The 113,720-nt window shown below is 43.9% G+C and carries 118 protein-coding genes, 6 tRNA genes and 1 pseudogene (2 of these 125 cut by a window edge); 37 read left to right on the plus strand and 88 right to left on the minus strand.

Going from position 1 to position 113,720, the window contains the following annotated elements:
* Positions 1–674, plus strand: the 3' portion of a protein-coding gene (locus ACLI1A_RS09915; RefSeq protein ID WP_411408497.1) for an LLM class flavin-dependent oxidoreductase. The gene continues 337 nt to the left of window position 1, outside the view; the window shows 674 of its 1,011 coding nt (coding positions 338–1,011); its start codon lies off the left edge, out of view; the stop codon is at positions 672–674.
* Between the two features lie 65 nt (positions 675–739).
* Here the strand turns inward: ACLI1A_RS09915 and ACLI1A_RS09920 are convergent, their stop codons facing one another.
* Together ACLI1A_RS09920 and ACLI1A_RS09925 are read right to left on the minus strand one after the other, a co-directional pair.
* Positions 740–2,020 (minus strand): glycosyltransferase family 4 protein, encoded by a 1,281-nt coding sequence (locus tag ACLI1A_RS09920; protein ID WP_411408498.1) that lies wholly within the window; start codon positions 2,018–2,020, stop codon positions 740–742.
* A 14-nt stretch (positions 2,021–2,034) separates the two neighbouring features.
* Positions 2,035–4,557, minus strand: coding sequence for a YfhO family protein (locus tag ACLI1A_RS09925; RefSeq protein WP_411408499.1), 2,523 nt, complete (start codon positions 4,555–4,557; stop codon positions 2,035–2,037).
* A 278-nt stretch (positions 4,558–4,835) separates the two neighbouring features.
* Here ACLI1A_RS09925 and ACLI1A_RS09930 point away from each other — a divergent pair, with 278 nt between their 5' ends.
* The 3 genes from ACLI1A_RS09930 to ACLI1A_RS09940 are packed head-to-tail and all read left to right on the plus strand — an operon-like array spanning position 4,836 to position 8,155.
* Positions 4,836–5,270 (plus strand): response regulator, encoded by a 435-nt coding sequence (locus ACLI1A_RS09930; protein ID WP_411408500.1) that lies wholly within the window; start codon positions 4,836–4,838, stop codon positions 5,268–5,270.
* Positions 5,271–5,278: 8 nt separating this feature from the next.
* Positions 5,279–5,881, plus strand: coding sequence for a biliverdin-producing heme oxygenase (locus ACLI1A_RS09935; protein ID WP_411408501.1), 603 nt, complete (start codon positions 5,279–5,281; stop codon positions 5,879–5,881).
* A 6-nt stretch (positions 5,882–5,887) separates the two neighbouring features.
* Entirely contained in the window at positions 5,888–8,155 is a 2,268-nt protein-coding gene (locus tag ACLI1A_RS09940; protein ID WP_411408502.1) for an ATP-binding protein, read from the plus strand.
* A 56-nt stretch (positions 8,156–8,211) separates the two neighbouring features.
* On the opposite strand, the gene ACLI1A_RS09945 is transcribed toward ACLI1A_RS09940, so the two are convergent.
* The 3 genes from ACLI1A_RS09945 to ACLI1A_RS09955 form a co-directional block, all read right to left on the minus strand.
* A complete protein-coding gene (locus tag ACLI1A_RS09945; RefSeq protein ID WP_411408503.1) occupies positions 8,212–8,424 on the minus strand; it encodes a heavy-metal-associated domain-containing protein in 213 nt (70 codons plus the stop codon).
* Positions 8,425–8,426: 2 nt separating this feature from the next.
* Positions 8,427–10,853: a heavy metal translocating P-type ATPase gene (locus ACLI1A_RS09950; RefSeq protein ID WP_411408504.1), complete on the minus strand. Its 2,427-nt coding sequence runs from the start codon at positions 10,851–10,853 to the stop codon at positions 8,427–8,429.
* Positions 10,854–10,922: 69 nt separating this feature from the next.
* Entirely contained in the window at positions 10,923–11,492 is a 570-nt protein-coding gene (locus tag ACLI1A_RS09955) for a helix-turn-helix domain-containing protein (RefSeq protein WP_411408505.1), read from the minus strand.
* Positions 11,493–11,772: 280 nt separating this feature from the next.
* Here ACLI1A_RS09955 and ACLI1A_RS09960 point away from each other — a divergent pair, with 280 nt between their 5' ends.
* The 6 genes from ACLI1A_RS09960 to ACLI1A_RS09985 all read left to right on the plus strand — a co-directional run bounded on the left by ACLI1A_RS09960 (position 11,773) and on the right by ACLI1A_RS09985 (position 19,511).
* The gene (locus ACLI1A_RS09960) at positions 11,773–12,783 is read left to right on the plus strand and encodes a carbohydrate binding domain-containing protein (protein WP_411408506.1); all 1,011 of its coding nucleotides are present in this window, start codon (positions 11,773–11,775) and stop codon (positions 12,781–12,783) included.
* A gap of 13 nt (positions 12,784–12,796) precedes the next feature.
* Positions 12,797–14,179, plus strand: coding sequence for a sialate O-acetylesterase (locus ACLI1A_RS09965; RefSeq protein ID WP_411408507.1), 1,383 nt, complete (start codon positions 12,797–12,799; stop codon positions 14,177–14,179).
* A 33-nt stretch (positions 14,180–14,212) separates the two neighbouring features.
* On the plus strand, positions 14,213–16,501 hold the full coding sequence (gene bglX, locus ACLI1A_RS09970) for a beta-glucosidase BglX (RefSeq protein ID WP_411408508.1): 2,289 nt from the start codon (positions 14,213–14,215) through the stop codon (positions 16,499–16,501).
* Positions 16,502–16,660: 159 nt separating this feature from the next.
* Entirely contained in the window at positions 16,661–17,854 is a 1,194-nt protein-coding gene (locus ACLI1A_RS09975; protein WP_411408509.1) for a pyridoxal phosphate-dependent aminotransferase, read from the plus strand.
* A gap of 124 nt (positions 17,855–17,978) precedes the next feature.
* Positions 17,979–18,263: a DUF3817 domain-containing protein gene (locus tag ACLI1A_RS09980; RefSeq protein WP_411408510.1), complete on the plus strand. Its 285-nt coding sequence runs from the start codon at positions 17,979–17,981 to the stop codon at positions 18,261–18,263.
* A complete protein-coding gene (locus ACLI1A_RS09985; protein ID WP_411408511.1) occupies positions 18,264–19,511 on the plus strand; it encodes a mechanosensitive ion channel family protein in 1,248 nt (415 codons plus the stop codon).
* 322 nt (positions 19,512–19,833) lie between these two features.
* Here ACLI1A_RS09985 and ACLI1A_RS09990 read toward each other — a convergent pair whose 3' ends face one another.
* From ACLI1A_RS09990 to holA, 4 genes are all read right to left on the minus strand, one after another.
* On the minus strand, positions 19,834–20,295 hold the full coding sequence (locus ACLI1A_RS09990; protein ID WP_411408512.1) for a hypothetical protein: 462 nt from the start codon (positions 20,293–20,295) through the stop codon (positions 19,834–19,836).
* A gap of 224 nt (positions 20,296–20,519) precedes the next feature.
* Positions 20,520–20,942, minus strand: a complete 423-nt coding sequence (locus ACLI1A_RS09995; protein WP_411408513.1) for an acyl-CoA thioesterase — start codon at positions 20,940–20,942, stop codon at positions 20,520–20,522.
* Positions 20,939–21,358, minus strand: a complete 420-nt coding sequence (locus ACLI1A_RS10000) for an NUDIX domain-containing protein (RefSeq protein ID WP_411408514.1) — start codon at positions 21,356–21,358, stop codon at positions 20,939–20,941. Before ACLI1A_RS10000 ends, ACLI1A_RS09995 begins: the two co-directional genes overlap by 4 nt.
* A gap of 16 nt (positions 21,359–21,374) precedes the next feature.
* Positions 21,375–22,373 carry a DNA polymerase III subunit delta gene (holA, locus tag ACLI1A_RS10005; RefSeq protein ID WP_411408515.1) on the minus strand — a complete coding sequence of 333 codons (999 nt, stop codon included), beginning with the start codon at positions 22,371–22,373 and terminating at the stop codon, positions 21,375–21,377.
* A gap of 47 nt (positions 22,374–22,420) precedes the next feature.
* Here holA and ACLI1A_RS10010 point away from each other — a divergent pair, with 47 nt between their 5' ends.
* From ACLI1A_RS10010 to ACLI1A_RS10020, 3 genes are all read left to right on the plus strand, one after another.
* The gene (locus ACLI1A_RS10010; RefSeq protein ID WP_411408516.1) at positions 22,421–22,873 is read left to right on the plus strand and encodes a type I restriction enzyme HsdR N-terminal domain-containing protein; all 453 of its coding nucleotides are present in this window, start codon (positions 22,421–22,423) and stop codon (positions 22,871–22,873) included.
* On the plus strand, positions 22,870–23,859 hold the full coding sequence (locus tag ACLI1A_RS10015) for a glycosyltransferase family 2 protein (protein ID WP_411408517.1): 990 nt from the start codon (positions 22,870–22,872) through the stop codon (positions 23,857–23,859). The genes ACLI1A_RS10010 and ACLI1A_RS10015 overlap by 4 nt, the downstream gene beginning before the upstream one ends.
* An 80-nt stretch (positions 23,860–23,939) precedes the next feature.
* On the plus strand, positions 23,940–24,791 hold the full coding sequence (locus ACLI1A_RS10020; protein ID WP_411408518.1) for a flagellar motor protein MotB: 852 nt from the start codon (positions 23,940–23,942) through the stop codon (positions 24,789–24,791).
* Positions 24,792–25,314: 523 nt separating this feature from the next.
* On the opposite strand, the gene ACLI1A_RS10025 is transcribed toward ACLI1A_RS10020, so the two are convergent.
* A complete protein-coding gene (locus tag ACLI1A_RS10025; protein WP_411408519.1) occupies positions 25,315–26,889 on the minus strand; it encodes a hypothetical protein in 1,575 nt (524 codons plus the stop codon).
* Between the two features lie 141 nt (positions 26,890–27,030).
* Between ACLI1A_RS10025 and ACLI1A_RS10030 the strand changes: the two genes are divergently transcribed.
* The 5 genes from ACLI1A_RS10030 to ACLI1A_RS10050 all read left to right on the plus strand — a co-directional run bounded on the left by ACLI1A_RS10030 (position 27,031) and on the right by ACLI1A_RS10050 (position 30,902).
* A complete protein-coding gene (locus ACLI1A_RS10030; RefSeq protein WP_411408520.1) occupies positions 27,031–27,462 on the plus strand; it encodes a hotdog fold thioesterase in 432 nt (143 codons plus the stop codon).
* 3 nt (positions 27,463–27,465) lie between these two features.
* A complete protein-coding gene (locus ACLI1A_RS10035; RefSeq protein WP_411408521.1) occupies positions 27,466–28,506 on the plus strand; it encodes an isochorismate synthase in 1,041 nt (346 codons plus the stop codon).
* A gap of 158 nt (positions 28,507–28,664) precedes the next feature.
* The gene (bshB1, locus tag ACLI1A_RS10040) at positions 28,665–29,381 is read left to right on the plus strand and encodes a bacillithiol biosynthesis deacetylase BshB1 (protein WP_411408522.1); all 717 of its coding nucleotides are present in this window, start codon (positions 28,665–28,667) and stop codon (positions 29,379–29,381) included.
* A gap of 85 nt (positions 29,382–29,466) precedes the next feature.
* A tRNA-His gene (locus tag ACLI1A_RS10045) sits at positions 29,467–29,542 on the plus strand.
* A 106-nt stretch (positions 29,543–29,648) separates the two neighbouring features.
* Entirely contained in the window at positions 29,649–30,902 is a 1,254-nt protein-coding gene (locus tag ACLI1A_RS10050; RefSeq protein ID WP_411408523.1) for a tyrosine-type recombinase/integrase, read from the plus strand.
* Here ACLI1A_RS10050 and ACLI1A_RS10055 read toward each other — a convergent pair.
* The 5 genes from ACLI1A_RS10055 to ACLI1A_RS10075 all read right to left on the minus strand — a co-directional run bounded on the left by ACLI1A_RS10055 (position 30,883) and on the right by ACLI1A_RS10075 (position 40,143).
* On the minus strand, positions 30,883–32,706 hold the full coding sequence (locus ACLI1A_RS10055; protein ID WP_411408524.1) for a hypothetical protein: 1,824 nt from the start codon (positions 32,704–32,706) through the stop codon (positions 30,883–30,885). The two genes, ACLI1A_RS10050 and ACLI1A_RS10055, sit on opposite strands and share 20 nt — an antisense overlap.
* Positions 32,684–34,783, minus strand: coding sequence for a hypothetical protein (locus ACLI1A_RS10060; RefSeq protein ID WP_411408525.1), 2,100 nt, complete (start codon positions 34,781–34,783; stop codon positions 32,684–32,686). Before ACLI1A_RS10060 ends, ACLI1A_RS10055 begins: the two co-directional genes overlap by 23 nt.
* Before the next feature lies 1 nt (position 34,784).
* On the minus strand, positions 34,785–35,180 hold the full coding sequence (locus ACLI1A_RS10065; RefSeq protein ID WP_411408526.1) for a hypothetical protein: 396 nt from the start codon (positions 35,178–35,180) through the stop codon (positions 34,785–34,787).
* A 3-nt stretch (positions 35,181–35,183) separates the two neighbouring features.
* The gene (locus ACLI1A_RS10070; protein WP_411408527.1) at positions 35,184–39,896 is read right to left on the minus strand and encodes a phage tail tape measure protein; all 4,713 of its coding nucleotides are present in this window, start codon (positions 39,894–39,896) and stop codon (positions 35,184–35,186) included.
* Positions 39,897–39,966: 70 nt separating this feature from the next.
* On the minus strand, positions 39,967–40,143 hold the full coding sequence (locus ACLI1A_RS10075) for a hypothetical protein (protein WP_411408528.1): 177 nt from the start codon (positions 40,141–40,143) through the stop codon (positions 39,967–39,969).
* A 270-nt stretch (positions 40,144–40,413) separates the two neighbouring features.
* Here ACLI1A_RS10075 and ACLI1A_RS10080 point away from each other — a divergent pair, with 270 nt between their 5' ends.
* Both ACLI1A_RS10080 and ACLI1A_RS10085 read left to right on the plus strand, forming a co-directional pair.
* On the plus strand, positions 40,414–40,959 hold the full coding sequence (locus tag ACLI1A_RS10080; protein WP_411408529.1) for a hypothetical protein: 546 nt from the start codon (positions 40,414–40,416) through the stop codon (positions 40,957–40,959).
* Entirely contained in the window at positions 40,956–41,195 is a 240-nt protein-coding gene (locus ACLI1A_RS10085; protein ID WP_411408530.1) for a hypothetical protein, read from the plus strand. Before ACLI1A_RS10080 ends, ACLI1A_RS10085 begins: the two co-directional genes overlap by 4 nt.
* 88 nt (positions 41,196–41,283) lie before the next feature.
* Here the strand turns inward: ACLI1A_RS10085 and ACLI1A_RS10090 are convergent, their stop codons facing one another.
* The 10 genes from ACLI1A_RS10090 to ACLI1A_RS10135 all read right to left on the minus strand — a co-directional run bounded on the left by ACLI1A_RS10090 (position 41,284) and on the right by ACLI1A_RS10135 (position 46,862).
* Entirely contained in the window at positions 41,284–41,664 is a 381-nt protein-coding gene (locus tag ACLI1A_RS10090) for a hypothetical protein (RefSeq protein ID WP_411408531.1), read from the minus strand.
* A 2-nt stretch (positions 41,665–41,666) separates the two neighbouring features.
* Complete coding sequence (locus ACLI1A_RS10095; RefSeq protein ID WP_411408532.1) at positions 41,667–42,113, minus strand: hypothetical protein; 447 nt, start codon at positions 42,111–42,113, stop codon at positions 41,667–41,669.
* Positions 42,070–42,231, minus strand: a complete 162-nt coding sequence (locus ACLI1A_RS10100; RefSeq protein WP_411408533.1) for a hypothetical protein — start codon at positions 42,229–42,231, stop codon at positions 42,070–42,072. Before ACLI1A_RS10100 ends, ACLI1A_RS10095 begins: the two co-directional genes overlap by 44 nt.
* A gap of 16 nt (positions 42,232–42,247) precedes the next feature.
* Complete coding sequence (locus tag ACLI1A_RS10105; RefSeq protein ID WP_411408534.1) at positions 42,248–42,526, minus strand: hypothetical protein; 279 nt, start codon at positions 42,524–42,526, stop codon at positions 42,248–42,250.
* Between the two features lie 134 nt (positions 42,527–42,660).
* Positions 42,661–43,008 (minus strand): hypothetical protein, encoded by a 348-nt coding sequence (locus ACLI1A_RS10110; RefSeq protein WP_411408535.1) that lies wholly within the window; start codon positions 43,006–43,008, stop codon positions 42,661–42,663.
* On the minus strand, positions 42,998–43,897 hold the full coding sequence (locus ACLI1A_RS10115) for a hypothetical protein (protein ID WP_411408536.1): 900 nt from the start codon (positions 43,895–43,897) through the stop codon (positions 42,998–43,000). Before ACLI1A_RS10115 ends, ACLI1A_RS10110 begins: the two co-directional genes overlap by 11 nt.
* The gene (locus ACLI1A_RS10120) at positions 43,885–44,259 is read right to left on the minus strand and encodes a hypothetical protein (protein ID WP_411408537.1); all 375 of its coding nucleotides are present in this window, start codon (positions 44,257–44,259) and stop codon (positions 43,885–43,887) included. Before ACLI1A_RS10120 ends, ACLI1A_RS10115 begins: the two co-directional genes overlap by 13 nt.
* A gap of 1 nt (position 44,260) precedes the next feature.
* Positions 44,261–45,220 (minus strand): DUF6712 family protein, encoded by a 960-nt coding sequence (locus tag ACLI1A_RS10125; protein ID WP_411408538.1) that lies wholly within the window; start codon positions 45,218–45,220, stop codon positions 44,261–44,263.
* Complete coding sequence (locus tag ACLI1A_RS10130; protein ID WP_411408539.1) at positions 45,217–46,578, minus strand: hypothetical protein; 1,362 nt, start codon at positions 46,576–46,578, stop codon at positions 45,217–45,219. Before ACLI1A_RS10130 ends, ACLI1A_RS10125 begins: the two co-directional genes overlap by 4 nt.
* Positions 46,575–46,862: a hypothetical protein gene (locus ACLI1A_RS10135; protein WP_411408540.1), complete on the minus strand. Its 288-nt coding sequence runs from the start codon at positions 46,860–46,862 to the stop codon at positions 46,575–46,577. The genes ACLI1A_RS10130 and ACLI1A_RS10135 overlap by 4 nt, the downstream gene beginning before the upstream one ends.
* Before the next feature lie 452 nt (positions 46,863–47,314).
* On the opposite strand from ACLI1A_RS10135, the gene ACLI1A_RS10140 reads away from it, so the two are divergent.
* The 5 genes from ACLI1A_RS10140 (at position 47,315) to ACLI1A_RS10160 (ending at position 49,229) form a co-directional block, all read left to right on the plus strand.
* The gene (locus ACLI1A_RS10140; RefSeq protein ID WP_411408541.1) at positions 47,315–47,737 is read left to right on the plus strand and encodes a hypothetical protein; all 423 of its coding nucleotides are present in this window, start codon (positions 47,315–47,317) and stop codon (positions 47,735–47,737) included.
* A gap of 82 nt (positions 47,738–47,819) precedes the next feature.
* Complete coding sequence (locus ACLI1A_RS10145) at positions 47,820–48,041, plus strand: hypothetical protein (protein WP_411408542.1); 222 nt, start codon at positions 47,820–47,822, stop codon at positions 48,039–48,041.
* Positions 48,042–48,072: 31 nt separating this feature from the next.
* Positions 48,073–48,213 carry a SymE family type I addiction module toxin gene (locus ACLI1A_RS10150; RefSeq protein WP_411408543.1) on the plus strand — a complete coding sequence of 47 codons (141 nt, stop codon included), beginning with the start codon at positions 48,073–48,075 and terminating at the stop codon, positions 48,211–48,213.
* Positions 48,203–48,592, plus strand: coding sequence for an ArdC-like ssDNA-binding domain-containing protein (locus tag ACLI1A_RS10155; RefSeq protein ID WP_411408544.1), 390 nt, complete (start codon positions 48,203–48,205; stop codon positions 48,590–48,592). Before ACLI1A_RS10150 ends, ACLI1A_RS10155 begins: the two co-directional genes overlap by 11 nt.
* Positions 48,579–49,229, plus strand: coding sequence for an N-6 DNA methylase (locus ACLI1A_RS10160; protein ID WP_411408545.1), 651 nt, complete (start codon positions 48,579–48,581; stop codon positions 49,227–49,229). The genes ACLI1A_RS10155 and ACLI1A_RS10160 overlap by 14 nt, the downstream gene beginning before the upstream one ends.
* A gap of 66 nt (positions 49,230–49,295) precedes the next feature.
* Here the strand turns inward: ACLI1A_RS10160 and ACLI1A_RS10165 are convergent, their stop codons facing one another.
* The 44 genes and pseudogenes from ACLI1A_RS10165 to ACLI1A_RS10380 form a co-directional block, all read right to left on the minus strand.
* Positions 49,296–51,011 (minus strand): hypothetical protein, encoded by a 1,716-nt coding sequence (locus ACLI1A_RS10165; protein ID WP_411408546.1) that lies wholly within the window; start codon positions 51,009–51,011, stop codon positions 49,296–49,298.
* Positions 50,977–51,633: a hypothetical protein gene (locus ACLI1A_RS10170; RefSeq protein WP_411408547.1), complete on the minus strand. Its 657-nt coding sequence runs from the start codon at positions 51,631–51,633 to the stop codon at positions 50,977–50,979. Before ACLI1A_RS10170 ends, ACLI1A_RS10165 begins: the two co-directional genes overlap by 35 nt.
* Positions 51,617–51,970, minus strand: coding sequence for a hypothetical protein (locus tag ACLI1A_RS10175; RefSeq protein WP_411408548.1), 354 nt, complete (start codon positions 51,968–51,970; stop codon positions 51,617–51,619). The genes ACLI1A_RS10170 and ACLI1A_RS10175 overlap by 17 nt, the downstream gene beginning before the upstream one ends.
* A gap of 135 nt (positions 51,971–52,105) precedes the next feature.
* The gene (locus ACLI1A_RS10180) at positions 52,106–52,705 is read right to left on the minus strand and encodes a hypothetical protein (RefSeq protein WP_411408549.1); all 600 of its coding nucleotides are present in this window, start codon (positions 52,703–52,705) and stop codon (positions 52,106–52,108) included.
* On the minus strand, positions 52,695–53,909 hold the full coding sequence (locus ACLI1A_RS10185) for a hypothetical protein (protein ID WP_411408550.1): 1,215 nt from the start codon (positions 53,907–53,909) through the stop codon (positions 52,695–52,697). The genes ACLI1A_RS10180 and ACLI1A_RS10185 overlap by 11 nt, the downstream gene beginning before the upstream one ends.
* Positions 53,910–54,020: 111 nt before the next feature.
* Positions 54,021–54,872: a hypothetical protein gene (locus tag ACLI1A_RS10190; protein WP_411408551.1), complete on the minus strand. Its 852-nt coding sequence runs from the start codon at positions 54,870–54,872 to the stop codon at positions 54,021–54,023.
* A gap of 6 nt (positions 54,873–54,878) precedes the next feature.
* Positions 54,879–55,169, minus strand: a pseudogene (locus tag ACLI1A_RS10195) (putative Ig domain-containing protein); the annotation flags it as partial.
* A gap of 72 nt (positions 55,170–55,241) precedes the next feature.
* Entirely contained in the window at positions 55,242–56,066 is an 825-nt protein-coding gene (locus tag ACLI1A_RS10200) for a hypothetical protein (protein WP_411408552.1), read from the minus strand.
* A 13-nt stretch (positions 56,067–56,079) separates the two neighbouring features.
* The gene (locus ACLI1A_RS10205) at positions 56,080–58,260 is read right to left on the minus strand and encodes a hypothetical protein (RefSeq protein WP_411408553.1); all 2,181 of its coding nucleotides are present in this window, start codon (positions 58,258–58,260) and stop codon (positions 56,080–56,082) included.
* A 52-nt stretch (positions 58,261–58,312) separates the two neighbouring features.
* Positions 58,313–59,194 (minus strand): S49 family peptidase, encoded by an 882-nt coding sequence (locus ACLI1A_RS10210; RefSeq protein ID WP_411408554.1) that lies wholly within the window; start codon positions 59,192–59,194, stop codon positions 58,313–58,315.
* Between the two features lie 18 nt (positions 59,195–59,212).
* Complete coding sequence (locus ACLI1A_RS10215; RefSeq protein WP_411408555.1) at positions 59,213–59,809, minus strand: hypothetical protein; 597 nt, start codon at positions 59,807–59,809, stop codon at positions 59,213–59,215.
* On the minus strand, positions 59,766–60,158 hold the full coding sequence (locus tag ACLI1A_RS10220) for a YcbK family protein (protein WP_411408556.1): 393 nt from the start codon (positions 60,156–60,158) through the stop codon (positions 59,766–59,768). The genes ACLI1A_RS10215 and ACLI1A_RS10220 overlap by 44 nt, the downstream gene beginning before the upstream one ends.
* A gap of 3 nt (positions 60,159–60,161) precedes the next feature.
* Positions 60,162–60,596 (minus strand): phage holin family protein, encoded by a 435-nt coding sequence (locus ACLI1A_RS10225; protein WP_411408557.1) that lies wholly within the window; start codon positions 60,594–60,596, stop codon positions 60,162–60,164.
* Positions 60,597–60,717: 121 nt separating this feature from the next.
* A complete protein-coding gene (locus ACLI1A_RS10230; RefSeq protein ID WP_411408558.1) occupies positions 60,718–61,239 on the minus strand; it encodes a hypothetical protein in 522 nt (173 codons plus the stop codon).
* Positions 61,240–61,245: 6 nt separating this feature from the next.
* Positions 61,246–61,437, minus strand: a complete 192-nt coding sequence (locus ACLI1A_RS10235; protein ID WP_411408559.1) for a hypothetical protein — start codon at positions 61,435–61,437, stop codon at positions 61,246–61,248.
* A gap of 3 nt (positions 61,438–61,440) precedes the next feature.
* Positions 61,441–62,751 carry a hypothetical protein gene (locus ACLI1A_RS10240; RefSeq protein WP_411408560.1) on the minus strand — a complete coding sequence of 437 codons (1,311 nt, stop codon included), beginning with the start codon at positions 62,749–62,751 and terminating at the stop codon, positions 61,441–61,443.
* Positions 62,751–64,886: a hypothetical protein gene (locus tag ACLI1A_RS10245; RefSeq protein WP_411408561.1), complete on the minus strand. Its 2,136-nt coding sequence runs from the start codon at positions 64,884–64,886 to the stop codon at positions 62,751–62,753. The genes ACLI1A_RS10240 and ACLI1A_RS10245 overlap by 1 nt, the downstream gene beginning before the upstream one ends.
* A gap of 6 nt (positions 64,887–64,892) precedes the next feature.
* Positions 64,893–65,396: a hypothetical protein gene (locus tag ACLI1A_RS10250; RefSeq protein WP_411408562.1), complete on the minus strand. Its 504-nt coding sequence runs from the start codon at positions 65,394–65,396 to the stop codon at positions 64,893–64,895.
* Between the two features lie 139 nt (positions 65,397–65,535).
* Positions 65,536–65,820 (minus strand): hypothetical protein, encoded by a 285-nt coding sequence (locus ACLI1A_RS10255; protein WP_411408563.1) that lies wholly within the window; start codon positions 65,818–65,820, stop codon positions 65,536–65,538.
* A gap of 106 nt (positions 65,821–65,926) precedes the next feature.
* The gene (locus ACLI1A_RS10260) at positions 65,927–66,136 is read right to left on the minus strand and encodes a hypothetical protein (protein WP_411408564.1); all 210 of its coding nucleotides are present in this window, start codon (positions 66,134–66,136) and stop codon (positions 65,927–65,929) included.
* Positions 66,126–66,293 carry a hypothetical protein gene (locus tag ACLI1A_RS10265; protein ID WP_411408565.1) on the minus strand — a complete coding sequence of 56 codons (168 nt, stop codon included), beginning with the start codon at positions 66,291–66,293 and terminating at the stop codon, positions 66,126–66,128. The genes ACLI1A_RS10260 and ACLI1A_RS10265 overlap by 11 nt, the downstream gene beginning before the upstream one ends.
* Before the next feature lie 4 nt (positions 66,294–66,297).
* The gene (locus ACLI1A_RS10270) at positions 66,298–66,624 is read right to left on the minus strand and encodes a hypothetical protein (protein ID WP_411408566.1); all 327 of its coding nucleotides are present in this window, start codon (positions 66,622–66,624) and stop codon (positions 66,298–66,300) included.
* A complete protein-coding gene (locus tag ACLI1A_RS10275; protein ID WP_411408567.1) occupies positions 66,621–67,076 on the minus strand; it encodes a hypothetical protein in 456 nt (151 codons plus the stop codon). Before ACLI1A_RS10275 ends, ACLI1A_RS10270 begins: the two co-directional genes overlap by 4 nt.
* A gap of 1 nt (position 67,077) precedes the next feature.
* Positions 67,078–67,332, minus strand: a complete 255-nt coding sequence (locus tag ACLI1A_RS10280) for a hypothetical protein (protein ID WP_411408568.1) — start codon at positions 67,330–67,332, stop codon at positions 67,078–67,080.
* An 18-nt stretch (positions 67,333–67,350) separates the two neighbouring features.
* Complete coding sequence (locus ACLI1A_RS10285; RefSeq protein WP_411408569.1) at positions 67,351–67,761, minus strand: hypothetical protein; 411 nt, start codon at positions 67,759–67,761, stop codon at positions 67,351–67,353.
* Between the two features lie 2 nt (positions 67,762–67,763).
* On the minus strand, positions 67,764–68,270 hold the full coding sequence (locus tag ACLI1A_RS10290) for a hypothetical protein (RefSeq protein ID WP_411408570.1): 507 nt from the start codon (positions 68,268–68,270) through the stop codon (positions 67,764–67,766).
* Between the two features lie 56 nt (positions 68,271–68,326).
* On the minus strand, positions 68,327–68,509 hold the full coding sequence (locus tag ACLI1A_RS10295) for a hypothetical protein (protein WP_411408571.1): 183 nt from the start codon (positions 68,507–68,509) through the stop codon (positions 68,327–68,329).
* The gene (locus ACLI1A_RS10300; protein WP_411408572.1) at positions 68,509–70,089 is read right to left on the minus strand and encodes a ParB/RepB/Spo0J family partition protein; all 1,581 of its coding nucleotides are present in this window, start codon (positions 70,087–70,089) and stop codon (positions 68,509–68,511) included. The genes ACLI1A_RS10295 and ACLI1A_RS10300 overlap by 1 nt, the downstream gene beginning before the upstream one ends.
* A 24-nt stretch (positions 70,090–70,113) precedes the next feature.
* Positions 70,114–70,479 (minus strand): hypothetical protein, encoded by a 366-nt coding sequence (locus ACLI1A_RS10305; RefSeq protein ID WP_411408573.1) that lies wholly within the window; start codon positions 70,477–70,479, stop codon positions 70,114–70,116.
* A gap of 2 nt (positions 70,480–70,481) precedes the next feature.
* Positions 70,482–70,709, minus strand: a complete 228-nt coding sequence (locus ACLI1A_RS10310; RefSeq protein WP_411408574.1) for a hypothetical protein — start codon at positions 70,707–70,709, stop codon at positions 70,482–70,484.
* Positions 70,710–70,735: 26 nt separating this feature from the next.
* A complete protein-coding gene (locus tag ACLI1A_RS10315; RefSeq protein ID WP_411408575.1) occupies positions 70,736–70,987 on the minus strand; it encodes a hypothetical protein in 252 nt (83 codons plus the stop codon).
* Positions 70,988–71,004: 17 nt separating this feature from the next.
* Positions 71,005–72,735 carry a hypothetical protein gene (locus ACLI1A_RS10320; protein ID WP_411408576.1) on the minus strand — a complete coding sequence of 577 codons (1,731 nt, stop codon included), beginning with the start codon at positions 72,733–72,735 and terminating at the stop codon, positions 71,005–71,007.
* A complete protein-coding gene (locus ACLI1A_RS10325; RefSeq protein ID WP_411408577.1) occupies positions 72,732–72,977 on the minus strand; it encodes a hypothetical protein in 246 nt (81 codons plus the stop codon). Before ACLI1A_RS10325 ends, ACLI1A_RS10320 begins: the two co-directional genes overlap by 4 nt.
* Positions 72,978–73,144: 167 nt before the next feature.
* Positions 73,145–73,435: a hypothetical protein gene (locus tag ACLI1A_RS10330; protein ID WP_411408578.1), complete on the minus strand. Its 291-nt coding sequence runs from the start codon at positions 73,433–73,435 to the stop codon at positions 73,145–73,147.
* Positions 73,422–73,694, minus strand: coding sequence for a hypothetical protein (locus ACLI1A_RS10335; RefSeq protein WP_411408579.1), 273 nt, complete (start codon positions 73,692–73,694; stop codon positions 73,422–73,424). Before ACLI1A_RS10335 ends, ACLI1A_RS10330 begins: the two co-directional genes overlap by 14 nt.
* A 75-nt stretch (positions 73,695–73,769) precedes the next feature.
* Positions 73,770–73,840: transfer RNA gene (locus ACLI1A_RS10340), tRNA-Trp, on the minus strand.
* 299 nt (positions 73,841–74,139) lie between these two features.
* A tRNA-Phe gene (locus ACLI1A_RS10345) sits at positions 74,140–74,212 on the minus strand.
* A gap of 74 nt (positions 74,213–74,286) precedes the next feature.
* Positions 74,287–74,517, minus strand: coding sequence for a hypothetical protein (locus ACLI1A_RS10350; protein ID WP_411408580.1), 231 nt, complete (start codon positions 74,515–74,517; stop codon positions 74,287–74,289).
* Positions 74,518–74,777: 260 nt separating this feature from the next.
* Complete coding sequence (locus ACLI1A_RS10355; RefSeq protein ID WP_411408581.1) at positions 74,778–75,032, minus strand: hypothetical protein; 255 nt, start codon at positions 75,030–75,032, stop codon at positions 74,778–74,780.
* A gap of 18 nt (positions 75,033–75,050) precedes the next feature.
* Positions 75,051–75,121: transfer RNA gene (locus ACLI1A_RS10360), tRNA-OTHER, on the minus strand.
* A 75-nt stretch (positions 75,122–75,196) separates the two neighbouring features.
* Positions 75,197–75,322, minus strand: coding sequence for a hypothetical protein (locus ACLI1A_RS10365; protein WP_411408582.1), 126 nt, complete (start codon positions 75,320–75,322; stop codon positions 75,197–75,199).
* A complete protein-coding gene (locus ACLI1A_RS10370; protein ID WP_411408583.1) occupies positions 75,322–75,480 on the minus strand; it encodes a hypothetical protein in 159 nt (52 codons plus the stop codon). The genes ACLI1A_RS10365 and ACLI1A_RS10370 overlap by 1 nt, the downstream gene beginning before the upstream one ends.
* A 119-nt stretch (positions 75,481–75,599) precedes the next feature.
* Entirely contained in the window at positions 75,600–76,154 is a 555-nt protein-coding gene (locus ACLI1A_RS10375) for a helix-turn-helix transcriptional regulator (protein ID WP_411408584.1), read from the minus strand.
* A gap of 59 nt (positions 76,155–76,213) precedes the next feature.
* Positions 76,214–76,429 (minus strand): hypothetical protein, encoded by a 216-nt coding sequence (locus ACLI1A_RS10380; RefSeq protein WP_411408585.1) that lies wholly within the window; start codon positions 76,427–76,429, stop codon positions 76,214–76,216.
* A gap of 215 nt (positions 76,430–76,644) precedes the next feature.
* Between ACLI1A_RS10380 and ACLI1A_RS10385 the strand changes: the two genes are divergently transcribed.
* Genes ACLI1A_RS10385 through ACLI1A_RS10395 form a run of 3 tightly spaced genes read left to right on the plus strand, consistent with a single transcriptional unit; the run spans position 76,645 to position 78,302 of the window.
* Positions 76,645–77,031, plus strand: a complete 387-nt coding sequence (locus ACLI1A_RS10385) for a hypothetical protein (RefSeq protein ID WP_411408586.1) — start codon at positions 76,645–76,647, stop codon at positions 77,029–77,031.
* Between the two features lie 29 nt (positions 77,032–77,060).
* The gene (locus ACLI1A_RS10390) at positions 77,061–77,948 is read left to right on the plus strand and encodes a hypothetical protein (RefSeq protein WP_411408587.1); all 888 of its coding nucleotides are present in this window, start codon (positions 77,061–77,063) and stop codon (positions 77,946–77,948) included.
* A gap of 3 nt (positions 77,949–77,951) precedes the next feature.
* Positions 77,952–78,302, plus strand: a complete 351-nt coding sequence (locus ACLI1A_RS10395; protein WP_411408588.1) for a helix-turn-helix domain-containing protein — start codon at positions 77,952–77,954, stop codon at positions 78,300–78,302.
* A gap of 448 nt (positions 78,303–78,750) precedes the next feature.
* Here ACLI1A_RS10395 and ACLI1A_RS10400 read toward each other — a convergent pair whose 3' ends face one another.
* The 3 genes from ACLI1A_RS10400 to ACLI1A_RS10410 are packed head-to-tail and all read right to left on the minus strand — an operon-like array spanning position 78,751 to position 81,223.
* The gene (locus ACLI1A_RS10400) at positions 78,751–79,686 is read right to left on the minus strand and encodes a sporulation-delaying protein SdpB family protein (protein WP_411408589.1); all 936 of its coding nucleotides are present in this window, start codon (positions 79,684–79,686) and stop codon (positions 78,751–78,753) included.
* Positions 79,683–80,219, minus strand: a complete 537-nt coding sequence (locus ACLI1A_RS10405) for an SdpA family antimicrobial peptide system protein (protein ID WP_411408590.1) — start codon at positions 80,217–80,219, stop codon at positions 79,683–79,685. The genes ACLI1A_RS10400 and ACLI1A_RS10405 overlap by 4 nt, the downstream gene beginning before the upstream one ends.
* On the minus strand, positions 80,216–81,223 hold the full coding sequence (locus ACLI1A_RS10410; protein WP_411408591.1) for a hypothetical protein: 1,008 nt from the start codon (positions 81,221–81,223) through the stop codon (positions 80,216–80,218). Before ACLI1A_RS10410 ends, ACLI1A_RS10405 begins: the two co-directional genes overlap by 4 nt.
* Positions 81,224–81,740: 517 nt before the next feature.
* Between ACLI1A_RS10410 and prpB the strand changes: the two genes are divergently transcribed.
* The 3 genes from prpB to ACLI1A_RS10425 are packed head-to-tail and all read left to right on the plus strand — an operon-like array spanning position 81,741 to position 85,266.
* Positions 81,741–82,646 (plus strand): methylisocitrate lyase, encoded by a 906-nt coding sequence (prpB, locus tag ACLI1A_RS10415; RefSeq protein WP_411408592.1) that lies wholly within the window; start codon positions 81,741–81,743, stop codon positions 82,644–82,646.
* Complete coding sequence (prpC, locus tag ACLI1A_RS10420; RefSeq protein ID WP_411408593.1) at positions 82,636–83,790, plus strand: 2-methylcitrate synthase; 1,155 nt, start codon at positions 82,636–82,638, stop codon at positions 83,788–83,790. Before prpB ends, prpC begins: the two co-directional genes overlap by 11 nt.
* A gap of 24 nt (positions 83,791–83,814) precedes the next feature.
* A complete protein-coding gene (locus ACLI1A_RS10425) occupies positions 83,815–85,266 on the plus strand; it encodes a bifunctional 2-methylcitrate dehydratase/aconitate hydratase (RefSeq protein ID WP_411408594.1) in 1,452 nt (483 codons plus the stop codon).
* 96 nt (positions 85,267–85,362) lie between these two features.
* Here the strand turns inward: ACLI1A_RS10425 and ACLI1A_RS10430 are convergent, their stop codons facing one another.
* The 3 genes from ACLI1A_RS10430 to ACLI1A_RS10440 form a co-directional block, all read right to left on the minus strand.
* Entirely contained in the window at positions 85,363–86,865 is a 1,503-nt protein-coding gene (locus ACLI1A_RS10430; RefSeq protein WP_411408595.1) for a family 43 glycosylhydrolase, read from the minus strand.
* A 98-nt stretch (positions 86,866–86,963) separates the two neighbouring features.
* Entirely contained in the window at positions 86,964–90,938 is a 3,975-nt protein-coding gene (locus tag ACLI1A_RS10435; RefSeq protein WP_411408596.1) for a two-component regulator propeller domain-containing protein, read from the minus strand.
* Positions 90,939–91,107: 169 nt separating this feature from the next.
* Entirely contained in the window at positions 91,108–93,972 is a 2,865-nt protein-coding gene (locus tag ACLI1A_RS10440) for a TIM-barrel domain-containing protein (RefSeq protein WP_411408597.1), read from the minus strand.
* A 308-nt stretch (positions 93,973–94,280) separates the two neighbouring features.
* Between ACLI1A_RS10440 and ACLI1A_RS10445 the strand changes: the two genes are divergently transcribed.
* From ACLI1A_RS10445 to ACLI1A_RS10455, 3 genes are all read left to right on the plus strand, one after another.
* Entirely contained in the window at positions 94,281–94,640 is a 360-nt protein-coding gene (locus tag ACLI1A_RS10445) for a BlaI/MecI/CopY family transcriptional regulator (RefSeq protein ID WP_411408721.1), read from the plus strand.
* Between the two features lies 1 nt (position 94,641).
* A complete protein-coding gene (locus ACLI1A_RS10450) occupies positions 94,642–96,663 on the plus strand; it encodes a M56 family metallopeptidase (RefSeq protein ID WP_411408598.1) in 2,022 nt (673 codons plus the stop codon).
* A gap of 182 nt (positions 96,664–96,845) precedes the next feature.
* Complete coding sequence (locus tag ACLI1A_RS10455; RefSeq protein ID WP_411408599.1) at positions 96,846–96,992, plus strand: SsrA-binding protein; 147 nt, start codon at positions 96,846–96,848, stop codon at positions 96,990–96,992.
* Between the two features lie 788 nt (positions 96,993–97,780).
* Here the strand turns inward: ACLI1A_RS10455 and ACLI1A_RS10460 are convergent.
* From ACLI1A_RS10460 to ACLI1A_RS10495, 8 genes are all read right to left on the minus strand, one after another.
* A complete protein-coding gene (locus tag ACLI1A_RS10460; RefSeq protein ID WP_411408600.1) occupies positions 97,781–98,416 on the minus strand; it encodes a hypothetical protein in 636 nt (211 codons plus the stop codon).
* Positions 98,417–98,725: 309 nt separating this feature from the next.
* On the minus strand, positions 98,726–99,379 hold the full coding sequence (locus ACLI1A_RS10465; protein ID WP_411408601.1) for a hypothetical protein: 654 nt from the start codon (positions 99,377–99,379) through the stop codon (positions 98,726–98,728).
* 452 nt (positions 99,380–99,831) lie between these two features.
* Positions 99,832–99,905, minus strand: a tRNA-Arg gene (locus ACLI1A_RS10470).
* A 219-nt stretch (positions 99,906–100,124) separates the two neighbouring features.
* Complete coding sequence (locus tag ACLI1A_RS10475; RefSeq protein ID WP_411408602.1) at positions 100,125–101,279, minus strand: acyltransferase family protein; 1,155 nt, start codon at positions 101,277–101,279, stop codon at positions 100,125–100,127.
* A gap of 25 nt (positions 101,280–101,304) precedes the next feature.
* Entirely contained in the window at positions 101,305–103,512 is a 2,208-nt protein-coding gene (locus ACLI1A_RS10480; protein ID WP_411408603.1) for a glycoside hydrolase family 3 C-terminal domain-containing protein, read from the minus strand.
* A 31-nt stretch (positions 103,513–103,543) separates the two neighbouring features.
* Positions 103,544–105,823 (minus strand): beta-glucosidase BglX, encoded by a 2,280-nt coding sequence (bglX, locus tag ACLI1A_RS10485; protein WP_411408604.1) that lies wholly within the window; start codon positions 105,821–105,823, stop codon positions 103,544–103,546.
* 253 nt (positions 105,824–106,076) lie between these two features.
* Positions 106,077–107,702 carry a DUF6377 domain-containing protein gene (locus tag ACLI1A_RS10490; protein ID WP_411408605.1) on the minus strand — a complete coding sequence of 542 codons (1,626 nt, stop codon included), beginning with the start codon at positions 107,700–107,702 and terminating at the stop codon, positions 106,077–106,079.
* A 155-nt stretch (positions 107,703–107,857) separates the two neighbouring features.
* A tRNA-Arg gene (locus ACLI1A_RS10495) sits at positions 107,858–107,931 on the minus strand.
* Positions 107,932–108,032: 101 nt separating this feature from the next.
* Between ACLI1A_RS10495 and ACLI1A_RS10500 the strand changes: the two genes are divergently transcribed.
* Positions 108,033–108,545 carry an adenine phosphoribosyltransferase gene (locus tag ACLI1A_RS10500; RefSeq protein WP_411408606.1) on the plus strand — a complete coding sequence of 171 codons (513 nt, stop codon included), beginning with the start codon at positions 108,033–108,035 and terminating at the stop codon, positions 108,543–108,545.
* A 103-nt stretch (positions 108,546–108,648) separates the two neighbouring features.
* Here ACLI1A_RS10500 and ACLI1A_RS10505 read toward each other — a convergent pair whose 3' ends face one another.
* Positions 108,649–109,707, minus strand: a complete 1,059-nt coding sequence (locus ACLI1A_RS10505; RefSeq protein WP_411408607.1) for a YCF48-related protein — start codon at positions 109,705–109,707, stop codon at positions 108,649–108,651.
* Between the two features lie 84 nt (positions 109,708–109,791).
* Here ACLI1A_RS10505 and ACLI1A_RS10510 point away from each other — a divergent pair, with 84 nt between their 5' ends.
* Positions 109,792–110,181 (plus strand): hypothetical protein, encoded by a 390-nt coding sequence (locus ACLI1A_RS10510; protein ID WP_411408608.1) that lies wholly within the window; start codon positions 109,792–109,794, stop codon positions 110,179–110,181.
* The gene (locus ACLI1A_RS10515) at positions 110,160–110,801 is read left to right on the plus strand and encodes an NUDIX hydrolase (protein WP_411408609.1); all 642 of its coding nucleotides are present in this window, start codon (positions 110,160–110,162) and stop codon (positions 110,799–110,801) included. Before ACLI1A_RS10510 ends, ACLI1A_RS10515 begins: the two co-directional genes overlap by 22 nt.
* A 7-nt stretch (positions 110,802–110,808) precedes the next feature.
* Here ACLI1A_RS10515 and ACLI1A_RS10520 read toward each other — a convergent pair whose 3' ends face one another.
* The 4 genes in view from ACLI1A_RS10520 to ACLI1A_RS10535 are tightly spaced (at most 9 nt apart) and all read right to left on the minus strand, a layout consistent with a single transcriptional unit that may run on beyond the window.
* Positions 110,809–111,693, minus strand: a complete 885-nt coding sequence (locus ACLI1A_RS10520) for a DUF4835 family protein (RefSeq protein WP_411408610.1) — start codon at positions 111,691–111,693, stop codon at positions 110,809–110,811.
* Entirely contained in the window at positions 111,686–112,897 is a 1,212-nt protein-coding gene (coaBC, locus tag ACLI1A_RS10525) for a bifunctional phosphopantothenoylcysteine decarboxylase/phosphopantothenate--cysteine ligase CoaBC (RefSeq protein WP_411408611.1), read from the minus strand. Before coaBC ends, ACLI1A_RS10520 begins: the two co-directional genes overlap by 8 nt.
* A 9-nt stretch (positions 112,898–112,906) precedes the next feature.
* Positions 112,907–113,224 carry a DNA-directed RNA polymerase subunit omega gene (locus tag ACLI1A_RS10530; protein WP_322623834.1) on the minus strand — a complete coding sequence of 106 codons (318 nt, stop codon included), beginning with the start codon at positions 113,222–113,224 and terminating at the stop codon, positions 112,907–112,909.
* A 9-nt stretch (positions 113,225–113,233) separates the two neighbouring features.
* A protein-coding gene (locus ACLI1A_RS10535) for an outer membrane protein assembly factor BamD (protein ID WP_411408612.1) crosses the window boundary here: on the minus strand, positions 113,234–113,720 show its 3' portion. The gene runs 320 nt beyond the window's last position; the window shows 487 of its 807 coding nt (coding positions 321–807); its start codon lies off the right edge, out of view; it ends in the stop codon at positions 113,234–113,236.

Raw genomic sequence — 113,720 nt, forward strand, 5'->3', positions numbered from 1 at the left:
GTGGCGACAGGCTTTCGGCTCAGTTGCTTAACCCGGCGAATAATTTTAGTGAAAAAGAATTGTACGAACAACTCATAGACGTGCGTGCGTGGCTGCGCAACGAGGAACTCCCCGATACCGTACACGAAAAGGTAAAAGCCTACCCCATCCCTGAAATAATGCCCGAATTGTGGATGCTTACCAGCAGCGGTGGCAGCGCACAGTTTGCAGCGCATTTTGGTATGGCATTGTCCTTTGCACATTTTATAAACCCGGTGGGCGGCGCTGAGGTGGTTGCGGTATACCGCGACAGCTTTAAACCCAGCAAGGAATGGCCGGAGCCAAAAGTAAACGTAGGCATTTTTGTATTTTGCAGTGAAGACGAACAGAAAGTAAAGGACTGGGTTACGGAGTTTGACTACCGTATGCTGCACATAGAAATGGGTGCTACAGGTGATTTGCCTTCGTTTGAGGAAATAAAGGCAATGGACTACAGCATGCACCAACGCTCACGCATTGCATGGAACCGTAACCGTTTTATAGCCGGTACACCCGATGTGGTGAAAGATAAAATTACCGCCTTATCCGAAGAGTATAACGTAGACGAAATAATGATAGCCACCTGGGCAGAAAACTTTGAAGACCGCAAGCATTCGTATGAGTTGATTGCGGAGATGTTTGGTACTAAGGGGTAAGTTATTTGTGTTGTCAAAATCAGTCCTGCAAGCTCTTTAAGATATTGCAGGACTGATTTAATTCTTTATACTTTCCTCAACAAATCAGCAAGTTGCCCGGTAAGGTTTTTCCTTGAGTAATATTGCAGGCCTATGGCATTAGCCTTAAGGCTGTTGTTTTGATATTCGGTAAAGTATTTTAGCAGGGTATCTTTTATCTTTTGCTTTTCATTGTACAGGGCAAATACACCGGTATTTGTGGTACGCATTATTTCAGCAAAATCAGCTCCGTCAGGACCTATTGCCAGTATAGGTCGGTCTGAAACCATGTATTCAAACAGCTTACCCGGAATAATACACTTGGTTTCCTCACGGTCTATTTCCACCAACAAAAGTACCTGGCTCCTGCGCTGGTGCGCCACAGCTTCAGCATGCGGCACGTAGCCCAGATTGTTTACGTAATTATTCAACCCGTTTTGAGCAATGCTGTCCAGTACCTCGCGGCTTACTGCACCTATAAGCTTCAGTTCAAAACGTTGGGCAAAAGCCTCATTTTCTGTAACCAATTCGCTAATTGCCTGCCATAGCGCCTGAGGGTTACGCTCACTAAGGAACGAACCGATGTGCGCCAGCGTAAACTTATCGTCAAGTGGCTGTTTAGCTATGTTTTCCACATCATAACCGTTGGTTATAACGGCAATGGGCTTGGTGGTAAGCGCTTCAAATTCCTTTTTAGTGGTAGGGCTTGTAACCAGTACGGTATCGGCAGTGTTCAGCACCTGCTTTTCTAAATCCTTATGCTTTTTTTCTGCGGAAGCACTTAGCTTTAATTCCTTATGGTAGCCAATGGTTGTCCACGGATCACGGAAATCGGCAATCCACCGTACATCAAGTTTCTCTTTCATTCCAAGACCAATAAGGTGCAGGCTGTGCGGCGGCCCCGTAGTAATAACTGTGTCTATGTTATTCTCCTGAATGTATTTTGTAAGGAATTTTACCGACGGTTTTACCCAAAGCACACGCGCATCGGGTATAAACAGGTTACCCCGTACCCACAGCATTATACGCTGCAAGGCAGACTGTTTCTTCTTATCGGGGATAATACCGCTGCTTATCTTTTTGGTATTTCCTTTACTGAACATGGAAGCCCATGCATAGGGTTCGGTTATGCGCTGTTTTACTATGGTAATATCCGGGCTTACTTCTGCCAGCAAGCCTTCATCTACCAAAGGATATGTAGGGTTTTCAGGTATATACACTACCGGCTGCACCCCAAATGAGGGCAGGTATTTAACAAACTTCAGCCAGCGCTGCACACCAGGGCCACCTGCAGGCGGCCAGTAATATGAAACTATGAGTACTTTCAATGCTAAAGAATCACTTAGGCCTGAGCCGGTTGTTTACTCTTTTTATTTTCAAACCAAATACCGCCACCAAGCAAGCCCAGGAACAGTACAAAACTAATCAGGGTAATGGTACTGCCGGTTTTTACTACCTGTGGTTCAAATTTAAACTCTACACTGTGCTTACCCGCAGGTATCGGCATGGCGCGCAGGGTATAATCGGCCTGGTAGTGTGTGGCAGGCTTACCGTCTATGGTAGCGTTCCAGCCTTTAGGGTAATACATTTCGCTGAATACTGCAAAGCCATCGTGGCTGTTGTTAGTAGTATAGCGCAGGTGGTTCGGTTCGTATGATTCCAGCTTAATGGTTGCTGTACTGTCTTTTACAAAAGTAGTTTTGGCAGCCGCCTCAGGGAATTTCTCCTTATTAACAACGGCTACGTTCTTAACATCCAGTTTTTCTACCGACTTAAACTCATCATCTGCCGTAGTAACCGGTTTTACAGTACTAACAAACCACGCCGGACCTGCGGCAAACGGGTTGGTTAACGGAATGTAATCTCCCTGTTGCCCCTGCAAAATAAGGTACTTAACATTCAGCAGATCCAGCACCGGAACAGCACTTTTCAGGGTTAATGTTTGCTCATCGATATTATTATAAATAGGTGCAGCTGCATCTTTTTTACCGCTTTCTAAGGTAAAGGTAAACAGCTCGTCCATCCTGCGCGGGCGAACGGCACTGTACCCTCCTACCGACTGGTGGAAATATGAAGTACGTCCCTGCATCCTGGCTCCCGGTTCGTATACACGGAAATGCCCGTCGTCTTTCAGGATAAATTCATCAGCACCATTTGGCTCAAACGGCACGGTCATTTTACTTTCCGATACAAAATCATCGGCGTTTACATATTTGTGGTCTACCGTAAACAGGTCGCCTACAGCAAGTACACCTACGATAATTACGGCAACCGTTTCGCTAAGCTTTTGTTTGTAAGCAAAGAATAACGCAGCGGCAGCAGCCAACACAAAGAACAACGCACGGGTAATATCTGCTGTAAACATATCCATACGGGCTTCTTTAAGCGCCTGTATGTAACCGGCTCCGTATTTTTGGAAAGCTTCCGGCCCCAAAATATAGTTTATTGCAAAGCCTTCATCATCAGCTTTTTCAAATGCAAATGAACCTTTAAGTATAAACAGCACAACCAGTAATCCTCCCACTACAGCAGTAGATTTCCACAGGTTTTTAAACTGTTCTTCTTTTGTTAATTTAAAGAAGGTTTGCAGCCCCATGAAGGCCAGCACCGGTATACACAGTTCCAGTATTACCTGTATAGATGACACCGCACGGAACTTATCATACATGGGTACATTTTCTATGAAGAAATTGGTAAGCCCCGAAAGGTTTTTACCCCAAGATAGTAACAGCGTTAGTATAGCCCCCGCAAGGAAAGCGTATTTAATTTTACGGTTATCGGCAAAAAGTGCAAATACCGCCAGGAAAAACACAACTATACCTATGTAAGCAGGTGCTTCTACAATTGGCTGGTCGCCCCAGTAGTACGGTACATTTTCAGAGATTTGTTTTGCCTGATCTACAGGCAGCCCAAGGTTAATAAAGTATTCGTATACTTTATTTTCGCCTTTTACTGTTTCGTGCGAGCCGCCACCATAAAGCCTCGGCACCAAAAGGTTAAGGCTTTCACCTATACCGTAGCTGTATTCGGTAATATAATTGTAATCCATAGCCGCACCCGATGTTACCGGGGTACCATCGGCTTTAAAAGTAAGCTCACTTTTGCCACGGATACTATAATTTGTAAACTCAGATGTAGCCATAAGGCTGGTAGCATTTAAGCCTAAAGCCACAATTCCTGCCACTACAAATACACCTATTGATGTACCAAGGTGCTTATAATCTTTAGTTTTAGCAACATCTACAATGTAGTAGATACCTATACACAGCAGTAAAAACAGCAGATAATAGGTCATCTGGAAGTGGTTAGCGTTTATCTCCAGCGCAGTAGCAAGCAGTGTAACCAGCCCACCCACTATATAGCGCTTTCGGAATACCAAGATAATACCGGCAATTACCACAGGCATATAGGCTATGGTATGGGCTTTGGCATTATGCCCCGCTCCAAGGATAATAACCATATAGGTACTGAAACCAAATGCCAGTGCCCCGAAGAAAGCCTTTAGCGGATCTATTTTAAGTACGCGAAGCAATATAAAAAAGCCTAAAAAGTATAGGAACAGGTAGTCTGCCGGGCGCGGAAGGAACCTAATGGCAGCATCTATTTTTTTTATGTAATTGTGCGGGTAGTTTGCCCCCATCTGGTACGTAGGCATACCGCCAAAAGCGTTGTTTGTCCAGTAAGGCTCTTCATCATGGGCTTTACGGAAATCATTTTGCTCTTTGGCCATACCGGTATATTGTGCAATATCCGATTGGAAGAAAGCTTTATTTCCCTTTAAAACCGGGTAAAAATAAAACAGTGAAACCAATACAAAGCCCAATACGGCAAGCAATTCAGGGTAAAACCTTTTTATATTTTTCATGTGCAAATGTTTGCTAAGTTGCTAAAGATAAAAAACGGCGTGAAGATACTTATTTTCCCTAAAACGGCAGAAACCGCTATAGTATTTTAAGTAAAATTACAAAATACACATTCGGCTCCACTGAACTGAAGCGGATTATATTTTGTTTTTCACTAATGGAAAAAGATATTACATGCTTGTAAAAAGGTTAAACATTCTTAATTGCAGTATTAGTGACGTATTAATAATTATATTTGTTACTTCACCTTGCTGTTTATAATTAAAAACAACACCCCACAATGGAACGATTAACCATTTTTTATACAGACGATGACCTGGAAGATTTAGATTTCTTCAGGGAAATTGTAGACAGCCTTGGAGAACAATATGAGGTAGTTACCCAAAACAGCGGTATGGACTTACTCCATGCGCTGCATAATCCTCCGCCACACCCCTACCTTATTTTCCTGGATATAAACATGCCGGGCATGAATGGGCTGGAAACGCTAAAAAGAGTACGGGAAAACGACACCCACAGGCTAATGCCCATAATTATGATTTCTACATCTAACGATATAAGCATCATAGAAAAGGCAAGGCTCTTTGGCGCTACATATTATCTGCCAAAATCGGGCGATTTTGACAAGCTGAAAAATTCTATAGAATATGTACTGTCAGTAAACTGGGGTAGTTTTATAACTACCGATAAAAATTTTGTATACCACAACTATTAAAAGCCTTCATGGAGAATACCACAACTGAAATAAACTTTTTACAAAACCTGCGTCAATCTACAGCTAAAGCCCACACAGCTCTTGAGGCGCTTCCGGTATCGGAATCTATACTTAAAGACGACGTAACAAATGCTGAGTATGCCCACTACCTTACGCTAATGCATGATGTGGTGAACGATGCCGAAGAGAATATTTTTCCGGCACTGGAACGCTATGTAAATGACATAAACGAACGAAACAAGGCACATCTTATTGAAGCCGACCTGCAAAAGCTGGGAGCGTTAAAAACAGGAATGCAAAAACCGGTTTCTGCCGGATTACAAAATCCTACAGCAGCCTTTGCTATGGGAATATTGTACGTTATAGAAGGCTCTTCATTAGGTGGCAGGATAATCCTGAAAAATATAGCTAAAAATTTAGATCATACAGAAACCAGCGGAGCAGCCTACTTTAGCGGATACGGTACTGAAACCGGCAGCCGGTGGAAAGCTTTTTTGTCTGACCTGTCTGATTTTGAAAACCAACATAGTGCCGTAAACGAAATTATAGCCGGAGCTAATTATGCTTTTGAAGCAATTCACAAGCATTTTAGCGACAATAGTAACTTGTAAGAATTTATGAAAATAAGGGATATTGTAAACCGCGATATTGTAAACTTAACAAACTGCGAGCAGGAACCCATACACATACCGGGCAGCATACAGCCTCACGGATTTTTGCTTGGCCTGAAAAAAAAATCGCTAATTATCGATTTTTGCAGTGCTAACACAGCCGAGTATCTTAGCCTGTTTCACACACAGCTGCTGGGGAAATCTTTTGGCGAAATTTTTGGTGATGATAACGAGAAAAAGTTAACGGAGTATGCCGCCAAAGGGCTTATGCTGAGCAGCTCCCTGCTAAAACTACAACTTTGCGGGGTCGACTTTTTATGCACCCTGCATCTTAACAACAACGATATTTACGTACTGGAAGGAGAGCCACAGGGTTTTAGTCAACAGGAAGCCAGCGATGTGTACGACCAGACTTCGCAGTTTCTGGGCTATATGCACGAAACGCACACCCTTAAACAACTGTGCCAGCTTGTAGCTGAGGGTACAAAAAAAATTACCGGTTACGACCGCGTAATGATTTACCGCTTTGATAAAGACTATAACGGCGAAGTATTTGCCGAAAGTTGCCGCGAAGACCTGGAACCTTTCCTGGGGTTACATTACCCACATACCGATATACCGCCACAAGCGCGTGAATTGTACAAACGCAACCTGCTGCGCCTGATTACCGATATTAATTACACCCCCGTAGCTATTTATACCCAGGATGATGCAGAAAACAAGAACCTGGACCTAAGCCTGTCTATACTGCGCAGTACATCGCCCATACATGTACAATACTTACAAAACATGGGGGTAGGCGCCACGCTTACCATATCATTAATGTATAAAAAACAGTTGTGGGGGCTTATAGCCTGCCACCACTACTCCCCTAAAAACCTTAGCCCCGAAATAAGGCTTGCAGCGCAATTGCAAGGACACTTTATAACCTCACAAATTGATGTAAGACAGTCTTCTGAGGAATATGAGCATGCCCGAAAAACAACCCTTGCGCTTGAACGGCTAAATACCATAGCGCTACACAAGGAAAGCGACCTGCATAAAATTACCGAAAACATCGACATGCTTACCCTAACAAACGCCGGCGGTACCGCCATAGTGTTAAACGGTATGGTGTACAAAAACGGGCTTACAGCATCTGACGAAAAAATAAAGCAATTATCCATCTGGCTGGCTACGTATACCAATAACGGCAGCTTCAGCACAGAAAACATTACATCCTATCTCCCTGAGTTTAAAAGCGAGTGCGAAACCACTTCGGGGGTTATATATCATTCGCTGGATATAGATAGTAATAACTGTATCTTATGGTTTAGGCCCGAGAGCAAAACAGAGGTGCACTGGGCGGGCGACCCGCAAAAGTCAATCATAAAAGATGAAAAAGGGCTTTCGCCAAGGCGTTCATTTGCGCTATGGAAAGAAATCGTAGACTGTATCAGTAAACCATGGCTGCGCCCCGAACTGGATGCCGCTGCCTCTTATGCTTACAGCCTGCAGCGACAAATAAACCTGCTTATCATTACTCAGGAAGAAGAAAAGTACCGCAAACTGAGCGAACTGCTGGAAGAAACCAACAACGAGCTGGAAAACATAAACTGGATAAGCACGCACGACCTACAGGAACCCTTGCGTAAAATACAGCTTATGGCTTCCAGGATACTAAGCCGTGAGCAGACATTGCCGGAAAATGTGGAAGATTCTATAAAACGCATCAATGCATCGGCTAACCGTATGCAAAACCTGCTTATAGACATACTAAAATACACCCGCCTGCGCCACACCCACGACAGTTTTGAAACAGTTGATTTAATGGCTCTTATAGACGAGGTTAAACAAGATATAACTGAAACTTTAAACGAAAAAAGCGCCTATGTGGTTACCGAAGGGTTACCCCACATACAGGGCATTCCCTTTTTGCTGAAGCAACTGTTCTTCAACTTAATATCAAACTCTGTAAAATACTCGGATGCCAACCGAAAACCCGAAATAAAGATTACCCATAAAGGGTTGAAGTATCTTGACGGTTCACACGAACTTTTCCATGTTATTACTCTGTCAGATAACGGCATAGGGTTTGAACAAAAATACGCCGAACAGATATTCAATATTTTTACCCGCCTGCATGACATTCCTGACCAAAAAGGTTCAGGGGTGGGATTAGCGCTTTGTAAAAAAATAATGCAAAACCACAAAGGGCAAATTGCCGCCAGCTCCATACCGGGAGAGGGTACTACAATATGGCTATACTTCCCTGCCGAGCCACAACAAGGATAATTTTCCATATAACAAACAATCCCCATAAGTGTTTATTACCTAAGGGGATTGTTTTATTATTGCAGCGGCTCTATTTTAAAACCTGCTTTTTTTACTGTTTCCATTACAGCATCTTCAGGCAGGCTTGTGGTTACCGTTAGTACCTTATCGGGATTGTCGGTATCTACTTTCCAATTTTCAATACCCTCGGCGGCATTTAGTAACGGCGTTACCTTTGCCACACAACCACCACAGTTAATGCTGGTTTTAAATTTCATTTGCTTTTCCATAGTTATATCTTTTTAATTTTTAATAATAAACTGTTGCTTACCACACTTACACTGCTCAATGCCATAGCCGCACCTGCAATCATCGGGTTTAGCAGAAAACCGTTTACCGGGTACAATAACCCTGCAGCTACAGGTATACCAATAACATTATAAATAAACGCCCAAAATAGGTTTTGCCTTACCGTAGCCATGGTTTTCCGTGATAGATGGATGGCTATGGGCAACTTAAGCAAATCTCCCGAAATAATGGTCATTTTTGCCACATCCATAGCTACATCGCTGCCCCTGCCCATAGCAATACTTACATCGGCCTGAGCCAGTGCAGCACTGTCGTTAATACCATCGCCTGCCATAGCCACTACATTACCTTTTTGCTGTAGTTCTTTTACAAAATCAAGCTTGTCCTGCGGCAACACATTAGCCTTATACTGCTGTATACCCACCGTTTCGGCAATGGTTTTGGCAGTGGCTTCATTATCTCCGGTAAGCATATATACCGCTATACCTTCGGCCTGTAATTGTTTCACCGCTGCTACCGATGTAGGCTTCAGCGCATCGGCTATTGCTACCGCCGCCAGTAGTTGGCTTTCATCAGCAAAGAACACCAGCGTTTGGGCTTTTTCAAGTTGGGCTGTTACCCAACTTTCAGCCTCACTGCCAATTGTTATGTTATTTTCGGTAAGCAAAGTCCTGTTTCCTACCCAATACGTTTTACCGTTAAACTCCGCCCGAACTCCCTTGCCTGCATTATTTTCAATGGTGATTCCCTCAATAAAATGTGCACTTCCAAAATAGGCTGTTATGGCTTCTGCTAACGGGTGCGACGATGATTTTTCTATACTGAAAAACAAACTCTTACATTCATCATTCTCAACAAACCATTTAACATCGGTTACCTGGGGTTTACCCTGTGTAAGCGTACCTGTTTTATCTAATACCACAGCCGTAACCTTGGCTGCATGCTCCAGGCTGTCGGCATCCTTAATCAGTATACCTAAAGATGCTCCCCTTCCTACACCTACCATAATGGCAGTGGGCGTAGCAAGCCCCAGCGCACACGGACAGGCAATAACCAGCACCGTAACCATAGCCATAAGCCCCTGTGTAAATCCGTTTTGGCCTCCCAGCACAATCCAGGCAACAAACGTTAGTACCGCAACAGCAATAACCACCGGAACAAAAATACCCGCTATCTTATCTACCAGGTTTTGTACCGGGGCACGGCTGCCCTGTGCATCCTGAACCATTTTAATAATCTGCGCCAAAAGCGTATCGCTGCCTACCTTATCTGCCCTAAACTGAAAGCTGCCTTTTTGGTTTAGTGTACCGGCAAATACCTTGCTCCCCTCCTGCTTTATAACAGCCACAGGTTCACCGCTTATCATACTCTCATCTACATAGCTGCTACCGGTGGTAACCGTACCGTCTACCGCTATTTTTTCGCCGGGTTTTACCAATAGCATGGTACCCTGCTGCACACTGCTTACCGGCATTTCCATTTGATGTCCGCCGTGGTGTACTACGGTAACGGTTTTGGGCTGTAGTCCCATAAGGCCTTTTATAGCCGATGAGGTTTTGGCTTTAGCCCGGTCTTCCAGCAATTTGCCTAAAAGGATGAAGGCTATGACCACCGCCGAAGCTTCAAAATACACATCGGCATGACGGCCTTGTTTGTGCCAAAATTCAGGAAACAACGTATTAAACACACTAAACAGGTACGCCACACCGGTACTCAGCGCCACCAGCGTATCCATATTAGCCGAACGGTGTTTTGCCTGTTTATACGCTCCTATAAAAAACTGCCTGCCAAAATACAGCACCACAGGAGTAGCCAATACCCACATAAGGTAAGGCACCCAGGGCTGTTTCATAAACACAGGAACCATGCCCAGCACCACTAAAGGAACAGATAAAGCAACTGACCAAAGCGTTCTTTTTTTCAGGGAATTATAATGTTCTCGCTGTAAATCGGTAAGGCTGTCGGTAGCCTCATCGCTTTCGTCAATCATCAGGTCGTAACCTACAGATTGTAACGCCGATTTAAGCACCTGCGGATTAGTTATCGTAGGAATAAATTCTATAGTACCATTTCCGTTTGCGTAGTTTACAGTAGCGCTTACCACCCCCGGCTGCATAGTCAGTACATCCTGGCTGCTTGCCGCACACGAAGCGCAACTCATATTAAGCACCGGGTATGTTTTTTTAACGGTAGGTACATCGTAGCCCAGGCTGCGCACCTGTTTTACAGCGACAGGCAGTACAGCCGCAGCATCATTGGTTTCTATTACAGCCCGGTTATTATTCAGCTCTACTTTGTGCGAGGAAATACCCTTGACTTCTTTCAGCCCTTTATCTATAATCATGGCGCAGTGTTCACTGTCCATACCCTGTAAAGGCAGGTAAAGGGTGTTTTTATCTTTTGTAGCCATAATACTTAGTTTATGGTACAAAGTTACGCCTGTGCAATAATAAAAGGGTTACAGGATTACGGAAAAGATTTACAGATTTCGGGAAAGCGCATCGAGCGGCTGGCGCAATGCCGTGCTGTTTTTACGGAAATTTGTAGGCGTTACGCCCGTAGTTTTACGGAACTGTGCCGAAAGGTGCGCCACGCTGCTATACCCCAGCCTGTGGGCAATTTCACTCAGGGTAAGTTCATTGTATTGTAGCAGCTCTTTTACTTTTTCAGTCTTTTGCAGAATAACGTATTGCTCTATGGTAATGCCTTCGGTAGCTGAAAATAATTTACTCAGGCCGGAATAGTCCCGGTGCAGTTCGGTGGCCAGCAGTTCAGAGAACACCACATTGCTTTCTTCAGTATGGTGAATATGGTTTATTACAACGGATTTAATTCGGTCTATCAATTGCAGTTTGTTATCTTCCAGCAATTCAAAACCCTGTTCCTGCAATTTTAGTTTAAGCGCTACTAATTGCGCATCATCCGGATCTACAGCCGTAACAGCTTCCCCAAGCTGCACACTTTCGGGCTGCAAATCCATCGCCGTAAGCACACCTTCTACAGCAGCAATGCAGCGCGGGCAAACCATATTTTTTATAGAGAGTTTCATTTTTTATGAATGCGGGATAACTACACAAAGGTACGACTATTTTATCAAAGGGATAATTACCGCGCTATTACCGCGAAGAGTACAGCACGTTATTTCACACATTCTCAGTATAGCATCATAAAAATATCATTACTGCAAAAACACCCGCGTTTTTGCACATCCCGTATAAGCAAAAGATAAAATAATACATTTCGAAAACGCTGATTTTGGGTATTTTGGCTTACGCTAATTACAACGATTGAAACACAAAAAATTAGCCTTTAACCAAACACGTAACAACATGAAAAATACATTACTAACCCTTTCACTTCTGGCAGTTACCTGTGGCTGGAGCCAAAAGAACCTGGTGCGCAACGGCGGTTTTGAAAGCAATACCGACAGTTGGCGAGGCGATGCTGCCATACTGAACAATTATGATAAACAGGCCGGTAAAAGCAGTGGCATGATTAACCAGTTTACAGGGCAGCAATGGAAAGGTATCGACCAGATTGTAGCTATCCCGAAAGAAACTTATGCGTTGGAATTTTCCGTGTGGATTAAAGCAGATAACATAGAAGGCGGCAAAGATGCCTGGAATGCAGGTGTGATGACTGTAGAATTACTTTCGGGTGGTGAGGCTAATATCAGTTATGAAAACGTAGCCCAGGTTACGGGCTCTACCGGGTGGACACAGTACAAGAAAACCGTAGTGGTGCCAAACGGTGCCAAAAAGTTTAGGATTATGCTGGCTTTGGCACAAACAAACGGCTCTGTTTTATTTGATGAAGTGTCGGCAGTGCCTTATAAAACAGCTGAATTTGAAAAAATGAAAGACGATGAGCGCAAGGCCGCCCAGGCAGCTGCAACACAATTTAAAAACGGTAACTTTGAAAACGGCATGGAGGGATGGCGCGGAACTGCCAAAACCGTAAGCCCGGCAAAGGAAGGGACAACCGCAATAGCCCTGTCGTCAGACCAGCCGGTGTGGACGGGTATAGACCAGATAGCCGCTATTCCGGAAGGAAGCAAAAATATCGTTATTTCGGGCTGGCTAAAGCCCGATAACATAGTACGCGGCAAGGACAGCTGGAACAACGGTGTTTTTATACTGGAACTGACCAAAGACGGCCAAACAAAAGCCACAGAAGACCAGCTCATAGGCAGCGTTACGGGCTCAGGCGAATGGATGCATTTTGAGAAAACCTTTGCCCTGCCACAGGATGCCGCTAAATTCAGGCTTATGCTTGCCCTGAGCAACTGTACCGGCACCCTATTGGCCGACGACATTAAAGTAAATTTTACCAAAGAATAAGTATTTAGAATACATGAAACAACTTTTATTAAAACTGATTGCCCTTTTTGCTCCCGTATGTATGAGTGCCAACGTAATACTCCCTTCTGTTTTTTCAGACAATATGGTACTGCAACGCAACGCCGAAGTGAAGCTATGGGGCTGGGCAAGTGTAAACGAAGAAATAACCATAACTACCGGCTGGGACAATAAAGAATACAAAGTAAAAGGCAGTAACCAGGCCACTTGGAGCCTTATCCTGCAAACACCCGGAGCAGGCGGGCCGTATACCCTGAAATTTAAGGGATATAATGAGGTAAGCCTGAACAATGTAATGCTGGGCGAAGTGTGGATATGCAGTGGGCAAAGCAATATGGAATGGACACCAAGCGCAGGAATTGTGGGCGCTGAGGCTGAAATTGCAAAAGCAAATTACCCAAACATCCGCTTTTTTACGGTGCCTAAACTTACCGCCGACTGCCCGCAGATAAACCTCCCGGCAAGCTGGCAGGCCTGTACCCCCGAAACCATGAAGTACTTTAGTGCAGTAGGTTATTTCTTTGGGCAAAAATTACATGAGGATTTAAAAGGTGTACCTGTAGGCATTATCAATTCCAGCTGGGGTGGTACCCCGGCAGAGATATGGTTCCCTGCCGATTATATAACCAGCGACAGAGTAATTTCCGAAGCGGCTGCTAACATAAAACCAAACGAATGGGGACCTACGCAGCCCGGCCGTACCTGGAACGCCATGATAAATCCGCTTGTGGGTTTTCGCATTGCCGGGGCATTGTGGTACCAGGGCGAAAGCAATGTGGGCAGCAGCGTATACAACAAAACCCTGGGCGGACTTATTACTTCGTGGAGGCAGGCATGGGGCTATGATTTCCCGTTTTACTTTGTGCAGATTGCCCCGTATAACTACGATGGAAACCCTGATGCCGACTGGGGTGTAAAGGTTCGCGATGCCCAACGCAGAGTGTTAAACGAAGTACCCAACACCGGGATGGCAGTAATTACCGATGTGGGCAATCTGGAAGACATTCACCCAAGAGATAAAAAGCCGGTAGGTATCCGCCTGGCAAACCTTGCGCTAAGCAAAACATACGGCACAAACAAAGCCGTTGCCGAAAGTCCGTTATACAAGGATTTTACGGTAAAGGGCAGCAAGCTTACGGTACATTTCAGTAATGCAGAGGGACTGCATTTTGCGGGAAAAACCTCTACCCTTTTTGAAGTGGCAGGCGCCGATGGTAAGTTTTATCCGGCACAGGCACGCGTACAAAAAGATGGCGTGGTTGTAGCTGCCAAAGAAGTAAAAACTCCCGTAAAAGTGCGCTATGCCTGGAAAAATGCCGTTAAAGCCGACCTGCTGAACGGTGCCAATCTTCCGGCATCATCATTTACAAGCGAATAATTTCCATAAACAGCTATATCTAAAAACCTTACCATGAAAAAAACACAAACCCTTATAGTACTCGCACTGCTGGCTGCCGGTACGGCACAGGCGCAAAAAAAGAAGAAAATGGAACAAACACAGGACATTGAACAACGCGTAGAACAGCTTTTGGCCAAGATGACCTTAGAGGAAAAGGTAGGCCAGATGAACCAATACAACGGCTTTTGGGAAGTAACAGGCCCCGCCCCTAAGGAAGGCAACGCCGCCATAAAATACGAACACCTGCGCAAGGGCTGGGTAGGCTCTATGCTTACCGTACGTGGTGTAGACCAGGTACGTGCCGTGCAAAAAATAGCCGTAGAAGAAACCCGCCTGGGCATACCACTTATCATAGGTTTTGATGTAATTCACGGGTACAAAACCCTCTCTCCTATTCCGCTTGCTGAGGCTGCCAGCTGGGATATGCAGGCCATACGCAAATCAGCGGAAACAGCAGCATCTGAGGCTTCTGCATCGGGTATCAACTGGACGTTTGGCCCTATGGTAGACATCAGCCGCGACGCCCGCTGGGGTCGTGTGATGGAAGGTGCCGGCGAAGACCCGTTCCTGGGTTCAAAAGTAGCCGAAGCACGCGTTAAAGGCTTTCAGGGTGATACCCGTGCCGACCTTGCCAAACCTACAACCATTGCTGCCTGTGCCAAGCACTTTGCCGCCTACGGCTTTGCCGAAGCAGGTCGTGATTACAACACCGTAGACATTAGTAATTCAACCTTATACAATGCCGTACTCCCTCCGTTTGAAGCGGCTAAAAATGCCGGGGTACGTACGTTTATGAACTCGTTTAACGTGCTGAACGGCGTGCCTGCCACGGGCAGCAGCTTCCTGCAAAGGGATATACTGAAGGGCAAATGGGGCTTTGACGGTTTTGTAATAACCGACTGGGCATCCATACGCGAAATGATTAAATGGGGCCATGCCAAAGACGGTGCCGATGCCAGCCAAAAGGCGGTAACCGCTGGTGCCGATATGGATATGGAGAGCCACCTGTATGTATATGAGCTGGTTAAACTGGTTCAGGAAGGTAAAGTAGACGTTAAGCTGATTGACGATGCTGTACGCCGTATTTTACGAGTGAAATTTGAGCTTGGCCTGTTTGACGATCCATATCGTTACTGCAACGAAAAGATTGAAAAAGAAGTCATTGGCAGCAAAGCAAATCATGAGGCCGTGCTGGATATGGCTAAGAAATCCATAGTGCTGTTAAAGAACGAAAACAACCTGCTTCCGCTTAAAAAAACAGGACAAAAAATAGCGGTAATCGGTTCGCTTGCTGCCGATAAAAACAGCCCGCTGGGCAGCTGGCGCATTGCTTCAGACGACAATACAGCTGTGTCTGTTTTAGAAGGTTTACAGCAGTACAAAGGCAATACCCTTACCTATGAAAAAGGTGCGGAACTCACTGAAAACAAAGCTACTTTTCTGAATGAAGTGGTATACAATACTACCGACCGCAGTGGTTTTGAAGCGGCTAAAAACGCTGCCAAAAACGCCGATGTAGTGGTTATGGTGCTGGGCGAACACGGCTTTAGCAGTGGCGAAGGCCGCAGCCGTACCAACCTGGATTTACCTGGTTTACAGCAGGAATTGCTTGAGGAAATTTATAAGGTAAATAAGAACATAGTGCTGGTACTGAACAACGGCAGGCCGCTATCAATCACCTGGGCAGATGGGCACATACCGGCGATTGTAGAGGCGTGGCACCTGGGTACCGAAACCGGAAACGCTGTGGCCCAGGTACTGTATGGCGATTACAACCCAAGTGGAAAACTACCTATGACCTTCCCGAGGAATGTGGGCCAGGTGCCGATTTACTATGCGCTGCTAAACACCGGAAGGCCTACAAACGCTGATAACAACGTATTCTGGTCGCATTACAGCGATGTGGAGAAAACACCGTTGTATCCGTTTGGGCACGGGCTTAGCTATACCACTTTTGAATACGGTAATGTAACTCTTGATAAAACTTCTTACGCTAAGGGCGAACCTGTAAAAGTGAGCGTAACCGTTAAAAACACCGGTAATTACCATGGTAAAGAAGTAGTACAGCTGTACATTAGGGATGAAGTAGGCAGCCTTGCCCGCCCCGTAAAAGAGCTGAAAGGCTTTGAGCTTGTGGCACTTAAAAAAGGTGAAAGCAAAACCGTAACCTTTACCCTAACCGATAAAGAACTTGGCTTTTACAACAACGAAGGGCAATACCTGGTAGAGCCGGGAACCTTTAAAGTGTTCGTGGGTTCGTCATCGGAAAAAGTACAGGAAGCAGGATTTGAACTGAAATAGACCATATCTAAACCCAATAGCAGGAGCCACTTGATTAATTTAAGTGGCTTTTGTGTTTTATAACATATAATGTTTCAATATTTAAAATTTTAAATGTGCTGTTGCTGTGCAATCTGCAAAAAAATTGCAACTTTGCACTCAAAATTAATAAAAGTAAAAATGCCGCAAGTATCGCAGAAAGGCATGCAAATGCCTGAATCACCTATAAGGAAGCTTGTTCCGTACGCGGAAACAGCCAAAAAGAAAGGCCACAAAGTTTATCACCTTAACATAGGCCAGCCGGATATAAAAACCCCGGAAGTAGCGCTTGAAGCTATTAAAAACAACGACATAAAAATCCTGGAATACAGCCACTCGGCAGGTTTTGAAAGTTACCGCAATAAACTGTCGGCATCGTACAAAACACACGGCGTGGATGTAAATCCTGAAAACATCATTATAACTACAGGTGGTAGCGAAGCACTGCTTTTTGCACTGGGCAGCACCCTTGACGCCGGTGATGAAATCATCATCCCTGAGCCGTTTTATGCTAATTACAATGGCTTCTCGGTAGCATCGGGTGTAAAAGTGGTTCCGGTTATTTCTACGATAGACGAAGGTTTTGCCCTTCCTCCTATCGCTGACTTTGAAAAACTGATTACAAGCAAAACCAAAGCTATCCTTATCTGTAACCCGGGCAACCCTACAGGTTACCTGTATACAGAAGCCGAAATAAACCAGCTTGCCGAACTGGTTAAAAAACACGACCTATTCCTTATTGCCGATGAGGTATACCGCGAGTTTACGTACGATGGCGATAAGCACTATTCGGTAATGAACGTGCCGGGCCTTGAAGAGTACGCCATAATGATTGACTCGGTATCTAAGCGTTACAGTATGTGCGGTGCACGCATTGGCTGTATCGTATCTAAAAACAAAGCGGTTATGTCCACTGCAATGAAGTTTGCACAGGCTCGCCTTAGTCCGCCTACTTTTGAGCAGATAGCCAGCGAGGCAGCCCTTGATACTCCTCAGAGTTATTTTGACGAGGTGATTACCGAATACAAAGAGCGTCGTAACACCCTTGTAAAAGAACTTGACAAAATAGAAGGCGTTAAGGTAGCTGTACCAAAAGGCGCTTTTTACTGCATAGCCCGCCTGCCGGTAGCTAACGCTGACGATTTTGCACAATGGTTACTGGAAAGCTACGACAACAATGGCGAAACCGTAATGGTAGCTCCTGCCGCAGGCTTCTACTCTACACCGGGTGTGGGACTTAACGAAATACGTATTGCTTACGTACTGAAGAAAGAAGACCTTATCCGCTCAGTAGCCATACTGAAAGACGCACTTGAAAAATACAACAACAGGTAATACCTGCTGTTACGATACTAAGAGCCGCCCGAAATTTACTTTGGGCGGCTCTTTTATTTTAAGAAAATTTGCTTCAGCCGAAAGCCTCTCTTGATTACCTTTGCAAAAACACCCTTTTATAACCATGACTAAATTCTTTAAAATAGTAGCCACTCTTGAAGGCCTTTCACTATTGTTCCTGTTTTGTGTGGCAATGCCCATGAAATACATCTATCATGATTTAACTTTATTGAAACCTGCCGGTTTAACGCACGGTATACTTTTCATTGGCTACATTATCCTTGCGTATATGCTTAAGGAAGAGCAAAACTGGAGTTTTAAAAAATTCTTTATCGTGGCTATCGCCTCGGTTATTCCTTTCGGTACTTTTTACATAGAGTGGAAATACCTGAAAGCACCACAAAGCTAAATGGACCTGTACAACTGGGCATACAAGCTGTTTCGGGAACTGCACATGGAGCATACTGCGGCGCTGTATGCTAATCTGGGCGTAAACCTGCTGTGTATAGGTATTACATCTTTATTGCTGTACTACATAGCCCGCAGGGCGCTAAAAACCGTAGCAATAGTAATTGCAAGGCGCAGCAAAAGCACCTTCGACGATTTCCTGGTGCTAAACGGCGTACCAAAACATATAGCCTGGTTAGTGCCCCTACTGCTGGTATACAACACCGTGCCCATTGCCCTGGAAAAATTCCTGAACTGGGAATACATTTTCAGCAAGGGGTTTACCATAGTAGCCTTACTGCTTACACTGCGCATTATAGGTAGCATCATGCGGTCTATACGCGATTACCTGAAACAACAGCCCGGCTTTAACGACAAGCCCATAGACAGCTACATACAGGTAGTAATGATACTGCTGTGGCTCTTTGCAGCCATAGCCATGGTACTTATCTTATTCAATGTAAAACTGCTGGGGCTGCTGGGAGCCTTTGGTACCGTATCGGCGGTTATTATCCTTATTTTTAAAGACACCCTGCTGGGTTTTGTGGCCAGTATACAAATTTCGGTAAACGACATAGTGCGCATAGGCGACTGGATTACCTTTGAGAAATTTGGCGCCGACGGCTACGTAACCGAAATCAACCTGGCTACGGTGCGCGTACAAAACTTTGACAATACCTTTACCACGGTGCCTACCTACAGCCTGATTTCCGATTCGTTTAAGAACTGGCGCGGCATGCTGAATTCGGGGGGAAGGCGCATAAAACGCCATATACTGATTAAGGCCAACAGCGTGAAGTTTATAGGCGACAGCGAAATTGAAAACCTGAAGAAAATACAGCTTGTTACCGACTACCTGACCCAGCGTAAAGCCGATATAGACAAGTACAACGCCGAGCATAACATAGATAAATCACTGGCTATAAACGGACGCAACCTAACCAACCTGGGCGTGTTTCGTAAATACATAAACCGCTACATAGAAACCCATCCGGGCGTAAACAGCGACCTTACCATAATGTGCCGCCACCTGCAGCCTACCGATAAAGGTACACCACTGGAAATATACATGTTTACCAAAGACAAACGCTGGATAAACCACGAATACATTATGGCTGATATTTTTGACCATATCATCGCTTCTGTGGAGTATTTCGGGCTGGAAATCTTTGAACTGCCGTCGCAGGGACAGGATGTTTTTGAAGGGTAGGTTTAATGATGGTTGGTGGTTTTGTGGTTGTTGGTTGTTGGGAACTTCACTCGGATTTTACTGAACGAATGCCTTCAGTACTTTGTGAGGTAAAGGGTGGTAAGTTTTCGGGGGGGGGTCTGGTTCGGTTGATAGTAATTGGGTATTTTAGTACACACTAAATTCCGTTATCCCGTAGAGACAGATTGCATCTGTCTCCCGTTACAATCAGTTCGCCACTATGCTGCAAGACAGATGCAATCTGTCTCTACAAGAACGCCTGAAAATCCGTAAAACCTGCGATTGAACAACATAAACATCATTCGTTTTCCGAAATTCCACATCAATTACAGTCCATTTCTAACTCTTTTAATCTTTGAAATTCATTAAAGGTAATCATTCTCTTAACTCTTTTAAAGAAAGACTTTTTATAACTCAATTCAATTCCCTTTTTTAACAGCCTGAATGTAATATACTTTTTGGGGTAGGTATTTTTATTTATAGTTAAAGAGTTTGTTAGCAAAAACTTCTCATTAGAAATAGTATATTCCTTAATTAAAGAATAAGCACCTTCAAAATTATCAACTCCAGGAATAACAACTCTAAAAACGTAAACTTTGTTATTTAATACTTTTATAAATTGTCTCTTTTTTTGATACCAACGAATATCAATTGTATCCAGTGTAGTATTGCCCTTAATTAAATATGCTGAAGTTTTTGATTGGATTTTTATTTTATAATCCTGAGAATAAGAATTATTTAAATAAAAAAAACATACTATTAAAAGCAGGAATATTTTTTTCATAATTATTTGTAGGTTGTTTGGCTTTGATACTGCTTCAATGTCAAGTTTAGTTGTCGGTTGATGTTAAGCTTCAATGCGTGCCAAATTCGTCATGTTCGTAGAGACAGATTGCATCTGTCTCCCGTAACAATCAATAACCAGTTTGCCACTCAGCAGTGAGACAGATGCAATCTGTCTCTACAAAACGTGAATATAAACTGTTGAAATCCGCGTTCCATAAAAACTTACCCCTGCTCCTGCTGTTCCTGTTGCCTCCTACGTTGCTCTATACGGTCGTCTACAAATTCTATCTGGGTTTTACCGTGCGCCGAGGGACGGCCGGAACCATCGAGGTTTACCATGGTAATGTTGTCTACGGTAATAATTTTTTCCTGGGTCATTTTATTACGTACCTCGCAACGCAGTATCAGCGAAGTACGGCCAAATTTCACTACGTCTATACCTATCTCCACAATATCGCCCTGCTTGGCAGAGGCCATAAAGTTGATTTCGCTCATGTGCTTTGTTACCACGCGCTGGTTTTCCAGCTGAATAATAGAGTACAATGCTGCCTCTTCATCTATCCATTCCAGCAGCCTGCCGCCAAAAAGCGTACCGTTAGGGTTCAGGTCTTCGGGCTTAACCCATTTACGCGTATGAAATCTCATAATCTGTATTTTTGTAGTGCTAAATTTATAATATCTGCGTGGTCAAATGCCAATGACGGCAGGGCTTTAACAGAAAACCATTGCGCTTCTTCAGCGTCGTCTGCACCTACTGCCTCCACACCATCCGGTGCAAAGCCTGTATACGCTACAGAAACCGTGTGATGCCTGGGATCGCGACCCGGTTTACCAAAGGCGCCAAGCTGTTCCATATCATTTATTACAAGGCCGGTTTCCTCTTGTAACTCACGCTTAGCCGCATCGGGCAGGTCTTCGTTTTCATCTACAAACCCACCGGGTAACGCCCATTTGCCCTTGTCCGGGTCTTTAAGGCGTTTTATAAGCAGGAGTTCATTTCCGGTATCAGACTTCCTGAAAACCACAGCGTCTACTGTAACAAATATTTTTGATGTCCACATATACTTTTCTTAGCCACTAATTAAAAATCTTTACCAGCATTTCCTTTAGCAGGTCATCTGCCGAGAGTGAGTTGGCCCCCACCCCTTTGCTCTTAACATCCACATCGCGCAGGGCAGCCACTATGGCACTCACCTTTCGCATGGGGTAATTACGCGCGGCTATTTCGTAGTCCTTAATAAAGTACGGGTTTACCTTAAGCATCTTGGCAGCCTGGCTTTTATCCTTAAGCCCGTGGTATTGCAACAACTGGGTGAAAAACCCAAACACCAGCCCCACCGTCATTACCAGCGGGTTATCCTTAGGATTTTGGGCAAAGTACGCTGCTATTTTATACGCTTTCAGCTGGTCGCGGTCGCCTATGGCCTTGCGCAACTCAAATACGTTATAGTCCTTACTTATACCTATGTTTTCCTCTATATGGCTTGGCGTTATGGTAGTACCTTTCGGTAGTATAATAGCCAGCTTTTCCAGCTCGTTGTTTATCTTGCCCAGGTCATTACCCAAAAATTCTACCAGCATGGCAGCAGCCTTAGGGTCTATGGTATATTCACGTCCGGCAAGCACACGCTTTATCCAGTCGGCCACCTGGTTTTCGTACAGCTTTTTACTTTCAAAAAGCAGCCCGTTCTTATCGGCGTTCTTGGTTACCTTTTTGCGTTTGTCCAGCGTTTTGTATTTATACGCCACCACCAGCACCGTTGTGGGCTGTGGGTTGTCAAAATAGCTTTCAAATTTGTCTATGGTACGGGTAAGCTCCTGCGCCTCCTTAAGTATTACCACCTGGCGGTCGGCCATCATGGGGTAGCGCTTGGCATTGGCTATAACATCTTCTACGGTTACATCCTTGCCGTACAGCACCATCTGGTTAAAGCCTTTTTCGTCTTCGGTAAGCACGTTATCCTCAATAAACTCGGTAAGCTTATCAATGTAATACGGCTCCTCGCCCATCAAAAAATAAATTGGCTTAATGTTGCCCTGCTTAATGTCGTTTACGATCCTTGTAACTTCGTCCACCCTGTGTGCGTATTGATATAATGGTTGAAAATACTACCTTTGCCGTTATGCAAAAGCTGAACTTTCCGGAATATAGTTTCCGTTTCAAAAATAGTGAAAATAAAGTCGCCATTTTTGATGACATCCGTAAAAAGTTTATCCTGCTTACGCCCGAAGAATGGGTGCGGCAGCATGTGGTGCATTTTTTGCTGACGGCCAAAAATTTCCCCAAATCACACATTAATGTGGAAAAAGTGGTGAAAATTAACGGCATGAACAAACGTTACGACATTGTGGTGTACCGCCCTGACGGCAGTATTTTCCTTATTGTGGAATGCAAAGCACCTTATGTACCTATAACCCAAACCACATTTGACCAGATAGCCCGCTATAATATGGTGCTAAATGCCGGCTACCTTATGGTAACTAACGGACTGAACCACTACTTTTGCCAAATGGACAACGAAGCCGAACGATATATTTTCCTGAAAGACATACCCCACTATACGCCCATACTATGAAAAAAATAGCCGTAGTAATACTCAACTGGAATGGCAAAGCACTGCTGGAACAGTTCCTGCCGTCTGTAACGCAATCTTCTCACCTGGCTACCGTATACGTGGCAGACAATGCAAGTACCGATGATTCGGTTGCATTTGTAAAAGCACATTATCCTGATGTAAAGCTGATAAACAATGTCGGGAATTATGGTTTTGCAAAAGGCTATAACGAAGCCCTGAAACAGGTAGAGGAAGAAATCTACGTACTGCTAAACAGTGATGTAGAAGTTACCGAAGGCTGGCTGCAACCTGTGCTTAATCTTTTTGAATCAGACAGCAGCATAGCTATTGTGCAGCCTAAGCTACTGGACTATAAAGACAAAAAAATGTTTGAATACGCCGGTGCTGCCGGTGGATTTATAGATAAATACGGTTTTCCGTATTGCCGCGGCAGGGTGTTTGAAACCATAGAGGAAGACAAAGGCCAGTACGATAACAATATGGAAATCTTCTGGGCATCGGGTGCCTGCTTTTTCATCAGGAAAAACGTGTACCGCGAGTTGGGTGGCCTCGATGAGGATTTCTTTGCCCACCAGGAAGAAATAGACCTTTGCTGGCGTGCCAATAACCAAAACCATAAAGTGTATTACTGTTATCAGTCGGTAGTGTACCACGTAGGCGGAGCCACGCTAACCAGTAACAACCCGCACAAAACATTCCTTAATTTCCGTAACTCGTTGTGGATGATGCTAAAGAATGTACCCAAAGGACAGCTGTTCCCGGCACTGTTTATAAGGCTGTCTTTAGACGGTATGGCGGGTGTGCGTTTTTTACTACAGGGACAACCCGCACATTTATGGGCGGTGCTAAAATCTCATTTTTATTTTTATTTAAAAATGTTCCGCTTTTTAAACAAAAGAAAATCAAAACAGTACAAAAAATATTACAAGGTTCAAAGCATTGTCTATCAGTATTTTCTTAAAAGCGGCAAGGTGTTTGAGAATTGATTTAACAATAGTTTATGCACTATTGCGTTCTCAATTTAGATATTAATAGTAAATTTGTTAAAAAATTTAAACAAGCAATTATGAGAAAAGCCTTCCTAGTACTTTCATTAGCAGCGCTTACGCTAACATCATGCGGCACAAAAAAGAAGATTGCCGCACTTGAGGCTAAGAATAAAGAGATTCAGGATTTGCTAAATTCAGCAACCCTGAAACTTAATACCTGTCTTGCAGAAAAAGACCAGTTAAACAGCCAGGTGGACTACCTTAAAAAGAACAACTCTGACCTGATTAACACCACTGCAAATATGACTACCCTTACTTCAAAGGGAGCCGAAAACCTTGAAAAATCACTTGAAAGCCTTAGGGAAAAAGACCTTAAGATAAACAGGCTTCAGGATGCCCTTACCCGTAAGGACAGCGTTACCCTTGCACTGGTTACCAGCATTAAGCGTGCCGTAGGTGTAAACGACCCGGATATCGACGTAAGCGTAGAAAAAGGTGTGGTTTACATTTCACTTGCCGATAAACTACTGTTTAAGAGCGGTAGCTACCAGGTAACTGACAAGGCTAAAGCAATACTTGGTAAAGTAGCCAAAATTGTTCAGGATAAGCCTGATTTTGAATGTATGGTAGAAGGCCACACTGATAATGTGCCTATTAAAAACCCTGTACTTCAAGACAACTGGGATCTGTCTGTAAAACGTGCTACTTCAATTGTACGTATACTACAAAACGATTTCGGTATCGATCCTAAGCGACTTGTAGCTTCAGGCCGTGGTGAGTATGTGCCTCTTGTAGGTAACGACACTCCTGAAAACCGCGCTACTAACCGCAGGACCCGTATACTGGTACTACCTAAAATTGACCAGTTCTACGACATGATAGAAAAAGAAATGAAAAACCAGCAAGCCGGCACTTCAGGCAACAAATAATAAGCTGTAGTTTTTTAATATACAGAAGCCGTCCAATAAGGACGGCTTTATTGTTTTATATAGCCCTTTCAAATTCTTTAGTACACGAATGACTTTGTGTGCTTTTTAGCTTTGCTATGGAAAGCATATGAGCTTGTATTAAGTATAGTGTTTAGACATGTGGCTTAGCGACTTTGCAAGAAATTTTCTACCACAAGGTGCACAATGTTTTTCACAAAGGGCACAAAAGGCCTAAATTATGCTTAATACGAACACCAAGGCTTTCCTTTGGAAAGCAAAAAAGTCCACAAAGCGATTTCTGTCCACACGATAGTCTCAAGAGGAGAACTGACACTCTTGCCTTTTAAGCTTCACTCAAAACTAATAAGATAAAAAGTTTGCTTCAACATCAGAGTGAAGCTGATCCCCTCTTGAGAGGGGTTAGGGATGTGTCATATCTAATGTAAAAAAAACTACTTATTCCCAATAAAAAAAGCTGCACCCGAAATAGGATACAGCTTGCATATTTTTAAATCAAAAGTAATTATTCCTCAGGCTTACTTTCGTAAGCGCCCATATCGGGTAATGTTCCCCTTGCGGTGCCGGTAATATCGGTATTAGGGCTGGTAACTACAGCTGGGTCTGCAGTACCTTCCGGGCCTTCGCCGTCAGTGCCGGTTATCAGCTGCAGTTTGTTGTTAGGCCCATCAACAAAATCAGGTTTGTTCTGAGAACTTGTACGGGCTATTTTAGTACTTAAATATTCTACCAGTGTTGCGTCATTATCACCAAAAGGATACAGGCTATCATGCTCCAGCTGGTTGTAGTCTATAACTTTTATAAGCGAATGGTTAAACTTAATATGGAAGTTAGTACCTGTTTCAGCTTGTTTTTCTAACGACATTGCTATATTTCCAGAACCGTATACAATACAGTTGTCAAAGTTAGCCGTAAGATCTGTAACCTCAATAGTCGTTTCATCCGGTTGCCTGTAATCGTTAAGCAGTAGCGGTACCTGGTTATAACTGTTAAAATAATTAGCAAACGTACAGTACTTAAAGTTATACGTACCACCGAAGGCAAAGGCTGCAGCAGCAACCCCGGCATTATTTACCACAACATTTTCTCCGGTAATATTTGCCCTTATTCCGTACATGGCAAAGTTTGTACAGTTATAAAGTTGCGAGTTCTTTATAGTTACCTTAGGCATCGGGCTGTCGTCATTCACCATGGCGTAGATGCCTATATTAGCATTCTTTAAGGTAAGGTGGTTTATGGTATTATCTTGATCAGACATAATAAGTACCGTACCCCACTGCCCTGCCACATCGGCAAAATCAGGCTCCAGGCGGTCGCCTTCAAAGATTACCTCATTCTCCATTTCCTCTGTCGTAGATTGGGCACCGTTTACTACCAGCCTGCCGCCGGGGCGTACCATAAGCCCGGAATCAGCATGGAAATGCACCCGTGCACCGGGGTCTACCGTAAGCGTTTTGCCGGTAGGCACTGTGGCATAGCCGTATATTACATAAGGTTTGGTATTGTTCCAGTGGTATTCGTTACCGTTATTAGGGTCGGCTTCATCAAGGTAAAAGCCGTAAATATTCGTTTCGCTGTCAAAAGGTACGTTTTCGTAATTACCCTGGTCATCGCGCTGCGGATAGAGGAAATATGCATCCTGCACCAGTGTAACCAGCTCTACATTCTGCGTACCGTTAGTACTGGTAAACTGTATCTGGTCGGTATATAAAAAGGTAGTGGTATTATTAGCATACTCGCTATAATCAATAGTGCTTTCTATAAACACATACATACTGTCTTTAGCCAAAAGCTCTACATTGGTAAACTCCTTACCCGGCATACCGTCTACCATAAGGCGGTATTTAGAGTTTTGTCCCTCACCCAGGCGTATGCTCGGTATCTTAATATCTTTATTACTGCGGTTGTATACCTTAAGAGTGTAAGTACTGGAACCTATGTTAGAAAACACGGTATCAAGATACACGGTATCTTTACTGAATTCAAGTCCGCCTGCGCTGGTTTCAAAAACAAAATCCTCCCGGCATGAGGTAAACGTAATGCAGAAACCGATAAACAACAGGTATATGAGTTGGCGCATGAGCAATGACAATTTTTTGTAAAAGTACTTAATATATTCCTAAAGATAAAAACAACTTAAAGCTAACGCTTTTTCTTACCATTTATTTTGAAAACGGTACTGAAACCTGTGTTTTTCGTACCTTTACAAAAATTAACCTGTATGGCATTTGACAAAGAAAAAGCACTGGAAATGTGCAATGGCTACTGCAAGAACACCCTGATGGAAACCCTTGAAATTGTATTTACCGATGCCGGCGAAGGCTTCCTTGAGGCAAAAATGCCGGTAAACTCTCGCGTACACCAGCCTATGGGCCTGCTGCATGGTGGTGCCAGTGTGGCATTGGCCGAGAGCGTGGGTAGTGCAGCATCATTACTATTTGTAAACCCTGAGTTGCAGGAAGTACGCGGTATAGAAATATCAGCTAACCACCTGCGCAGCAAGCGCGATGGTGTAGTTACCGGAACCGCACGTATAGTACACCAGGGCCGCAGCCTTCACCTATGGGAAATAAAAATAACCGACGAGCAAGGCAGGCTTATTTCGCTTTGTAAAATAACCAATATGGTATTGCCCCGCAGGCGCAATAATTAAGTAATGGAAGATATTTTTATACGCCTGAAGCAGCAATTAGCCGAAGGCAAACCCTTTGCACTCTATGCAAAACCCGGCGAAGCTGTTGTAAATGCGTTGTTTCAAAAAACGGATATACCGCATACCCTTAACGGGCTAAACGGACAGGGTTTTGTCTTTGCGCCGTTTTATAATGACGAAACGGCTTTTATACCACTTAATGAAGCTGAAGTATTTACGGCTACTATTAGCAACAATAACGCAACAACTGTACAATCGGACGAACCGGTTATAAATCCTGAAGCCAAAACTGCTTTTGAAAACCTGGTTACACTTTGTGTAAACGAAATAAAAACAGGGAAATTTCACAAACTGGTAGCTTCGCGCACTGAATTTGTAGAAACGGATAAAGAAATTGCTGCAATATACACCGCCCTGTTGCATACCTACCCTACTGCTTACCGCTACTGTTTTTACCACCCCGTAAGCGGGCTGTGGATGGGCGCTACTCCAGAACAATTGCTTAAAGCGGCTAACAATACTATAAATACAGTAGCCTTGGCGGGTACGCAACTGTTTGATGCCAATAATGAAGCCGTTTGGGAAAACAAGGAGCGTGAAGAGCAACAGTTTGTTACCGATTATATACTGAGCCAACTTGCGCCCTTTACCGAAACCATAACCGCTACAGCCCCCTATACACACCGCGCAGGCGGATTGGTACACATAAAAACCGATATATCGGCTACGCTGAAACACGGAAATGCATTGGCAGACATTATTACTACCCTGCACCCTACTCCTGCCGTATGCGGACTGCCTAAAGAAGCAGCACGCGATTTCCTGGTGGACAATGAAGGCTACAATCGCGAGTACTACAGTGGCTTTTTGGGTGAGCTGGATATGAATGGTAGCACCAACTTATTTGTAAACCTACGCAGCATGAAAATGCACCAAGGCAAAGCACAATTGTTCATTGGCTGTGGCATTACAAAGGATAGCGACCCTGAAAAGGAATTTTACGAAACGGTGAATAAGAGTAAAACGATGCGAAAAGCTTTATAGGACGACCTTCGGAACCACAATCCGACGCTCTAACGTATCATTGTATATTTATGATATGGGGTTGGGAAATCCTTTCAGACGGAAAGATAAGTAAAACTTTGTACATTTGCAATAGCTCAGTAGCTAAGACGCTCAGCGGCTCAGAATCTAAGAAAAAAATGAAACTCGACATACTTGTATTTGGCGCCCATCCGGACGATGTGGAACTAAGCTGTGGTGGCACCATAGCTAAAGAAATAGCGCTGGGGCGCAAAGTGGGCATTGTAGACCTTACCCGTGGTGAACTGGGTACACGGGGATCTGCAGAGCTACGCGATACTGAAGCCGCAGAAGCCGGCCGTATACTGGGCATACACGTGCGCGAAAACCTGCGTTTTCGTGATGGCTTTTTTGTAAATGACGAAGCCCATCAGCTGGAAGTAATTAAAATGATACGTAAATACCGCCCAAAAATTGTTATAGCCAATGCCGTAGATGATCGTCATATAGACCACGGGCGCGGCAGCAAACTGGTTAGCGATGCGTGCTTCCTATCAGGGCTGCGACGCATAGAAACTACACTTGATGGCGAAGCACAACAGGCATGGCGCCCGGAGGTGGTGTACCACTATATACAATGGAAAAACCTGAAACCCGATTTTGTGGTAGACATTACCGGCTTTACCGACGTAAAAGTTGCATCGCTTATGGCATATAAGTCGCAATTTTATGACCCGAACAGCACCGAACCGGTGACCCCTATTGCCACAAAAAACTTTAAAGAGAGTATACTTTACCGCTCTGCCGACCTGGGAAGGCTAATAAATACCGAGCATGGCGAAGGTTTTACCGTAGAAAGGCATTTGGCAGTGAACAGTTTAGGAGATTTATTGTAAAAAGTGAAAATTTTCCTTGTAAAAACAGGAAAAGCATACTATATTTGCACTCGCAAAACAGGTAATACTGCAAGCGAGTTAAAATGGTGATTGTAGCTCAGTTGGTTAGAGCGTCGGATTGTGGTTCCGAAGGTCGGGGGTTCGAGACCCCTCATTCACCCTAAGCTAAAGCCCACTCCCCAGTGGGTTTTAGTATTTTTTTTACTTTTCGAGACGCGTAGCTTTTTATCAATCGGTAACATAACCGGTAACACAAAAGCTACTTATATGCAAGAAACTTTCAATGGATGTACCCGTACCGAAATATGGGCATCGCCACAAAACTGGAACACTACTACAGCAAAATCCAGCCTAAAAAAAGAATGGTATGTGCAATGCCGATTCTATGATCCTGCTTTAAAAGACAAATATCCTTTAGGATTTCAGTATCGCGTGAAAGCGAACAAAGGGACTTATTCACTGGATAGCCGCCGGGAGGCTATTAAGTTTATCCAGGAACACATGGCACTAATGTTGGATGTTCGTGGCTACAATCCTATCACTAAAATGTACATGCGGGTTTATGAGGAAATTCAGGTAGAAATTCCGGAACACACGCCCGCGAAGATTTTATACAACAAAGAAACTCCTTTAATTCTCGCCGTTCAAAAAGCCTACTCTCTTACTTTAGTAGAAGAACATACCCTTAAGGATATAAAGTCTGTTGTAAAATACTTCCTGGAATCATGTGAGGAATTAAAAATTGAACAGGTACCAGTAAACCAATTCCTTCCCATGCATGCAACTGAAGTGCTAAAAAATATTAAGACGAGACGAAACCCAAAATCAAAACGGGAATATCTCTCTGAGAAAAGATACAACAAATATGTTGCTTACCTGACAGGCCTATTTACCATTTTACAAGATAACAAGATGGTAGATTCAAATCCTTTTAAGGCTGTTCAGCTCTTTGCTGTGGAAGTTGAACCGAGGAAAGTATTGACAGATAGCCAGGTTGAAACGATCAACAATTTTCTGTTTGAAAAACATCGCAATTTCTGGCTGTTTATGAATATCTTCCGTTATTCAGGCGCGCGTGAAGTTGAACTCCTGAGGTTAAAATATGAGGATGTTTGCCTGAATGAAAACGATTGGAGTTATACTACACTTATAAAAAAGCAACGGATAAAAACACGTGTTACCCGTCCAATACAAAAACGAGCCCTACCCTATTGGACTATGATTATGAGAATGGCTGAGCCTGGCGATTATTTATTTTCAAATAACCTGGTTCCTGGAAAAAAACCAATCGGAGCAGATGGAATTTCAAAGCGCTGGCGGGAACAGGTAAAGAAAAAACTCGGTGTATCGGCCGACTTTTACGCTTACAAACACTTGAACCTTTCGGAGATTTCAGAGAAACTGGGGCCTGAAGCCGCTGCAATTGCCGCCGGGCACAAGTCTACACACATGGTGATTGAACATTACGACGTTACTTATAAGCAGCGCCTTATGAACCAGGTCAGGAATTTGTCTGCTTAAAAACTTCTGTGGTTAGCCTTACCTCATAAAGGCCGGGCTTTACAGATGTTTTTTCAATCTGCTTAACTATATGGATATTTCCGTAGGCATGCACCCGGCTTTTGGCGGTAAGGCCTTCCAGTTCTTCGGTGTATGCCCGGAAACTCCATTCGTAACCTGCGGCATCTATGCGCTGCTGCAACCACTTTTCCAGGAACTGCTCATGCAGTGCCGGTATATACAACGGCGCTGGATCCTGCGCAATGTTTTTACCGCTCACCATGCCATTATAAAGTATAAACATAGGCTTGGCATCATCCTCAAGGAAACCGTGCGCTGTAAGCACATTATTGCGGTACAGCAATGGTAATGGCAGGGCGTTAAATGTTACCTGCGTTGTTTTTTCGGTTTCGGTATATCCGGATGTAACCGGCCCGGAGGCATCCTGAAATATCACGTCATACATGTACTTTTCATCATTCACATCCTCGTATTTTACCAGGTATGAATTCCCCTTGCTGAATATCCGCTTAGGACGCTTTACCTCAAAGCGTGACATGTCTATAATTTCTGAAGCTTCAATCTCATCTTCAATGAAATTCATCCGGGCTTCGCTTCCTGATGTGTCCAGGTTCATTTTAAACATTTCGAGGCAAAGCTTTACCAAATCGCCAAATGTCATGTCGGGCACCGCGCGTTTAAGGTTGACTTCGTTCAGGTTGATGATACTGGTAATGGCGTTCCCGGATTCGTCATGTAAGCGCACCGGGTTTACAGATAGATTGAAAAGAGTGTCTGTAACATCATTGATGGAACCTCCGTCATATTCAAAAGTAAGGTAATTGGCATTAAGGTCTGTGAGCGTTTCAAATGTAACATCAACAGGTTGATTTAAAGTGATAGCCCCTGTATTCAGGCTAAACAACAGCGTATCCCTATATTTTATCCTGATGTTTGATACAAAATTACCCATCGGAATAAGCTTTACATCTCCCGTAATACGGTATTTTCCCGGGTTTTCTATATCGAGAGTTTTCATAAGATGAACCCTTGGGTTATAAGTAGTGTAATCTATAGTGTCATAATCATCAGTTGTGTAAATTACATCAATGCTCTCCTGGGCAATGGTATTGTAATATTCGCAGTCAGCGTACAGTAGTATTTTTTGGAACAAAGGAAACGTAAGGATATCGCCCGAAAGTGTTTTGCCGGCCGCCAAAAACCCCGCCTGCAGTATGTGCAGCAGGTACGGCAAGGGCTGCATAATATTGCGGTTAATGCTGGTTTCTGTTTCCAGATCCACTTCATTAATCAGAAACGCACCGCCCTGGTAATTGTTGATGATTTTTTGAAACGAAGCCCATTCGTCGGCGCTCGTGTCTATTTTATCAATGTGCACCTGCGGGAAATTATACTTCACAGCAGGCCAACCCAGCGAAATTACATCCGCTGCGTGTTCGTATATACTGGCCACTTCAGCCTGATACAGGGGTAAGTTGGCCAACTTGGTTTCAAAGTTGGGAAAATCATCCAGGCCATAACGCAGGGACAGGCTCGCAGTGTCTTCTATTTCCTCCAGCTCCAGCTCTGCTTCCTCCATTACATTCCCGTCTACATACGTGCCTTTAAACAGGGTAACGGCATCGGCGCTGTTGTGGTTTGAAACCATGCCCATGGCAATGTCTGTTTCATCATCTAACAGGAATGTGAAGGGGTAACTGTATTTCGAAAAATATTCGCCGGTAAACCAGGGGTTCTCGGCAGTATCGGTAATACTGAAGCCCGAAAGGTCCAGTTCAAAATCAGAATGAATAAATTTCCTCATTGGTTTTTCTGTTTATCTGGAATTCAAGGTCAAAAGATACCAGGCTTTCATCGGTGTCCACCGTTACCAGTTCTTTCGGTACCGGCACCATGTCTATTTCAGTATTATTTATGAGCAGCGTTGCCTTGGGCGAACGCGAAAGGCTTTCAATAAATGCTTTTTCCGACTTCAGGATCCAGCCGGTATTTATGGTAATGGTCGATGTTTTTTCGCTCTCAAGTTTATCCAAAACGGTAACCAGGTCCTGCTCCAGTTCCTGTGTACGGTTGGTAAAAGCATTCTTCAGCTTCACTTTACCGGTACACTCCAGCACGGAGCGCAGCCTATGCTCGTTTTCCCACACCACATGACACGAAGTGTACCCTTCAGGGAAAACAATAAACGTACGCTTCAGGCTCCGGGTTTGGAACGGGAACATAATTACAATGTCAAACACGTCTCCCTGAACAGCGCCCCACTGGGCAAAGTTCATACGATATTGCCTGATGCCCGGCTGCATAGAAAACCCGGAAACCGGTGCGCCGTTCCGGAAAACACGTATATTGGCCGATCCGGTTATGAGCATGTTTACAATATGGTACGACGTGGCCGTTACCCTGCGTGCGCCCGGGCTTATGTCCAGGAACGCGCATTTGTTCAGCAGCGCGGGCGAAATACCTGCAATAAAGTAATACGGCCCCAGGGCGTATGAAAATGTACTTCCACCTGCGTATTGCGTAACATCAAGGTAAACCTCGGCAGGCTTGTACATCAACTGATTATTATTACCCAAATCTTCCGGGCGTTTCATAAGCTGATGCACGGGCTTGCCTATGTTCAGCTTTTGGAAACCGTTAAACAACGGCGCTTTAAAACTCGCCGTCCTGTCCTGGTATGCTGTGCCAAAATAATCGTACACCCGCGCCCTCAGGTCTACCTGAAAATATGTAGTGCCGGGCGCCGAAAATTCCATAAACAATTTATCCAGGGTAAAGGCATAATCACCCTCTACATACGGCATGTTTATCGCATCATTTACAAAATAAGTTACGCTTATGGTGCCAATGATATCGCCTGAGGCATTTTTTAGTACGATATCACCGGTATATGTACCGCCATCCATGTTTGCTGATGCAATGGGCTGCACTACCAGGGTAATGGTGCCGTTTCCGGATGTGGGCGATAGCGTAAGCCACGACGGCTTTGTAAACGAGTACGAAGCCGGGAACGTAATTACCACGGTTTGTGCCTCGGCTTCTGTCAAACCCTTCAGGGCTTCAAAATACAGCACTTCCTTTTCCAGAAACAGCCCGTTTTCCTGTACAAATGTGGCGGTAACGGGCAGTTGTATCAGCCCGCCGTTTACGTCAGCATACAGGGTAAGCGGGTTTTCAATTATCGGATTTGGCATTGCACCCACAAACATGGCCATGTTTATATCCAGGCTTCCGGTTCCTGTAATAATGCTGGGTACCGTACCCGATACTTCAGCCCCTTCAACAGGGAGCCACACAAAGCCCAGTGGCGCTTCTATGCTCCAGCTGGCACCGTTTACATTTACCGGCGTAGTGCTTACAATGTACGTGTCACCGCCGTCAATCACCCAGTTAAAATTGAACCCGAAAGGCGTAATTACAGGGGTATCGGCTGTAAACACGTGTATTATTATGGTAAAGCTGCGCTTGTCTATTATGGTAGATGCCCCGGCAGCATTAGTACCCCGTATTTCAAAAGTCACCTGGCGCGTATACGTGCCCGGGGAAAGCAGGTTCAGATTCTGGAAAGTTATGGTAACATCGCCGCCCAGGCTATTGGTGTAAGGCAACCATTCGTTATCTGTAATAACCGGCCCCGAGAGGTCTACTACTTCAGGCATGGGCGGTAAAGAAAAATAGCTGCGGTACGTAAAACTACTGTACATAAGCTCAGGCCCTGTGCCAATGATCGCTCTTATCTGTACCGGAACCGTTACCGATGCCGGTGTGGCACCGCCCTGGTAATATGCCACCTCTATGGGCATAAGCGGCATAAGCCACGCCTGGTACCAGGCTGTACTTGTAATAGGGGGTTCTGAGGGCGCTGTAATCTGAATCGGCATTTTATAACAATATTGGGTTTATTTCTGATATATCCTGAACGTATATGCCATGTGTGGCCACGGTTTTTATAAGTGCTGCCTGATACCATATTTCCAGGTGCAGGTAATCTTCAAAATAAAATATGGTACGGTCAACAAAACGGGCGGCGCCGGTAGCGCCAATCTTTTTAGACAAACCATTCTGAACGTATGCCTGCACATCGGCATTAGACGTGAGCAGGATTACATTATTGCACAGCGCCGGGTCTTCACCCTGAAGCTCTGCGGCGGCACGCCCGGTAAGTACAATATGCGCAGCGGGATTAAAATCCGGGACAGCGGCGGCAAGCTCATACAGTACCCTGTCCAGGATAGTGTTTACCCTGCTATCGCCAAAAATTGTGTTTTCTGTATACATGGCTTATTTTTTTGCTTTATCTCTCGAGGCATTAATTTTGTCAAAGTCTTCCAGCATGCGCTTTTGTTCACGCACTGTAGGAGCATAGTATGCCGGAACACCTTTGTCGCGCAGGTCGCGCATTACGGCAGTGTTTTCCTCCAGAGCCATGGCCACACGCAACATCACCGCATCGTTAGTGCTATTGCCTGCCGGTACTTCGTACCTGCTGCCACCGGTAACATCATTATTGTACATGCCCTGCTCAAAACCTTTAATGGTGCGCAGCTCACGCGTAAGCAATGCTTTTGTACCAGGGCTAAGGTTGCGATAGGCATCGCGGTCTATTACCATTTCGGGGCCGTTTTCACCTGCCAAAAAGTACGTAGGCTTGTTTACCATGCCGCTGCGGGTTTTACCGCCGTACCCCGCCTTAAACATTTTTCCATCCTGCTCACGGCGCACATATTCCGGATAAAGGCCTTCCTCATAACCGCGTGCCGGCAGTGGCTGTTTACTTATCGTGGCTATCTGCACAGCGCCCATGGCTGCGGTAAGCGCCGCAAAAACATAACTGGCAGGCGGAGCCATGCCCAGGGCTGCGGTAACACCTTTGGCAGTGTTTAGTATTGCATCTACAATGGCCATTTGCTTTTGGCGCTTGGCTTGCTTGTACTCCAGGTCGGCCTTTTTCTTGTCCAGCTCGGCATCCAGCAGTTCCAGCCCCTTAGTGTACTGTTGTTGGTTTATGTACCCGTTGTCCAGCTGCCACTTTAGTTTCTTCTTCCGGGTATCAAGGTTTTTCTCATACTTGCGCAGCGAGGCGTTTTCATTGGCAGCAACGTAGGCATTGTATTGCCCCCATATATTTTGCAGGCTGCTCACCACCATTTGGGCGCCTTCAAGCTTGCCTTTTACCGTATCTAGATTATTAAAAACCTGTGTCCACTGGTCTGCTGTAAAACCAAGTATATCAGCATTAGCAAAAGCAGAAGCAAAATTATTGGCATCGCCATTACCGGTAAGATCGGCCTTGGCTTTAAGCAGTTCCGAGATTTTAAGCTTCAGCTGGTCTACATCATCCTGAAGGGATTTCTTTTGGTCTTCGGTAAGCAGATCCAAAGACACTTTGTTGTTGTCATCTGCAAGGATCCTGTCCTTTTCGGCAAGCATTTTATTAAGGTGGTCCAGCTGTCGTTGCAGTTCCTCCTCGTTATACTTTTTCTGAAGCCTTTCTTTAGCCAGGTTTACATTGTATGCTGATGCAATTTCAGCCTTGTATGTGGCCATTGCGGCTTTTTTCTGCTCTTCGGTAGCACCCTCAGCAAAATAGGCTCTGTTAAACTTATCGGTAATGTACTTTTTGGCTGATTCCTTGGTAGCGTATGCGGCCAGTTCTTCATTATGCGCTGTTTCGCGTAGTATTCCTTCGCGGTCAAAGGCGCGCTGCAAATCCTGTAATCGTTTAGTTTCGCCTTTCTCTGAAATTTTTTCTAAAGCAATTTCATGGCGGCCTTTTTCGATTTCAATTAGGGAATCTATATGTTTATTTTTCTCCAGCCATGTTTCAAGGATATGAGTGTAGGCGCCTCGCTGGATTGATGTCGTATTTGGATCATCAATTTTTGCCTGCATTTTAGCGATTTCATCCTCCCTTACTTTTTGCTTTGTAAGGTCTTCTATTCTACGCCTATATTTTTCTGCCTCCAGAGCCTCCTCTTTTTCGATATTATCTTCAAGGAGTGCTATCCGCTCGTCAAAAACCTGCCTTTCAAGATTTGTGAAATCTTTTTCCATTTGCGCAGCTTCCTTCAATGCTTTTTGAGTCGCTTCAAGACGTTTTTCGGCCTCAGTTTTACCTCGGGATTTACTCTTACCGGCATCGCCTGGAACGGTAGATTTTTTACCAGTAGTTTCCTCTGAAGCTGATGAAAGCCCAAGCAATGAATCAATCTCAGCCTGTATTTTTTTAGCTTCTTCAGAATCAGCCTTTACCTTTTTCAGTTTCTGCTCCAGCTTTTTAACCGTTTCAGCAATATATGCTGTATAGTTTTCCATGTTTTGACGGGCTACTTCGGCATCCTTTTTTGCCTGAACATAAGCTTCATTTGCATCGTTTTTCAATGCTTCGTTTGTCGCATAAGTTCCGGTACCACCTCCCATTGTAGAGGCCCCACCACCAGTATAGGCTGTTTTGGAACGCTCCTTATTTCGTTTTTCTATTGCAACATTAATTTTGTCTTCTTGTATCTTTTTTAGTAGCGCATCATATTCAGCATTTTCAGCCTCCGCAACCTGAGAACTTATTTTATCTCTCAATGCTGCACGTGCTTTTGCAAGTGATACCGCTTCAAGATTTTTTAATAGTTTATCATAAACCCCGGCAAGTTTTTCTGTAGCTCTAAACTCAGCATCAACGGTGCCAACAAAATCCGGAGAAATCTCAATAAGTTTTTCATAAGCTTTTTTACGGGTTTGGAGGGAAGTATCTTCGTCTTTTAATACCGCAATCAGTGGGTCAATTTTGCTTTTAAGATCAGTTGTTGCCTTACCCAACTCTTTTTTATATTGAATGTCGGTTTCAAGTGCAGCATTTACTTTTTTAATAGATTTTTCGGTATCATCATTTGATTTCCTGAAAGCTATAAATGCTGTAGTTACAGCAGCAACAACCGCTAAAAGCGCTCCAAATGGGTTCATTCCCATGGCTAGTGTTAAACTTCTGTATGCATCGCGTACTTTAGTAATGTTGAAAGTTAAAAAAGCTTTCGCAAGGGCTAAAGATCTTGTTGCAACTTGATTTATTACCAACTGCGCATACTCTAATCTGAAAATGATATTAGATAATGAAACTGCAGTTTTAAGATTATTACTCCATAACGCCGCAAGTTTAGTGGCAGTTACATAGGAAAAAATACCGGTAACCAGAATTGAAAGCACTTTTGCCATAAAAACAATTCCATTGCGCCACCCGGTAACAGACCCTTCGCTATCTTCTATTGCCCCAACAAACTTAGCCAGCCAGTTTACCGCGCTTTCCAGGAATGCCACCACGCTGTCGCTGGTAAACCAACCCTCTACAACCTTTTTAAGGCGTGCCAGCGTTGCGGCTAGGTTACTGTTCTTCAGGTCATACTCGGTGGTAAGTGATGTGGCATCGGCCATGCTCTGTTTGGCCAGTTCTATTTTGTCCCGGAACAACTGCGTATTATCAGCCGCAGCACCCAGTACCATTTTCACTTCGTTGTCGTTAAGCTTCAGGTAATCCAGTATCTTGGCCAGGTCGGTTGCATCCAGCCCCTTCAGGGAATTAGAAAATTGCAGGAAAAACTCCGTAGGGTCGGTATTAATAAGGTCTTCCAGTTCTTTTTTGTTGCGCCCCATCACTTTGGCAAAGGCACCGGTATCACGCGCGGCTATGCTTATTACCTTGCCGTAGTTTGTGGCAGCAATTTCTGCCTTCAGACCGCTTTCTTCAAACGCTGCACCCAAGCCGAGTGCCTGCTGTATGCTGGGCTTCAGCGCCCCGGGCAAATCCCCAACGCGCTGCGCAAACTCTGCCACGTTAGCCTCGCTCGCTGTTCCGGCAGCACCCAGGTCATTCAGCGCAGAACCCACGCTTTCAAACGCCGACTCTACCCCGCTGTTTTTCAACTCTTCATACAGTCCCTTTATCTTACCCAGCTTATCGGCCACCACATCGGGCCCGCCCTGAAAACTATCGCCCAGGGCTACACCCGCCTTATTCATTACCCGTACAAAATCGCCTATCTCATCCTTTGCTATACCCAGACGCCCCCCTACTTCGGCAATGCCCAAAAGCTCTATCCTGCCGGTACGGGTTTTAAGCGCCCCAAAAGATTTGGCCAGCTCGTCCACTTCCCTCTTTGTCATGCCGGTGGTCTTTTGAACATCCGTCATTTTTTCGGCAAGCTTCCCGTTAAAGTCGATCATCTTCTGTATGGAGAGCACCACGCCCGTAAGCGCTGCCACCGCCGAAGCCGCAAGCGCTGCATAACGGTTAAAGTTATCGGCAAGGCTGCCAATGCTCCAGCTTGCGGCTTTGCCTTTTGAGTTTAACTCAGACAGCCTTCCGTTAACGCCATCCAGTTCGGCTTTATATTTTTTGTAATCGTCTGTTTCCGGAATAAGATGCGCAAGTGTAGCGCTCAGCTCGCGAGCTCTCGCCTTAAGCTGAATAGTAGTCATTTCGGTAAGCTTCAGCGTACCGGTAAGTTCTTTCAGCCGGGCATCGTTCTTATCTATAGAAGCGTTGGTTTGGTCAATCTCTTTTTTTAGCGGAATGTATTTTCCCTCCAGGTCTTTTACCTTGCCACCAAGTTTAATGTATGATGTGGCCAACCTGTCCTGAGTGTCCCACAGGCGCTTGCCTTCGCGCTCAAGGTCATTCACAACTTTTGCCTGGGCTCTATACTGTGCAGAATTTTTGCCCGAAGCTGCTTCGATTTTTTTGAGCTTATCTTCAGCCTCAGCATGCACACGGTTCAGTTGGTCAAAAGCAGTTTTGGTTTTGTCTAGCTGTTGTTTTTGGCTTTCGTAGCTTTTCCTGGTTTTATCCAGTTCTGTTCCCAGTACCTTTTCCTGCTTGTTCAGTTCTTTTACCGCATCCTTCAGCTTAATATTGGCCTTTTCGAGGTCCAGTATTTCTTTCTGGGCTTCGTTGCCGTTGATTACGATATTAAGCTTGATTACTTCGTCGGAAATTTTCTTGGCCATGGCACTGGAGAATTAATCTCCAAAAGTGGCCCTGCGGGAGGAAAAACTTTGTAACATGAAAAAAGCCCCATTAAGGGGCTTTCTCTAACTTGTAAAATATTTCTTCGTCTAATGACACAACAGCGTGCCAATCATCGTCTACCAGGTGCAGTTTATTGCCCTGCAATTGCCATAAGCATTCCGATTCTATTTCGGAATCGCCTGTAAACACTGGCTTTTTGTTACGGTAAAATGTAGGCGCGCTCATAACTTACTGGTTAAGTGTGCCTAAGTTACCAAAAAATGTTAAAATCCGAGGGGTGTTTTCACTTTGGTTCTGCATATATGGAGTGAATTAAAAAGCCCGCACGCAAGGACTGCAGAACCAAAGAAATTATCTATGAGTTGGAGGACCACTCCTTCCAGGGCGCGGGGTATTGTTAGCAATGAGTTTAATGCCATGATAATTTCTATAAAGTTCTGCATGGCAAATGTAGGGAATTGTTTATTTTTATGGAAACTAAAAAAAAACTAACCAATGAGTATTTCTAAGATTAAAGAAATTGAAAATCTCAAAGTAAAAATTGATGAAGCTATCAATAATAACGTTGAAATTTTATTAGAAAAAAAGCAGCAGGCAATGGAAGACGCTTTTGAAGCGTTTACAACTTTGTTCATAGAAGAAGGTTTTACTATTGAGAGCAAGAATATAAGAGAACTGTACACTAAAAAAGCTAGGTACAAGAATTTTACTATTTCAATAATGACAGATGTAGATGATACCAGTACTTCTTTTATAAAACAGACTATAGCAATAAAATCTGACCGCTTCGACTATGATATTGCCGTAATATGGGAATACAATGATTATACTGAGCCTGAAAAACCAAATAGCTTTTATGAATATGATGACGAAATCGACTACTTAAGATTATTGCTATCCTATCATTTAGTCGAAAATGAAAAGTTTAGAGCTGCAAAGCCTGCATACACCTTATACAGAAGTGAAGTGAATGAGGAAATTTTAAGACTGCCCAGGTCAAATTCATTTTATGATTTATTGAAAGAATTAATTCAGGAATGATAATCCGGATAAATATCCTTTTTACGTTTTCCCTGCTACTGATCAGTTGTCGGGCGAAAAACGTTATTAAGCTCAACGATGAAAGGATAAATGAAACCGGTGGCACAGAGCAGCCGCTGGACACGCTTGCAGCATACCGCAAAATGCCGGGCAAACCCAAAACCGTGCATGTAGATGGCTATTACCGTAAAGACAGCACCTACGTTAAAGAACACTGGAGAACCGAAAAAGAATAAAAAATGCCACTCCGTAGAGTGGCATTTTAACCAACCAACCAAGTGTTTTTTTAGAGAAAAACACGGTTGTCAAATATATAATATTTTTTTATTCCTCCAACTTTTTCATTTCCTCTTTCACAGCATCAGTATACCCGTACTTCAGTTCGCGCACAACATTATTGTAGTGGCCCCAAATGATACGGTTATATATAGGGTGGTTTTTCTTTGGTTTCTTTGTCTTGGCTTTGCCCTTACCTTTCATAATGCGCTTCATATCTACAAAGCGGTGCTTTAGGCGCTGCTTATACTCCAGCTGGTTGTTTTCCACGTTAAATACCCGCGCAGAAAGCCAGTCCGGGTTTTTAAATCCTTTACCGGCAATATATTTTACCTGCGCCTGGTCTATCTCTTTGACCTCAGTAACCAGGACCCGCTTTATAAGGCGCCCCTGTAGTATATCATCGTGGTTCTGCTCCGGCTTGGCCATGATTACAGTTCTGTTATCAGGTTAAAAGTTATCTCATACCCCTGGCACTGGGTAAGTGCCCGGCGCGGGCCTATATTGAGGCTCTCAATTATAAGCTTACCCATAAGCCCACAGGAATGCTCTTCATAATCCTCAAGCATCAGCTTTACAATGGCAGCAGCAGCGGCCTGTGTACGCTTAAAGCTTTCGCCCATGGCGGGCAGGCCGGTAGAATAATCAATCTTTTCCAGCACCAGGAACGACGTAATGTTGTTCCATTCGTAAAGGTTGTCCCTATCCTTATCATGATCGGCATACAGGGCTACAAGCAGTATATTATCGCTAGCTTTATGGTCGGTAAGCACTTTGGCCAGCTGGGCTTCGTCAGAAAGCGTAACTGTTTTTTTTATGGCAGGCACACGGGCTTTAACGCTCTCCGCATACTCCTCCAGGTCGGCTATCAGCAGCATAGGTACCAGGTGTTTGGGTTAACGATTGCGGCTTATACTGTAAAGGTATGCCGGTATACGGGTTAGTATGCTGCGGCTCCAGGCCAACGGCAAACTGTTTTAAAATTGATTTATTCATAATTTTTAGATTTTTGTTACCAGGAATCTCCGGCACCACCTCCACTGAAATCACCGCCGCCAAAACCATCACTGAATCCGGTACTGCTGTCTGAGCTACCAAAGTCTAAACTGCTGCCGTAATCTGATGAACTGCTCGCTGTATCATTTGAACCTCCCCAGTCAAACATCGACATCGTAAAACTATCTGAAGTGTCTGTGGGGTAAGTACGGCTTTCCTGCCTGCTGTCTGCTGGTTTTTCTTGATAATCGGAATTGTATTGACTGTGCGGCATCGGTGCTCTGTAAACCATCATTTTAGTAGATTTTCTCTTTTTAGGCCACAGCCTACCGAAGAACGCTATTATTGCTAACTTTAACTTCAGTATCGCTCCTGTAAAAGTCTGCTCGGAAATATGCTGTCTTTGTTCACTGTTAAATAATGGCTTTTTCATCTTATAGATTGATATTGGATAAATGCTTCTTCTAACTCCTTTCTTTTTTGTTCGCTCAGGCTGTCCAGCACACCGGGAATATACTGCCTGAATTTAAGCCATTCATAACCTGCATAAAATTCGCTTACACTTATCCCTATATCGTATTTTGGAAAATGGTCAAATATTGCTTCAACCGCCCCACCTGTTTCTCCAACTTTTACAAAATGTGCTTCGCGCATTGCCTCGGGCGTTATCTTCTGTAAACCCCTCAGTATCTGGCTCATTGCTTTCTTTACGTCGGGCTGAATGCTTTCGTTATTCCCATCCAGAGGCCAGGGCAATATAACTGGTTTACTTTTCATTCTTCTTCTCATTTAGTTTACGGTCCATGTCCTGCTTCTTAAGGTCGTACAGGCGCATCAGTACGTCCCACAGGCTAAGTTTACGGGCATTTTCTATATCGGCGGCATCGGCCAGGCTGGTAAGTACTGAATCCATACCGCGTCCGGGTACAGCTTCAGCAAAGTTATCGTCGTCTTTGTATAAAATACTCAAATCAAGCTCACGGCCACCCCACGGTATTACCGACGTACTGATAAACTTTTGGAAAGCACCAAAGGCAATGTATACGCCATACAGGAAGCCAATGGGCGCATATTTAAAGGTTTTTTCCCTGAAGCTTACCGTATGCACATTGTATTTTTTACGTTTATCTCCATCGTAACCGGGCAGGTAACGGCGTAGCCCACAGAAAGGCTTTTTCTGCCGGTACAATATTGCGGCAAGGGTACGCAGCAAATCAATGCTTGGCGTTACGGAAAACTGCGAAAACACCCGCAGCGCATCTACATACTCGCCAAAGGTAAGATTGAAGTTATAATCGGCAGGGCCATAGTACCACCGCCATAGTGGCCGGAACCGCTTTATTGGGTTATGACCAAAGTCCATTACGATTACCTTTTGACCTTCTTCATTTGTGGTAAAAAAAGATTCTACCAACTCTCCCAGCTGATACATATTGCCCCACTTATTTTCCGCCTCGTCATTGAGCAATTCTTTACTCGAAGGCAACAAATCCAGGAAACTGTGTACTGCCTGTACACACAGTGTTTCATAGCTTATTTGTGCCGATTGGTACCGGTACAGCAGCCCACACAACACCATGTACTGTTCGTCTGTACACTCGGCCAGGTTCTCAGGCACGTAACGCAGGCCAAAATCCTTGTTTTCCGGTATCTCTACAGTGTGCATGTTTCAAATTTAAGCTGCTCTGTAAGTATCAGGCCACATTTTTCCATATCATCACCAAACCTGCCATACACTTCCTGGCGGCATGCAGATGGGTTTGGAAGCTTTGCAGGTATAAACCTGCTCCTGGCTCCCACACGAAGGTATTTATTCATGTGGCGGTTTATCTTATCTTTCAGGATCATTTGCTCTACCTCGCGCATTATTTCCTGCTTGCTTTTCTTTATCAGCGCCTTACGCACATGCCCTTCTATAACACGCAGTTTCTTGCGGCGCTTGTACGTCATTGGGTTTTCCACAAACTCGGCTACTTCGGTATAGGCCGCTTTAATCAGCACCTTCAGGGCGCGGTAATATCTTTTCATATTAAAAGCTTAAATAATTGGATCCTGTTTTTATTTCGGGTAATATTTTTATTTCCTGGGGCTGTGCCGGTGGTGGTGCCAGGAACTTCTCTATTCTCAAAAAAACCTCCGCGGCATCGCTCATAAACGCTTGCTCGGCAGCATCTGATTCCAGGTTCTTTGCCGGCTGCTTTATCTTGGTTGTGTCCCTGTCGGATGTATAGGCCTGAAGTATGCCCTCCGGGAAAATAGTAACGCTCAGGCGGCGCATAGCCCAACCGAGGCTATAGTACACACAGGCTTCCTGAATCAGCTCCAGTAATTCTTTTTCATTTTCGGTAAGATCTTGCCCGGCCTTTAATTTGTCCTTCAGGGCATCAAAAACAAGCGGGGTAAGCCTTGACCGTATCTCGCGCTGCTCACATTGCCTGATGCCCGGCATAAGCTTCATAAGTACGTACCGGCTTTCTATGGCGAAGTATTGCGTAAACTGGTCAGTATTAGTAATAAACAGCTTGTTTAGCGCCTTATAAGCTTCCTGTTCTTTCCATTCCTCTACGGTTTCCAGATAGGCCAGCATATCATCAAGGGCACGGTAATAACCGCGTTCCATGGCTTCATTGTCGGCATCCACCATCCACTGCCACGGGCTTTTCTCATTATCATCCTGCCTCATGCGGCGGCCATTGGTGGTATGTGCTATGTCATTTTTAGGAGCATAGAGGGCATATGCGCGTATAAGTATCGGGAAACGGCAGTTGTATACCAGTTCTTCCGCATCTTCGTCATTAGCATCAACGTCATTATACACTGCAAGTATAATATCATACATTGGCTGGCCAATAAGGCGTATCATTTCGTTTGTTGCCGTCCTGATATCCGGCCTAAGCTTAGCATACGTAATATCCGCATCTATCCAGGGCAGCAGCTCCTTTATTTCTTCAGACGGGTCTAATCCGTCCCTATCAAACATTAGTTTCATGACGGTTGAGAGTTTTTCATTCGGTCTTCAGGGTTTACATTTTGCTCTTTTTCGGGCTGCAGGTGGAAGAATCCAAGCTTCAGTTTGGTCTTAAAGTTGGCCATCAATGCATAATTGACAGGCTTGCACACTATCATTTCCGGGATTGAAATACCTGTGGCCATGTAGTTCTTTAATGCATACAGCTGCTCGCTACCGCTACCGGTAACATTCTTATCACTTACATTGCCCAGGGCGCCATGTACGTTTGCAGCAGCGCTCACTGCACGGTCGGCACGGTCGGCAATGGAAATTTGTGAATCGATAAAGTCTTTTACCTTTTGGTCTATTACTTTAATCTCCCAACCTTGCTCCAATAGGTTCATGTTATCGACGATGAGTTCTTTAACCGTATGCCAAAACTTACCGGTATTTTCTTCCCCGGAGAACACTTCAGATATTTGCTTTAATACTTCCGATTCATAGGCCTTCAGCATCTTCTTTTCGTACGTTACCTGGGCTTGTATACAGTTCTCTTGTATTTCCTTCTCCTTCCTGTTCCAGAACTCGGCAGGAGATACAAGATGGTATTTAAGATTGATACTGTGTTTGCTCAGTGATTTAAGTATGTAAGGTATGGCTGTGCTGCGGCGTATCCACTCCATAGTTCCGTACAGTGCCGGTATGGTATAGTAATCACTGCAAAAAGAGTACAGGTTACTGTACATTATGGCATTAGGATAAGCAAAAGGTTTCCTAAAATCGAATATATTATAAGCCTTATAATCGAAGCTCTGAGGCCCTGCAAATGACCAATCGCTTAACACCACATGAGTAGCTTTCCCCTCCTTAGCAGTACGCAGGCGTGCCAGGCGCGCCTTATCATGCTGCTCATGGTGTAGCGCATATATGAAGTTATTATTAAGCAGGCTGCCTGCATTAAGCTCATACCGGGTATAGAAGCCCTGCATGGCCTGGTAATCATTATTTCCCTTAAGGAGATAGCTCTCACAGTCCCAACTCTTAAGCCAGTCTTCTATCTCATCATCTTCCTGCCATTCCCTTACTACTTGGTTACCTACTATCTTTTCCTGATACAGCTTAGGACCTGTGCCCCACAACAATCCTGCGGCTTTGTTCAATATGCCCGGCGCAAGGGAGTTGTTAAACACCACCTTTTTTATTTGGTCAGGCATATCATTCCTATCCCCATACGGGAAGATATGGAAGTCGCCTATGTAGTCTGTTTGGCTTGTCCAGTTCAGGCTATCCTTGTGTTCCTTAGCATGGAACTCCCTGGGTGTCTCAGCTACCTCGTAACTGTACACCATATTACCTGCCTGGTGCACGCTCCAGTTACCGCCTTGCTCTACTATCATGGCTGTACATTTAATCCATTAAACTTAAGCAGTAGCCCCAGGTGGAAGAACCTCGGCTTTACCTCAAGCCCGTGGTCGGTATAGGCTATGAGCGTACTGGCTTTATCACTTTGGTCATTGCGCAGTCCCTGACGTAGTTGTGCCTTATGCACTATCTTATGTCCTGCGCTTGTATGCTTGGTGGAATTGTAACTCCAGTACTCAAATGAAAAGGGAATGCCCTTATCGGTTAGTTCCCTCATGGCTTCTATTGCAGCCAGTGGTGTTATTGTCTGTATTACCATGCAATTGCGTATTTATTGCAATATTATTACTTGCAATTGCAATGTATTGTAACATGCAAAACCCCAGTAAATACAGGGGTTTACAGCAATATCGGTGGTGTTTTCACCCCCTCCGAGGGGTGCCCACCCCCTCATATTTCACCCCCCGCGTACCCCTATGCAACGACAAAAACGATACTTAGCGGACTGCTATATTTTTAATTACAATCGCTTTACAGCGTGTATTTTTAGGGTTTGTTTGCTGTTTTACAGCGTTTTAATATTTTGACAACTTAAAAAATAAGGGGATTTTCTACCGAAAAAAGTATTGTTTCAGCCTGTTTAGAATGAGTATTAACAACGAAAAAAAACACGCATTTATGTATTTTTTACACCAATATACTTGCGTAAAAGTAAGGTTTTCACTATCTTTATAGTGTTGAAAATAAGTAATTTAATTAAATCTAAACGCCATGACACAGTCAAAAAATGCCACACAGAAAAACGCTTCACAAACTGCAATTGCAAAAAACACAGTACCCGCAATTACTGAAAAAGCTACCCCCGAAACGGTAAAACCTGCCGAAGTCGTACAAACCACAGAAACGCCTGTAAAGGTTCTACCAACTACCGCAGCCGAGAGGATAAAAGCCTCTCAACAATTCAATATCATTTCTGATAAATATGAACGCTTAGTTGAAAAGAGGGACAATCTTAAAAAGTTCATTCTTAGCAATGATGGGACAAAGGAGAAAATTACCCTAAGTAATGCTGCAGGGCAGCTTTTTGAAGTTAGTAACACCCACACAATTGCAAGAGTATTAACTGTAATTAATGACGATTTGGATGTTGTGGTGGCTACCGCAGAAAAGCAAATTTTAGAATTTGCAATTTAAAAAAAACAACTAATTGCATTAAAATTAAAACGCCCCAAAGGTGGAAGCTTGGGGCGTTAAATCAACTAACAGATTAAATCGGATGAAAAAATCTATCGAGGGCAAAGCTACGGCTTTTAAGCCTAGTGAGCAAGTATTATCTATACTTCACGACAAAGGACTATCTAAAATTTTCAATTATACAGATTACGAGTACTTTAAGAAGCAATGCAAAGGCGCTTTTAACCTTGCACAGGCTATTGCCGAAATGTTTATAGAGTACAACTGCGACACTCAAAGCGATTTTTCGGAGTATGTTTTTTAAAAAACGAACTCTAAAAATTTCTTCTGTCTTTGTGCGCAGCACTTGGAAAAGAAGCGTAAAGCCAAAATTAACCTTACAGGGCGACTGGATGGAAGCCGCAGGCTTTACCATAGGCAATAAAGTATCTATTACCGTAACCAACAATAAACTGATAATTGAAAATGACAACTGAAACAGCCACACAAAACAATACTAAACCCGTTAACGAAAACAGGGAAAGACTACGTAAACTATCAGAGGAAGCCAGGGAATTACAGGAAATTGATTTCCCCGAGCTATCAATAAATGAAATCCTCATTAACGTTTTTTATGCTAACGAAGCACACAAGGAATTTAACACCTTTGGAGAGTGGAAAAAGCAAGGCATGAGCATAAAAAAGGGTGAAAAGGGCTTTTTAATTTGGGGTAAAAAGCGAGAATTAAAACCCGAAGAAAAGGCGAAGGACGAGCAAGCAGAAAACGAGGACAAAACAGAGTTTTTCCCTATATGCTACCTTTTTAGCAATGCACAAGTAGAACCTACAGCACGCAAAAAAGATGCTAAAAACTAAGGACGTACCGCAGGAACTTAGACCCCTTAACAAGGCTTTCGGGGAATTTGGATATAAATACGACGATGCGCAACTGTTTGACGACCTACTAACGATAATTATTTGCTGTTATGGCTGGGGAACTAATGAGGATTTATATTTTGAAACTATTAAAAGGTATGAGAAAGCCGATTTAAATATTTTTGCTAAAATGTTAGGTGAGTTAATAATGATTTACGACCGCAACAATAAAAATGGCTCTTGGTGTGACCCTTTGGGCAATTTTTACGAGGTTTTGGCCTCAAGGAGCAAAAAATCGCGTTTAGGGCAGTTCTTTACCCCTGAGCCATTGTGCGACCTTATGGCGCAGCTTGTAATGGGCGAAGGATGGGGCAGCACGATTAACGAACCGTGCAGCGGCAGCGGCAGAATAGTATTAGCAGCGAACCACAAAGCAAACGGCAATTACTACGTATGCCAAGACCTTGACCCAATTTGTGTAAAAATGACCGCTATAAACTTATGCTTTCATAAAATACGGGGCGAGGTGCATTGTATGGACGTGTTACACATGGAAAAACCCCGATTTTCGTACGCTATAAACCACCAACTATGGAAAAATGACGTACCACACATTATACAAATAAAGCCCTCTTAAACGGGCTTTATTTGCTTTTTAAAAATTTTCTCGCGCTGCGCGCTCGGCATGGCGGTGTTTTCCGGATTAACCCACAGATGGAGATAAACCTGTCCAGGAACCGCGCTCCCTTGTACGGTTTACCCACTCCGGGCGGAAAACGAGGTATTTAAACGCATCGGAAAAGTTAGTTGAATGCATTGGCCGCTTGGCCATCGGTAGCTTTTCCGAAGATTTATCCTTGTGAATTTTCTTTACCCCATCCTTATCTACCTTCACAAGCATTTTTGTAAGCTCCAGGCTACTCTTCAGGTGCTTGCACTGGAATTTGTCTATCCTTACTTTCGGCAGGCCTTGCACTGTTTCACCTAGCAGCTCCTTTGCAAACTTGTATTCTTCTTCCTGAAGAATGTTACCCTGGCCAACACTCATAAGGTTTACCCTCCAGCCGGTAGGCTTGCCATTCTTATCGAACATAATTGCTTTGGCCAACTCGGATGCCCAGTCGCGTTTTATCTGGCTGTAGGCATTACCGGCGCGGTCGTAATACAGGTCGAGCACTTTAAACTTATGCCCGGCATAGAATTCCAGGAACTGATCTGCAAGCTCGCGCGTGCTCTGGGGCGGTAGCGTATGGAAATCTTTGAGGATGTGCAGGTAATTTCCGTTCGTTTGTCCAGTGACCAGGCTGAGCATATCACCAAAATCCACTCCAGCTTCAAGCTTTTTATCGTGCTTTATATAGCGCAGCGCCTGGCTGCTCTCTTTTATGCTCGCTGCTTCTAAAAGGCTGTATTTATTGATGTAGTACTCATTATTTACACCATCGTCATAGAAATGGTGGTCGCTCAGGTTTGCGTAGAATTTTTCGCCTTGCTTAATATTTATAGGTAGGGAAAGGATAGCCGTTTTAAATTCCTCCGGACCTAAACTCGACAGCTGGGTGAAAAACCACTCATCGCCCAACAAATCTACGTTTGTGAGCGTTGAAATCACATAAAAAAGTGTTGTTGTTTTCCTTAATGAATACCAGCGGTGCATCCATTGTAAAAGAAGTTTTTGCAGGCGCCTGGCTTCAGCTTTATCACCAAGCTGTACGGCGGCCATAAACTCTATTTTTATATCGTTCACTATAAATCCGGCCTCAAGACAAAGCTTTACCTGGTCAAGATCCATTTCTGCCTGCAGGTTATAGATCCAATCGTCGTCCCCGGAAAGGATATTAGGCATATCGGTCATGAACGTACGGCCGAGATAATACGGAGAATGCCCAAAAAGTTCACGAGCTCCCCTGATTGCCGGAGATATACGCTTTGCTTTTTCGAATTTTATTACCCTGACCTCGTCCGCATAGTAGTGTTGGTATGAGTTACCGGCAAGGCTACTCGGTTGGTCAGCACTACCAATCTGGATAAATGTTCCATTGTATATAGAAAGTGTGTGCTTATAGGACATAGGAGGCTTATAGGGCTTATCAAAGTGTGCCGGTGGCCGGATATCTGCAACAAAATGCTTGCCTTCGTGCCATCCTTCTTTATACCATCCCTCGTTAACAAGCGTAGGTATAAGTATTCTCATGGCATTTACGTAAGTATCAGCCAAAAAAACCTGGTAGCTACCAGGCATGGAACGTATCACGTCCATAGACCGGCGTGCCATTAATATCGTTGTCTTAGTGGTACCGCGGCCACCAATAACGGCAAGACTGTTCGGTGCAATAAGATCTATCATCGCCTGTACCTTGGTAGCGTAGCGCAAGTCTACACTTTCATCGTCTGTCTTTACGGCCGTCTTCCTGCTCATCTAAAAATGCTTTAAATTGGTCAACTCCCAACTCACGATATAACATTGATTTTGCTTTCTCTGTAAGTCCCGGTATTTGCCCGTCAATAAGTCCTTTTACCCTGTTCCTGTTCGGCAGCTCCATACCCAAATCTTCCGGTTTAGTAGTGTAAACTTTGAATGGATTATAGATTTCAGGCTTTTCATCCGGATCCGGAACATCCAGGCCACGCATAAGGAAGTTTTCGTGAATCATTTTCATAACTTTGGCCAGGTCAGATACGTCTTTTGCCATAACCATAGCCGTATTTATTATCCTATCAGCTTTATCAGCATACATGTTCCTGTATGCCTCTTTTGACAGGTGTACATTTGCGTAGAAATATTCCAGCGCTTCGTTATACATTTCCCTGGCTTTAAGCACACTTAAACCTTCGTATTTTACCAAATGGTTTATAATAAGTTCTGGGTTTCCGAACTTATCTACGCTGATATGCATGCCCCGAATTTTATCCAGGAGTGACAGGTACCGGTTGTATTCATCCGGGAGGCTCTCAGGACCTTTGGCAATGCAAAGCTTCAGCATTTCGAGGTTAATGCTGTCCAGGTTAACATCTGTTGCTTTTTTATTCAGTTTCTTCATCCGGGATCTCAAAGCCTCCAAAGAGTATTTGTTTCTTTACATTCTCTATCCTGATGCGCTCGGCTTCCTTCAGGAATACCTGGGCTGCGGTAATGTTTCCTGCCTGAGCATTCTCTAACTGCTTCTGGTTAATAATAAATTCTGATTCCAGCGCACCTTTATCGTACCGGTAGCGCACCTGGCTATCTTTATCATACCACTCATGCATAAATGCCTGCTTGTTAATCCCCAGGAACAATGCTATACGCTCAGGGCTATAATTTGTGGCCGCAAGCTGCTGTATGGTTTCATACTGTTCTTCATCGAGCACTAATGGCTCATATTTTAACCTGCCCATAGATTAGTATTGTTAGGGCCATTCCGTATGCCAGCCACACTAAATAGCTCCTCCATTTTTTAAAATCGGCCTGTTGTGCTATGAGCAGCGCTATTAACGCCATAAGAACCGGGACCAGGAGAATGTAAACTGGATTCATAGGAATGGTTTTGATTTTATTTCGGTAAACAACTTCATCCGGAAGTCGTAAGCACCTTTGTCATTAGAAAACACATACTGCTCGTATTGAGCATTATCAGCCCAGTTACCTGAACCTTCAATTACATAATAGTTATCGTGTGTTTGCAGCAGGCTTACTTTAGCATGTACCCACGCAAGTTGCACGTGGACATTAGGGCGGGATTTTGCCATTGAAGCCAGGTTATCCATTGTAACCGGGTTTCGGGCTATCATACCATCGTTTACCAATAGGGTAATTTGTTCGATAGCGCCGCAATCGTGCAATTCCATTAATGCCTCGATTACTTTTCGACTTAAACTGTAAGTAGAAGCATGCAATTGTTTTATAGGCATACACTTACATAACATTGTTATGAATGTGAATGCATTGAAAGAACCATCAGATTGCAGGTAAAATATTTCTCCCTGGGTGGGAATTCGTACCAGATCGCGCTGAAGCTTCTCTATCTTCTGATAATGCTGCGCCAGGTACTTAGATATATAAACACCATGCCCCTCAGGCTCTTTAACCTTTGGGGCGGTGTGCTTATTGATATCGAAAAACCTATTTACCATTTATGCCCAGCTTCGCTTTTGCAAGTTCAACTTTAGCAAGGCGCTCATCCAGTTCTTCCTGAAGCTGCTCTTTCTTATCGTCAGATTTGGCCGCTTTGATGGAAGACTTTTTGCGACTGATGTATGGAGCACTGTTTTTAATAAAATTGTGCGCTTCCTCATTCGTCATGGCTTCTACCTCGCGTTTCATGGCCAGTTCCCTGAAGAATGGCAATCCACCCAATATTTCGCCTTTTTCCTGGTAGTAATCCAGTTCTTTGTCGATAGCCTGGTTAAACTCAAAATCAGCCGTAGCCTGAGCGGCCAGTGCTTTACTCTCCTGTTCTGTCAGTTCCAGTTTACCTTCAGAATGCTGCTGCAGTTTCCCGTGTGCCTCAGCATAGCGGTGCCAGGCGGCGATTTTCTTGCCTACAAGTACCAGGAACTCATCCGGGCAATCAGGAGCATTAAGGAACGGGTATTTTGTACGGATACTGAACTCTTCGCCTACAGCTGCTGCTTCTTTAGCCGCAGGGGTTTCTTTTGTTGCTGTAGGCTGAATATCAGATGCACCTTCGGGTTGGGTTGTGGGTTGGTCTGCCGTTGGGGTATTGTTATTTTCGGTTTCCTGCTCTGTGGGTTTACCTGTACTGGCCAAGTGATCCAGTTCTGTTTTTATTTCCTCAGGAATGACCGCTGCCGCAATATCGTTTTCAAGCAGCTTGCAAAGGATCTCAAACTCTTCTTCTCCAAAATTAACTTCCTCGTTTCCTACCAGGGTATTAATATTTTCCTTCATATCGGAAATGGAAGTACTTATCCTGTTTATAAACTCTTGAAGTTCCGGGCTATAATATTCGTTAGTTAGCAGGTTGATTCCATATTCTTTCCCAATTTTTATTGCGAGGAATATATCACCGTTACCGCTTTCCCTTATGGCAGCGGCCAATTTTTCAATTAAAGAAGGTTCCACCAGTTCTACTACCGGTGCAGCAGCTTCAATCTTATACTGCACAATTTCTTTTTCGGCTACGCCATACGCTTTCTTAATCTCATACAGCAGTGTGGCCAGATGGTCGCGCTTATAGCCCTGTAGGTTAAATACGCGCTCTGTATTGGTGTTTTTACTCTTTGAGCGGCCGTATATCTGCCTGCCCTCGTTAAATTGCTCTATAGGCGATTCAGGCAGGTTTGCCAGCCATTTAATTACTTCAATTTTATCCATGGTTTTAAAAATTTGATTAATCACCCCAAAGATGGCTACCTGCGCAAAAAAACTTTGTAACATGAAAAAGCCCCGAGAACCGGGGCTTTTTATATGGGTTGGTGGGTAATGTTAAGAAACTAGTGTTATTGGTTGGCTTGCCCAATCATTTTGATCCATTCTTTCATAAACTACTGGACCTCCAGTCATACTTATACAATATACGCGTGTGCCGGGAGGGAAAGACAAATAATAGTAGGTACTATTCAACATTGCTTTGGTAAGTGGCTCTGTCGTTGCTCCGTCAATTATTGCGGTATTAAAGTTTCCCATACCATCAGCAGGAATACCATTTATCGCATACTGGCCTCCATTCACATACTCGACCTGCCATACACCAGAACCAAGATGCATTAATCTATAAGTTTTGTTATAGGCTAAGGTTACACTGCTGTTGAAAGCGTTAGTAGCACCGACTGATAATTTTGCTGTATTATCGTAACTCCTCAGCAATGTGTTTACACTTGTCCTAACGTAAAGCGTGTGACCTATGTTTGTAGTAGCAGGGTCTGGTACGCGCACACTTCCACTGTCGCTCGTTAAATTATTGATGTCATATATCAATTCAGGATAAGGAGCTGTAGTTGTAGGAGCAATCATGTTAGCATACAGGGGCTGCTCAGGTAAATTTTGTAAGGCTTCATCTATTGCAGCAACAACAAAGGCTGTATTAGCAACACTCTCATCATTGTCGCCTGAGGGTGCTGTAGGCACTTTCGCATCGCCAGTAAAAACGGGCGAGTCAATATCAGCCTTGGTACTTACATCATCCGCAACTTCCTCAAGCTTTGCCTTAGTCAAACTAGACAAATCAGTAATGGAATCGCCTACGTCAGCTTTTGATATGCTGTTAGCACCGGTTTTATCGGTAATACGTTGTTGAACGTCGCTGTTCAAATCATTAAATTCGGTAAAATCTGCCATGGCTTATTAAGGTTGGGTAAATGAAATATCAAACTCTCCTTCAAAAGGACCCGACGGTGTTATAGTAAACAACACATCAATTGTATCTGTACCATATCCGTTAACGGCGGCAAATGTTACAGTTGTACCCATTGGTTCGCCCGTATATGTACCGCTTATAAGCCCTGTACTTTCGTCAAGTTCCAGGCCTTCAGGTAGAGCACCAAATGTTATATTAAATGATGTGGCGCTGTTTATAGCCGTAAGCTGGAACGTAAATTCCTGGCTTACGGCAAAGGAAACAGCATCATCATTTGTGAATACCGGGGGATAGCCCGCAGGTTCCTCCGGTTCCTCAGTACCAGGGTTGCTTGGGACTACCCCGGTAAGTCAACCTCGGGATACTTCAATTAGGTATGTTGTGGTACCGGCATCAAACACCTGCAGGTGAATCACTGCGCCGGCTTGTGCTTCCCAGGTGTTTCCGTCTACGAGTAGTACCGTAGCCGCACCCGCCACACCAGATGTAAGCGTTGCCGGATCTGAGCCGCCTGAACCGATGAAGGTAACAATTTGCCCGGCTGTTAGCGTAACAGCAGATGGCGCAATGGCTGCAGTTTCATCCAGCGCCGGAACTACGTACTGGTTACCGTTGTCTGCATTAATGTCAAACGTGGTGTTAGGAGCATCATAAGGCTCTTTAAACAAGAATGAACCGTAATAATGGCCCGGAAGATAATCGGTAGGGACATACTGCTCAAACGTAACCGTTTTTTTACGTCCGTCCTTGTTATCCTGGCTCGCTATCTTCATACGAAGCGGTGCGCATTTAGTACCGAATACTTTATAGAAATCGTCTTTGCAACTGCCAAAGATTACGATTAGATCCTGTCCCTGGAATGCTGCAAGGGCTTCGTTCAGCTCAAGGCTGTCACCAGGCAGGTCTAATACTACTTTGTGTGCATTGGTCTCAGCATCTTCAGAACCACCGGCTTCAGTAGAAGCATCAAAGTTGCCTTTGGTGTGGTAGAAACTGTACATACGGGCACCGTCTATGAGTACAAAGCTGCCTAGCATTTTTATTAATTTGGCATCCCTTGGAGGGAATACCCTTATGTCCGGTAACACTATGATGGTTACATTCGGCTCCTTAGGAGCAGCCGCCCCCGCAGGGCCGGCTGGTTTTACAAAATTCATGCCTGGAAATGGTCCCATTTTATTTTAGGTATTAGGCGTTAGACAATTTGGTTTTAACCCAGATACCATCCACGTAGGTAAGTTGGATCCAGTGGGTATCCGCGGTAAGGGTAACAGCAGATGAAAGGCCGGTAAGCTCACCTGCAATATTTTGGATGGTAAGCGTAACACCGGTATTACCGTAGATTTTAATGTTTTTAGAATCTACACCACCGCTTACAGAGCCTAACGTAGCGTTTGCCACACCTGTATACCTGAAGTAGTTACCTTCTGTGGCATCTATTGCAGTACCTGTAAACTCAACTTCGTTAGCCTGGGTTGCTGAAACATCTGTACGGCTGATTTCTGTACACGAATAATCATCGTTTACAATCAGTGTAAGTGTCTTGTTGCTGTTAATGGCAAAGTCTGCTGTAAGGTCAAATTTGGCATTATCCTTTACGGCCTTAGAGGCTGCCGCATCAGGGTTACCGGTTATCCTTAGTACCATGCCCGGCTCCAGGTTCTCTTTAGATATACTGGTAATATCTGAAGTGAAGTTTGGCGCTATTTTAATGTTGTTGTAGTTCAGCCTAATAACACCGCTCTTATCGTCGTACAGTGTAGAAGAAACCGATTTATCAAAAATAGGCTGGTCGTTACTCCAAAGCATTTGCTTCTGGAAATCGGCCGGTTCACCTTCAGCAGCTTCCATACCTACATATACAAATTGTATACCCTGCCTGTAATCAGCGAAAATGTGCGTATTACGTTTCTCATGGCCAATCGTCATGCGGCTCTTTTCAGAGATGTCGTAATCCAGCACGCGGATATTCTTAGAATAAGTAATGCCAATGAACAATGTTTTGGTCATGTCCTTAAGCGGCTGGAACTTGAAGTTAGAATAATCTATAGGGTGATTCAGCGTATACTCGGCTTTACCAAGGTCTGTATCGTACTTAAGAGCGTACAGGTCACCGGCTTTTTTACGATACCATTGAAGCACTTCCTGGCTAAGCTGTATTTCAAGTCCCTGCTGTGTACGGTGTTCTACCGGTATTTGCTCTATCATGGCATTTACATAGTCCACGATATTTTCTTTGGTAGGCTTATCCATATCAGGCAGCACGAATGAGCGGTATTTTTTAGCCGAATCTCTATAGTACCACCAGTAGTAGCGAAGACCGTTTTGGCTTTCAAGGTTAGCACCGGCAGCTTCCTGGTTAGGATCGGCAGCGTAAATACCGTTAATCTGAGCCACACGGTCGTCCAGGCGCTGGCGCTTGGCAATTTCGCTCATTAGATAGCCAATGAATGACATTTTCCACGGTTGAGAACCGTCCATGTTTTTCAGCTGGGCTATCCAGGTAGTTTCTAGTTGTTGCAGTTCGTAGCCGTCAAATTCAATGTCAATCTGTTTGCGGAACACACGGCCTTCTTCAACAGCGAATTTGAACTTGTTTTTTGGGAACCAGCCTTTCTTACGGCCTTGTACGATTTCACCAACCGCTATACTTCCTGAAGCAACACGATCAATGATTCCGCTTTGGCGGTCCCAGTCGGTCGGCAGGTCTTCAAAATCGTCAAACCACGATTTTATTACATCCGGGTTTTTACGGATGAAGTGCTCAAGGTCGCCATTAAGCGTAGGGATTTCGCTGTTGTTCAGGAAATCGGTCGCTTTCATACCACCCTCTTTTACCCTTGCGTTCCATGGGCGCTGGTCAAATGCCTGCCATGGGTCGGCTATACCGTACAGGTGGGTAGCAGAGTGCTGTTTTCCTCCATTTGCAGCTTGGTCTATTACCGATGCCGGTATATTACCAATACCTGCTGCCGAAAGTACCGCAATTTGTTGTTTAAGCGCCGCCAGTTCCGTCTTATGCGCATTATCCAGTGCTTTAATTTGTGCGCTCAGGGCTTTAGCAGTATCACGGTCGTCTGTAGTTTCAAGTTCTTCCGCTTTAGCTTGTTTTTCTTTCAGCAGGGCGGCAATTTGGTCGCTAACAGCTTTAATATCATCATTCTTATCATAGAATGCTTTGATTTCGCCGTTAATTGTTTCCTGCATGCTGGCGAACAGGTCGTCGCCAAAATAGGCCTTGAGTTTCGCTTCAGCCTCCTGAGTAAGGTCGAGCTGGTGCGTTTCTGCATTAATAGGAACTTCTTTTTCTGAGCCCCAACCGACAACTGCCGCCAACGCGGTAATGATACCCATTGTCCTGGCAAACATCTGATTTTGTTTCTTGTTTGGATCTACCATTTTAATAGAATTAGTTAGTGAATTATTTCTTTTTTAGTTTTTTCATTTCGTCCAGTACCCGGACGCGGGCAATTGCGGCTTCAAGGTTGCCAATACTATCCACCAGTCCGTATTCAATGGCCTGAGGTGCATAAAACACTTTGCCGGTAAGTACACCAGGCGCATCTGCTTTTAGATTTGGCCTGTTAGAGGTTACTATTTCCTGAAGCTTCAGCGCCATTGGCGACAGCATTTCTTTTTTTATGAGGTCGAACTTGCCCTCAAGAGCCAGGCGCACCGGGAGGTTTTTATCCTCGCTTTCGTCCGGGTAAATTTCAAGGAAGGTAAAGCCCTGGCTTTCCAGGAACTTTTTGTCGTCTTTAGCAGAGAAAACCACACCGTGACTTCCGATAGTGGCACTCAGGTCATTTTCGGCCATAATATGGTCTACCCAGGGGTACATGGAGAAAGCATGCGCAGAACACGCCGTTTCATACAGGCCTACGTAACTCTTTTTTCGTACCTTTCCGAACTGGACAAATGGAGATATGGAACCTACCGCACCGCCGGGGCCGTCAAAATAACCTACAGCGCCTATGAAGTTGGGGTTTGCTTCGATGTTGTAAAGCGTTCTTACATAATCTTCAGCGCCATACACACACATATCGCCATAGCGTACCAGGATGCCCATAATATTGATTACCGCTACAGAACCGGGCGGCACTTCCTGCATACCGGAATCATTAGGCGGTACCACACGGTTTTGCTTATCGAAAACCGTAACCATGGATTGTTTTTCTCCCTCCAGCCTAAATTCTTCCCTTGCAAACAACTGGTTTACTATGGATGCCCAAAAAGGCAGCACTGCGGGGTTTATAGCCCAGTAGCCTTTGGATATTTCGTGTATTACGGAATTTACTCTCATAGGGCAAAATTGTATGTGTTAGCTAAAAATCTTTGTAACATGGCTTATCCAGTTGTATTTTTTATTTAACCGCCAGGCTGCAACCAGGGCAATAAGTACCAGGACCAGCCAGAACCACCACGGGAAAGCCCATGTTTTTACAGTTTTGTCCAGAATCCTGTTATCAGTTTCGCCAGCAAAATCTTTTTTACCGGAAGCTTTGCCTTCAGCAGCGCCGGAACCGGCGGCATTAGCCTGTACGGTTTCCTGTCTGGTACCGGAACCGGATTTAAGGTTAACCTTTCCCTTGCCCTTTATTGTAGTAGAGCTTTGAGGTTTACCATCCGAACCGTACTGTGTAATGTTGATACTGTCACCGGGATTGCACCCCTCGTATTCGATATTCAGTTCCTGATATTGCGCCTGGCTTGCAGATGTAAGCGCAGCGGCATAATTAAACTGGTTTTTAAAAGAAAAGGAGGTGTCTATTGTTGCATTGAAACGACTTTTGGTTTCTACACTATGCACCTCCTTTTTACGGCTTGCGCAACTGATAGCCAACAGCGCAAACAGGATGGTTAGTTTTTTCATGTTACTTTCGGTAATTCCATCGGGCTCGGGTACCCCTGATGTCATAATGGGTAAATGTGTTGTACCTGCCTACGCCGCCTTGTTTCATTTTACCGGCAGCAATAAGCGCTTCTATAGCCGAAGCAACAGCTTCAGGGGTTTCGCCCGGAACCACAATATCAGCAGCCTTACCCAAAAGGTGTTGGCTGGTTTTGGCGTGTCCCGGTTGCAGTTCGTTATAGGCAATAGTACGGTAGCCCGAGTTAATGGTGATTGGTTTACCGAAGTGCGCGCGGAGTACTTCAAGGTTAGCAGCCAATTCTTTTACGTTTTCAAGGGCGATACCCTTCGGCGCTGTCCTGGCTGCATCATGGCATACAAATTCGTCCAGGCTAAAATGTTCTGTCAGTTTCATGGATTAGTTTGTTAAGTCGTTTATCTCATTTTTAATTTCTTTACCTCTGGAAAAGAGTGCTTTCAGTATTGCCCATAGGTTTAGCCCATACGCCGCTTCGAAATTTTCTTTAATGGAAGTGAGTTCAATAATGAAAAGGATGGCAGATATTACCTTCGTAAAAAGGAAATCGATGCTGAACCACAGTTTGAAAAATTCATCGAGGAGGAATTTATCCATTACAAACATGGTCAGCACAGCCGTGTTGTACAATAAAATTTTGCCTATAACATCGGAAAGGCGGCGGCTGCGGATGGACATCCACCCGTTAAGCTTAACAGATTTATACACGCCGGTAATGGTATCGAAGGCTACAGCCACACCTACGGCCAGGAGAATACCCTTAATAGGGAAGAAAAAGGCGCATAATGTGGCAAGGATGGAGGTGATTAGTTTCATGACGGATATTTTCTGCCAAACTTACCCTACTATAAAAAAAGACTTTGTAACATGAAAAAAGCCCTGACTGTTCAGGGCTTATAATTTGCAACACGGTTTGCCGGTGGCAGGGTAAACCGTTTTAAACGAGGTTTTTTTTTTCACGTGCGTACAGCTGGCGCATGCTCTCCGGGGTAAGGCCTACTTCAAGCAGGTCGTACTTATCAATAAATTCGTCTATTCCCCTGGTAATATCGCCAAATTTCGGCTTCTTAACCTTTACCATATATCCGTCCATAAAGGAAATAAAGCCCATACGAAAAATGTCTTCGAACAATTCATTCAAGGCTTTATTTACGTCTTCAGGAAGCGCTATAAAATCGCGTGGAGAAGTTTCATAGCGGTAATAGTTGCCGGAATATTTTTCGCCATCGGTCGCATTTTCGTCAATAGACAAAAAAATATTATAGTAACCATTGGCCACTTCAATTCCCGGAACGCTCACTTGTAGCATGAACAGCTGGAACCATTTTCCTATAGAAGATCCTGTCGCTACTTTTACCGACTTAATGTTCTTGCCATTGTACACCCCTTGCTGCCCGTCGAATTCCTTGAAGAAATACGGCACCAGGTGTGGCCTTATATTGATTGGTACTACTGACAAAGGTTTTCATTTTTGTTGTTCAAATATCTCGAGTAAAGAAAAATCGGTAACCCCGCAAGTGGTAAGCATGTCTTTTATAATCTGGGTATCATCGTGTATGATGATGCCTTTCCCTTCGGGCATTAATACCCTTGTCCCCTCAATGTACTCTGTGGCGGCAATTATATTGCCTGGCTCAAAAATCACAATCTTCTTCATTCGCTATGTAATTAAAACGGTCGCGCCGTATTGGTTTCGTAAAATGTATATTTTTTCTCCGGTATTAGCAGGGCTCCCGTTACTACTTCCCAACACAAAGCCTGTAGGCGCTTGTATAGTACCATTCACAGCCGTAGTTCCGGTTGATACAGTTAAGTTAAACGTCATGCCTCTATATGGCACTGTGCCGTTATTAGCACCCGTTAAAGGTGCATTACGTGTTACCAGGTTGTATAGTATATCCACAATAGCCGTACAAACGCTTTGTGTACTTTGGCCGCAGTTAGCATAGCTGATACTTCTAAGCTTGGTGAACGTATCAAAATATGACGGGTAGTTGCCAAGTGAATACACGGTTGTACTCGACTGCCAATCCAACGTTACCAGGCTATCTTTAAGCGCTGATATGTTGCCATATGCTGTAAGCGCTGTGGAGCCTGACATAATAAGCTGTGTAAGCAGTGTCAGGCTGTTTACCTGTGCCGGGATGCTGGTATATGCATTACCTGCACTTATCTGCAATAGGCGTAAAGCAGGTAGGTTCGTTGAAGTCCAGTTAGATGGTAAGCCGAGGGTATCGGTAAGCCCCATGCTGGTCAATCTCAGGTTAACGAGATAGTTCTTTATGGGGTAATTGGCTATCTCATGGAGATTAGTGCCGTTTATGGTAGTGTTAGACGAATAGCCAGGAGAACCTATCCATAAGTTTTCTGCCGGTATATTAAACACGCTTACAGGGGCATGGTTGTACCATTCCGAGGCACTGGCAAAGCACGTCAGGTCTAAAACCTTCAGGAACGGGCAGGAGTTAGCTGTAAGGCCGTCAAGGTTAAGGGTGGTAACAAATGACATTGCGCTCAGGTAGAACTCCTGTAACGCTGGATGTGCAGCCCAAATAAAGTTAAACGGCTGTACTGAAAAACCAATATTAGCGCTTTGATAATAGCGGATAAGATTCGACCTGTTGTAGCTTATTTTTACGGTACGCTCAATACTCAGACCATCTGCATAATTATGCACAGGGTGCTGTGCCTGAAGGTCTGTATAATACAGGTTTGCCGATATAATGAATACATTGGCAACACTAGCATACGTAAAGGTGTTAAACGTAGTTACCGTACCGTCGCCGTAGTCTATCGTTATTGTGTCGGGGACAGAAAACCTGAAATTCATTGCGTTGACTGCATAAGGCAATGAAGAATTATTCGAGGTAGTAAACGGAAACTTGCTACCCACACCTTTTAAGACAAGGGGCTGGGCACCGATGAATATTTTACCCCTATCGGGAATTATTTTAGAGTTGTAAGTATCCATTATCCTAAAGGCTGGCGGCGTACTGTGTTGTTGCTTTCCGCCTCATATTTGTAGTTACCACTGAAAAAATATTGCCCTTCATAAAAGGTCTTGCTGTTTAGTGGTGTAATTACCGCGGTGTAGTTGTTACCACTGTTGTAAGTCGCACCTGTCGCTGGAGTAATAATATCATTATCCTGTGTACGGCGGTCTACTGCAAGCACTTCGTTTGGCGTACTCATTTGTCCGGTGCTGTCAACCTGTACCATCCGGGAACCTGTACCGGCAAAGGCGGTGGATTTCCAAAATGTCGTTAAGTTTTTCCAGTCGACTAATGATTTTATGGTAGGCAGCTTTGCAACATCGGTAGGGCTGCCGGCATAATCAGCCGCAACAGCCTTATTGCTTATCTGTGCCTGCAACTTACCAATTGCCGAAAGTATTGAATCGGTAGCGCTTACAACAGCCACAGTTGCAACAGATAGCCCCGTAAGCGCAATAGCCCGCACCCGGTCGCCAAATACAGTGCTAAGGCTCCAGTTGTACAGCCTTAATGTATCTATGAATTTACCGGCAGTAGGGGTACTTGTGGCCTGTGTTTCGGCATCTGTGGCCTGTGTACCGGTAAGCTTAGCGTTTACGGTTGTGGTAAGCGCTGCAAGGGCATCGTTTAATACTTTTCCCTGCATGGCATCAAGCACCTTACCTGCTACTGCCTGGTTAAGGTTGTTTACAATATCACTCGTGTTTACCTTACCTGCTATTAACGTAATGATGTTTACACCTTCAGGATAAGTGGAAAACACCTCTAATAGTTCCGACACTGTATTAACAATGTTGTCGGCATCGGGCGCTGAATCGCCTATTATCGCCGTAATGGCGTTAAGCTTCTGCTGTATCTTGTAAAATGTGTTGTAATCAGAACCCGCGCCGTCTATAAGCTGCGTGGCCATGTCTACAACATCGGTAAGCATGGCAAAAGTGTCATCGGCTTCTTTGGCGGGAATGGTATAGGTAACGCCGTCCAGCAATTGCAGTGCCCAGGCTATTACACCCCAGTTACCGCCTTCTACCTGGTTTGAAATGCTGTTTGAACCAATTACCATTTTTGATATTTGGTCACCAGCACCATTCAATGATTCTACCACAAAGGGGTAATTGCTGTACCCATGACCGGGACCGTCAGTCACCTGTTTTAATGTGGGTACCGTATATGCCGGCGTTTCACCCGATGGCCCCGAAGCAAACATACTTTCGGTAAAGGCGGGGTTGCCGCTGCCACCGTACACGCCCGGAGTACCCACAAAACGCCAGGTATAGGTTACACCTGCTAAAATGTATACCACATAATAAACATTGGCAGTATTACTGAAATCGCGAGCTGCGCTGTTAAGCGGGGTTATCCAGTCTTCGCTTGTAAGCTCTCCCAGGTTTACCGTAACGGTATTCGGGTCTGAAATTATATCCTGTACGCTTTCAGCCTTTGTACCCATTAGCTCAAGCATGGAATCTGTCATTTCAGCACCACCATGCCCCCAGGAACCGGCAGCGCCTTTCCAGAGGTAATTGTAAATGTTTACCGTACCGTCTATGCTTTCGCGCACACGCAGGTATACCGGTGCACGAAGCCCATCTATGCTAACAGGTAATTCGGCACCAAACGTGGCCCAACCGGTGTTAAGGTTGAATTTTTTTATAATGTTTGTTGCAGCGCTTTGCCCTTCAGCCAGGCGGAAAACCTTAATATCGGCTTGCAAATCGGAATACACCAAGATAAAATCGTCAGCTGTGGCCAGTGTGGCGGTAGCGCCGTAGGTTCCGGCAGCGCCAATAAACTGGTAGATTACCTTGCGCGTGCCGATGGTTCCTTTAAACAGTACCATACCCAAAGCCTGCGATTGCAACACTATAGGCTCCAGCTGGGTATTCAGCCAGGCGTGTACCGAACCACCATTAACAGCGGTAAAATCTATTATCTGCCAGCCGTTGTATTCCGGAACACCATTTTGCAGCAACGAAGCCAGGCTATTTTTAAGCAGGTTCAGGAATGCTGCATCAGCATAATGTTCTTTGCCAAAAGCCTGGAAAAGCGCCAGTCTTTCGGCGCTGTCTACCTTATCGGGTTCTGCAAGTAAAAGTTCTAAGAACGTACTCATCGTATTTTAATCGTCGGTTATTAAGTCAATCGGAATCAGGTCTGGAAGCCCGGAGGCATTAGGATTTGGCGTATAGCCCAGGGGGAGGATGGATTCGGTCTCGAAAACGGCCTGCGCAAGGTGCTGCGTGGCTTTAGTGGTAACGGTTGGCCGGGCGTTCTGATAGTAATCATTTCGCCCCATTATTAAAATCTTGCCATTGCTGAGCGTGATTTTTATGAAGCGTACTTTTTGGATCTGTACCAGGCGCGTGGCACGGGCGCTGTCTGAAGTAGGAAACTGGATGGTTAGTTTTTGCTTATAACTTATGCCGGCATTGCTTATACCGCTTTCCTCGCCAAAGTCTACCGAAGCCTTACCGAAGTGTGCAGGCATGAAGTTGCCACTTTCAATAAAGTTGTTTACAAACGGCTGGTAGCCTTCCAGTACGGAGGGTATTACAGAGGCGGAATACGCCAACTCAATGCCACAGATAGTGGCAAATGTAGTAACACGTGAGTAGAGAGACATAGTAAGGGATAAGCCTGGCTAAGTTACAAAAATTACATATATGCAATTTAAATCAACATATAATAACACTAAAGCGTGTGTTTTTATTGTACCAGGCAAAAAAAAGCCTTCAATGTGAAGGCTTTTTAAAACTATTATGCTAATAATAAAATTGAATATAGTAAGGCTCGTCGTCCTTTATTCCAGCATCGTCAAAAATACTATCCAGAAGTATTCTTTTCTCACCTTCAGTATTAGACTCACTATAATGATTTAGAAAATCTAATAATTCTTGCTTGTTCTCCATTAAGAACCATTTTCCTTCATCTGTTTTTTCATGGGCTACCCGAAATGTTCCCATGACGTTTAATTTCCCCGAACCTACATTTTTCTTAGGGAAACCTGATAATTCAGTAATTATTTCTTTAAATTTCTCTCTATCCATAATGATTGGTTTAAAAACAGTTATCTACTAATTAAATTTAATAATATAAAATCAAATTATCAATTGTTGTTGAAAAAAAAAAAATAACCCCGCTAATGGGCGGGGCTTACTCTTCTTCAGGAAGCGGAAGAACAATCGGCATTTCGCTGAAAAGTCCTTCCATTCCTGCTTCTTTTTTTAATTTATAATGCTTAGGTTTGCATTGTATACAAACATTCTGTCCGGTATCGGTGTCCAGGAAACCATCTGCAAGGATGGGGCTGTTAGCACGCGGCACCAGGACAGCATTACAGTGATCGCATTTTTTACTTTCCATCGTTTAAACTTAGTTTTTCGATTACGGTATTAATGCGATGTTCCACTGCCGGCGAACACATAAGCAAGTGCAGCTCGTACAGTTCCTGGTTAGAACAGGCGCGGATAAATTGTTCCGGAGTTACCTCAAGGGTAAATTGTTTATTTAGTGTGGGCATGGCTTTATATTTTAAACAGGTACAACTTCAGAAAAACTTTCTCGGTATCATTGCACAGCGGGAACTTCACAAACTGCTGGAACCGCCTTTTATAGTCAGGCTGCACCCGGAGCAAATTTAAATGCGATTGCAGCGCATGCGCTACCGTGGGGCGGCTCCTATACACAACTTTTGAAATTTCCTGATGTGTGTACCCTTCATTGTACAGCACGGCATATATGGCGCGCCTGGCATCTACATAGTCAGCGGCACTGCTTTTACCCAGTGCCGGAACCTGGTAGATTTCCTTAGCCGTGTCTACGCACAGCTTAAGCATTTGGCCGGTTATCATATCCCACTATTTTCCATTAAACTTTCAAACTCCGCAATCAGATTTGGTACACCGTAGTTTAGTATTACGGTACGGAACTCATCCCTGGGCAACTGCCCGAAGTAGTGGTAATAGTCTGCGAGCTCGCGCAACGACATTTTAAACCGGGCGGCAAGCTTGTGGGCACTGCCATAATCCAAGCCTGTTTCCTGGTACATGGCATGCAGGCGTTGCCTCCTGAACGCTTTTACCAATTTCCTGTTGGAAGTAGCGGCTTTACTGAGTTCTAAATTCAGTTGGCACGTATTGTCAATAAAAGCAAGAAACTTTGACTTGTATACCGTAACCGATACCGCTGTACCGATTACTTTTCCGTTACGTTTAACCTGCGGTGGTGCCGGTGGATTTTTCATTTTAGGAATACCTCTCCTGATAACGAACCAGGACATAATAATTGAGAAGAATTGTTTCATGTTATTGTTGGGGTTTATTTAAGTTAGACCAGTATTCGTTAACCTGGTTCCAGATGTTATCCAGGCAGGCCATGCCTATCTCTTCAGGCACATCTTCATCGCCTAATTCAAGGGTATACTTCAAAAGATGTGTTATACCTGCCATGAATACCATTTTGCGCTCACGCAGCTGAATGGCATCCATTACCTCCGGGTTTAGGCCTGCGCGGTGCAGGTACTTTTTAAACTCGTCGTCGATGTTGAATTGTTGTGGCATAGTGATTAGTTTAGTACTTTACTTTTTGCTCTCAGGGTAAGTGTTTAGAAACTGGGTAACGATTGCTGCTAATATCTTTTTGTCTTTCGCGGTATACTCATTGAGGCGTTTTCCGGTCTCCTTGTCATAGGTAATAGCTCTTGCATCAATGGAAGCATCTAAATAGGCAAAAACAAAAACGAAGTCTGTTTCAATATCGCCATTCGGAGGGAAATCCATTGACATTAATATTTCATCATATTCCCTGATGGCATAGTAAGCGTAACGCTCATAGCATTGCTCGCTTCTCAACCCGGAAAGGGCATTCAGTTCTGCCTTACCATCTTTTGTAGCCAATAAAACAAACGGATAATGGCCGTACTCTTTTTTTTCCTCGATATAGTCTATGGTCACCATACTGTCTATGAAGTTTCGTAGTTTGTCTGACATGATTAATATATTGTGTCCCTGTTCTGGACTTTATAGTTATACACTTGCTCTATATTGCCTAAATATTTCTTTTTATCAGTCTGCTTTACCATCATTGTAGGAACAGCACTAAGCTTCTGTTTCAGCCTTTCAAAGTCGCAAAGTTCTTTTTCCTGAAGCACCTGTAATGCCTGGAGCAGGTAGCGGTCGTGGCTGAAACTGTAAGCTCCGAATATGTCTTTGGCCACATTGGCTAAATGAGTAGCCTCAGTGAGATATTTTACGTTGAAATCTCCACTCTCAAATATTTCCTTACTATCGTGGCCACCTCCAACCTTTGGATTATTAAACATTAGTAGATCCACGGCAGTCATAATATTGATAGGAAACCTTAGAGTGAAACGCTGCAGTGTTTTATAATCTTCACTACCCAAATTCACGTAACAGTTCAGAAAATCCTGCACTTTCCAGCGTTCGCTACGGCTGTTCAGGTTTGCAATCTGTTTAAGGCTAAGGTTATCGGCTTCCACGTAGTAGACCGGGTTACCGGTACGCCTTGCGGCTTCAATACGGTGCTGTCCGTCGATTATTCCCAGTTTACCCCCCCCAATATGGTATTTACGATTGAGGGCACGTAGGGCAACATATTGAAGCCGTTTTCAATGTCTGAAACCAGTTTCCGGATCTTCTTTTCGTTTAGTGGCCTGTTGCCTATGATTACAGTAAACTGGCTGTAATCTGTGCTTTGTTGTATGATAGGTGATTCCATTATTTTTTGTTTTTATCGTTATTACTTTCCGCCTGCTCCAGCTCGGCAATTTTCTTATCAGTTCCCTGTATGCGCACAGCTGCTATTTCGTCCTGGGATTGCTGTATGGCAGTCACATCAATGTTAGGGTGCCCGTCGGCTAACCAGCGTATTATTTGGCCATGTAGTGTTTTACCTGTGCTTGATTCCTTGCAGGCGCGGTACAGCAGTACAAAAAGCATTTGCTTTTTCTGTTCATCTGTAAAAGCGCTGAAATCCTTAACAAGATCTTCCACCGTTTTATACTCGCGTTGCATTTCGTAACCCATTTTTTGGAATACCCACGAAACATGGTAAATGGGCGAATGCAACATGGCCAGGTACAGCAGGAACACATCGGCATCATTGTCATGGCAGGTAAACGGCATAGGCTGCATTTTAGAAAACTCGGAATCCAGGGCTTCACGAATTTTGGCGTGTACCTTTTGTTCATCCAGATCCAGGTCGCGCTGCTTCTTTTCCTTCAGCTGCTGCAGCTTGGTATACTCACCGCCGGAACCGGACGATGTACCCGCGCCGGAACCCGTTACTGCCGGGGCTTTTTTTACCCACACCACTTTTGATACGCCTGTATAATTTCCCACCACATACAGTACTTCAATCTGGGTACCGCCGTTATCCGTAGGGTAAAAATCGCTGTGTTCTTTTAGTATGGGCAGGCCATACTCCTGTGCTAGTGCTTTGACAGAGGCAGCCGGCTCGCCGCTAAAGGTTTTAGCCAGGCGCACCTCACTGCCTTCAGCTACCAGGCCAGTAATTTTTTCTATCAGCGCCGTTTCGGTCTTCACCCTAAAACAGGTTTTATCCATGCAGCAGTCTACCTCCTGCAAGTCCGGGAACAGTGCCGGATTTACCGCTGTGCGCTTGTGGCACTGGTCGCAGGCCTGTATGGTACCGTATAGCGCCTTAGTAGAAAAAGAAGCCGTGTCCAAGGCAATGGTTTTGTTGTTTATTTCGGCTTCCAGTTGTTTTACGGTTCCATAGCCGTCGGCTTTCTGGCCTTTAAAACCGTCCCTGATTTCCTGCTGCGCATCAGGCTCCAGGCGCGCAATGAGTACCGCTTGGCCAATGTTTAGTTCACCATCAAAAAAATCCTTTTTAATCTCTTCAATGAGGTCGTTCAATTTTAAACGCTGTACAACAAAAGTTTCAGGCTTGGCAAGCTTGGCAGCAATATCTGCTATCTGGTACCGGCCACTGTCCAGCATGCGCCTGAAGGCCTCGGCTTCATCCAGCGGATGCACCTCTTTGCGCTCCAGGTTCTCAATAATCTGAAGCTCGAAAGCTTCATCATCGGTAAGTTTACGTATGTTAGCCGGGATTTCGGTTTTACCTGCCATCTTAGAGGCGCGGTAACGGCGCTCGCCGCACACCAGCTCGTAGCCTTTTTTTACTGGGCGAAGTAATATAGGGGTCATTACGCCGTACTGTGCTACACTTTTAGCCAGTTCGGCCAGGGCATTTTCATCAAAATGCCTGCGCGGGTTGGTGGCCGATACCGTAATATCGGCAATAGCCACCGTTTTTAAAACGTCTTGCATATAAATTACTGTTAAGTGATTATTCTAAAATTGCAGATTGACATTCAGGGATTTCAACTGTTGGTCTATCTCATTAATGAACACCAGGGCGGTAAGGCTTTTGTAACTGCCGTCCTGTAAAAAGCATTTGTTACACGCAAAAAGCAGTATTACCGCGTGTTGTACCTTCAGGCTAAGGGAAAACTGTGGCTTTCGGCTCTCCAGCTTAGTGCGCAGTACCAGGTACAGTTCTATAATCAGGGCTACATCCTGCACGGCGCTGTGGAACCGTACCGACTGCTGATGGGTAAGATCCTGCGCTTGCAGCTGAAGGTATTCTGTAAGCAGTGCCTGAAGCTCTACAGCCTGGTCGCGCTTTACCTTTTTGAATTTTACGGGTGGCAGGGTCATAATTACACCTCTTTCTGATCTACCAGTTTACCGTACTTATCATAGAACTGGAGCTTCTGGGTGATGGGTGGCCAGTCGCTTTCTTTAAACCGGCGGTACATACCCTCGATAATGGAATTTTGGGAGCGTTTGTCGGTGTATTTTTCAAAGCTGAGCCAGCTCTTGTTTTCGTGGCCCGGCTTGGTAAGGATGCGCATTTTAATTTCATAGTTGTTGATGTTTACTGACATTTATAATTAGGTTTAGTGATTCTGTTTCATTCGGGGGTGTCATCTGCCCTTATATATACAAGGGAGGCAATTTGCTCATTCAGTTTTTTCACCTTTTTATCCTTGTACGCCGCAATGCCTTTCCATCGTTCCACTTCCAGTTGTTTTGTGTAATATGCCTCAAGGCAATGCAGAAAAACATCAGAAGCATTCTTCAAACCTGTTTCAGCTGAGATCTTCTCCAGCTGCTGCTTTTGAACATCGGTAAAACTGCGGATGTAGGCCATTTTTTTAATCATTGCACATGAATTGTAGATTATTTAAGGACATGGAGTAAACTTTGGCCACTTTCTGCCAGGCGACGCGTGAGCTCTTGCGGCAATTTTTCGTAGAATTCCTTCGGAAGGTTTTCGTGTACGTACTCACACAGCTGAATCAGTGAAACTTTACCGCCCAGGTATCGCTTTACCTGATGGTTCAGCTTATGGTTATCGCTAATGCGTTGCAGGCGCTTTTCGGCTTTTTTCTCCTGCTTGCGTTTCTCAATCGGTCGCTTTTCGTCGTACTGCAGTTTACGCTTCCACATGGCCACTGTACCTTCAAAGCCCAGTTCTGCCTTGGTTTTACGACGGGTATCAAAATAATCCGACGGGTACAGCGGTTTTACGTCCACACTTGCCCGGCTAAACCATCGCCTGGCCTGTTCTAGGCGCCAGCGGTATTCCTCCAGGTAGTCAAAAACATTGGCGGGACCAAACGGCTCGCCTTTAAAATTCAGGAACTTGTGCTGCATCCAGTGATTGATGGCGTTTTTCCAACTGCCGGCATACGGTGTGGCATTGATCCAAATCTTTGCCGACTGTTTCAGTAGTTCCTGGATAATCAGTTCCCGGTACTCGGCGGCACTCATCATGCCATCGTATGCCGCTGCCTTCAGTATGCGTATGTCAATGGGAACGTAGTGGTTAAACTCACCTGCCGCAAGGGCTTCGGCGAGTTCCTGAGGGTGCATGATGCGCTGTCGGAGTTCTTCAGCAATATTTTTTTTCAAATTTTCGCCGGCCGCCGCGCCCCCCTCGGTGAAATTTTGTCCCTTGCAGCCGGTGACCCTGTAAGAAATGCCCCTGTAATGAGAAGAGGACGTCGGCTTTGCCGACACCTTATCGACAAACGGCTGCGTAGCACCGTTCTTTTCTTGATATTCCTCTTTATATGCCCCAGTAATCTCATCGTTATCAGGTAAAGTTTTCCGCTCGTCTATCGTAACCGATTGGTTTACAGGCGCGGTCAGTTTGTTGGTGCGGAGGTCGAAAACTACCAGGATTTCGGGGTTAATTTCCACTTCCACGGCGGCTGTGTGGCCACGAAAAACACTCTTTACAAGCACCCCAGCAGCCTCCAGGTGCTGCCTATGGTTGCGAACGGTCTTACCGCATACCTTGAGCGAGGAAACGCCGTCAGCGCGCTGTAATTGCGTTATTAGGAACGAGTTTATTTTAAGGGAAGGTAGCGGCGTGGGTTCGGTAACCCTCAGCCTCATGTATTCGGTATTGCGCTGCATCAGCTGGCGGTTGTACACGTGCAGGAAGTTCTGAAAGAACTGCTCTGTAGTGTATTTCAGGATGTGCAGCGGTATTTTTTTTATGATAGGGCCATGCTCTGCGTTCACTTTATCGGCAGCGGCGTTATACTCGCGTCCGTCCAGTTCTTTATTCAGCTTAGCAAAGTGCCCGGCGTAGTTTTTTTGTAGCGGTGTGGCTTTCCTGGACAGGAACAGTTCCACGCGTTGGTTATGGTTGGCAATATCCACGTTTTCCCATTCTGTGGCCATGTTATACTCGTCTACAAAACGTCGGTAATTGTCCATCATCTGGTTAAACGCCTGGTCGTTTATCATAGGATAAACCACCTTAAAGGTATTTTCATCTGCCCTGGACTGAGTTTCGGGCTTCAGGCGTGGTTCTTTCAGTTCTGCCGGCGCATTGGCCATAAACGGCAACTGAATTTGCCCGGCGTGTAATGAATCGTTTGTGCGCTGCTGTTTCATGATGCCAGGGTTGTAAGGTATTTTTCAAGAAACTTACAGGCCTTAGTTATAGTTTCTTTATTATTCAAATAAGCCTCAAAAACTTTAGCATCTTCATATTTCATGTTTGAGAGACCTTTATCATAATATCTTAGCTCAAGCTGATTTACTGGTCCTGAATAGCGTATAGTCCATTCAACATCAGTTGCAGGGTTTATACTTTGCTCCATGGCCAGCGCCATAAGTTCTGATAGTCTTTTCATAATTCATCGGTTCAGTTATAGCACTAGAAATTTAACCCTGCTTCCGAGGGCGTTTTTTTGCGCCCCCGGTGTTAGGGGAATAAATACACTTGCGTGCCGGTATTTTTACTTGTACATCATCGGGAGTCGAACCCGGGCGGCCACAGCTTTAGGCTGTCCCTGTGATGCTATTGCGTATACTTATGTACAGTTAGTGTCACCTCCACATCGTTAGTGCCCTCTACGCGCCTTATATCGCGGGCATCGTAGTTTTTTACCACAGCATACACTTCGTCTATGCCGCCGCTGTTTTTACCGGTCTCACAACGTTCCATGCCCAGGTAAATGCGGTCGCCGGGAGTAAGTGCCGGGGCATCATCGGGCATGCGTACTATCATGTTGCGCCTGTTCAGCCATTGTGTGGGGGTAATTGGCCGCTGCTCTACAGTGCAGTCTTCGCCGGTTTTAATTGTTCTCATCAGTTGGAGCTTCTATATGTTCTATAAAATGGGTAATCTTTAAGTGATCGCCCCAGGCTAAAATAGTCCTGGCCAAATCAGGCTCGAACCAACAGGCATTATCCCTGTCCCAACGTACTGCGGCGAAAACCCCGCCTTTTGAAAAATCGGGGTTGCATATCCAAACCAGGCACGACACATACGGCGTACACGGCTGGCCTGGCCAATCCTTGCCTTCATTATTAGGGATATGTTCCCCGACTTTTTTCCACTTTATCATAGGTTTTGTAGGCTAAAGGCACACGCGGGGACGGCTTTCACCCCGTCCCGGTCATGTGCATTGGTTAAGCGCTTGCACTTGGGGAGGGAATCGAACCCCCATCATCGGTTTTGGAGACCGGTATTCTTCCGTTTAACTACCCAAGTATTTGCCCTGCCGCTGGTAATACCGGCAGGACGTGTTTTTGATTTACCAATGTCGAGGGCAGACCTGTGTTTCTGCCCACATTACATTTTTTATGAAAAAAGACCGCTATTTCCGGCTATAGCCCCGGACTGCTGTATTGTAGTTTTGTGGGAACCACAGCTGAGCGCTCTGCCCTGGTAAGCAGAGCGGCAGCCGGGCAATTTATAACCCAAATTAAATCACAGGGCTTTCAGCGCCGGTGGTTCCCCGTGCTATGACACACAGGGACGGCGCATAAAAACCACCTTACAAAAACATGTGGCACCAAAGGGAATCGAACCCCTGACGCGCAGATTTTCAGTCTGCCGCTCTACCTACTGAGCTATGGTGCCGGTTGCTCCCTGGGGGCAGGGAGCGGAGAGTGAGAATTAAAAGAGTATTACGGCCGTTTTAGCCCGGCATGGCTTTATGCTTTTTCAGCTTCGTCAAAAACGAGGTAATATTCCTTACCCGGTTTAAAATACTCGCTTGCCGGAGCATCTTTATCAATGGTTATTTCAATCTTTCCCGCGGGGGTTAGCTTCGTGAAGTCTGCATTTTCATCACTACCATGGCTATAAACCGCGCTTAACTGGGCTGTTTTGTTGTACTCATTCTCTGCAACTTGTGTGCACTTGAACTTTGCTTTTACTGACATATCTCAAAATTTTAATGAACTTTTAAAAAAGCCCCGCCCAAAGGCGGCGGGGCAAACCAACCAACCAATTTCCTGCCTAGTGCAGCAAGAACTCGCCACGCATGGGGGGCTCGAACCCCCGGCTTCACAGAGAAGATCGCTAAAAAAACTCTTGAAGTTGCGCGCCTTTGCTGTCTGTTCCATTAACTGCCGGGAGCCTCACGCCCGGAAGAAGCTGTCAATCTTAAACGTATATAAAACAAGTAATCATGAGTTTACTGTTATGCGGCAGAGGTTCCCCTGCTGCCTTTTCCGCCCTGCATACGAGCCATAAGGTTCAGACGCAGTTCCGGGTCTAATGTTGTTTTTGGCGCCTTTCGGCGGCGGCTGTCAGACCTCCCCAGATCCTCCAGCCGCAGGTTTGCTTCGTTTTCGAGACGCGTAGCTAATTTTTGAAGGTTTTCGGCCACAAGTGCAGCATCGGCAGCCATTTTGGCTATGCGCTTGTATTCTGCCTCTATTTCTACTTTTCTCATGGCTTTATCCTTGTTTAGTGGCACCAAGGGGATTCGAACCCCTGACGCGTAGGTCGCCCTACTGCTCTACCTGACTGAGCTATGGTGCCGGTTGCCCCCGTTTCCGGGAGCGGTGTCAAAAAATAAGTAAACTAAAAACGCTGAACGGTATGGCTACCGACAAACTATCTTCCCCTCCTGCCCTGCCAGCGGTACGCTATATACGCCCCCAGGCAAAGCAGCAGTGTAATTATCACTATGGCTGTGTACGTACCCAGCATGGCCAGTATGGCATTTTGTGCGCGTTCCATTAGGCTGTGGCTACTGATAAAATGCCAAACACTATAAACATGGCCAGGTATATGCCGGTAAGCTTCTGCCGGTAGCTCAGGTCTAGCGAGTTCTCGGCGGCTATACGCAGTTTAGCCTGGTATATCGTGGCAAAAAAGCCAACGATTGTAAAGCTCATGCAGCCGAAGTTTACCAACTTTGTTATTGCTGCTAGTTCATAATCTGTCATACGCTACACTATTTCGGGGTCAATGACTTCGATTCCGTCGATGTCAATCACCTGGTTAAATACTTTTTTCATCGTACCACACGGTTTTGGAATGCCTGTTGTACAAATCCGGATCGGCTCATTACGCCGGCTTTCTCATACACATTTTGCTTATGTGTTATCAGGGTGTTTACCGTCATGCCCAGCTCGGCGGCAATCTGCTTATCGGGCATATCGCTTGCCAGCTTATCGGCCACTTGTATTTGGCGCGGCGTAAGGGCGGTACCGTTTATGGTAATGTCTTTAGACTTCCACCCCAGGCAAATGCAATCCTCACCGCACCGGAAGTTTTCCGTTTCGCCCAGTTTGCCGTTGGCATGCACATCGGGCGTGTTGTCTACATCGCCGTACAGGCAAAACACAAAGTGTTCCAGGGCTTCGCTCATGGGCATTCTTCCCAGCGATTCCATTGCCTTATCATCAGCCTGCATCTTTTTATAAAGCTTTGACTTCAGCAGGCCCGGTATATTTTTAAAGGGAATGGGTTGGCCGTTTTGTAGGGTGATTACGGTTTTTGTTTCAATAATACCAATGAACTCGATGTTATAATCGCCGGGGATTATTCCGGGGATTGGTGGCCGCACTTGCACGGCTGGTTTTTTTGTTGTACTTTTGTTGTGCATATGAATAATTACTTTTGTGATTATTGACCCGAAGTTGCCGCTTCGGGTTTTTTTGTGTCTTGTTCTTCCGCTTCCTCGTCGTCAAACTTCCCTCCTGCTTTTTTAAAAGCCGCAATAATCGCGTTTTCAATTACCAGGTTATCGCGTCGTCCGTAGAACACATGAGAAATCATGACATTGTCGTATTCCTTGCCTGCGCCGTTAAGAATACCACGCTCCTTCAGCACAGCCTTCACCTTGCCGGAGTAGTAAGCTCCAAGCACAGATCTGATCTTTTCTCTTCGTTGTGGTGATATCATTTTATATTCATTTTTAGCACTGGTATACACCCCCACAATATTGCTATACTGCGGATAATGTTTTTGTGTATATTTGTAAAGGGTTTACAACAATACAAATCTACTAACAAAAATGTTATCTACAAACATTTTTGTAAACTTTTTACAAAAATATGACCGAAGCGCACGAAAGATTACGATACTACATTGACAGTCAAGGCTTTGAGCTAAAGGACTTTTGTACGAAATTTGGGTTTGTATACAACTCATTTACTCAAATACTTACCGGAACACGCCCTTTGGGTAGGAAAATCATTGACCAGGTTGCAGGTGCACTCCCAAATTTGAGTATAGATTGGCTTCTTTACGGAAGAGGAGAAATGGAACTAAGTAACAAATCTGTTACTAATAAAAATGTTAGTTACCAGCCTAGCGGAAAGATTGGTCAAGTAATGGAAACACCCGCAGAATATTTGTATAGTGACCCCGTAAAAGAAATGTTTATACGCTATCTGGGGGACCCGGATGTGCAAAAAGTGATACTGAATTTTGTTAAATAAATTATAAAACTAAAACCTTACCACCGCCAATGAAAAGACTGTTACTATTAGCAATTATTATTTGTACAATTTCATGTTCTAAAAAAGAAGGTAATTTATATTACTATACGGAACTAAATGAAGAAGTAATATTTAGTGTATTACCTGATGAAAATAGCGATACAATCTATGCAAAGTCTGATTCACTTGCTTATTTAGATGCATACCAAAAATACTTTATATCTAAAATAAATAAAGAAAGGCCTAAATATGATATGCTTCCAGATGTAACAGGATTCAGGCTTTTTAGAGCAGATAAAAGGGATATCACTGATTCAATTAAAGCAACAATTTCTGAGGAAGTTATTACTGATATTGAGAAAAATGTACGGGAAACTTTAAGTAAAGAAATTAGTGAGGATGAAAAATCCTCAACTGATAAAAAATCAATTCGGGATAATAAACAAATATCAAAACTTAAACAGTATTTCACCTTTAAAAAAGATGAGTTTGACCCTGATGGAAAATCTTGGGCAACCCCAAAATCTGCACCTTATTATACAAATAGAAATGCTTTGTACTGTTATTTTAATTTAACAGACAGTACAGCAAGTAATTTAAGATTTAGACTTCAATACGTAGCCGATGATTGGCTATTTATTGATAAGGTACAGTTCCTAATTGATGGAAAGCCTTATGAATATACTCCTTGTGAGGTCAAGCGCGACAATGCAGATGGCGATATTTGGGAATGGTATGACTGCGGAGTAGGCATCATGGATTGGGAACTAATTAATGCCTTATCAAATGCTAAATCTGCTAAAATGAAATTAATTGGACATCAATATCACGATATAAGAAATATTACACCGAAACAAATTTTAAACATTAAACGAAGTGTTGAATTGTATAAAGCTTATGGAGCTGAAACCTATTAACAAATGACCACCACAGGAGACCGTTTAAAATATTTTATAGATGAACACCTAGGGTTGCAGGTAAAAGAAGCTGCGCTGCTTATAGGCATAGATAAAAATATGCTGAGTAGTTATTGCAGTGGTGCGCGTAACCTGGGCAGGGAATCGCTGGATAAGTTGGCAGCGGCTTTCCCGCAGCTGAGTATCGACTGGTTACTCTATGGCCGTGGGCATATGCTAACCCTTGAAACCGTTCCAACGGGATTGGATCCTTTCAGCTTTACACTGGCCAATTACCTTAAAAAAGACCAAAAAACCCGTATTGCCGCTATAAAATTTCTGAGTGAAATATCTTCGGAAACACCAGTAAAATAAGGCATTCGCGTGATGTTGTTACCGATAACACGAAAAAGGAAATATTTTAAAGAAAACATGTAAATAATCATAAACCCGTTGCCGTAACTTATTGATAATTAAGCTTGCATATAAGTAACAGTGAATATAACGTCGGATTGTGGTTCCGAAGGTCGGGGGTTCGAGACCCCTCATTCACCCCTAAAAGTAGAAAACCGTAAGAATAACTCTTACGGTTTTTTTGTTTTCATAGTTATTTACAAAGTAAGATATAATAAAGAAGTGGATCAATACCAAAAGTTGTGGTGCAATATCATATCTAATATCTTTGAAATATTAATTTTTAGAGATGGACGATTCATTCAGGGAACTTTTAAAGGATCAATACTAAAACTAAGGGAAGTCTCTTTTCCTCAAGAACCCCGTAAATCAAATGATTACGGGGTTTTGTTTTTTTAATAATCATGCATTAACCTTCAGCTATTGCGGGCTTAAACCGGCTATTAACAGCCTTTTTTCTCACCCTTACAATATTTTGGTCAATAGGCTGTAAAAATATAACCAGTGCACCAATCATAATCAAAGCAAAGCTTATTAAACCATGCACCAAAGCGATACCCGCATGAAAGACTATACCAAAAAACAAAAGTGTTCTACGATATTTAGGCTTCATGAATAAACCCGCAAAAAGAAAAAACTCCAAAATAACAATAGACCAAGTAAACAACGTTAGCGTGTATCCGTTATTAATTAATGGAGAAATTATTGGTTTAACCAGATATGACAAGCCGAACATTTCATCATTAAACCAATAAAAAAGCGCAGTGCCGTTAGCCCATTCAGGCACACTGCACTTAGCCACGGCAGCATGAAGGTATATTACAGCAACCTGAATCCTGATTACCTGGTATGCCGAAATTGCCACCAGTCTCTTAGCCTTTTTACTTAATTTATCGTCCTGTGTAATCCTTACTTCGGTCCAGTGCCACTTTCTGTCATCCATAAGTGTAATGGGAACCAGCAGCAACGAAATTACAGCAGCAACGTGTTCTCCCCCATCTACCAGGGGCGAAGATGATATAAGGCTGAAATTTATCCACCAATGCAAAATCCCGGTAAACCTGGGGTAGATGCCTATTACCACCAGAAACAAGATTAAAATAGCAATCCACATTGCAACTCCCAAATGATTTGAGAACAAACAAAACAGGCTAAAGCCACCTATAGTACCTGTACAAATAGGATACTCGTCTATACCCAATATAGGGCGAAAAATTGTTGAAGCATCATTAAAGAGTAATGTAAGCAGGCTGGCCAGTGCCAAAAGTGAGCGTGAAGCACCATAAACATTAGTCCATGGGTTGATACTTATAATTTCATTTATTTTTTTGTCGATATACTTCATTTTACATTTACAATTACAAATTTGAATGGTAGTTTATCAGCAGTAGTTATATCATGCCATGCCCACGGTACCGGAGACCTGCTTATAAAACATACAGTATCTTTCAGCACCGGGAAAGGCACCTCATTTTTTAACGACAACACCCTTACAGATGTATCCTGAAGGCAAAGATTCATTTCATCATTACAATGCCTCCATTCATTCTCAGGAATCTGATGTACCAGCATTGCCATTTCTGTAGACTGTGCCCTGGGCAACCTGCTTATACCAAAATAATTAGACGGCCGTGCAATGGGTGAATAAGCATTTTTGTGCCATATTCCATCCTCTTTCTGTAGTATAACAAGGTCGTTTTCTTTTGGGCTCCTGGTAAAAAACCCCCACCCTTCAGGAAGAAAGGTTTTAATCATCAATTCATTATCCACACTTTTTAAGGACATAGGATTAAAAGGCATTGAATTTAGCAGAATTACCAGTGCCAATACACCCCAGAAAGAGTAGACCACTAAAAATAAAACCCTCAGCGCCTTCATCTGCTTATCCGGGTTAAGGCGTATTGTTTGGTAATATTAGCCACAAGCTGTTCCTGAAAGAAAATTTGATCTCCAAATTCAGGGTTAGGCATGGGTGTAAAATCGATTACGTTAACAACTGCTATTGCCACTACTGCCACCGCCACATAGGCCGCAACAACATAATCAGTAGACACCCAAACATCAGAGCCCGCATACAAATCCAGGTCGGCTTGTAGTACCCGGGATAGGCTTAAATCAATTTGCTTATCTACAACCCGTGCAAGCTGCTTATCAATAACCTTAGTTAACTGTTTATCTACAACTTTACTTAATTGCTTGTCTATAACCCTGCTTAGTTGTTTGTCTATAACACGGGCAAGTTGTTTGTCTAACTGGCGGTCTAAATTAAGATTCAGGTTTTTTATCTGGTTCAAAGCCTCGTAAACAATTATGCCATTTTGAGGATCAGTAAACTCCTTCATGGCTTCTTTTAGCTCACTTAAATCAACAGTCCCTACATCCCTTATCTTCTTAAGTTTTTCTTTCTGTTCGGGCGATAAATCGGTATACAGTTTTTCATTAAACTTTAAATAAAGTAAAGGCAGGTAATTAGCATTGTTATTCACAAGCGTTTTAACAATCTGGTCCCCTGCAAGTTTTAAGCCGTATTGCACTTTAATAGGGTCACCGCTTTGTACCAACCCACCAAACTCATTAAAGAAATCGGGAGAACTTCTTTTAATCTCCGTAATAATTGCTTCTTCAATTTTATGGACAACTTTAAGCTGTTTTTCTTCCAGCTTATCGGCACCCGATAAATCGCGTACACGTTTCAGTTCAGGAACCTTAGCAGTAGCATCTGAATGGGTAAACATTATCTGCCTGAACAACTCTGTACCATCATACTTTGTTGCTGCAACAGCAGTTTCGTTCTTTTTATCACACCCCACAAGCATTACCAGGATAATGATACCACAAAACCTTAAAAAAGGAGGACCGTAAATAAACTTGTAATTTTTCATCGTTTTAAAATTTTGGTTTTAAAAAATTGGACTTAGTATATGTATCTGATTTTTTAAGTCGTTAATAATAGATAAAAGCCAGACGACAAGTAATTGATTAATACACACATTTTTTAAATATGCATATGTAAATCCTAAATCAAATAATCAATTATTTAATATTCAAAACATTGATTATCAATATTTTACAAACTTAAATCCTTATTAACAGCAATACAATACCCTTATATAGGGATTTTTATATCACCATGTTTTTCCTTAAAACATTGATTTTTTAATATTTTTGAATTTAATTTAACTATAGCGTTTTCGTGATGAAATATTTTTAATTTTGTAGTGATATAAACTTATATTTTTTACATTTATATAAATTAACTTGAAGTTATGCTCTGTAAAACGACTAATAGTTGCAAACCGGGATACTTATGATATACAATAGGAAAATTGTAGCCGTAAATCTGTTTGCACCCGTTTCAGCGAACCGAAACAAAGCGTAACGTTATTATTAAATTGTTCTATGCCACACTCTATTAATCCATCCTCTCCGGGGCTGCGTTTCAGGCAGGCAATGGAAAAGGAAAAGCCCCTACAAATTGTGGGCGCCATAAATGCTAACCATGCCCTGCTGGCACAACAGTCGGGATTTAGTGCCATATACCTTTCGGGTGGTGGTGTAGCTGCCGGATCACTGGGCATCCCTGATTTGGGCATCACCACACTTGAAGACGTACTTATAGACATACAGCGAATAACCAATGTATGCGACCTGCCGCTACTGGTAGACGTAGACACGGGTTTCGGGCCTTCTGCATTTAATGTGGCGAGGACTGTAAAATCATTAATAAAAGCGGGAGCTGCTGCTCTCCATATAGAAGACCAGGTAGGTGCCAAGCGTTGCGGACACAGGCCGGGCAAAGAAGTGGTGAGCAAAGAGGAAATGGTAGACCGCCTGAAGGCCGCTGCCGATGCCCGTACCGATGAACATTTTGTTATAGGTGCGCGTACCGATGCCTTTGCCAACGAAGGACTGGAAAAAACCCTTGAACGTGCAATAGCATACAAAGAAGCCGGAGCCGATTTCATTTTTGCAGAGGCAGTACCCGACCTGAGTTTCTACCAGAAATTTGTAGATGCCACAGGAGTACCTGTTTTAGCAAACATCACTGAGTTTGGAATGATACCTATGTATACGGTTGACGAACTGCGTGATGCAGGTGTAGGACTGGTGCTGTACCCGCTTTCGGCATTTCGTGCGGCAAATAAGGCGGCGCAGAATGTATACCAGCACATACGCAACGACGGTACACAGAAAAACGTGATAGATACCATGCAAACCCGCGAGGAATTGTACAAAAGCATAGGCTACTACAGCTACGAGGAAAAATTAGATAACCTGTTTAAAAACAATAAAAATGGTAAGTAATAACGAAACTACATTTAAACCTAAAAAAAGTGTAGCGCTTTCTGGGGTTGCTGCCGGTAATACTGCCCTGTGCAGCGTAGGTAAAAGCGGTAACGACCTCCACTACAGGGGGTACAACATACTGGATTTGGCTGAAAAAGCCGAGTTTGAGGAAGTAGCCTACCTGCTTATATATGGCGCGCTGCCTACTAAGGCCCAGCTAACAAATTATAAAACCAAACTGAAATCGCTTAGGGGATTGCCAAATTCTGTAAAAAAAATATTACAGCAAATACCTGCCGCCGCTCACCCTATGGATGTAATGCGTTCGCTGGTATCGGCTATAGGAACCATACAGCCTGAGAAGGACGACCATAACGTATCGGGTGCAAGGGACATTGCCGATAAACTGCTGGCGTGTTTCAGTTCGGCACTGCTGTACTGGTACCATTTTACCCACAACGGTAAAACCATAGAGGTAGAAACCGACGACGATACTATAGGCGGTCATTTCCTGCACCTGCTGCACGGCAAAACGCCACCTGCATCGTGGGTAAGGGCCATGCAGATTTCGCTTAACCTGTATGCCGAGCACGAGTTTAACGCGTCTACGTTTACCAGCCGCGTTATTGCCGGTACGGGTTCAGATATGTATTCGGCCATAACAGGTGCCATCGGTGCGCTGCGCGGGCCAAAACACGGCGGTGCTAACGAGGTGGCTTTTGATATACAAAGCCGCTACAGTTCGCCGGATCATGCCGAAGAAGACATCCTTAAAAGGCTGGCCAATAAAGAGGTAATTATAGGCTTTGGGCACCCGGTATATACCATTTCCGACCCAAGGAACATCGTGATAAAGAAAGTAGCCAAAGAGCTTTCTGAAGAAGCGGGCGATATGCTGCTGTACAACATAGCCGAACGCCTGGAAACCCTTATGTGGGATGAAAAGAACATGTTCCCTAACCTGGACTGGTTCTCTGCCGTATCGTACCACCAAATGGGAGTACCTACGCTTATGTTTACCCCGCTTTTTGTAATTTCGAGGGTAACCGGCTGGAGCGCCCACATTATAGAGCAAAGGCAGGACGGCAAAATCATCCGCCCAAGCGCCAATTATATTGGCCCTGAAAACAGGGAGTTTGTTCCGTTAAACGAAAGAAGTTAATCCATAAAACAATAAATTTTTAAAATGTCATCACATATTTCAAACGAAAGGCCGCAACCCGATAAGGTGTTAACCGATATAGCCGACTATGTTTTAAATTATGAAATAAAGAACGATTTAGCCTGGAAAACGGCGCACTACTGCCTGCTGGACACCATTGGCTGCGGACTGGAAGCCCTTACCTACCCTGCCTGCACCAAGCTGCTTGGCCCTGTTGTAAAAGGTACCGTAGTACCAAACGGTGCCAAAGTACCGGGCACGCAGTTCCAACTGGATCCTATACAGGCGGCCTTTAACATTGGCGCCATCATACGCTGGCTGGATTTTAACGATACCTGGCTGGCTGCAGAATGGGGACATCCGTCTGACAACCTTGGCGGGATCCTTGCCACTGCCGACTGGCTTTCGAGGACTAACCTTGCCGAGGGTAAAGCCCCGCTGAAAATGAAGCAGGTGCTGGAAGCCATGATCATGGCACACGAGGTACAGGGTGTACTGGCGCTGGAAAACTCGTTTAATAAAGTTGGCCTTGACCACGTTATCCTTGTAAAAATAGCCTCTACAGCAGTAGTAGGAAAACTGATTGGTCTTACAAGAGACGAGCTTATCAATGCTATATCACTAGCGTTTGTAGACGGTCAGGCACTACGTACCTACCGCCATGCACCAAACACAGGCAGCCGCAAATCATGGGCTGCGGGCGATGCTACATCGCGTGCGGTGCGCCTGGCGCTCATTGCACAAACGGGCGAAATGGGGTACCCATCGGTGCTTAGTGCCAAAACATGGGGCTTTTATGATGTACTTTTTAAAGGCAACGAATTTAAGTTCCAAAGGGATTACGGTTCGTACGTAATGGAGAATGTACTGTTTAAGATTTCATTCCCGGCGGAGTTCCATTCGCAAACGGCTGTTGAAGCTGCCATGACGCTTAACGCAAAACTAAGTGCAATAGGTAAAACTGCTGAAGACATCAAGAAGATTACCATACGCACGCATGAGGCTGCTATACGCATCATCGACAAAAAAGGCCCGCTGAACAACCCTGCCGACCGCGACCACTGCATACAATACATGATTGCCGTGCCGCTACTGTACGGAAGGCTTACCGCTGCCGACTATGAAGATAACATTGCATCTGACGTAAGGATAGACCTGCTGCGCGATAAAATGGAATGTGTGGAAGACATACAGTTTACTGCCGACTATCATGATCCTGAAAAACGTTCTATAGCCAATGCACTTACTGTGGAGCTAATAGACGGCACTATCCTTGATGAAGTGGTGGTAGAATACCCTATAGGCCACAAAAGGCGCAGGGAAGAAGGCATACCGGAACTGATAGCCAAATACAAGATAAACCTTGCCAGGATTTTCCCTGAAAAGCAACAGAAAACGGTGCTTGAAAACTCACTGGATTTTGATACACTGGCTAATCTTGACGTTAATACGTTTATAGATTTACTGGTAATATAATATTAGGGATTATCCCAAAATATACAAAAAGGGTTGCCGGCAAGGCAACCCTTTTGCGTGTAAAAAATATGTATTAAGGCAACAAACCTTCTTTTACTAATCCAAACGGTTGTACTTAAAATTACTGAATGTTACGCTGCCTGTGCCAATAGCACAAAGCCCTATCCTTAGTCCAAGGAAACCACTCAGCACATTGTGGTTGTAACCCGAAACCTCAAATGAGTTTTCAATTTTAGTCCAGATAACGCCATCCAGGCTGTAAAACATATCCACGTTGTTCTCCACGTTCTTCAGGCGAAGGTATACATGGCGCTTGTGTACTTTTTTCTCTGTAGCAAACTGCCAGCCGCGCAGGTTAGCCAATATATTTTCACTATCTGCCAAAATACCCGACGAATGTGAGCTGTCATAAAACAGTACCAACCCGCCTACGGCATCGCCGGTTATGTCCATTTCCACCTCAGCAGTATAGCTATGCCCGGAAGGCACACATACCAGCGGCGAACTGTTGCCTACCCCATTGCCTTTTCCGTTAATGGTTATGGCATTGTTTGCAATTTTATAGCGTGTGGCATCGTCGCCGTTAAAAAACTTCCATTGCGGCTTAAGCACCGTACCCGAAAAATCATCGCTAAGGCTGAACTCCCCTACCGATTTACCCTGCGGTTTGGCGATCGGCTTATTGGTTTCTATACCGTCCGGCACCTTGTACCAGCCGTCTTTGGTCCACTCCACGGGCTGTAACAACGTTTGGCGTCCCAGATTGTAGTAGCCTTTTTCATATCCGTGAAACAACATCCACCACTTGCCATACGCATCTTCAAAAATAGTGCTGTGCCCCTTAGACCACCATTGCTCAGACGGGCTTTGGGTACGTACAACCGGGTTATACGGTGAGTTTTCCCATGGGCCAAACGGCGTTTTAGACCGCGCCGAAATCACCATGTGGCTGGTGGCAGGGCCTGCGGTACCGCCTTCAGCTACGGTAAGGTAGTAGTAGTCGCCACGCTTAAACAGTTTAGGGCCTTCCATACAAAAACACTCTATAGACCATTCGCGTGGTATCGGCCAGCCGTCATAGGCATGCTTGGCAGCACCTACTGTACTCATTCCGTCTTTGGCCAACTGTACATAATCACCACTGCTGAAGTATAGATAACGGTTGCCCTTATCATCTGTAACATGCCCCGGGTCTATATAACCTATTTTCAGGTCGACAGGCGCACTCCACGGGCCGGTGATTTTATCGGCGCTGATAACGTAATTCGTTTGGTTGGCCGGGAAATAGATGTAAAACCTATTGTTGTACTTTACCAAATCGGGTGCCCAAACGGGGCCAACATTTTTGGTCAAAGCGCTTACTACAGGTACCCAGTTTATTAAATCTTGCGAATGCCAGATGGTAAGCCCCGGATAGTAGTCAAAAGACGAATGTACAATGTAGTAATCCTTACCGTCCCTAAGAATACTTGGGTCAGGATAATCTCCCGCAAAAACGGGATTTGTAAAGGTTGTGGCCGTTGCAGGCGCTTTGCCCTGGTTTTGGGCATGCACGGCAAATGTAGCCACGGTTAATAATAAAGTAAGGTAATTTCGCATGTGTTTTGGTTATAGTAATAAAATACTATAGCGAAATTATAATATCTCTAAAATCAGGGCGGTATATTATGAATTATTTAAAGGGCTGTTATGTTGCATCAGTCTTTTTTAAGGCTGCGCAAATAATCCGACGGTGATAGGCCAAATTCATTTTTAAAATTGGCTGTGAACCTCTTAGGTGAATTGAACCCCACCGCATAGGCAATTTCGGCTACCTGCATCTGGCTTTTTTCAAGCAGCTGTTTTGCTCGTTTCAGGCGAACGGTACGGATAAACTCTGCCGGCCCCTTCCCGGTTATGGACATCAGTTTTTTGTACAGGTGGCTCCTGCTGAGGCCTACGGCAGCGCCAAGGGCTTCCACGGTAAAATCAGGGTCGCCTATATTTTCCTCCACAGTTTTAATGGCTTTCTCTATCAGCTGTTCGTCAAGCGAGGTTATGGTAATTTCCGACGGCGAAATATCAGGTTTCTGACTGAAGGTACGGTGACTCTTTGCCGCCCAGTCCAGGAATTTACGGATGCGCAGCTTCAGTATCTCCAGGTTAAACGGCTTGGTAAGGTAATCGTCGGCACCCAGTTCCAGTCCCTCTACTTCATATTCTTCAGCAGTACGCGCAGTAAGTAAAATTACCGGTATGTGCGACCACTCTATGTTGGTTTTTATGGCACGGCATAGCTCTATACCGTTCATTACAGGCATCATTACATCGCTCACCACTATGTTCACATCATGCTGTTGCAGTTTTTCAAACGCTTCCTTACCGTTATTGGCAACCACAACACTATACTCCCCCGATAATGTAGCCGCCATAAATTCGCAGAAATCGGTATTATCATCCACCAAAAGCAGTACCGGCGTGGCAGCTGTCTTTTCTAAAGGAGCAGTTTCTTCTACAATATCTTCATCGTCAAGGTTTTCGATTTCAACAGCTTCCTGTATGGGCAACGAAACGGTAAACACACTGCCTTGTGGGGTATTGTCTGTTACGGTTAAGGTACCCCCATGCATGCCCACATACTCCGCAGTGATGTGCAGGCCAATGCCGCTACCCGTACTTTCCATAGTTTGAGGAGCCTGGTAAAATCGCTCAAATATCTGTTGCTTATGGGCATCGCTTATCCCCTGCCCCGTATCGGCAATACGTAAACTGGCTGTATCTCCTTCCCTGCTTATACTTACATTTACCGTACCACCTTCGGGCGTATACTTAAATGCATTAGAAACCAGGTTGAGCACTATGCGTTCCAGTTTGGCAGGGTCAAACTGCATGGGCAAAGCATCAACATCTGCCTGTATGGTAAAACTGATCTTACGTTCGGCGGCGTAGGCATAGAACGGTATGCACTTGTCTTTTACAAAATGTACCAGGTCGGCGGGCTTCAGGTTCAGCCGCTCTCCTCCGGCATCAAGCTTACGGAAATCGAGCAATGAATTAATAAGCCCCATCAGCTGGCCGGTATTTTTATTGATGATTTCCAGCTTACCGCGCAGTCCTTCCTCAAGGTTTTCACCAAGCAACGCCTGCAACGGCGCCGATATCAGCGTAAGTGGCGTACGCAGGTCGTGACTTATATTGGTAAAGAACCGCAGCTTCATTTCGTTCAGGTTTATTTCCTGCTCGTGTTCCAGTTGCAGGCGCTGCTGCTCCAGGCGGGCTTGCTGTTTGCGTTTGGAACGTCTTACGAGATAATAAGCACTACCCGAAAGCAAAACGATGTACAGCAGTATGGCCCAGGCCGATAAATAAAACGGGGGCAATACTTCTATGTATACTACCGACGGTTTATTGTTCCACACGCCATCGCTGTTGGCAGCCTTGACCAATAGTTTATACGAACCCGGCGCCAATGATGAAAATACCACACCGTTCTTCTGCACGGGAAGCCACTGGCTGCTGAAGCCTTCCAGCTTATAGGCGTAGTGTACCTTATCGGCATTAATAAGGTCGCCGGTTGTGAATTGCAGGCCAATAAGCTTGTCGTTATAACGTAACGTTATGGCTTTGGTATCTTCAATGGATTGGGTAAGTATACGGCGGCCGTTGTATACCGAATCGGCTACAATTTCAGTGCTGCCCAGGCTTAACGATGTAAAGCGTACCTGCGCCAGCGGCCTGTTTTTTTCGGCCATTTTATTCGGGTTGATTACGGTATACCCCTCAGTGGTACCCATAATAATGTCGCCGGTATGCAGCTTAAAAATGGCGTGGTTGTTAAAGTAGTTTTCCTTAAGCCCATCCTTGGTAGAAAAATTACGGCTGCTTATATCCAGCTTGCCGTCTTCACCTCTTCCGGTAGTAAGCACCGAAACCCCGTTACTGGTAATAACCCAGATATGGCTGTGGTTGTCTTCAGTAAAACCCCGTATAATGTTATCGCACAAGCCGTTTTCCTTGCTGTAATAATACAGTTTGTCGCTTTTGGTATCCCAAAGCATAATCCCGTTAGAATGCCCCAGCCAGATGTTTCCGTTACTATCGGCAAATACCGTGGAAACAAGCAGGTTTTTAAACTTCATACTACCGGTACGGTTGCCCGTAAACAACTGCTGCTTGTGGGTAATAATATCTACAACACCCAGGCCTTTTGTAGTGCCAAGGTACAGCTTGTCGCCACCGTCGTAGTGCATGTCCAGCACATAATCCGCCGCGGTACCCGGCAATGATACCGGCTTAAAATCGGCACTGCCGGAAGTAAGGTATTGCAGGCCTCCGCCCAATGTACCAATCCACAGGGTACCGTAACGGTCTTCCTTTAGGCTCCAAATATCATTAGATGCAAGGGTGCTGTTCTCTTTGGTATAATGTTTTATGCTGCCGCTGTCATAGCAAAACAATCCGTTTGTATACGTGCCTACCCATATCCTGCCTTTGCTGTCGCCGGTAAGCCCTACTATAGGATGGTTCGGTATGGCTATTTTTTGAAGTGAACCTCCAGATGTGCTGAAAAGCCCATAACCGTCGGTGCCAAACCAAACGGTACCTTTTTGGTCCTGAAAAACAGCGCTGATGTCTTTACATCCTGCATACTCGGCATTTACTATACTGTGAAAACTATCATGATAATACGAAATCCCGGTTTTGCTATGCCCCATCCATACCACGCCTGAGTTATCGGCATAAAGGCTTACCACATTATTTGATGCTATTGATGTATTTACATTAGGGTTGTGTACCAGGTTTATCACCTTAGCGGTGGCTTTATCATAAATAAAAACGCCCTTGTGGTCGGTACCTATCCATACATTTCCGGCAGCATCTTCTGTAATAGAAAAAATGCTGTTGCTCTGGGTGTTTACCCCCGATGTTAGTGGTATTTTCTGCCACTCGGTTACTGCATCTTTTTTGTAAAATATCCGGTCGGTTTTAACCGAATACAGCCACAACCCTCCATTGGCATCACAAAAAATACGGTTGTCGCTTTTACCAATTGCCTCCCGCACAAAAACCGGTAGCTGGATGAGTGTTTCCTTACCTGAATTGTCAATCTTTAATAACGTGCCTCCATCGTATACCCGGTACAGGCTATGCCCGTCATCTCCTGTTTTGCCGTTACTTATAGTGGATGAGGGAGCTATGGTGGCAAACTTTTTAAGCTTCTTTAAATGGGTATCGTAGTAGAATATCTTTTTCCCGCTGAACACCCACAGGTTCTTTTTGCGGTCGGTATATAAGTAATAGTTTTTGCTAACAGTAATACCTAATCCGTTTAAGAATGCAGGGACATCGGTAATGAAACGGTCTTTATCGCGCTTGTAATTGACGTACGCCCCACCCGCTTCTATCCAGATGTTGCCCAGGCCGTCTTCCGCTAACCCCGAAATGTCACTACTAACACCCGCAGGTAATGTATAGGTTTTAAAACCATAGCCGTCATAGCGGTTAAGTCCTGATTCGGTTCCTACCCACAAAAAGCCGTAGCTATCCTTTAGCAGGCTTTTTACGTTGCTGTTGCTAAGGCCGTTGTCGGTTTTAAGGTGGTGAAAGGTATACGAAACCTGCCCTGCTACCTGCAAACAGGCAAGGGAAAGGATAAGGCTGAACAGCCGAATAATGACTTTAATTTTAGGCATAACTACCTGCAAAAATAGGAATAAAAAAAATGGCCTTTCCTAATGGTATACTTCATAAGGAAAGGCCAATATGGTTTTTCTGTTTCTTTGTGGAACTCCACGCCTGTTTACGAAATTTTGGGTTATAATTTCATATAAGCGCGAAGCCACAAAGATGTTTTATATCAAATTACTTCAGGCTGATTACCTGTTTTGTACCGTCGTACTTCACCGATTTACCTTTGGCATCAAATGTAAATGCCTTAGGATTGTTTTTGTTAACGGCTACTATGGTAAACGTGCGGCTTTTCAGCATGCCTTTAAATTCGCCTTCGCGGGCATCTATGGTAAGCGTACCGGCAGCCTCGTTATAATGGAACGGTATGCGTGCGTACTGGCCTTTTTCATAGTTGTAGTTTACACCCTCATCTTCGTATAGTGTAAAGTCGCCATCCTGGCCCTGGTACACATACAGCACCACTTCTTCAGCAGGTTTTTCGCTGGTGTACTGTATTTCCGGGCCTACCGGTACTATAGCACCTTCGCGGATGTATAGCGGAATACGCTCATACGGTGCATCTACAGTAAGCTTCTGGCCTCCTTTTACCTGGCGGCCTGTGTAGTAATCGTACCAGTTAGTGCCTTCAGGGAAATATACTTCGCGGTTACGTGCGCCATAAGCATATACCGGGCATACCATAAACGCAGGGCCAAACATAAACTGGTCGCTCACGTTTTCCACTTTTTTGTCGGTACCGAAGTCCATAACAAGCGGACGCATAATGGTGTAGTCGTTAAAATACGTCATACCTGCCATAGTGTAGATGTACGGCATAAGCCTGTAGCGCAGGTTAGTATAATAGATTATCGACTCATACGCCGGGTGGCCTTTAGGGGCAATGTTCCAAGGCTCGCGGTACGGATACTGGCCGTGTGCACGGTACAGCGGCGCAAAAGCACCAAACTGGAACCAACGGGCATTAAGCTCTCTCCACTCCTTATAATCGGCATTTTCCTTGTTGTCTTTGTTGTAGGCAAGCTGGCCTGCTACATAGCGGTCTTCCACACAGAAACCGCCGATATCCATAGTCCAGTACGGTACACCGGCTATAGAGAAGTTAAGACCGGCGGCAATCTGTGCTTTCATGTCTTCCCAACGGGTAGCAATATCGCCACTCCATGTAGCGGTAGAGTAACGTTGTGAACCTGCAAAGCCCGAACGTGTAAGCAGGAACACGCGCTTGTCTGGGTCTACGCCACGCTGGCCGTCGTAGATGGCCTCGGCGTTCATAAGTGCATAAGCATTAAAATACTCTGTAGACGGACCTAATGCTGTAGGGCCACAAAGCGCTTTGCGGTAATCCATATCGGTACAGTCCAGTACGTTTGGCTCGCTGGCATCCATCCACCATGCATCTATGCCCAGCGGATATAGTTTTTCACGCATTTGTTTCCAGAACAGCTTACGTGCACCGGCAGAATAAGCATCGTAGAACGAACCTACATAACCCGGGCCTACCCAGTCCTTAACGTTGTCTTTTATAGCCTGCTGGTACATCCAGCCTTTTTGGTCAAATTCCTTAAAGTGCTCGGTAGTTTTGTAGAACTTCGGCCATACCGAAATCATCATCCTTCCGTTCAGGTTGTGGATGTCATCCACCATGCCTTTAGGGTTAGGGAAACGTGATTTATCAAACTCATGGCTTCCCCATGCATCTTCATTCCAGTAGTTCCAATCCAGTACTATGTTGTCAATAGGAATTTTACGATCCCTGAACTCCCTAAGCGTACCCACAATTTCGTCCTGTGTCTTGTAACGCTCACGGCTTTGCCAATAGCCCATAGCCCATTTCGGCATTACCTGCGATTTTCCGGTAAGGGTACGGTAGCCTTTAATAATCTCGTCCATAGTGTTGCCATACACAAAATAGTAATCCATTTTGTTGTTCATTTCGCTCCACCATACCTGGTTGTCTTTTTCTTCAGCCGTCTGTGGCGGAAGGGCACGCAGGCCACAGTATGATACGCCGCCGTTTGGCTGCCATTCTATACGAAGCGGCACACGCTTACCAGCCTCAAGCGGGAAGGTAAACTTATAGCTGTTAGGGTTCCATGCCGTTCTCCAGCGCTCGCCTACAACCAACTGGTTGTTTACGTACACCTTCATATAACCCGCATAGTACAGGGTAAACTTGTATACACCACTTGCAGGGGCTTCTATAGAACCTTCATATAGTACATTTGCGTTCTTTAGCGGGAAACCCTGCGGAAGCGCCTTAATGCTTTTTATGTCTTCAAAGAAAATATTTGGTTCCTGGCGTACAAGGGTCTGCACACCGGCATCGGTAGATGAATAGGTACCGGTAATACTGCCCGGCTGCCCATTTTTATCGTAAATTTTAAACACCTGGCTCAGCTGCTGGTACGGACGGCTGTCGCCAAAACGGCTCAATGCATAACTGTCCCAAAGAAGGCCGTAGTTTTTGTTTGATACTATAAAAGGTACCGATACCTTAGTATTGTACTGAAAAAGCTCCTCACTTTTTCCTTTATAATTGAATTCATCTGCCTGGTGCTGCCCAAGCCCGAAGAATGCCTCATCTGCAGGCGAATCGAATATCTGTTTTACAGTATAGCCTTTTTTGCCCTCAATTTCTATCGGAAGGAAGGTTTTACCCCCACCTGCTTTTTCGGCAAGTATTACTTTACCATCCTTATCGGTAAAGCGTACACCGCCGTCGGCTTTAGAAACCCTTACCCTCAGTTTGGCAGTGGTAACCTCCAGCGAGTCTTTTACCTCTTTTACCTTAAACGGCGTACTGATGATGCCCGGCACTATAATAAGGCTCGAATCTTTCGGGAACTCGGCATCGGGTGTAGCCGATATGTGTACCAGTTCATCCTTTAGTACCTGCACGCGGACTTTTCCGGCTTCGGTAGCGTTCTTTTTGTTCAGGGTTACGACTACGCTGTCGTTTGTTACCAGGTAGCTTTTAGAGGCACACCCCGCCAGGAGCATACCCGCTGCCAGGAGCGGTAATTTTTTACGTATCATTATGTAAGGTTATAAAACGTTGTAGCTAGCAAATATCACTAAAAAAGCACCGTAAAAGGTATTATTATGTTTCAAAAAGGGTACCATTATGATGTATCACCCTGTTTTCCAGACGCTCCCCTTTAGAGTAGAATTTCTACATTAAATTACACTTTTTCAGTGATAAAGTGGGTACTCTCACCTATTTAAAGCAAAAAAATTACAGCGCCACACAATAAAAAACGAAAGATTTAGTTATTAAACTATAAAATTAGTTTGTCAACTAAAAAAATAGTTATACATTTGAAATACTTAAAACAAAAGCCATGATGCAAAAGTTAACCAATAAGGAAGAAGAAGTAATGCACATATTATGGAAGCTGGAAAAAGCTTTTGTAAAAGACGTGCTTGCCGAAGTAAAGGACGATAAACCGCACTATAATACCTTTAGTACTATAATACGTAACCTGGAAGAAAAGGGTTATGTAGGCCACACCGCTTTTGGCAACACACACCAGTACTTTCCTGTAGTAACCAAGGAAGAATACCGCCAGGGTTTTATGAGCAATGCCATAGAAAACTACTTTAACAACTCGTATAAAAGTATGGTATCATTCTTTGCGAGGGAAGAAAAAATAAGCGCCGACGAGCTACGCGAAATACTGGAAATGATAGAAAAAAACAAATAGTATGGAAACACTGCTAATGTATATTATAAAAGCCTCTGCCCTACTGGCAGTGTTCTATGCGGCATACTACCTGCTGCTGAAAAGGGAAACCTTTTTTAACGCAAACCGCGCCTTCCTGTTGGCGGGTCTTATCACATCATTGGTATTACCGTTAGTAGAGTACACTAAAGTAATATGGGTACAGCCCGAGCCGCAAGTACCCATGACAGCCCAACAGTACCAAATGCTGGCCTTAGCTATGAAGCAACAGGCACTGCACCCGCAGGAAACACCGTTTAACTGGTGGTATGTAGTACTGGGATTGTATGCTACAGGTATACTGTTCCTGGCGCTGCGCCTGCTTACCGATGTATTTAAAATAAGGCGAATGCTAAGCGGGAAACAAATACAGCCACAGCAGCCTTATAAACTTGTAGATTCGCCTGAGGTAGACACGCCGTTCTCCTTCTTTAATTATATCGTATACAATTCGGAAGTGCTAAACCCACAGGAGCTGGAGAGCATTATTACCCACGAAAAAGTGCACAGCAAGCAAAAGCATTCGCTGGATATGCTGCTGGCACAGGCGGTATGTATCTTATTTTGGTTCAACCCCATAGTATGGCTGTATAAAAAGGCCATATCGCAAAACCTGGAGTTTATAGCCGATGCCTGCGCCATGAAGCTGGTGACAGACAAAAAAGCCTACCAAAAAACCATGCTGCGCCTTTCGGTACAGCCTAAATCAATAAGTATTACAAATCATTTTTATCAATCATTAATCAAAAAACGAATCGTTATGTTAAACACGCAACCATCGCGCAGGCGAAATTCATGGAAGTACGCCGTAGTGCTGCCTGCCTTAGCCTTTTTTATGCTTGCCTTTCAGGTAAAAACCGTGGCGCAGGAAAAGGAAAGCCAGAAAGCAAACCTTGAAGGCATGTCTGTAACCATAGACAAAAACAGTACAGATGAAGCCCTTGAGGTACAGAAAAAAACCTTAAAGCTTACCGGGGCTGAGGTAACCTTTAGTGGTGTAAAACGCAATAAAAAAGGCGAAATTATAGCCATTAAGGCTGAACTGAAATCAAAAGGGACCAATCGCCTGTATCAGGTAGCAGGAAACGAGCCCATAGAGCCGTTTACCATATCGAGCGAAAAAGACAAAGACGGAAATCTGGTACTGAATATTTCGGCAAGCAAGCACGAAACTTCTTTGAGGCTACAATTGGCAGATAGTAAGCCACTGGTTATAAAGTCGGACACTCTTTACTTTGACCGTAAAAAAATGGATACGGTAATTGTAAAACAAGACGCGAAAGTTATAGCCCTAAACCGTATTAACGCAGACGAAAGCGACAACCTTGCTACAAACGGTAAAAACATTGCCATGAACATCAGCGACAATACCCTTGTACTGGTTAACGGCAAAAAGCTGCCAAAAGGCGCGCCTATTACATTGCCAAACGGACAGCAAATCGCTTCGGTTAATGTACTTAAAGGTAAAGAGGCCAAAAAAAAATACGGTAAGGAAGCCAAAGACGGCGCCATAGAAATTACTACCGAAAATACGGGTAACGGTACGGGCTTTAACTTTACGAAGGTACCAAACGGGCAGTTCAGGTTCAGCATGCAGCAGCCTGAGGTAGTTGTAGATGCTGACCATTTTATCTTCCAGGGCGATGACTTTGACATGGACATGACTGCCTTCACTGATTTGAATGGCGTACAGTTTGAACAGTTAAGGGATCAACTGAAAGCATTTGAAGATATGGAAGCCATATCTATTGACCTGGATATGCATCCTCAATTGATGGAAAGGGCTGAAATTATGCTTTCAGACGTTTTTAAAGAAAATGGCGGCAATGGCAACCCGGCCGATATTGAAAAAATGCGTGCCGATATGCAGAAAGCCCGTAAGGATATGGAAAAAATGCGCGAGGAAATGCAGGAAATGCGCCAAAAGATGCTTAAGGAACGTCAGCAAATGATAAAGGAGCGCGAGAAGGCAAAACAAGCGGCTAAGAAGACCCGCAGGGCATAAGGTACTAAGTTATTTTTGAGTTAGTTATTATACATGCATCACAATTTATTGTGAAAAGGCGGCCACTACCACGGCCGCCTTTTGTATATTTGGTTAAACGGATTTTTAGATTATTGGATTAGTTAGAACGTTGGATTTTTAGAATGTTAGCCTACTTAGGCATTTACACAAAACACTGAGCCATGTATAAACTGCTTGCCAAACTGAATAAGTGGCTGCTGCCAAACTACACCAAACAGCGCCTGGACCTGGCGCGTGCCACCAAGCTGCAAAAAGCAATTATTGCCTGGAAGTACTGGGTAACGATACACGCGCTTGAAAATAAATAGTTTTTCCTGTCGGATAAGAAACAGTACTATACACTGATAACCAACCTATTTACCCCAACACACACACTGCGTATTATTACCTGATTTTAAGCAGCAGGTAATTTCCAATTTTTGCAAGTACTACTTTAGCTAAAAATCTAAAAGATGTTTGACGGTATATTTAAAATATACTTCACCACATCTAAGATTTTAATACCATGACATAAAATCATTTCATAAGGATTTCTAAGGTTAGCCCCCAAAGAAAACCGTGATGCTGCCAAGGCTGTGGCTTATTTTGCCCGGCTAACCCCACTAATGGCGGCAAAATCAGAATTCCCTCTTGAAATTACAGGAGGGATTTTTTTTAGCAAAAAACAGCAAACGAAATCGTTTTTCTTAATATTTTCTAAATTGTAGCTTTTTTTGTTGCATATATAAACAAATAGTTCATATATTTGCACTGTAAGTTTTCTGCACTAAGAAAACTTATTTGGTTGGTTGGTTTTGCCCCTCTCCCGAGGGGCATTTTTTATTTACAGAGGTTGCCTTCCTTACTTCACCATCAAAAATTACACTTAAAAATAGTTTCATTTTTATTGTAACAAACCGGGTGCTAAATCACTAACGTGCACAAAACGTTAATTTTAAGTCATTGCACCATGAAATCAAAAATCATTTTTTTATTATTATTTGTGGGCACTATAGCTGCAGCACAAACTACCATACAGGGCATTGTAAAAGATGCTGAGACAAACGAAGCCTTAAAAGAGCTTCGTTTTTTAGATTATCCAAAAAGATATATTATATTAAGTATTGTTAGAAAGCCTCAGGTTTTCAAATTTAGCTATAAAGTTTTCCCAGGTCCAGTCTGGGAATATTTTAGGCATTTCCGCTTTAAAAGTTTCGGTTTCAGATGAACCTGTTTCACTAACTCCCATATAATACAATAAAACCTTCTGCCAACGATTAAACACCCTGGCCTCTACTGCCATTTGAGTATAACCGTTAAAGTCTAAATCTAAATTATATAATTGATAGTCACTAATACTCACATAATATAACGACTTGTAAATCGAATCGGGTCTTATTACAAAACCAACATAAGACTCGGGAGACGGATAGTCTAAAGGATGAAAATACTGAAGATCTTCATTATCTCCCTCATCATATAGATCAGCATCAGAAAACAAATCTTTAGTTGATGCGAATTCTAATTTACCCCCAATACCATTTTCTTTATCTGCCCACCATTCAAAACCAAAGCCGTCTGCTTCATTTCTGTAAAAATCCTCGATACCATCATGCACTTCATTAAGACGTATAAGTTCAGACAAATCCATTTTTAAGGTAGCTGGAACTTTAGAATGACTCTCAGTTACTTTTCCATCTTTTTTGGGTTGAATAATATAATACTCTAAATACGTATTAAATCGATGTTGCATCTTTATTATTAATTAGTTAACCGTAAACTTCTCATATTCTCAGTTTACCACCTAAATATTTATTCTTAATTTTTTCTGTAAGGATTGCTATTGTGATTGAGCCAGTTGGAAAGATTGCCAATTTATATAATTATTTATTGACCAATCCTAAAATAACGATACAGAATTAATAATAGTAAAACTACATTTTTTTTTGACAGAAGCAGCTATAGGGGTTGCTTCTGTTTTTGTTTTATACGTTTTCGTTTTTATACTATCATTTAGTGTTATAGGGTACTTGCACCATAATTTGCAGTATGTTACAGAACATTAAGTATTGTTAGAAAGTCTCAGATTTTCAAATTTAGCAATAAAGTTTTCCCAGGTCCAGTCCGGGAATATTTTAGGCATTTCCGTTTTAAAAGTTTCGGTTTCAGATACCCCTGTTTCACTAACACCCATATAATACAACAAAACCTTCTGCCAATGGTTAAACACCCTGGCCTCTACTGCCATTTGAGTATAACCGTTAAAGTCTAAATCTAAATTATATAATTGATAGTCACTAATACTCACATAATATACCGATTTGTAAATAGAATCGGGTCTTATTACAAAACCAACATAAGACTCAGGAGATGGATAATCTAACGGATGAAAAAACCTGATATCAGCATTTTCGGCCGTGGCTTCATCATAAAGACCAAAAGATTCTGGGTCAGCAAATAAATATTTAGTAGTTGCTAACTGTATATTACCTCCAATAAAACCATTTTTATCTTTTTTCCAATTTAATTCAAAACCATCAGTTATTTCAGAATAAAACTCCTTTATTCCAATATGGATACCATCCAAGCTGTTAAGCACTGTCAGTATTTCTTTTAAAGTTGATCCATAATGGAATTTTATTTCTCCAATTGTTTTTTGTTTATCTCTCGCAATTAAAAGGACTTCTATCAATGGATCATCAAAAAAATCATTCATATTAAATTCCTGATTTAAAGTTATATTATTTGTTTTTTGAAGTATGGTTATTGCTTCTTTAATCCTTGAAGATGCATTGTGAATACTGCCTGTTTATTTGAGAATATTCATGTAAGCTAACAACGTTTAGCGCGGCACCTTTTATAGTTTTTGCATATCTTTTACTAATTCCGGGGCTTCAGCAAGCTCTTCTACAGATGACCACAATATACTAACTTTTCCCTTTTTCCCTGATTGATACTATAGCTTTTTAAATATAGATTTATAACAGAGGTACCCCCTATCAGTTCTTTATATTTAACAAATTTGTCTACTTTTTTTAAGGTGATTTAATCTTAGGGGTAAGCCAGATGGCTAATTCTATTCTAAATATTAGAAAATATCAGGGACACCCTATAAGAGCAATCAGTATAAAAAGAAAAAGGCTAAACTGATGAGTTTAGCCTTTTTTGTGACACCGACAGGATTCAAACCTGTAACCTTCTGAGCCGTAATCAGATGCGCTATTCAGTTGCGCCACGGTGCCTTATTGAGAGTGCAAATATACTAAAAACACTGTAAATACTGCAAACTATGCGCAATAGTTTTTAGCGGTTTTTACAAGCCAAAAAAAAGAGCCGTCCCCTCCGGGACGGCTCCAACCAAACTCTGATTTCATGATTAGAGCACAATAACCCATCTTACATGCATAAGATAACTCATTCTAATTCTTGATAATCAGACATAACTAAACAAAGCTTGCGCTTTAGCTAACCTTAACTCTTTTCAAATATTTATCTGTAAGCCATTTTCTTACCGGTATGTCGTATACCCGCAGCGAAACATAGGCTACCAAAATTGTAAGCGCAAATGTGGCAAGCCCTACCGGCAAAGCATCTTTTAACGGCACTTTATTGTTATCTACCCAGGCATAAAACACATACACTATAGGGAAATGCGTAATGTAAATTGGGTACGAAATATCGCCTAAAAAAGTACACAGGCGTTTAACTTTCGGCTCTCTTACAAAACCGCACGCGCCAATGTAAACTATGGCAGGGAACAACAGGATGATGGTTAATGAATCATAAATACCGTTCATCCATAAATTTTCAGAATCCCCTACCCTCGGAAAGGCCAACGCAGCTATAATTAATACAGTGCAAATAAGAAACGAATCTTTAATGTTTCCTTGTTTAAACAGCCTCCTTAGCAGCATACCCGCTAAAAACGGATACGCCAAACGTGTAAAACCTATGCGCAACTGTGCAGGCTCTAACGACCAGCCACCAATTACATCGCCATTAGGGCTGGTTACCGCAAGATGTATGAGCAGTGCCCCCGAAATTATAACCAACACCGTAAGGATAGTATTAGATACTTTTTTAAGGAATAGTGCATAGAAAATATTGGCTATGTATTCGTAAAAGAGTGACCATGCCGGCCCGTTTAGCGGGTGCATTTCTGTCCAGCCCCTTATGTCTAAGCCCAGGGTTACCGGAAGCAGTGTGCAGCCAATTACGGTTACCAGTATCAGTTTCCAAACGGGTGTTGCTTCTATAGCCCCAAACATGGGCGATGCCTGTGCATAAAAAAGTACAGCCCCAAGTATCATTCCCACAATAATCAATGGATGTAGGCGTATAAGTCTTCTTTTAAAAAAGTCTTTAAGGCTCATTTTGCCCCAACGGTCGTCATAAGCATGAGCGATTACAAACCCCGAAAGCAGGAAGAAAAAATCTACTGCCAGATAACCGTGGTTGATGATTTGCTTACTGTGGTCGCCCCCCGAAAAGATTTCGAAGATGTGAAATGCCACTACAATAACCGCGGCTACACCCCGTAATCCGTCCAGTATGGGATAATGTTTTTTAGTATCAGGAAACGTGGTTTCCTGTACCGGATTAGCATTTGTATTCATTTTGAAAATTTGGTTATAGCGTTATTTATTTCAAAGTGAATTTTACCTGTCCTTTTATATCCTGAGATGAAGCACCGATTATCGCCTGGAACTCTCCCGGCTCGGCTACCCATTCGTGTTTTTTATCGTCAAAGTAGCTTAGGTCTTCTTTGTCTATAGTAAGGGTTATGGTTTTCTCCTCGCCTGCTTTAAGAAATACTTTGTCAAAGCCTTTTAGTTCTTTTACCGGCCTTGGCAAAGATGATTTAAGATCGGCTATGTACAGCTGCACTACTTCGGCTCCATCGCGCTTACCGGTGTTTTTTACGGTTACGGTAACGTTTAGGGTATCATCTTTACCTATGATAGCTTTGTCGGCCTTAATGTTGCTGTACTTAAATGTAGTATAGCTTAGTCCGTGACCAAATGGGAACAGCGGCTTGATGTTTTGTTTTTCAGTCCACCTGTAGCCTACAAAAATGCCCTCTTTATAGGTAACTGAATCGCCGCCCGGAAATGCATCGTAAGCATTGGCCGCGTTGTCTTTTATAGAAACCGGGAATGTAAAGGTAAGTTTACCCGAAGGGTTAACATCTCCAAATAGTACCGAAGCTAAGGCATTACCGGCCTCTGTACCTAAAAACCATCCCTGTACAATAGCCGGAACCTGTTTTACCCACGGCATAGCCACAGCATTACCCGATATGTTTATAAACACAAGGTTCTTGTTTACTTTGGCTAACGCACTAATCAGGTCGTTTTGGTTGTAAGGCAGTTCCAATTCTTTACGGTCATAACCTTCACAGTCCTGGTAATCGCTTTTGTTAAGTCCACCTACAAACAGTACCAGGTCGGCATCTTTAGCGGCGTTAAGCGCTTCTGCTTTTAGTTCGGCGGCACTACGGGTTTCTTTCAGGTTTTGACCTGAAACCACACCGTTGTAATCGCCGGCTGCATCGCCTACATAACCACGTACGTATACTACTTCGGCATTGTTACCGGCCCTCTTTTTAATGCCATCCAGCGGAGACACCTCGTATTTAGCTTTTAACGAAGAACTACCACCACCTACGGTCATCATTTTAATGGCATTTTCGCCTATAACCACAATTTTCTTGTGCTTTGCAGTAATAGGTAGTAATGCGTTTTGGTTCTTTAAAAGTACAATACCTTCTTCGCCTATGTTACGGGCAGCAGCAGCATGTTCTTCTGTACCAAAGCTACCAAAAGGCCTGTTACGGTTCATGGTAGTCCTGAATGACAGACGCAGTATGTTGCGCACTTTGTCGTCAAGCTCTTTTGTACCTACCTCGCCTGATTTAATCAAATCCAGGTACGGCTGTGCCAGGTAGTAATTATCGTAAGCATTTTTTGTCCCTTTAGAAAGGCCATCGGTCCAGGTACCAAACTCCATATCAAGGCCATTAAAAATGGCTTCTTTTGTATTGTGTGTACCACCCCAGTCGGCAACTACTACGCCGTTAAAGCCCCATTCTTTTCTAAGAATATCCTGAAGCAATACTTTGTTATGGCACGCATGCTGACCGTTGTACTGGTTATAAGCTCCCATTATGGCCCAGCTTTGGCCTTTTTGCACCGCAGCTTTAAACGCAGGCAGGTAAATTTCATACAGTGCCCTGTCGTCTACTATAACATTAATAGCCCCCCTGTTTGTTTCCTGGTTGTTTAGCGCAAAGTGCTTTACACAAGCTGCCACACCGTTTTGTTGTACCCCTTGTATGTAAGGCACTACCATTTCTCCGGCAAGGAACGGGTCTTCGCCCATGTACTCAAAGTTCCTGCCGTTTAGCGGGGTACGGTAAATGTTGATACCGGGGCCTAAAAGTACGTTCTTGTTACGGTAACGGGCTTCTTCTCCCAGGCTTTTACCATAAAGTTTTGCCATATCCCTGTTCCATGTAGCCGAAAGGGCTGTTAGGGCCGGGAAAGCGATACAAGAGTCATTTGTCCAACCCGCCTGATCCCATTCGTCCCAAAGTGTTTCGGGGCGAATTCCGTGAGGGCCGTCGGTCATCCAGTTTTCTGGAATACCCAAACGCGCTACACCCGGCGAACTGAATTTAGACTGCGCATGGATCATGGCTATTTTTTCTTCGGTTGTAAGCCTTTTAAGTGCGTCTTCTATACGCTGCTCTATGGGTTTTGTATCGTCCAGATACACCGGTTTTGCCTGTTGTGCCTTGGCCTGAAAAGCCAGGAGCAATACGGCAGCTATTGCTATTTTACGTATCATATTATAGTATGGTGTTTGAAGAATGATTCTTTTATTTAAGGTTAAAGCTTGTTTTGTTTGTGGTATCGCTGTTTGTACCAATAAAAATTTCAAAAGTACCCGGCTCGCTTACGTGTTTTAAATCCGCGTTGTAAAACTTCAGTAAATCTTCTGTTATGGTAAACGTTACGGTTTTAGACTCACCCGGTTTCAGGCTGATTTTTTCAAAACCTTTCAGCTCTTTTACCGGCCTTGATATACTGGCTACAAGATCTCTTATGTACAACTGTACCACTTCGGCTCCGGCTACTTTTCCGGTATTGGTAACGGTAACAGCTGCTGTAATATTTCCTGATGCAGTCATTTCATTGGCACTTAGCGTAACATTGCTATAGTTAAAAGTAGTATAACTCAATCCAAATCCAAAAGGATAAAGCGGTGCGTTTTTCTCATCCATATAGTTACTCCTGAACTTTTCAAAACCTTTGTCTGAAGCCGGCCTTCCGGTCATCAGGTGGTTATAATACACCGGGATTTGTGCCACGCTCCTCGGGAAGGTAGATACCAGTTTGCCGCTTGGGTTTACATCACCAAAAAGTACATCGCCTATAGCCTGTGCTGCTTCGGTACCGCCAAACCATACATTAAGTATAGCCGGTACGTGTTCCTGTTCCCATACCAGTGTCATAGGACGGCCTGCAAACAATACCAGTACAACCGGCTTACCCGTAGCCACAAGTTTTTCCAATAATCTTTTTTGAATTGCCGGGATGCCTATATCGGTACGGCTGCTTGATTCGCCACTCATTTCAGAGGCTTCGCCCATTGCAGCTACAATAACATCTGATTTTGCCGCTATGGCAAGCGCCTCTGCGGTCATTTCCTCCTCAGACCTGTTATCCCACGGAATATCCCTGCCAAACATGGTACCGTTTTTCTGCATCGTTTGGTCTTCCATCAGGTTACTACCTGATGCGTATAGTATGTTGGCATTTTTGCCGGCTACATCTTTTAAGCCTTCTATCAGGCTCATAGGCTTTTCCAGCTTGGCAGCCACACTCCAGGTACCCACCATATTCGATTTTGAATTGGCCAACGGACCTATCACTGCTACAGTTTTAGACTTGCTTAAAGGAAGTACATTACCTTCATTTTTTAGCAACACAAAACTTTCTGAAGCTATTTTGCGCGCTACAGCCCTGTTTTCCTTAGTATAAATATCTTTTTTAGACCTTTTGGTATTGCAAAATTTATACGGATCGTTAAACAATCCCAGTTTGTATTTTGCTTCCAGTATGCGGCGGCATGCCTGGTCTACTTCCGCTACCGGAACTTTACCTTCCTTTACCGAAGCCTCAAGCGTAGTAAGATACCCTTCGGCTACCATGTCCATATCCAGTCCGGCATGCAGTGCCAGTTGCGATGCCTGTTTCAGGTCGCCCAGTCCGTGGCTTGGAATTTCGCCTACGCCAAAATAATCGGCTACTGTAAAGCCGTTAAAATTCCATTGGTTACGCAGTACATCGGTTAGCAACCATCGGTTAGCATGCGCCGGAATCATGTCTACCACGTTAAACGATGCCATAACACTGGCTGCTCCCTGCTCTACCGCTGCCTTGTACGGATAAAAATAATCGTTGTACATACGCACGTGACTCATGTCTACGGTATTGTATTCCCTACCGGCTTCACCGGCACCGTAAAGTGCAAAGTGTTTTACACACGCCAATATGTTTGTAGGTTCAGAGAATGTATTGTCCTTACCCTGGTATCCCCTTATCATAGCCTTAGCTATATTTCCACCCAGGAACGGATCTTCGCCACTACCTTCAGATACACGTCCCCATCTTGGGTCGCGGGCAATGTCTACCATAGGGCTAAACGTCCAGTTGATACCCGCGGCGCTTGCCTCTGTTGCGGCTACTTTAGCCGATAGTTCTATAGCATTCATATCCCAGCTACACGCAAGCCCCAGAGGGATGGGGAAAACTGTTTCGTAACCGTGTATAACGTCCATACCAAAAAGCATCGGGATTTTCATCCTGCTTTCCTCTACGGCTATTTTTTGTATATCCCTTATTTTATCGGCGCCTTTAATGTTAAACATGCCGCCCACCTGTCCTTTTCTAATCTTGGCGGCTATATTACTATTACTACCCAGACCGGTAATAATATCGCCCTCACTGGGCAGGTTTAACTGGCCAATTTTTTCTTCAAGGGTCATTTTTGCCATCAGGTCACTGATGAACTTATCCATCTTAGGATCCTTTTGTTGTGCCTTAGCACCGGTTACCGCTATAACCGTAAGTAGCAACATTGCTATTTTCTTCATTATATCTGTTTTTTCCCGGGGTATAAAATTCCCGTTATTGACAAGAACAAAGCTAAAACGATATAGTTTAAAATAACAGGGGTAAATTTCACAATGTAGACACTTAAAAAATACAAAATATTGAATATCAGAGTTTTAAAACTGTATTTTTCTAAAAAATAGTAGCACATTAAACCCTACAAAACACATACTACTAAAACACATCATTACTACTACAGCGCTGTTTTAGCCCCTTGTTAACCAATATATACGGCTACCCGATGGTTTTAATCTGTTGTTCAAATGCCTCGCGCGGTATGGCTGCCTTGTTCCTGATTTTTGTCCTGTAATTGTAAATGGTACTCACAGAATAACGTAGAAAAGCCGCGATTTTTACACCGTCGCTAATGCCTAATCGCTCTAATGCAAAAATGCGTAGTTCGGTATTCAGTATCTCACCTTCTTTAATTTCTATCTGCTCGTCCGGTAATAAAAGCGCGTTAAGGTCTTTTACAAAATCCGGGTACAGGTTGATAAAAATAATGTCGAACCTACGGTACAAATCATTCAGCTCGTCATCAATAACCGAGCTTGATTTTAAGATTTCCGACAGTTCATCAAACTGCCTGTTCATAGCCTTTTTGTTCAGTTTTTTTCGATAATCGTCCAGCTTGTCTATGTAAGCGGAGCAGATGTCAAAAAACTGGGCTATATATTCTTCCTTAATACGGTTTGATTCGTGTAGCTGGCTGTTAAAATCGCTAAGTTGCTCGTTTACATGTTGCAGCTCTGTGTTCAGTTCTTTAAGTTGTTCTCCCGAAACGGTAAGCGCCTCTTTAATTTTAGATACCTTACGCATTTGCCGGTACACATATACTACCGCTACAATCAACACTAACGTAAGAAAACTGATAAGGTAAAGGTATTGTTCCAGCTGTTTGCGCGATTGTGCTTCTTTTTTCTGGTATGAGGCATTAATAATGGAATAAAACTCAGACATCATCAGCGTCCTGAACTTTACATTACAAAAAACGGCATCTTCCAGGGCAGACTGCGCATACTTATACGCAAGGTCTATTTTCCCATCATAATAATAGTAAATAGCAAGGTTTTGTATGGCGCCATGGTCTTTAATTCCGTTTTCTATATCAGTTGCGGCGGCCAGGCTGTAATACATAATACCGTCGTCAAACTTTTTATTAACCATGTTTATATCACCCAAAAGATACACATACATGGCATAGTTGGCATCTTTCTGCGTACTATTTTCAGCCATGCCGCTAAGTAACTTTTCTGCGTCCTTATATTCCTTTTTATACATAAACTTCTGGGCAAGGTTTATTTTGTACTTAGGAGTATCCGGGTTAAGCACCAAAAGCAGCGAATCGCGGTAAATTTCTATCTGTTTGGTGTAATTATCTTCGGGGTTGTTAGTGGCATAATGCTCGTAAAACTGGCTATAAAACTCGTAGTAAAGTGCTTTAAGATCGTTAGATAACCTCTTTACAGGTATGCTTTTAAGCAAAGCCTGTGCTTCGAGGTAGTTTCCTTTAGAAGAATAAAGATTTGACAGCTGAATTTTGGCGCGGTATGAAAAATCGGTAATGCCAAGCTGTTCGGCCAAGACAACGTTTCTGCGCACAAAGTAGATAGCGGAATCTATTTTGAATTTCCGGTACTCTTCATACAGCTTCTGGTTGGTAAGATATTCCGTTTTTGTCCCTTCAGATTGTTTCAGGTCGTCCATGTAAGATGCTATGCGCTGCATCTTACTGTTTACGTATTTGTCCTTTTCAGACAATGCCTTATCCAGTGCTGTTTTGGCAGATTTTAAATCCTGGGCAAAAAGAGCATTACTTAAAACAAAGAATATTACGGTAAAAACTACACTACCTTTCACGTTGATTGTCTTTTCTAAATGCACAAATATAGGCAAACTAACATTCCTTTGCCGCCCAAATGCTTTACCTAAATCTTAAAACAAACGAAAGAATTGTCCGTAACCGGATTAAAACAAAAAATCCCCTAACCGTATGATTAAGGGATTCCGTTTTGTGACACCGACAGGATTCAAACCTGTAACCTTCTGAGCCGTAATCAGATGCGCTATTCAGTTGCGCCACGGTGCCGTTGTGCTTTCATTCTGTGTAAATCACTTCCTGATTGCGGGTGCAAATATAGATAACATTTCTTAAATTGCAACCGTAAATTTACATTAATTTCATAAAAAATGAACCTCACCACTTATATACGTGACATTCAGGATTTTCCTAAACCCGGAATTATTTTTAAAGACATTACTCCACTACTGGGAAATCCCGTTGCTGTAGACGAATGCCTGCAATTACTGCTTAAAAACCTTGAAGGCCAAAAAATAGACAAGGTAGTGGGTGCCGAAAGCCGCGGGTTTTTCTTTGCTACCCTTTTGGCACGCGAACTGGGTGCGGGTTTTGTACCCGTGCGTAAACCCGGAAAACTGCCTTATGACACCCTTAGCGCTACCTATGCACTGGAATATGGCACAGACACACTGGAGGTGCACACCGATGCCATAAAGCCGGGAGAGCGCGTTATAATACATGATGATGTACTGGCAACCGGAGGAACAGCCAAAGCCCTGTGCGAGCTTGTAGAGCGCCTGGGTGGCGAAATTGTACAGTGCAACTTCCTGATGGAACTTTCATTTTTGCACGGGCGCGATAAGCTGGCGCCTTATGAAGTATATGCTCCTTTAGTTTATTAGCGATTAGCTTTCAGCCATCAGCGGTCAGCGGTAGTATATCAGATTATTATAAAAACTTCTCAAAGTAGCTAATCGCTGAAAGCTGAAAGCTAACAGCTGACAGCTACTCCAGCTTAAAACGTACAATAACCTTCTGCCCTGCTGCTATTACCGTTTTTTCATCGGCAAACTGTAGCGTATTCAGGTTAGTGGCATCACTCAGCTTCTTCCAGTTTACACCACGGTCGTAGCTGTAAAACACGCCATTACGACCTACAGTAAACAGCCCACTGCCATTACTGCCCGGCACAAACTGCACACATGAAATATAACCCGGGCCTTTGCCCTCGCCTACAGTTTCCCAGGTTTTACCGCCATCGGTAGTCAGTATTTTGTTTCCCGTGTTCAGCTCAGGTTTTTCGTAGTTGCCACCGCCCGCAAAGCCAATGGTTTCATCATAAAAATCAGCCGAGAAAATACCGGTCATTTCACCTCCCTGGATAATCGAGGTATCAAAAACTTCCCAGGTCTTACCCTTATCTTCCGAATAGAATACGCGCGATTTTTTACCACCGCTTACTATCCATGTTTTATCGCCTCTAATAATAATATTGGTGTTACTTGCCGCAAAGGCCGCTTCGCCCTCTGCTACAGGCGGTAGCCCGGTACAATCACGTTTTTGCCAGGTTTCACCGCCGTCTTTTGTGGTTATAATGCTCAGGCAGCCATTTTGCGGATCACCCATTGCTATACCCTCCATGTCGTTATAAAACTTCATGCAGTCGTAAAACACCTTCTCCCCGCTTTCGGTATATACGGTTTTGGTAAACTTGCCGTCCTTGCTTATCTTAAACAATAAAGCCGGTGAAGCCACATTAAGAATGAATACATGGCTTTTAGTCTGCGCTATAGCCCTAAACTCAGGCAGCAGTGTATCGTGTGCCGCAACGCCGTTAAAATCGGTTTCACCTGCCAGCGATACCCAGCCGTACTTACCGCCGTTAGCGCCGTACCATGCTTTACTGCCGTCTATAGCTAAACCGCGTATGCTGATACTATCGTCTTTAAGCAAGGTATCTGTAGCGGCTATTTTGCTGAAAGCCAGTTTAAATTCGGTTACTTCCGCTTTTTTGCAGGAAATGAACAACACCCCAAAAAGCACAGGGTACAATAGTTTTTTCATAAAATGGCGTTTCATGCTAAGATAGGATTTTTAACCGCGTGTGCCAAATGGCATTTGCGTATATTTACCGAAAACAAATCAATTATGAAAGCCCTTTGTCTGGCTGCTATAACGTTACTGCTCCTATCATGTTCTAAACTTGCTGAGAAGAGCAAAACCACTTCAGCAGAGCAAATAGTCGACCTTGCCATTAAGCTACATGACAGCACTGAAATTGAAATTAAAAACCTGTATAAATACACCGATAATATACCTTATGAAGATACTGCACACTTTGCGCATATTTTAAGGGATAAAGGTTTTAAGCAAACCCATTATGGACAGGGAAATCATTACCTCGGCCCGAGGATGATGGACCAGAGCCTTCAAAAGGGCGATTGTGAATGTAATGTAACAAAAGTGTATTACAATACTTTAGATACAACCCAATACCAACCAACAGAGACAATTGAATGCCATATACTAAAGAAATAATGAATGACTTCCTTACCCAACTGAAAAAACTTAAAGCCCTGGCCGATACAGGGCTATTGTATACTAAAAACGACTACGACCGCGAACGTTACGAAGAAATACTTCACATAAGCCTGGAACTGTTAGCACAAACCAGTGGTAACAGCACAGAAACCCTTAAGGCCATGTTTGCACCGGTAACGGACTACCCTACCGTAAAAACCGACGTGAGGGCCTTTATACTATCTGAAGATAAAAAGAAGGTACTGCTTGCGCAGGAAAGCGCCGACGGCAAATGGAGCCTGCCCGGCGGATGGGCCGATATAGGCGACTCACCCAAGGAAACCGCAGAAAAAGAAGCCTGGGAAGAAACAGGGCTTAGGGTAAAAGCAACAAACCTTTTGGCTGTATTCGATAAAAAGTGCCACCCGCACCCGCCACAGCCTTTCTATGTGTATAAGCTGGTATTTTTATGCGAAGTGGTTTCGGGCGAACTGAACAAAGGATTTGATGTGCTGGATGTACAATACTTTGACATTAACAACCTGCCCGAACTTTCGGAAGACCGCATACTGGAAAGCCAGATAGCGCTGGTACATAAAAAGGCCGCCAGTGGCGACCTTTCAGCATATTTTGATTAGTAGACTACTACTTTATTTTACTCCATTTACTGGCATTATTGGGTGAAACGCGGTTAAGGGTTTCGCCCAGTTCTGTAATACTCATATTAGGGCCACCGCTAAATATCTGAACGATTTCATCAGCCTTGGCATCAAAAAAGATACGGGTAAGATAGGCGTTAGGACGCACTTTATACAATCCTGCAAACTTTTGTATGGCCTCTGCTACTTTGGTTTTACCGGTTTTCATATCCTCAGCCATAACATCAAGGCCATCGCGGTGGTAGCTGTACATGGCTTCCCTGTACGGATCGAAAGTGCTACTAAGCACATCGTTTACAAAAAAGTAACGGGTTTGGTTACCGTCCTGGGCAGACCAGCCTTTGTACCCACTGCTTTGTGCAGTAGTTACTATACCCTGGGCTACTTCGTAATACGGGGTTCCACCTTTTTCAGAAAAGCTATCGGCATCTACACCTATAATCATATTGGCATAAAATGCCAATGTAGACACAAGGTTAGAATCAAATGTGTTGGGGTTGTAAATAAGGTTTTCGCCCTGGTTGTAGTTAAACGAAATATCCTTATCACTATAGTTAAGCAATGCAGAAGTATAACCCGAATTAAACACCGGCCTCTGTGCACTGATTTGCAACGTAGCCGAATATGCATTGTTTTTATACGCAGTAAGGCTAAAAAACAACGTACACTGTATACGCTCATTTTGCGAAATATTCCTCGTAGTAAAACGGGTGTTGTTCATAAAATCCTGGGCAGCCTTTTCCAGCGCTTTAAACGACTGCACGTTACCATCAGTTATACGGTCGTAGTTTATGGTTACGGTACAGTTTAGTTCCTGCGCCTGTAGGTTAAGGCACAAAAGCATGGTTAAGGCAGCTATCCACTTATACATTGTAATGCTCTTTTATTTTATTAATAATATCCTTCGCCACTTCCTCTTTTGGTTTTAATGCTAGAGGCTCTTCTTCAAAGCGGCTGTTGATAAAGGTAACTTTATTAGTATCGTGCCCAAAACCCGCACCGGCATCGTTCAGGGAATTTAGCACTATCAAATCTAAGTTTTTTTTCCGGATTTTAGCCTTGGCGTGCTCAATTTCATTCTCTGTTTCCAATGCAAAACCTATAAGAAACTGACCGTTTTTCTTTTCTCCCATAGAAGCAAGTATATCGGTAGTCTTTTCAAGTTCTAATACCAGGTTACTGTCGTTCTTCTTTATCTTCTGGTCGGCTACATGCTTTGGCCTGTAATCGGCTACCGCAGCAGCAGCAATGGCTACATCTACCCCATCAAAATAGTCGTGGCAGGCAGTATACATTTCGCTACTTGATGTAACCCTTACCAGTTTAACGTTAGTATGGTTAATGGTAAGATGCGTAGGCCCGCTTACCAGCACCACATCGGCACCTTGGTTTGCAGCAGCTACAGCAATATCATAGCCCATTTTTCCGGACGAATGGTTGCCTATAAAACGCACAGGGTCTATCGGTTCGTATGTAGGGCCGGCAGTAACCAGTATTTTTTTTCCGCGAAGGGGTAATTTACCTTCAATATCCTTCTCAAGAAATGCTACAATATGCTCCGGTTCAGCCATACGGCCTTCGCCATAAAGCCCACTGGCCAGTTCTCCGCTTTCGGCAGGAATGATAACATTACCAAATGCTTCAAGCTTTGCAAAGCTGTCTTGGGTGCTGGGATGGCGGTACATATCTAAATCCATGGCCGGAGCCACATACACCGGGCATTTGGCAGAAAGATAGGTAGCTATAAGAAGATTGTCGCTATTGCCGGTAACCATTTTAGACATGGTATTTGCCGTAGCCGGGGCAATAACAAACAGGTCGGCCCAAAGGCCAAGTTCCACATGGTTATTCCATACGGCATTTTCATCCTCATCATTGTAGAATGAAGAATGCACCGGATTCTTGGATAACGTGGAAAGAGTTAGGGGGGTAATAAAATCTTTAGAGGCAGGTGTCATGACTACTTGTACATGCGCACCTGCCTTTATAAAAAGCCTTACCAGCGTGGCTGTTTTATAAGCGGCGATACCCCCGGATATACCGAGTAAGATTTTTTTACCGCGTAAAACAGACATGGCTATATATTATTTGTTTGGTTCCTTGTAGTATACTTTACCCTCAAGCCACTCTTGCACGGCAAGTGCATGAGGCTTAGGAAGTTTTTCGTAAAATTTAGAAACTTCGATTTGCTCTTTGTTTTCAAAAATTTCCTCAAGGCTGTCGTTATAAGTAGCAAACTCCTCCAGTTTTTCGATAAGCTCCTTTTTAATTTCGGTGTTTATCTGGCTGGCCCTTTTTGCTATGATAGTAATAGCCTCATATACATTACCTGTGCTCTCTTCAATCTTGTTCTTGTTGTAGGTAATTGTATTAACGGGAGCGGTTGTTTTCTTTAAATCCATTCTGCGCTGTTATTTTGAAATTTTTTCTAATTCGGTGTTTATCGTCTCCAGAAGCTTATCAGCATCTGCTTTGTATTTTGTATCGGGCCTGTATTTAATCAGGTCGCCGTAGCTTTCTTTAGCACGACCAAGACGCTCTTTCATTTTACTTTCCACACTGTTAAGGGCTAATTTACAAGAAGCCTCAAACTTTAGGTAAAGCGCGTCTTCTTTAAGCTCAGTACCCGGAAAATCAATCATAAAGTTATCCAGGGTCTTAAATGCAGCGTTATAATCTCCAAAATACTCAGCTGTATCAAAGTACTGCCTTGCAATTTCGTATGCCTTTTTCTCCAGTTTACGGCTTAGTTCCATAACCAGTTGGTTAGCCTCAGGCATGTATTCGCTGTTAGGATACCTGTCTATAAATGCCTGCAGTTTTTCAAGTGCTTTATAAGTGTCAACCTGGTCTAAAGAATAGCGTGGCGAAAGAAAGTAATAGCTCTTAGCAGAAAGG

It is taken from the genome of Flavobacterium sp. RHBU_3 (assembly GCF_046613565.1).
Taxonomy (GTDB): Bacteria; Bacteroidota; Bacteroidia; order Flavobacteriales; family Flavobacteriaceae; genus Flavobacterium.

Bases quoted from the DNA above. Each gene is read 5' to 3' on its own strand.
- ACLI1A_RS09925 (WP_411408499.1), bottom strand. From the start codon at position 4,557: ATGAAAAATATAAAAAGGTTTTACCCTGAATTGCTTGCCGTATTGGGC.
- ACLI1A_RS09930 (WP_411408500.1), top strand. From the start codon at position 4,836: ATGGAACGATTAACCATTTTTTATACAGACGATGACCTGGAAGATTTA.
- ACLI1A_RS09935 (WP_411408501.1), top strand. From the start codon at position 5,279: ATGGAGAATACCACAACTGAAATAAACTTTTTACAAAACCTGCGTCAA.
- ACLI1A_RS09940 (WP_411408502.1), top strand. From the start codon at position 5,888: ATGAAAATAAGGGATATTGTAAACCGCGATATTGTAAACTTAACAAAC.
- ACLI1A_RS09945 (WP_411408503.1), bottom strand. From the start codon at position 8,424: ATGGAAAAGCAAATGAAATTTAAAACCAGCATTAACTGTGGTGGTTGT.
- ACLI1A_RS09950 (WP_411408504.1), bottom strand. From the start codon at position 10,853: ATGGCTACAAAAGATAAAAACACCCTTTACCTGCCTTTACAGGGTATG.
- ACLI1A_RS09955 (WP_411408505.1), bottom strand. From the start codon at position 11,492: ATGAAACTCTCTATAAAAAATATGGTTTGCCCGCGCTGCATTGCTGCT.
- ACLI1A_RS09960 (WP_411408506.1), top strand. From the start codon at position 11,773: ATGAAAAATACATTACTAACCCTTTCACTTCTGGCAGTTACCTGTGGC.
- ACLI1A_RS09965 (WP_411408507.1), top strand. From the start codon at position 12,797: ATGAAACAACTTTTATTAAAACTGATTGCCCTTTTTGCTCCCGTATGT.
- bglX (WP_411408508.1), top strand. From the start codon at position 14,213: ATGAAAAAAACACAAACCCTTATAGTACTCGCACTGCTGGCTGCCGGT.
- ACLI1A_RS09975 (WP_411408509.1), top strand. From the start codon at position 16,661: ATGCCGCAAGTATCGCAGAAAGGCATGCAAATGCCTGAATCACCTATA.
- ACLI1A_RS09980 (WP_411408510.1), top strand. From the start codon at position 17,979: ATGACTAAATTCTTTAAAATAGTAGCCACTCTTGAAGGCCTTTCACTA.
- ACLI1A_RS09985 (WP_411408511.1), top strand. From the start codon at position 18,264: ATGGACCTGTACAACTGGGCATACAAGCTGTTTCGGGAACTGCACATG.
- ACLI1A_RS09990 (WP_411408512.1), bottom strand. From the start codon at position 20,295: ATGAAAAAAATATTCCTGCTTTTAATAGTATGTTTTTTTTATTTAAAT.
- ACLI1A_RS09995 (WP_411408513.1), bottom strand. From the start codon at position 20,942: ATGAGATTTCATACGCGTAAATGGGTTAAGCCCGAAGACCTGAACCCT.
- ACLI1A_RS10000 (WP_411408514.1), bottom strand. From the start codon at position 21,358: ATGTGGACATCAAAAATATTTGTTACAGTAGACGCTGTGGTTTTCAGG.
- ACLI1A_RS10010 (WP_411408516.1), top strand. From the start codon at position 22,421: ATGCAAAAGCTGAACTTTCCGGAATATAGTTTCCGTTTCAAAAATAGT.
- ACLI1A_RS10015 (WP_411408517.1), top strand. From the start codon at position 22,870: ATGAAAAAAATAGCCGTAGTAATACTCAACTGGAATGGCAAAGCACTG.
- ACLI1A_RS10020 (WP_411408518.1), top strand. From the start codon at position 23,940: ATGAGAAAAGCCTTCCTAGTACTTTCATTAGCAGCGCTTACGCTAACA.
- ACLI1A_RS10025 (WP_411408519.1), bottom strand. From the start codon at position 26,889: ATGCGCCAACTCATATACCTGTTGTTTATCGGTTTCTGCATTACGTTT.
- ACLI1A_RS10030 (WP_411408520.1), top strand. From the start codon at position 27,031: ATGGCATTTGACAAAGAAAAAGCACTGGAAATGTGCAATGGCTACTGC.
- ACLI1A_RS10035 (WP_411408521.1), top strand. From the start codon at position 27,466: ATGGAAGATATTTTTATACGCCTGAAGCAGCAATTAGCCGAAGGCAAA.
- bshB1 (WP_411408522.1), top strand. From the start codon at position 28,665: ATGAAACTCGACATACTTGTATTTGGCGCCCATCCGGACGATGTGGAA.
- ACLI1A_RS10050 (WP_411408523.1), top strand. From the start codon at position 29,649: ATGCAAGAAACTTTCAATGGATGTACCCGTACCGAAATATGGGCATCG.
- ACLI1A_RS10055 (WP_411408524.1), bottom strand. From the start codon at position 32,706: ATGAGGAAATTTATTCATTCTGATTTTGAACTGGACCTTTCGGGCTTC.
- ACLI1A_RS10060 (WP_411408525.1), bottom strand. From the start codon at position 34,783: ATGCCGATTCAGATTACAGCGCCCTCAGAACCCCCTATTACAAGTACA.
- ACLI1A_RS10065 (WP_411408526.1), bottom strand. From the start codon at position 35,180: ATGTATACAGAAAACACAATTTTTGGCGATAGCAGGGTAAACACTATC.
- ACLI1A_RS10070 (WP_411408527.1), bottom strand. From the start codon at position 39,896: ATGGCCAAGAAAATTTCCGACGAAGTAATCAAGCTTAATATCGTAATC.
- ACLI1A_RS10075 (WP_411408528.1), bottom strand. From the start codon at position 40,143: ATGAGCGCGCCTACATTTTACCGTAACAAAAAGCCAGTGTTTACAGGC.
- ACLI1A_RS10080 (WP_411408529.1), top strand. From the start codon at position 40,414: ATGAGTATTTCTAAGATTAAAGAAATTGAAAATCTCAAAGTAAAAATT.
- ACLI1A_RS10085 (WP_411408530.1), top strand. From the start codon at position 40,956: ATGATAATCCGGATAAATATCCTTTTTACGTTTTCCCTGCTACTGATC.
- ACLI1A_RS10090 (WP_411408531.1), bottom strand. From the start codon at position 41,664: ATGGCCAAGCCGGAGCAGAACCACGATGATATACTACAGGGGCGCCTT.
- ACLI1A_RS10095 (WP_411408532.1), bottom strand. From the start codon at position 42,113: ATGCTGCTGATAGCCGACCTGGAGGAGTATGCGGAGAGCGTTAAAGCC.
- ACLI1A_RS10100 (WP_411408533.1), bottom strand. From the start codon at position 42,231: ATGAATAAATCAATTTTAAAACAGTTTGCCGTTGGCCTGGAGCCGCAG.
- ACLI1A_RS10105 (WP_411408534.1), bottom strand. From the start codon at position 42,526: ATGATGGTTTACAGAGCACCGATGCCGCACAGTCAATACAATTCCGAT.
- ACLI1A_RS10110 (WP_411408535.1), bottom strand. From the start codon at position 43,008: ATGAAAAGTAAACCAGTTATATTGCCCTGGCCTCTGGATGGGAATAAC.
- ACLI1A_RS10115 (WP_411408536.1), bottom strand. From the start codon at position 43,897: ATGCACACTGTAGAGATACCGGAAAACAAGGATTTTGGCCTGCGTTAC.
- ACLI1A_RS10120 (WP_411408537.1), bottom strand. From the start codon at position 44,259: ATGAAAAGATATTACCGCGCCCTGAAGGTGCTGATTAAAGCGGCCTAT.
- ACLI1A_RS10125 (WP_411408538.1), bottom strand. From the start codon at position 45,220: ATGAAACTAATGTTTGATAGGGACGGATTAGACCCGTCTGAAGAAATA.
- ACLI1A_RS10130 (WP_411408539.1), bottom strand. From the start codon at position 46,578: ATGATAGTAGAGCAAGGCGGTAACTGGAGCGTGCACCAGGCAGGTAAT.
- ACLI1A_RS10135 (WP_411408540.1), bottom strand. From the start codon at position 46,862: ATGGTAATACAGACAATAACACCACTGGCTGCAATAGAAGCCATGAGG.
- ACLI1A_RS10140 (WP_411408541.1), top strand. From the start codon at position 47,315: ATGACACAGTCAAAAAATGCCACACAGAAAAACGCTTCACAAACTGCA.
- ACLI1A_RS10145 (WP_411408542.1), top strand. From the start codon at position 47,820: ATGAAAAAATCTATCGAGGGCAAAGCTACGGCTTTTAAGCCTAGTGAG.
- ACLI1A_RS10155 (WP_411408544.1), top strand. From the start codon at position 48,203: ATGACAACTGAAACAGCCACACAAAACAATACTAAACCCGTTAACGAA.
- ACLI1A_RS10160 (WP_411408545.1), top strand. From the start codon at position 48,579: ATGCTAAAAACTAAGGACGTACCGCAGGAACTTAGACCCCTTAACAAG.
- ACLI1A_RS10165 (WP_411408546.1), bottom strand. From the start codon at position 51,011: ATGAGCAGGAAGACGGCCGTAAAGACAGACGATGAAAGTGTAGACTTG.
- ACLI1A_RS10170 (WP_411408547.1), bottom strand. From the start codon at position 51,633: ATGAAGAAACTGAATAAAAAAGCAACAGATGTTAACCTGGACAGCATT.
- ACLI1A_RS10175 (WP_411408548.1), bottom strand. From the start codon at position 51,970: ATGGGCAGGTTAAAATATGAGCCATTAGTGCTCGATGAAGAACAGTAT.
- ACLI1A_RS10180 (WP_411408549.1), bottom strand. From the start codon at position 52,705: ATGGTAAATAGGTTTTTCGATATCAATAAGCACACCGCCCCAAAGGTT.
- ACLI1A_RS10185 (WP_411408550.1), bottom strand. From the start codon at position 53,909: ATGGATAAAATTGAAGTAATTAAATGGCTGGCAAACCTGCCTGAATCG.
- ACLI1A_RS10190 (WP_411408551.1), bottom strand. From the start codon at position 54,872: ATGGCAGATTTTACCGAATTTAATGATTTGAACAGCGACGTTCAACAA.
- ACLI1A_RS10200 (WP_411408552.1), bottom strand. From the start codon at position 56,066: ATGGGACCATTTCCAGGCATGAATTTTGTAAAACCAGCCGGCCCTGCG.
- ACLI1A_RS10205 (WP_411408553.1), bottom strand. From the start codon at position 58,260: ATGTTTGCCAGGACAATGGGTATCATTACCGCGTTGGCGGCAGTTGTC.
- ACLI1A_RS10210 (WP_411408554.1), bottom strand. From the start codon at position 59,194: ATGAGAGTAAATTCCGTAATACACGAAATATCCAAAGGCTACTGGGCT.
- ACLI1A_RS10215 (WP_411408555.1), bottom strand. From the start codon at position 59,809: ATGACATCAGGGGTACCCGAGCCCGATGGAATTACCGAAAGTAACATG.
- ACLI1A_RS10220 (WP_411408556.1), bottom strand. From the start codon at position 60,158: ATGAAACTGACAGAACATTTTAGCCTGGACGAATTTGTATGCCATGAT.
- ACLI1A_RS10225 (WP_411408557.1), bottom strand. From the start codon at position 60,596: ATGAAACTAATCACCTCCATCCTTGCCACATTATGCGCCTTTTTCTTC.
- ACLI1A_RS10235 (WP_411408559.1), bottom strand. From the start codon at position 61,437: ATGAAGAAGATTGTGATTTTTGAGCCAGGCAATATAATTGCCGCCACA.
- ACLI1A_RS10240 (WP_411408560.1), bottom strand. From the start codon at position 62,751: ATGGATACTTACAACTCTAAAATAATTCCCGATAGGGGTAAAATATTC.
- ACLI1A_RS10245 (WP_411408561.1), bottom strand. From the start codon at position 64,886: ATGAGTACGTTCTTAGAACTTTTACTTGCAGAACCCGATAAGGTAGAC.
- ACLI1A_RS10250 (WP_411408562.1), bottom strand. From the start codon at position 65,396: ATGTCTCTCTACTCACGTGTTACTACATTTGCCACTATCTGTGGCATT.
- ACLI1A_RS10255 (WP_411408563.1), bottom strand. From the start codon at position 65,820: ATGGATAGAGAGAAATTTAAAGAAATAATTACTGAATTATCAGGTTTC.
- ACLI1A_RS10260 (WP_411408564.1), bottom strand. From the start codon at position 66,136: ATGGAAAGTAAAAAATGCGATCACTGTAATGCTGTCCTGGTGCCGCGT.
- ACLI1A_RS10265 (WP_411408565.1), bottom strand. From the start codon at position 66,293: ATGCCCACACTAAATAAACAATTTACCCTTGAGGTAACTCCGGAACAA.
- ACLI1A_RS10270 (WP_411408566.1), bottom strand. From the start codon at position 66,624: ATGATAACCGGCCAAATGCTTAAGCTGTGCGTAGACACGGCTAAGGAA.
- ACLI1A_RS10275 (WP_411408567.1), bottom strand. From the start codon at position 67,076: ATGAAACAATTCTTCTCAATTATTATGTCCTGGTTCGTTATCAGGAGA.
- ACLI1A_RS10280 (WP_411408568.1), bottom strand. From the start codon at position 67,332: ATGCCACAACAATTCAACATCGACGACGAGTTTAAAAAGTACCTGCAC.
- ACLI1A_RS10285 (WP_411408569.1), bottom strand. From the start codon at position 67,761: ATGTCAGACAAACTACGAAACTTCATAGACAGTATGGTGACCATAGAC.
- ACLI1A_RS10295 (WP_411408571.1), bottom strand. From the start codon at position 68,509: ATGGAATCACCTATCATACAACAAAGCACAGATTACAGCCAGTTTACT.
- ACLI1A_RS10300 (WP_411408572.1), bottom strand. From the start codon at position 70,089: ATGCAAGACGTTTTAAAAACGGTGGCTATTGCCGATATTACGGTATCG.
- ACLI1A_RS10305 (WP_411408573.1), bottom strand. From the start codon at position 70,479: ATGACCCTGCCACCCGTAAAATTCAAAAAGGTAAAGCGCGACCAGGCT.
- ACLI1A_RS10310 (WP_411408574.1), bottom strand. From the start codon at position 70,709: ATGTCAGTAAACATCAACAACTATGAAATTAAAATGCGCATCCTTACC.
- ACLI1A_RS10315 (WP_411408575.1), bottom strand. From the start codon at position 70,987: ATGATTAAAAAAATGGCCTACATCCGCAGTTTTACCGATGTTCAAAAG.
- ACLI1A_RS10320 (WP_411408576.1), bottom strand. From the start codon at position 72,735: ATGAAACAGCAGCGCACAAACGATTCATTACACGCCGGGCAAATTCAG.
- ACLI1A_RS10325 (WP_411408577.1), bottom strand. From the start codon at position 72,977: ATGAAAAGACTATCAGAACTTATGGCGCTGGCCATGGAGCAAAGTATA.
- ACLI1A_RS10330 (WP_411408578.1), bottom strand. From the start codon at position 73,435: ATGAGAACAATTAAAACCGGCGAAGACTGCACTGTAGAGCAGCGGCCA.
- ACLI1A_RS10335 (WP_411408579.1), bottom strand. From the start codon at position 73,694: ATGATAAAGTGGAAAAAAGTCGGGGAACATATCCCTAATAATGAAGGC.
- ACLI1A_RS10350 (WP_411408580.1), bottom strand. From the start codon at position 74,517: ATGTCAGTAAAAGCAAAGTTCAAGTGCACACAAGTTGCAGAGAATGAG.
- ACLI1A_RS10355 (WP_411408581.1), bottom strand. From the start codon at position 75,032: ATGAGAAAAGTAGAAATAGAGGCAGAATACAAGCGCATAGCCAAAATG.
- ACLI1A_RS10365 (WP_411408582.1), bottom strand. From the start codon at position 75,322: ATGGAACGCGCACAAAATGCCATACTGGCCATGCTGGGTACGTACACA.
- ACLI1A_RS10370 (WP_411408583.1), bottom strand. From the start codon at position 75,480: ATGAGCTTTACAATCGTTGGCTTTTTTGCCACGATATACCAGGCTAAA.
- ACLI1A_RS10385 (WP_411408586.1), top strand. From the start codon at position 76,645: ATGACCGAAGCGCACGAAAGATTACGATACTACATTGACAGTCAAGGC.
- ACLI1A_RS10390 (WP_411408587.1), top strand. From the start codon at position 77,061: ATGAAAAGACTGTTACTATTAGCAATTATTATTTGTACAATTTCATGT.
- ACLI1A_RS10395 (WP_411408588.1), top strand. From the start codon at position 77,952: ATGACCACCACAGGAGACCGTTTAAAATATTTTATAGATGAACACCTA.
- ACLI1A_RS10400 (WP_411408589.1), bottom strand. From the start codon at position 79,686: ATGAAGTATATCGACAAAAAAATAAATGAAATTATAAGTATCAACCCA.
- ACLI1A_RS10405 (WP_411408590.1), bottom strand. From the start codon at position 80,219: ATGAAGGCGCTGAGGGTTTTATTTTTAGTGGTCTACTCTTTCTGGGGT.
- ACLI1A_RS10410 (WP_411408591.1), bottom strand. From the start codon at position 81,223: ATGAAAAATTACAAGTTTATTTACGGTCCTCCTTTTTTAAGGTTTTGT.
- prpB (WP_411408592.1), top strand. From the start codon at position 81,741: ATGCCACACTCTATTAATCCATCCTCTCCGGGGCTGCGTTTCAGGCAG.
- prpC (WP_411408593.1), top strand. From the start codon at position 82,636: ATGGTAAGTAATAACGAAACTACATTTAAACCTAAAAAAAGTGTAGCG.
- ACLI1A_RS10425 (WP_411408594.1), top strand. From the start codon at position 83,815: ATGTCATCACATATTTCAAACGAAAGGCCGCAACCCGATAAGGTGTTA.
- ACLI1A_RS10430 (WP_411408595.1), bottom strand. From the start codon at position 86,865: ATGCGAAATTACCTTACTTTATTATTAACCGTGGCTACATTTGCCGTG.
- ACLI1A_RS10435 (WP_411408596.1), bottom strand. From the start codon at position 90,938: ATGCCTAAAATTAAAGTCATTATTCGGCTGTTCAGCCTTATCCTTTCC.
- ACLI1A_RS10440 (WP_411408597.1), bottom strand. From the start codon at position 93,972: ATGATACGTAAAAAATTACCGCTCCTGGCAGCGGGTATGCTCCTGGCG.
- ACLI1A_RS10445 (WP_411408721.1), top strand. From the start codon at position 94,281: ATGCAAAAGTTAACCAATAAGGAAGAAGAAGTAATGCACATATTATGG.
- ACLI1A_RS10450 (WP_411408598.1), top strand. From the start codon at position 94,642: ATGGAAACACTGCTAATGTATATTATAAAAGCCTCTGCCCTACTGGCA.
- ACLI1A_RS10455 (WP_411408599.1), top strand. From the start codon at position 96,846: ATGTATAAACTGCTTGCCAAACTGAATAAGTGGCTGCTGCCAAACTAC.
- ACLI1A_RS10460 (WP_411408600.1), bottom strand. From the start codon at position 98,416: ATGCAACATCGATTTAATACGTATTTAGAGTATTATATTATTCAACCC.
- ACLI1A_RS10465 (WP_411408601.1), bottom strand. From the start codon at position 99,379: ATGAATGATTTTTTTGATGATCCATTGATAGAAGTCCTTTTAATTGCG.
- ACLI1A_RS10475 (WP_411408602.1), bottom strand. From the start codon at position 101,279: ATGAATACAAATGCTAATCCGGTACAGGAAACCACGTTTCCTGATACT.
- ACLI1A_RS10480 (WP_411408603.1), bottom strand. From the start codon at position 103,512: ATGATACGTAAAATAGCAATAGCTGCCGTATTGCTCCTGGCTTTTCAG.
- bglX (WP_411408604.1), bottom strand. From the start codon at position 105,823: ATGAAGAAAATAGCAATGTTGCTACTTACGGTTATAGCGGTAACCGGT.
- ACLI1A_RS10500 (WP_411408606.1), top strand. From the start codon at position 108,033: ATGAACCTCACCACTTATATACGTGACATTCAGGATTTTCCTAAACCC.
- ACLI1A_RS10505 (WP_411408607.1), bottom strand. From the start codon at position 109,707: ATGAAAAAACTATTGTACCCTGTGCTTTTTGGGGTGTTGTTCATTTCC.
- ACLI1A_RS10510 (WP_411408608.1), top strand. From the start codon at position 109,792: ATGAAAGCCCTTTGTCTGGCTGCTATAACGTTACTGCTCCTATCATGT.
- ACLI1A_RS10515 (WP_411408609.1), top strand. From the start codon at position 110,160: ATGCCATATACTAAAGAAATAATGAATGACTTCCTTACCCAACTGAAA.
- ACLI1A_RS10520 (WP_411408610.1), bottom strand. From the start codon at position 111,693: ATGTATAAGTGGATAGCTGCCTTAACCATGCTTTTGTGCCTTAACCTA.
- coaBC (WP_411408611.1), bottom strand. From the start codon at position 112,897: ATGTCTGTTTTACGCGGTAAAAAAATCTTACTCGGTATATCCGGGGGT.
- ACLI1A_RS10530 (WP_322623834.1), bottom strand. From the start codon at position 113,224: ATGGATTTAAAGAAAACAACCGCTCCCGTTAATACAATTACCTACAAC.